The 115,343-nt window shown below is 58.6% G+C and carries 97 protein-coding genes and 1 pseudogene (1 of these 98 running past the window's edge); 47 read left to right on the plus strand and 51 right to left on the minus strand.

The genetic code is table 11. The features are described 5' to 3' along the window. Positions 1–89 (plus strand): annotated as a pseudogene (locus GTU76_RS06920) (cobalamin-binding protein); the annotation flags it as partial. A gap of 111 nt (positions 90–200) precedes the next feature. Here GTU76_RS06920 and GTU76_RS06925 read toward each other — a convergent pair. From GTU76_RS06925 to GTU76_RS06945, 5 genes are all read right to left on the minus strand, one after another. Beyond that, positions 201–2,084, minus strand: coding sequence for a TonB-dependent receptor domain-containing protein (locus GTU76_RS06925; RefSeq protein WP_180698306.1), 1,884 nt, complete (start codon positions 2,082–2,084; stop codon positions 201–203). Between the two features lie 165 nt (positions 2,085–2,249). Continuing rightward, positions 2,250–4,148, minus strand: coding sequence for a 1-deoxy-D-xylulose-5-phosphate synthase (dxs, locus tag GTU76_RS06930; protein WP_016984121.1), 1,899 nt, complete (start codon positions 4,146–4,148; stop codon positions 2,250–2,252). Between the two features lie 91 nt (positions 4,149–4,239). Beyond that, positions 4,240–5,127 (minus strand): (2E,6E)-farnesyl diphosphate synthase, encoded by an 888-nt coding sequence (gene ispA, locus GTU76_RS06935; protein WP_016984122.1) that lies wholly within the window; start codon positions 5,125–5,127, stop codon positions 4,240–4,242. Further along, positions 5,124–5,366, minus strand: a complete 243-nt coding sequence (locus GTU76_RS06940) for an exodeoxyribonuclease VII small subunit (protein WP_003228627.1) — start codon at positions 5,364–5,366, stop codon at positions 5,124–5,126. Before GTU76_RS06940 ends, ispA begins: the two co-directional genes overlap by 4 nt. A 112-nt stretch (positions 5,367–5,478) precedes the next feature. After that, complete coding sequence (locus tag GTU76_RS06945) at positions 5,479–6,624, minus strand: Fic family protein (RefSeq protein WP_016984123.1); 1,146 nt, start codon at positions 6,622–6,624, stop codon at positions 5,479–5,481. Between the two features lie 278 nt (positions 6,625–6,902). On the opposite strand from GTU76_RS06945, the gene GTU76_RS06950 reads away from it, so the two are divergent. From GTU76_RS06950 to GTU76_RS06975, 6 genes are read left to right on the plus strand one after another with little or no spacing between them, the layout of a single operon-like run. Continuing rightward, positions 6,903–7,694 carry a YfaP family protein gene (locus tag GTU76_RS06950; RefSeq protein ID WP_180698307.1) on the plus strand — a complete coding sequence of 264 codons (792 nt, stop codon included), beginning with the start codon at positions 6,903–6,905 and terminating at the stop codon, positions 7,692–7,694. A 52-nt stretch (positions 7,695–7,746) separates the two neighbouring features. Beyond that, complete coding sequence (locus GTU76_RS06955; protein ID WP_180698308.1) at positions 7,747–9,459, plus strand: DUF2138 domain-containing protein; 1,713 nt, start codon at positions 7,747–7,749, stop codon at positions 9,457–9,459. Next, on the plus strand, positions 9,444–10,094 hold the full coding sequence (locus GTU76_RS06960; RefSeq protein WP_102899863.1) for a DUF1175 domain-containing protein: 651 nt from the start codon (positions 9,444–9,446) through the stop codon (positions 10,092–10,094). The genes GTU76_RS06955 and GTU76_RS06960 overlap by 16 nt, the downstream gene beginning before the upstream one ends. Then, positions 10,091–14,665, plus strand: coding sequence for an alpha-2-macroglobulin family protein (locus tag GTU76_RS06965; protein ID WP_180698309.1), 4,575 nt, complete (start codon positions 10,091–10,093; stop codon positions 14,663–14,665). Before GTU76_RS06960 ends, GTU76_RS06965 begins: the two co-directional genes overlap by 4 nt. Before the next feature lies 1 nt (position 14,666). Next, positions 14,667–16,286, plus strand: a complete 1,620-nt coding sequence (locus tag GTU76_RS06970; RefSeq protein ID WP_180698310.1) for a DUF2300 domain-containing protein — start codon at positions 14,667–14,669, stop codon at positions 16,284–16,286. A 3-nt stretch (positions 16,287–16,289) separates the two neighbouring features. Further along, positions 16,290–17,102 (plus strand): YfaP family protein, encoded by an 813-nt coding sequence (locus GTU76_RS06975; protein WP_180698311.1) that lies wholly within the window; start codon positions 16,290–16,292, stop codon positions 17,100–17,102. Between the two features lie 54 nt (positions 17,103–17,156). Here GTU76_RS06975 and GTU76_RS06980 read toward each other — a convergent pair whose 3' ends face one another. Further along, a complete protein-coding gene (locus GTU76_RS06980) occupies positions 17,157–17,453 on the minus strand; it encodes a type II toxin-antitoxin system RelE family toxin (RefSeq protein WP_016984129.1) in 297 nt (98 codons plus the stop codon). Further along, positions 17,443–17,682 carry a type II toxin-antitoxin system RelB/DinJ family antitoxin gene (locus tag GTU76_RS06985; RefSeq protein ID WP_016984130.1) on the minus strand — a complete coding sequence of 80 codons (240 nt, stop codon included), beginning with the start codon at positions 17,680–17,682 and terminating at the stop codon, positions 17,443–17,445. The genes GTU76_RS06980 and GTU76_RS06985 overlap by 11 nt, the downstream gene beginning before the upstream one ends. A 371-nt stretch (positions 17,683–18,053) precedes the next feature. On the opposite strand from GTU76_RS06985, the gene GTU76_RS06990 reads away from it, so the two are divergent. The 5 genes from GTU76_RS06990 (at position 18,054) to GTU76_RS07010 (ending at position 29,289) form a co-directional block, all read left to right on the plus strand. Next, positions 18,054–21,344: a helicase-related protein gene (locus GTU76_RS06990; protein WP_180698312.1), complete on the plus strand. Its 3,291-nt coding sequence runs from the start codon at positions 18,054–18,056 to the stop codon at positions 21,342–21,344. Then, entirely contained in the window at positions 21,341–22,033 is a 693-nt protein-coding gene (locus GTU76_RS06995) for a DUF4391 domain-containing protein (RefSeq protein WP_180698313.1), read from the plus strand. Before GTU76_RS06990 ends, GTU76_RS06995 begins: the two co-directional genes overlap by 4 nt. Before the next feature lie 43 nt (positions 22,034–22,076). Then, on the plus strand, positions 22,077–23,948 hold the full coding sequence (locus GTU76_RS07000) for a site-specific DNA-methyltransferase (protein WP_180698314.1): 1,872 nt from the start codon (positions 22,077–22,079) through the stop codon (positions 23,946–23,948). A gap of 146 nt (positions 23,949–24,094) precedes the next feature. Beyond that, positions 24,095–27,148 (plus strand): type III restriction-modification system endonuclease, encoded by a 3,054-nt coding sequence (locus tag GTU76_RS07005; protein ID WP_180698315.1) that lies wholly within the window; start codon positions 24,095–24,097, stop codon positions 27,146–27,148. Then, positions 27,148–29,289, plus strand: coding sequence for a GmrSD restriction endonuclease domain-containing protein (locus tag GTU76_RS07010; protein ID WP_180698316.1), 2,142 nt, complete (start codon positions 27,148–27,150; stop codon positions 29,287–29,289). The genes GTU76_RS07005 and GTU76_RS07010 overlap by 1 nt, the downstream gene beginning before the upstream one ends. Before the next feature lie 249 nt (positions 29,290–29,538). Here the strand turns inward: GTU76_RS07010 and GTU76_RS07015 are convergent, their stop codons facing one another. The 5 genes from GTU76_RS07015 to GTU76_RS07035 form a co-directional block, all read right to left on the minus strand. After that, complete coding sequence (locus tag GTU76_RS07015) at positions 29,539–30,399, minus strand: HNH endonuclease signature motif containing protein (RefSeq protein WP_180698317.1); 861 nt, start codon at positions 30,397–30,399, stop codon at positions 29,539–29,541. Further along, positions 30,396–31,973, minus strand: coding sequence for an AAA family ATPase (locus tag GTU76_RS07020; RefSeq protein ID WP_180698318.1), 1,578 nt, complete (start codon positions 31,971–31,973; stop codon positions 30,396–30,398). The genes GTU76_RS07015 and GTU76_RS07020 overlap by 4 nt, the downstream gene beginning before the upstream one ends. Positions 31,974–32,688: 715 nt before the next feature. Next, entirely contained in the window at positions 32,689–33,174 is a 486-nt protein-coding gene (locus GTU76_RS07025) for a JAB domain-containing protein (RefSeq protein ID WP_180698319.1), read from the minus strand. Positions 33,175–33,309: 135 nt separating this feature from the next. Continuing rightward, a complete protein-coding gene (locus GTU76_RS07030) occupies positions 33,310–34,278 on the minus strand; it encodes a DUF932 domain-containing protein (protein ID WP_180698320.1) in 969 nt (322 codons plus the stop codon). A gap of 141 nt (positions 34,279–34,419) precedes the next feature. Next, complete coding sequence (locus tag GTU76_RS07035; protein ID WP_180698321.1) at positions 34,420–34,755, minus strand: hypothetical protein; 336 nt, start codon at positions 34,753–34,755, stop codon at positions 34,420–34,422. A gap of 522 nt (positions 34,756–35,277) precedes the next feature. Here GTU76_RS07035 and GTU76_RS07040 point away from each other — a divergent pair. Together GTU76_RS07040 and GTU76_RS07045 are read left to right on the plus strand one after the other, a co-directional pair. Then, positions 35,278–35,508 (plus strand): helix-turn-helix transcriptional regulator, encoded by a 231-nt coding sequence (locus GTU76_RS07040; RefSeq protein WP_073452056.1) that lies wholly within the window; start codon positions 35,278–35,280, stop codon positions 35,506–35,508. A 285-nt stretch (positions 35,509–35,793) separates the two neighbouring features. Further along, complete coding sequence (locus GTU76_RS07045) at positions 35,794–36,891, plus strand: YagK/YfjJ domain-containing protein (RefSeq protein ID WP_180698322.1); 1,098 nt, start codon at positions 35,794–35,796, stop codon at positions 36,889–36,891. Positions 36,892–36,893: 2 nt separating this feature from the next. Here the strand turns inward: GTU76_RS07045 and GTU76_RS07050 are convergent, their stop codons facing one another. From GTU76_RS07050 to exaC, 11 genes are all read right to left on the minus strand, one after another. After that, on the minus strand, positions 36,894–37,754 hold the full coding sequence (locus GTU76_RS07050) for a hypothetical protein (RefSeq protein ID WP_180698323.1): 861 nt from the start codon (positions 37,752–37,754) through the stop codon (positions 36,894–36,896). A 60-nt stretch (positions 37,755–37,814) separates the two neighbouring features. Beyond that, positions 37,815–39,044 (minus strand): tyrosine-type recombinase/integrase, encoded by a 1,230-nt coding sequence (locus tag GTU76_RS07055; RefSeq protein WP_180698324.1) that lies wholly within the window; start codon positions 39,042–39,044, stop codon positions 37,815–37,817. A 499-nt stretch (positions 39,045–39,543) separates the two neighbouring features. After that, entirely contained in the window at positions 39,544–40,290 is a 747-nt protein-coding gene (locus tag GTU76_RS07060; protein WP_180698392.1) for a S24 family peptidase, read from the minus strand. Between the two features lie 223 nt (positions 40,291–40,513). Continuing rightward, a complete protein-coding gene (gene ppa / locus GTU76_RS07065; RefSeq protein ID WP_003205933.1) occupies positions 40,514–41,041 on the minus strand; it encodes an inorganic diphosphatase in 528 nt (175 codons plus the stop codon). Positions 41,042–41,153: 112 nt separating this feature from the next. Beyond that, the gene (locus tag GTU76_RS07070) at positions 41,154–41,966 is read right to left on the minus strand and encodes a M90 family metallopeptidase (protein ID WP_180698325.1); all 813 of its coding nucleotides are present in this window, start codon (positions 41,964–41,966) and stop codon (positions 41,154–41,156) included. Positions 41,967–41,970: 4 nt separating this feature from the next. After that, entirely contained in the window at positions 41,971–42,621 is a 651-nt protein-coding gene (locus GTU76_RS07075; protein ID WP_064118832.1) for a DedA family protein, read from the minus strand. Positions 42,622–42,850: 229 nt separating this feature from the next. Next, positions 42,851–43,312: a GNAT family N-acetyltransferase gene (locus GTU76_RS07080; RefSeq protein ID WP_007910890.1), complete on the minus strand. Its 462-nt coding sequence runs from the start codon at positions 43,310–43,312 to the stop codon at positions 42,851–42,853. Between the two features lie 115 nt (positions 43,313–43,427). Next, positions 43,428–44,252 (minus strand): ethanolamine ammonia-lyase subunit EutC, encoded by an 825-nt coding sequence (eutC, locus tag GTU76_RS07085; RefSeq protein ID WP_180698326.1) that lies wholly within the window; start codon positions 44,250–44,252, stop codon positions 43,428–43,430. A 5-nt stretch (positions 44,253–44,257) separates the two neighbouring features. Continuing rightward, entirely contained in the window at positions 44,258–45,652 is a 1,395-nt protein-coding gene (locus tag GTU76_RS07090) for an ethanolamine ammonia-lyase subunit EutB (protein WP_175553122.1), read from the minus strand. Between the two features lie 185 nt (positions 45,653–45,837). Then, positions 45,838–47,208 carry an ethanolamine permease gene (gene eat / locus GTU76_RS07095; RefSeq protein WP_175553123.1) on the minus strand — a complete coding sequence of 457 codons (1,371 nt, stop codon included), beginning with the start codon at positions 47,206–47,208 and terminating at the stop codon, positions 45,838–45,840. A gap of 309 nt (positions 47,209–47,517) precedes the next feature. Beyond that, the gene (gene exaC / locus GTU76_RS07100; protein WP_180698327.1) at positions 47,518–49,038 is read right to left on the minus strand and encodes an acetaldehyde dehydrogenase ExaC; all 1,521 of its coding nucleotides are present in this window, start codon (positions 49,036–49,038) and stop codon (positions 47,518–47,520) included. A gap of 301 nt (positions 49,039–49,339) precedes the next feature. Between exaC and GTU76_RS07105 the strand changes: the two genes are divergently transcribed. From GTU76_RS07105 to GTU76_RS07120, 4 genes are all read left to right on the plus strand, one after another. Next, positions 49,340–51,253 carry a sigma-54-dependent Fis family transcriptional regulator gene (locus tag GTU76_RS07105; protein WP_180698328.1) on the plus strand — a complete coding sequence of 638 codons (1,914 nt, stop codon included), beginning with the start codon at positions 49,340–49,342 and terminating at the stop codon, positions 51,251–51,253. A 264-nt stretch (positions 51,254–51,517) separates the two neighbouring features. Then, positions 51,518–52,867, plus strand: coding sequence for a UDP-N-acetylmuramate:L-alanyl-gamma-D-glutamyl-meso-diaminopimelate ligase (gene mpl / locus GTU76_RS07110; protein ID WP_007909560.1), 1,350 nt, complete (start codon positions 51,518–51,520; stop codon positions 52,865–52,867). Next, entirely contained in the window at positions 52,864–53,511 is a 648-nt protein-coding gene (gene ubiX / locus GTU76_RS07115) for a flavin prenyltransferase UbiX (RefSeq protein WP_007909567.1), read from the plus strand. Before mpl ends, ubiX begins: the two co-directional genes overlap by 4 nt. Then, on the plus strand, positions 53,504–53,788 hold the full coding sequence (locus tag GTU76_RS07120; protein WP_175553125.1) for a YceK/YidQ family lipoprotein: 285 nt from the start codon (positions 53,504–53,506) through the stop codon (positions 53,786–53,788). The genes ubiX and GTU76_RS07120 overlap by 8 nt, the downstream gene beginning before the upstream one ends. A 106-nt stretch (positions 53,789–53,894) precedes the next feature. On the opposite strand, the gene GTU76_RS07125 is transcribed toward GTU76_RS07120, so the two are convergent. The 3 genes from GTU76_RS07125 to GTU76_RS07135 form a co-directional block, all read right to left on the minus strand. Further along, positions 53,895–54,536, minus strand: a complete 642-nt coding sequence (locus GTU76_RS07125; protein WP_016986105.1) for an oxidoreductase — start codon at positions 54,534–54,536, stop codon at positions 53,895–53,897. Positions 54,537–54,563: 27 nt separating this feature from the next. Continuing rightward, positions 54,564–56,291 (minus strand): C13 family peptidase, encoded by a 1,728-nt coding sequence (locus GTU76_RS07130; protein ID WP_175553126.1) that lies wholly within the window; start codon positions 56,289–56,291, stop codon positions 54,564–54,566. A gap of 102 nt (positions 56,292–56,393) precedes the next feature. Then, positions 56,394–56,849, minus strand: coding sequence for a MaoC family dehydratase (locus GTU76_RS07135; RefSeq protein WP_007909575.1), 456 nt, complete (start codon positions 56,847–56,849; stop codon positions 56,394–56,396). A 194-nt stretch (positions 56,850–57,043) separates the two neighbouring features. Between GTU76_RS07135 and GTU76_RS07140 the strand changes: the two genes are divergently transcribed. Genes GTU76_RS07140 through GTU76_RS07150 form a run of 3 tightly spaced genes read left to right on the plus strand, consistent with a single transcriptional unit; the run spans position 57,044 to position 58,723 of the window. After that, positions 57,044–57,406, plus strand: coding sequence for a CidA/LrgA family protein (locus GTU76_RS07140; protein WP_016986107.1), 363 nt, complete (start codon positions 57,044–57,046; stop codon positions 57,404–57,406). Then, positions 57,406–58,122 carry an LrgB family protein gene (locus GTU76_RS07145; RefSeq protein WP_016986108.1) on the plus strand — a complete coding sequence of 239 codons (717 nt, stop codon included), beginning with the start codon at positions 57,406–57,408 and terminating at the stop codon, positions 58,120–58,122. The genes GTU76_RS07140 and GTU76_RS07145 overlap by 1 nt, the downstream gene beginning before the upstream one ends. Before the next feature lie 10 nt (positions 58,123–58,132). Further along, positions 58,133–58,723, plus strand: a complete 591-nt coding sequence (locus tag GTU76_RS07150) for an LON peptidase substrate-binding domain-containing protein (RefSeq protein WP_016986109.1) — start codon at positions 58,133–58,135, stop codon at positions 58,721–58,723. Positions 58,724–58,879: 156 nt separating this feature from the next. On the opposite strand, the gene GTU76_RS07155 is transcribed toward GTU76_RS07150, so the two are convergent. From GTU76_RS07155 to GTU76_RS07170, 4 genes are all read right to left on the minus strand, one after another. After that, positions 58,880–62,377 carry a calcium-binding protein gene (locus tag GTU76_RS07155; protein WP_343057450.1) on the minus strand — a complete coding sequence of 1,166 codons (3,498 nt, stop codon included), beginning with the start codon at positions 62,375–62,377 and terminating at the stop codon, positions 58,880–58,882. A gap of 118 nt (positions 62,378–62,495) precedes the next feature. Next, positions 62,496–64,259 (minus strand): hypothetical protein, encoded by a 1,764-nt coding sequence (locus GTU76_RS07160; RefSeq protein ID WP_180698329.1) that lies wholly within the window; start codon positions 64,257–64,259, stop codon positions 62,496–62,498. A 636-nt stretch (positions 64,260–64,895) separates the two neighbouring features. After that, on the minus strand, positions 64,896–66,212 hold the full coding sequence (locus tag GTU76_RS07165) for a bifunctional DedA family/phosphatase PAP2 family protein (RefSeq protein ID WP_180698330.1): 1,317 nt from the start codon (positions 66,210–66,212) through the stop codon (positions 64,896–64,898). 57 nt (positions 66,213–66,269) lie between these two features. Further along, the gene (locus GTU76_RS07170; protein ID WP_016986114.1) at positions 66,270–66,965 is read right to left on the minus strand and encodes a DNA-3-methyladenine glycosylase; all 696 of its coding nucleotides are present in this window, start codon (positions 66,963–66,965) and stop codon (positions 66,270–66,272) included. Between the two features lie 177 nt (positions 66,966–67,142). Here GTU76_RS07170 and GTU76_RS07175 point away from each other — a divergent pair, with 177 nt between their 5' ends. The 13 genes from GTU76_RS07175 to GTU76_RS07235 all read left to right on the plus strand — a co-directional run bounded on the left by GTU76_RS07175 (position 67,143) and on the right by GTU76_RS07235 (position 79,728). Then, the gene (locus GTU76_RS07175; protein WP_180698331.1) at positions 67,143–68,414 is read left to right on the plus strand and encodes a glutamate-5-semialdehyde dehydrogenase; all 1,272 of its coding nucleotides are present in this window, start codon (positions 67,143–67,145) and stop codon (positions 68,412–68,414) included. After that, positions 68,383–69,105 (plus strand): nicotinate-nucleotide adenylyltransferase, encoded by a 723-nt coding sequence (gene nadD, locus GTU76_RS07180; protein ID WP_093434574.1) that lies wholly within the window; start codon positions 68,383–68,385, stop codon positions 69,103–69,105. Before GTU76_RS07175 ends, nadD begins: the two co-directional genes overlap by 32 nt. 72 nt (positions 69,106–69,177) lie before the next feature. Next, positions 69,178–69,672: a ribosome silencing factor gene (rsfS, locus tag GTU76_RS07185; RefSeq protein ID WP_016986117.1), complete on the plus strand. Its 495-nt coding sequence runs from the start codon at positions 69,178–69,180 to the stop codon at positions 69,670–69,672. Positions 69,673–69,681: 9 nt separating this feature from the next. Next, positions 69,682–70,149: a 23S rRNA (pseudouridine(1915)-N(3))-methyltransferase RlmH gene (rlmH, locus tag GTU76_RS07190; protein WP_003185785.1), complete on the plus strand. Its 468-nt coding sequence runs from the start codon at positions 69,682–69,684 to the stop codon at positions 70,147–70,149. 10 nt (positions 70,150–70,159) lie between these two features. Continuing rightward, complete coding sequence (gene mrdA / locus GTU76_RS07195; protein ID WP_016986118.1) at positions 70,160–72,055, plus strand: penicillin-binding protein 2; 1,896 nt, start codon at positions 70,160–70,162, stop codon at positions 72,053–72,055. Positions 72,056–72,086: 31 nt separating this feature from the next. Beyond that, positions 72,087–73,190 carry a rod shape-determining protein RodA gene (gene rodA, locus GTU76_RS07200; RefSeq protein WP_049802149.1) on the plus strand — a complete coding sequence of 368 codons (1,104 nt, stop codon included), beginning with the start codon at positions 72,087–72,089 and terminating at the stop codon, positions 73,188–73,190. A 17-nt stretch (positions 73,191–73,207) separates the two neighbouring features. Next, complete coding sequence (mltB, locus tag GTU76_RS07205; protein ID WP_180698332.1) at positions 73,208–74,218, plus strand: lytic murein transglycosylase B; 1,011 nt, start codon at positions 73,208–73,210, stop codon at positions 74,216–74,218. Next, complete coding sequence (locus GTU76_RS07210) at positions 74,218–75,228, plus strand: septal ring lytic transglycosylase RlpA family protein (RefSeq protein WP_175553131.1); 1,011 nt, start codon at positions 74,218–74,220, stop codon at positions 75,226–75,228. Before mltB ends, GTU76_RS07210 begins: the two co-directional genes overlap by 1 nt. Before the next feature lie 187 nt (positions 75,229–75,415). After that, positions 75,416–76,573, plus strand: a complete 1,158-nt coding sequence (locus tag GTU76_RS07215) for a D-alanyl-D-alanine carboxypeptidase family protein (protein WP_016986121.1) — start codon at positions 75,416–75,418, stop codon at positions 76,571–76,573. An 85-nt stretch (positions 76,574–76,658) separates the two neighbouring features. Next, positions 76,659–76,934 (plus strand): DUF493 domain-containing protein, encoded by a 276-nt coding sequence (locus GTU76_RS07220; protein ID WP_008087908.1) that lies wholly within the window; start codon positions 76,659–76,661, stop codon positions 76,932–76,934. Continuing rightward, on the plus strand, positions 76,934–77,581 hold the full coding sequence (gene lipB / locus GTU76_RS07225) for a lipoyl(octanoyl) transferase LipB (protein WP_016986122.1): 648 nt from the start codon (positions 76,934–76,936) through the stop codon (positions 77,579–77,581). Before GTU76_RS07220 ends, lipB begins: the two co-directional genes overlap by 1 nt. Before the next feature lie 25 nt (positions 77,582–77,606). After that, positions 77,607–78,605 carry a lipoyl synthase gene (lipA, locus tag GTU76_RS07230; protein ID WP_180698394.1) on the plus strand — a complete coding sequence of 333 codons (999 nt, stop codon included), beginning with the start codon at positions 77,607–77,609 and terminating at the stop codon, positions 78,603–78,605. Positions 78,606–78,777: 172 nt separating this feature from the next. Next, positions 78,778–79,728: a S66 peptidase family protein gene (locus tag GTU76_RS07235; protein ID WP_180698333.1), complete on the plus strand. Its 951-nt coding sequence runs from the start codon at positions 78,778–78,780 to the stop codon at positions 79,726–79,728. 126 nt (positions 79,729–79,854) lie between these two features. Here the strand turns inward: GTU76_RS07235 and GTU76_RS07240 are convergent, their stop codons facing one another. From GTU76_RS07240 to leuS, 5 genes are all read right to left on the minus strand, one after another. Beyond that, positions 79,855–81,177, minus strand: coding sequence for a lytic murein transglycosylase (locus GTU76_RS07240; RefSeq protein ID WP_016986125.1), 1,323 nt, complete (start codon positions 81,175–81,177; stop codon positions 79,855–79,857). A gap of 61 nt (positions 81,178–81,238) precedes the next feature. After that, positions 81,239–81,403, minus strand: a complete 165-nt coding sequence (gene arfA, locus GTU76_RS07245; RefSeq protein WP_016986126.1) for an alternative ribosome rescue factor ArfA — start codon at positions 81,401–81,403, stop codon at positions 81,239–81,241. Between the two features lie 183 nt (positions 81,404–81,586). Continuing rightward, complete coding sequence (gene holA / locus GTU76_RS07250; protein WP_016986127.1) at positions 81,587–82,624, minus strand: DNA polymerase III subunit delta; 1,038 nt, start codon at positions 82,622–82,624, stop codon at positions 81,587–81,589. A gap of 39 nt (positions 82,625–82,663) precedes the next feature. Next, positions 82,664–83,269 (minus strand): LPS-assembly lipoprotein LptE, encoded by a 606-nt coding sequence (locus tag GTU76_RS07255; protein WP_016986128.1) that lies wholly within the window; start codon positions 83,267–83,269, stop codon positions 82,664–82,666. Between the two features lie 87 nt (positions 83,270–83,356). Next, a complete protein-coding gene (gene leuS, locus GTU76_RS07260) occupies positions 83,357–85,963 on the minus strand; it encodes a leucine--tRNA ligase (RefSeq protein ID WP_175553134.1) in 2,607 nt (868 codons plus the stop codon). 255 nt (positions 85,964–86,218) lie between these two features. Between leuS and GTU76_RS07265 the strand changes: the two genes are divergently transcribed. Next, positions 86,219–86,542, plus strand: a complete 324-nt coding sequence (locus GTU76_RS07265; protein WP_016986130.1) for a hypothetical protein — start codon at positions 86,219–86,221, stop codon at positions 86,540–86,542. A gap of 105 nt (positions 86,543–86,647) precedes the next feature. Continuing rightward, the gene (locus tag GTU76_RS07270; RefSeq protein WP_016986131.1) at positions 86,648–87,415 is read left to right on the plus strand and encodes a YdcF family protein; all 768 of its coding nucleotides are present in this window, start codon (positions 86,648–86,650) and stop codon (positions 87,413–87,415) included. Positions 87,416–87,457: 42 nt separating this feature from the next. Here the strand turns inward: GTU76_RS07270 and lnt are convergent, their stop codons facing one another. The 5 genes from lnt to miaB form a co-directional block, all read right to left on the minus strand. Further along, positions 87,458–88,981: an apolipoprotein N-acyltransferase gene (gene lnt, locus GTU76_RS07275; RefSeq protein ID WP_180698334.1), complete on the minus strand. Its 1,524-nt coding sequence runs from the start codon at positions 88,979–88,981 to the stop codon at positions 87,458–87,460. Between the two features lie 17 nt (positions 88,982–88,998). Next, positions 88,999–89,838 carry a CorC family transporter gene (locus GTU76_RS07280; protein ID WP_007909641.1) on the minus strand — a complete coding sequence of 280 codons (840 nt, stop codon included), beginning with the start codon at positions 89,836–89,838 and terminating at the stop codon, positions 88,999–89,001. Between the two features lie 5 nt (positions 89,839–89,843). Further along, on the minus strand, positions 89,844–90,338 hold the full coding sequence (gene ybeY, locus GTU76_RS07285; protein ID WP_016986133.1) for an rRNA maturation RNase YbeY: 495 nt from the start codon (positions 90,336–90,338) through the stop codon (positions 89,844–89,846). Further along, complete coding sequence (locus GTU76_RS07290) at positions 90,331–91,329, minus strand: PhoH family protein (RefSeq protein WP_008081076.1); 999 nt, start codon at positions 91,327–91,329, stop codon at positions 90,331–90,333. The genes ybeY and GTU76_RS07290 overlap by 8 nt, the downstream gene beginning before the upstream one ends. 177 nt (positions 91,330–91,506) lie before the next feature. After that, positions 91,507–92,835 carry a tRNA (N6-isopentenyl adenosine(37)-C2)-methylthiotransferase MiaB gene (gene miaB / locus GTU76_RS07295; protein ID WP_180698335.1) on the minus strand — a complete coding sequence of 443 codons (1,329 nt, stop codon included), beginning with the start codon at positions 92,833–92,835 and terminating at the stop codon, positions 91,507–91,509. 133 nt (positions 92,836–92,968) lie between these two features. Here miaB and GTU76_RS07300 point away from each other — a divergent pair, with 133 nt between their 5' ends. Continuing rightward, positions 92,969–93,298 (plus strand): DUF1820 family protein, encoded by a 330-nt coding sequence (locus GTU76_RS07300; protein WP_003185742.1) that lies wholly within the window; start codon positions 92,969–92,971, stop codon positions 93,296–93,298. Between the two features lie 64 nt (positions 93,299–93,362). Here GTU76_RS07300 and GTU76_RS07305 read toward each other — a convergent pair whose 3' ends face one another. From GTU76_RS07305 to GTU76_RS07320, 4 genes are all read right to left on the minus strand, one after another. After that, positions 93,363–93,917, minus strand: coding sequence for a tetratricopeptide repeat protein (locus tag GTU76_RS07305; protein ID WP_003228518.1), 555 nt, complete (start codon positions 93,915–93,917; stop codon positions 93,363–93,365). 225 nt (positions 93,918–94,142) lie between these two features. Beyond that, entirely contained in the window at positions 94,143–95,426 is a 1,284-nt protein-coding gene (gene hemL / locus GTU76_RS07310; protein WP_180698336.1) for a glutamate-1-semialdehyde 2,1-aminomutase, read from the minus strand. 17 nt (positions 95,427–95,443) lie between these two features. Beyond that, on the minus strand, positions 95,444–96,067 hold the full coding sequence (gene thiE / locus GTU76_RS07315) for a thiamine phosphate synthase (RefSeq protein WP_180698337.1): 624 nt from the start codon (positions 96,065–96,067) through the stop codon (positions 95,444–95,446). Positions 96,068–96,085: 18 nt separating this feature from the next. Continuing rightward, entirely contained in the window at positions 96,086–96,883 is a 798-nt protein-coding gene (locus GTU76_RS07320; RefSeq protein ID WP_016986138.1) for a hydroxymethylpyrimidine/phosphomethylpyrimidine kinase, read from the minus strand. Positions 96,884–97,229: 346 nt separating this feature from the next. Between GTU76_RS07320 and GTU76_RS07325 the strand changes: the two genes are divergently transcribed. The 4 genes from GTU76_RS07325 (at position 97,230) to GTU76_RS07340 (ending at position 103,733) form a co-directional block, all read left to right on the plus strand. Further along, the gene (locus GTU76_RS07325) at positions 97,230–99,584 is read left to right on the plus strand and encodes a hybrid sensor histidine kinase/response regulator (protein WP_180698338.1); all 2,355 of its coding nucleotides are present in this window, start codon (positions 97,230–97,232) and stop codon (positions 99,582–99,584) included. A 97-nt stretch (positions 99,585–99,681) separates the two neighbouring features. Beyond that, positions 99,682–101,331 carry an acyl-CoA dehydrogenase family protein gene (locus GTU76_RS07330; RefSeq protein ID WP_180698339.1) on the plus strand — a complete coding sequence of 550 codons (1,650 nt, stop codon included), beginning with the start codon at positions 99,682–99,684 and terminating at the stop codon, positions 101,329–101,331. 193 nt (positions 101,332–101,524) lie between these two features. Next, positions 101,525–103,024: an AMP nucleosidase gene (amn, locus tag GTU76_RS07335; RefSeq protein ID WP_016986142.1), complete on the plus strand. Its 1,500-nt coding sequence runs from the start codon at positions 101,525–101,527 to the stop codon at positions 103,022–103,024. Positions 103,025–103,097: 73 nt separating this feature from the next. Further along, the gene (locus tag GTU76_RS07340) at positions 103,098–103,733 is read left to right on the plus strand and encodes a pseudouridine synthase (RefSeq protein WP_158833643.1); all 636 of its coding nucleotides are present in this window, start codon (positions 103,098–103,100) and stop codon (positions 103,731–103,733) included. Here GTU76_RS07340 and GTU76_RS07345 read toward each other — a convergent pair. Beyond that, positions 103,728–103,937 (minus strand): DUF2788 domain-containing protein, encoded by a 210-nt coding sequence (locus GTU76_RS07345; RefSeq protein WP_007909655.1) that lies wholly within the window; start codon positions 103,935–103,937, stop codon positions 103,728–103,730. The genes GTU76_RS07340 and GTU76_RS07345 overlap by 6 nt on opposite strands. A 281-nt stretch (positions 103,938–104,218) precedes the next feature. After that, a complete protein-coding gene (locus GTU76_RS07350) occupies positions 104,219–104,698 on the minus strand; it encodes an Lrp/AsnC family transcriptional regulator (protein ID WP_007909658.1) in 480 nt (159 codons plus the stop codon). Between the two features lie 448 nt (positions 104,699–105,146). On the opposite strand from GTU76_RS07350, the gene GTU76_RS07355 reads away from it, so the two are divergent. Beyond that, a complete protein-coding gene (locus tag GTU76_RS07355; protein WP_016986144.1) occupies positions 105,147–106,220 on the plus strand; it encodes a DUF6515 family protein in 1,074 nt (357 codons plus the stop codon). Here the strand turns inward: GTU76_RS07355 and GTU76_RS07360 are convergent. Next, positions 106,214–107,122: a cation diffusion facilitator family transporter gene (locus GTU76_RS07360; protein ID WP_175553140.1), complete on the minus strand. Its 909-nt coding sequence runs from the start codon at positions 107,120–107,122 to the stop codon at positions 106,214–106,216. The genes GTU76_RS07355 and GTU76_RS07360 overlap by 7 nt on opposite strands. 12 nt (positions 107,123–107,134) lie before the next feature. Then, entirely contained in the window at positions 107,135–107,554 is a 420-nt protein-coding gene (locus tag GTU76_RS07365) for a hypothetical protein (protein WP_007909665.1), read from the minus strand. A gap of 110 nt (positions 107,555–107,664) precedes the next feature. Here GTU76_RS07365 and hrpB point away from each other — a divergent pair, with 110 nt between their 5' ends. After that, positions 107,665–110,184 carry an ATP-dependent helicase HrpB gene (hrpB, locus tag GTU76_RS07370; protein WP_180698340.1) on the plus strand — a complete coding sequence of 840 codons (2,520 nt, stop codon included), beginning with the start codon at positions 107,665–107,667 and terminating at the stop codon, positions 110,182–110,184. A gap of 63 nt (positions 110,185–110,247) precedes the next feature. On the opposite strand, the gene GTU76_RS07375 is transcribed toward hrpB, so the two are convergent. Both GTU76_RS07375 and GTU76_RS07380 read right to left on the minus strand, forming a co-directional pair. Next, entirely contained in the window at positions 110,248–111,327 is a 1,080-nt protein-coding gene (locus GTU76_RS07375; RefSeq protein ID WP_180698341.1) for an endonuclease/exonuclease/phosphatase family protein, read from the minus strand. 75 nt (positions 111,328–111,402) lie between these two features. After that, positions 111,403–112,077: a YciC family protein gene (locus GTU76_RS07380; protein WP_016986149.1), complete on the minus strand. Its 675-nt coding sequence runs from the start codon at positions 112,075–112,077 to the stop codon at positions 111,403–111,405. Between the two features lie 178 nt (positions 112,078–112,255). Here GTU76_RS07380 and GTU76_RS07385 point away from each other — a divergent pair, with 178 nt between their 5' ends. From GTU76_RS07385 to GTU76_RS07395, 3 genes are all read left to right on the plus strand, one after another. Next, the gene (locus GTU76_RS07385; protein WP_180698395.1) at positions 112,256–113,011 is read left to right on the plus strand and encodes a DUF2076 domain-containing protein; all 756 of its coding nucleotides are present in this window, start codon (positions 112,256–112,258) and stop codon (positions 113,009–113,011) included. Positions 113,012–113,149: 138 nt separating this feature from the next. Further along, positions 113,150–113,629, plus strand: coding sequence for a LabA-like NYN domain-containing protein (locus GTU76_RS07390; RefSeq protein WP_016986151.1), 480 nt, complete (start codon positions 113,150–113,152; stop codon positions 113,627–113,629). A 17-nt stretch (positions 113,630–113,646) separates the two neighbouring features. Beyond that, a complete protein-coding gene (locus GTU76_RS07395; RefSeq protein ID WP_077574644.1) occupies positions 113,647–114,252 on the plus strand; it encodes a 3'-5' exonuclease in 606 nt (201 codons plus the stop codon). Positions 114,253–114,386: 134 nt separating this feature from the next. On the opposite strand, the gene GTU76_RS07400 is transcribed toward GTU76_RS07395, so the two are convergent. Continuing rightward, positions 114,387–114,839, minus strand: a complete 453-nt coding sequence (locus tag GTU76_RS07400; RefSeq protein WP_095121640.1) for an Lrp/AsnC family transcriptional regulator — start codon at positions 114,837–114,839, stop codon at positions 114,387–114,389. Between the two features lie 161 nt (positions 114,840–115,000). Between GTU76_RS07400 and yedA the strand changes: the two genes are divergently transcribed. Next, positions 115,001–115,343, plus strand: partial view of a drug/metabolite exporter YedA gene (gene yedA / locus GTU76_RS07405; RefSeq protein ID WP_180698342.1) — the 5' portion only. It continues 593 nt past the right edge of the window; 343 of the gene's 936 nt are visible here — the first part of the coding sequence; it begins with the start codon at positions 115,001–115,003; the stop codon falls past the right edge of the window.

Here is a 115,343-nt window from a genome sequence, read left to right on the forward strand (position 1 = left end):
TGGTCACCGACAAAGGCCTTGAGCGCCCAAGTGGCCAAATGATCAGCGCTACCGCCAAACTCTGCCAATTGATCGCGCCTGACCGCTGAAACCGTGGTGACTTCTTCGCGAGCAAGCTCGCTCCCACAGGGGGATTGCATTCCAAATGTGGGAGCGAGCTTGCTCGCGAAGAGTCCAGCCAAAACACTGCAAATCTCAGGTCAAAGCTCAGGGGTCCAGGTGACACCAAACATCCACACTCGACCTTCTTCGCGATAGCCATACTGGCTGCCGTCATAGCTGTAGTTCGCGCGGCTGTAACCCTTGTCGAAAAGGTTATCGACCTTCAGATCCAGCTTGATCTCTCGATTCAGCGCCCAACTGCTGCGCAAGCCGAACAGCGCATAGCCGCCCAGCGCCTGCGTATTGTCCTTATCGTCATAACTGCTACTGACCGCCTGCCAACTGGCGCCGAGGCTGGCTTGATCAAATTGTCGATCGAGATCCCAGCTCAACGTCCGCCGCGCACGCCGGGCCAGCGTGTGCCCGGTATCGCGATCGCGCGGATCAATGATCGAAACGCCAAGATTGCTCTGCCAGCCGAACAGTTCCTGCTTCAGCGCCGCTTCAAAACCGTTGATCCGTGCCGAAGCGACGTTCTCCGGGCGTGAGTTGCTGCCGAAGATGATCGCGTCTTCCAGGTCGGTACGGTAAATCGATGCTTCCAGGCGGCTGCTGTCGCTCAACTGACTGCGCCATTGCAGCTCGTAGCTTTTCGAGGTTTCCGGTTTCAGGTCCGGGTTGCTGAAGTCCGGGTAGTACAGGTCGTTGAAGGTCGGCGCGCGGAAGCCTTCGCTGTAGCTCAGCAGCAAGTCGTTATCCGGGTTCAGCGGCAGGGTGAACGTGCCGCTCCAGGTGTTCTGGCTACCGAATTGCTGGTTGTCGTCATGGCGCAAACCCAGTTCCGTGGAGAACCTGTCGGCCTGATAACGATGCTGGATGAATGCGGCACGGTTCCAGCGGCTGTCTTCGTCGAATGCGGTGCTGCTGTTGACCCGGTCTTCGTACCAGTCGCCGCCGAGGATCAGGCTGTTACGGGCGTCCAGCGTCAGGTCATTCTGCCAGTTCACCGAGTCGCGGTAGGTGTTGAACACCGTGCGTTCGTCACTGAGTTTGTCGAGGGTCTTCTCGCGGTTTTCGGTATGGCCGAACTCGACGCGGGTTTTCCAGGTTTCATTGACCCGAGCATCGACGTAACTGCTGACACTGCTGACGTTGAAATCGCTGTACGGCTGCTGCTGTACCGACTCGAACGTGGTCATGTCGAAGCGACCGAACGGGTTGTCGAACTCGCTCTTGCCACGGCTATCCAGCAGATTGGCGCCGATTTCGATGTCATCGGTCAGCGCATGGCTCAGGCTCAGGCTGACGGATTTATTGCGATAGGCATCATGATCGCCATCACTTGGATACGACTCATGGGTACGGTCGATTCCAGCGGTTTCATCAAGGCTGGCGCCGAGATTGAAGCGGGTTTTCTCATCGCCGCCGGACAAGCCGAGGCTGCGCTGCCACGTTTGATGACTACCGAAACCGACGTGCATCCGTGGCTGCAAGCCTTGCTCAGTACCGCGTCGAGTGAAAATCTGAATCACCCCACCAATCGCATCGCTGCCGTAAATCACCGAGCGCGAACCGCGCAGCACTTCCACCCGTTCGATCTGCTCGATGTTCAGGTGCTGCAGGTTGCTGTCACCAGAGGTCGAACTGCCGATGCGCTGGCCGTCGACCAACACCAGACTCTGCGCCGACTGCGTGCCGCGAATGTAAATGCCCGGCAGACTGCCGCGCCCACCGGTCTGCGCCACTTGCACGCCGGGCACGCGCCGCAGCAGATCAGGCACGTCGCTCGGTTGCAGGCGGTCGAAGTCTTCGCGGGTGAACACCGTGTTGGCGGCGCTGCTGTCGTTGCGGGCTTCGACCTGGCGGTTGGCGGAGATCAGCGTATCCGGCAGCTTCAGCGCCTGATCACGCTCGAAGTTGTCGGCGAGGGCGTTGGCGGATGGCAGCAGGAAGAAGGGCAGGGCAAGGCGCGAGAGTTTCATCAGTGGTCCGTTGACGCGTAGAGCGGATTCAATTTTGTCAGTCACACAAACCACTGTGGGAGCGAGCTTGCTCGCGAATACGGTGTGTCAGTCAAAAATGACTCGACTGACAGTCCGCTTTCGCGAGCAAGCTCGCTCCCACAGGGTTTTGCACCGGTATCGCGATTACTTGTTGAGCAATTCCAGACGCTCACGAATCGACGCTTCGATCCCGGCCTCATCCAGCCCGCACTCAGCCAGCATCTGCGCAGGCTTGGCGTGTTCGACGTAAACATCCGGCAAGCCCAGATGCAGCATCGACTTGAGGATGTTCTCCCGCGCGAGGAATTCGCTAACCGCACCACCGGCGCCGCCCATGATCGCGTTCTCTTCGATCGTCACCAGCAGCTCATGGCTGCCGGCAATCTCGCGCACCAGCGCTTCATCCAGCGGTTTGACGAAACGCATGTCGACCACGGTGGCATCAAGCTTCTCAGCGACTTTCAGCGCCTCGGCCAGTTGCACCCCGAACACCAGCAAGGCGACTTTGCTGCCCTGACGACGGACGATGCCCTTGCCGATTTCGATCGGCTCGAGGTCTTTCTCGATAGTGGCGTTCGGGCCATTGCCGCGTGGATAACGCACCGCCGCCGGGCCGTTGTACAGATGGCCGGTGGTGAGCATTTTGCGCAGTTCGTTTTCATCGCTCGGCGTCATGATGACCATGCCCGGGATGCAACGCAGGTACGACAGATCGAAGCTGCCGGCGTGGGTCGGGCCGTCTTCGCCGACTAAACCTGCACGGTCGATGGCGAACAGCACATCGAGGTTTTGCACCGCGACGTCATGCACCAACTGGTCGTAACCACGCTGGAGGAACGTCGAATAGATCGCCACCACCGGTTTCGCACCTTCGCAGGCCATGCCGGCAGCGAACGTCACTGCGTGTTGCTCGGCAATCGCCACGTCGAAGTAGCGCAGCGGGAAGCGTTCGCTGAACGCCACCAGATCCGAGCCTTCCTTCATCGCCGGGGTAATCCCGACCAGACGTGGATCGGACGCGGCCATGTCGCACAGCCACTCGCCGAACACCGCCGAGTATTTCGGCCCGCTGGCCTTTTTCGGCGCAGCGGCCGGAGCGTCCAGTGGTTCGAGTTTGGTGATCGCGTGGTAACCGATCGGGTCAACTTCCGCCGGGGCGAAGCCTTTACCTTTCTTGGTGACGATGTGCAGGAACTGCGGGCCTTTCAGATCGCGCATATTGCGCAGCGTGGCGATCAGCGTTGGCAGGTCGTGGCCGTCGATCGGGCCGATGTAGTTCCAGCCCAGCTCTTCGAACAGCGTGCCAGGAACCAGCATGCCCTTGGCGTATTCTTCGGTGCGACGAGCGATTTCCCAGGCGCCGGGCAGGCGCGACAGGACTTTTTTGCTGCCCTCGCGCATGCTCGCGTAAGTGCGGCTGGAAAGGATCTTTGCCAGATAATTCGACAGACCGCCGACGTTGCGCGAAATCGACATGTCGTTGTCGTTGAGGATCACCAGCATGTTGGCGTTCACTTCCGGCGCATGGTTCAGCGCCTCGAAGGCCATGCCGGCGGTCAACGCGCCATCGCCGATCACGGCAATCGCCTTGCGATCGCTGTTCTGCAGGCGGGCGGCAATGGCCATGCCCAGCGCAGCGCTGATCGAGGTGCTGGAGTGGCCGACGCCAAAAGTGTCGTACTCGCTCTCGGCGCGACGCGGGAACGCGGCAATGCCGTCCTTCTGACGCAGGGTGCCCATGCGCTCGCGGCGACCGGTGAGGATCTTGTGCGGATACGCCTGATGCCCGACGTCCCACAGCAGACGGTCGTCCGGCGTGTCGAAGACGTAATGCAACGCGATGGTCAGCTCGATCACGCCCAGGCCGGCACCGAAATGCCCACCGGTCTGACCGACCGTGTAGAGCAATTCCAGGCGCAACTCATCGGCCAGGGTTTCCAGCTCGGCTTCGCCTAACCGGCGCAGGCCGTCCGGCGTATTCGCGCGGTCGAGCAGGGGCGTGGTCGGGCGCTTGCGGGGAATCTCATGAAACGTCGTGGGCATCAGGCGAATCGTTATAGGTATAAAAGATGCGGCAGTTTACCTGATGCATCGCCCCCTGCCCACGCGTTGGTCTTTTTTGGCGGATACGCCGTCAGTTGCGCCGCTCGACGATATACCGTGCCAGCTCGCGCAAGGGCTCGGCGGCCGCGTCAAACGGTCGCAGGGCGTGCAGGGCCTGATCGCGCAGTTCCAGCGCGTAGGCCTTGGCAGCGTCGAGACCGAGCAGCGCCGGGTAGGTCGGCTTGTCCCGAGCAATGTCGGCACCCTGGCGTTTGCCGAGGGTGGCGGTATCGCTTTCGACGTCGAGGATGTCGTCCTGTACCTGAAAGGCCAGACCAATGGCCTGTGCATAAGTCTGCAGGGCCTTGAGTTCGTCCTTCTCGGCGCGGCCGCTGGCCAGAGCACCGAGTTTGACGCTGACCTCGATCAGTGCGCCGGTCTTGTGCCGGTGCATCTGCTCGAGGGCTTTCTGATCGAGTTTCAGGCCAACCGAGCCGAGGTCGATGGCTTGACCGCCGACCATGCCGGCCGGGCCCGCAGCCTGTGCCAGCGCAGTGACCATTTGCAGGCGGATGTCGCTGCTGCAATCGCTCAGACGCGGGTCGAGCAGGGCGCTGAAGGCCAGGCTCTGCAAACCGTCACCGGCAAGAATCGCGCAGGCTTCATCGAATTTCTTGTGGGTGGTCGGCTGGCCGCGACGCAAATCGTCGTCGTCCATCGCCGGCAAATCATCGTGAACCAGCGAATAAGCGTGGATCAGCTCAACCGCGCAGGCCGCGCCGTTGGCTTGCTCAGCCTTGCCGCCGAGCGCTTCGCACGCCGCGTAGGCCAGCAGCGGTCGCACGCGTTTGCCGCCGTTCATCACGCTGTAGCGCATGGCTTCGTAAAGCCGCGCCAGCTCCGGCAATGGCGCGTTGAACTGAGTTTCCAGCGCTGCGTTAACCCGGGTCTGACTCGTCGCCGTATACGCTGCAATCATTCTGGCTGTTCCGCGTCGAAGGGTTCCTCGGCGAGTTCGCCATCGCGCTCCAGCAGCACTTGCACCTTCTGCTCAGCCTGCGCCAGCGCTGCCTGGCAGTCACGAGTCAGACCGATGCCTTGCTCGAAAGCGGTCAGCGAGTCTTCCAGCGACAACTCACCGTTCTCCAGACGCTCGACCAGTGTTTGCAGGTCGGCGAGAGACTGTTCGAAATCCAGTGCAGCTTTTTTGCGGGCCATGGCGGCGATTTCCGGTTGACGTTAAACCGGCGCGACACTAGCAGATAGGGGGTTTATGGGCAAATGGGCGGGCCGGCTCCCAAGGACAGAAATGGCTCTGTGCTGGGTGAGATTAATGTGTAGCTCTGTCGGGATAGTTGATCTGATAGCGGGTGCTACGACCCCCTCCCGGCAAGCGTTGAAGGCAACCTTTCTCCAGCAACTCCGCAAGGTGTCGGGTTGCTGTGGCCTTCGACACTTTCGCCACCGCTTGATATTGCCCGGCACTGATGCCGTGCTCAAAGCTCCGCTCGCCGCCGTCGAGCAGACGATTGAGCACTTTGACCTGCTCCGCCGAAAGTTCGGACTCGCGGTGTGCCTGCCAGAAACGCGTCTTGCCCAGCACGCTTTCAATGCGGGTGATGGCTTGTTGCAGACTGCGTAGCAAGGTTTGCAGGAACCATGTGAGCCATTCAGTGATGTCTAGTGTGGCTTTTTGACTCGATTCCAGAATCCGATAGTAGCCGGACCGATCATCCAGAATGCTCGCCGACATGGCGTAGAAACGGATGGCTTGCGCTTCGCCCTGTGCCAGCGCCAGATCAGTGATGGTGCGGGTCAGACGGCCGTTGCCATCGTCGAACGGATGCAAGGTGACGAACCAGAAATGGGCGATGCCCGCACGAAGCATCGGGTCCAGTGCTGTCTGATGCTGGCTGGCCTCGAACCATTGGAGAAATTGGTCGAGCTGCTGCTCAAGACCTTGGCGAGGTGGCGCCTCGAAATGAACTGTTGGACGATCAATACGACCCGAAACCACCTGCATTGGCTCGTCACCGCGTAGCGCACCCACATGCATTGAGCGCGCAGTAAGGTCAGCCTCTTGATCGGGAAACAGCCATTGGTGCCATTCCAGCAAGCGCTCCAGTATCAACGGTTCGGCAAATCGACGGGTGGCATCAAGCATGAGTTGCGCCAGACCTTCACTGCGTTGGCTGACTTTATCGCCGTCGATCAACTCCAGGCCCAAACGTCGCGCCAAGGATGACCGCACGGAGCCGACATTCAGTTGCTCACCTTCGATGGCCGAAGACGTCACGATATTCTGCAAAAGGGCGTCCAGTTCGGTCTGAGCCCCCAAAGAGTCACCTACCGAACCGGCCATACCCATCAACTGACCTTGGGCCTGTACACACTCGCGCAACAACGGTGCCAGGCGTTCCGCCTGCCAGTTGAAGTCGGGCCAATCGGGCTGCTGCCAGATCCAGTAAGTTGCCATTCGTTGCCTGCCTTGGGTCCGTGAGCCGAATAGAAATGCTATTCGGCTCATTTTGTGAGCCGAATATGAGGCCTATTCGGCTCACCGTCCACCGGATTGGCTTGATTCCTACAGCAACAGCACATGTATCTGATTGTTAAAAAACCGCCGAATCGCTAATCTTCGCGCCTTCTACGACCCCATAGTCACGGGTCTTTCAGACGAAACGCAGTTTTCACCGCTGTGAAGTACCGAGGATCGGGTGCAAGGTTTCGTTCAGGCATGGCAGGAGGCATTACATGCGTTCATTTCTTTGGCTACTGATCGGCCTGGCCTGCGCGCCCACGCTGTGGGCCGCGCCGAGTGCTGAACTGTCCGAACCGGTCGGTGGCTGGCGCTATCACGGCTTGCTCGATCGCACGGAAAACCCGCAAGTCGCCTATCCCACGCCGCCGATTGATCGCGGCATCCAGCGCAATCGCACGATGATCCAGGGCCAGCTCAAGTCCATCGGACACATGCGTCCGCCGCATAGTCTCGCGGTGAATGGCAATCCACTGAATCTGTACACCGACGACCAGGGTCGTTTTGCCCGGCCGTACGCGTTCGGCGCCGGCTCCAACAGCGTCGAGGTGATCAGCGCCGAAGGCCAGTCGCTCAAGCGCGTGCAATTTTATGAAGCAAACAATTTGCGCACGCCGGCACGAATTCGTCTTGTCTTGGGATGGGATGATCCGAAAGCCGAACTCGATCTGCACATTGTCACGCCCGATGGCCAGCATGCCTTCTGGGCGCGGCCGGCGCTGAGCAATGGCGGCGGTCTCGACCCGGATGGCGTCGATGGCCCCGGCCCGGAAATGTTCACCATGACCGCGCCGCTGCATGGCACTTATCTGGTTTACGTCAACTATTGGGGCAACTTCGGCAACGGCGGCTATAACTTCGAGGAGACCAGCAACCAGAACGAGGTGATCACCTCGCAAATCACGCTGGTGCTCAACGAAAACACCGTCGACGAAAAACGCGAAACGTTCATCGTGCCCCTGCGGGCGATCGGTGATCTGCTGTTGGTCAAGACTTTCAACTATTAAGTAAGCATTCCGCCACGGATGAAATCCTGAGCTTTGGGAAATGAGCGAGAAGATGAGCGATAACACTGTTACTCCGGCCGCCGACACGCCCGTGGCCAAACCTTCGCGGCGCTGGCCCTTGTTGCTGGCCGGGTTGTGCCTGGTGGCCGGCGTGGCGGGTGGTTTTGGCTGGCTGCTGCTCAAGCCCAAGGCGCCGCCGGCGGAATTGGCGAGTGACAAGCTCGGCTTGAGCCGCCCGGATGCGTTGCTCGAAACCCGCTCGCTGAGCCAGTTGCCCAAGGACTTGCTGACCGTGCCGTTCCTCAAAGCAACGCTCACCGAAGATTTCGTCTTCTATTACGAGACCCATGCTGATCGCCTTGGCTTGATCGGAAGTCTGCGCCGGATCATCTACGAGCATGATCTGAAGTTGCAGGACAGCCTGATCGAACAGCTTTTCGATCAGCCAGCCGATGTCGCACTGTGGCGTGGCGCGGATGGTCGCTTGAAGGATTTTCTGCTGGTGATGGATCGTGGTGGTCTGGCGAAACTGCTGGAGCCGCTGGCGAAAGTCGCGCTGGATGACACTCAGCTCAGTCAGATGGGCGAACTCAAGGTCGGCGGCGATAGCGTGCCGCTGTACCAACTGACCTATAACGCCAGCAAAGCGCTGTTGTTCGCTTCCCATGGTGACAAGCTGGTGGTGCTGTCCAATCCGGCCAAGTATTACGACCCGGAAAGCGGCGCGTCTGAAGAGTCGGGCCACGTCTCGCCACAAGCACTGGCGGCGCTGCTCAACGGCGAAAAACTATTCCCTGAAGCCTTCGGTCTGCCAGCGAAAACCCCAGAAACCAAGCAGCGTCTGTCGGTCAATTCCAGCGTTCTCGCCATGGGTTATCAGCGCTTCATCCCGAACTTCGCCGGGCTGCGGTTCGACATGGACGACAAGGGTTGGCACAGCTACCTCGCCATGGACGAGCTGGAAAACCAGCCCGACTTCGATTTCAAACCGGTCTGGCAAGCCATGCCGCTCGGCGCCAGTGCCTGCGTAACCTTGCCGGTCGCTGCCGAACCGCAAAAACCACTGCTGGTAAAACTCGGCGCCGAAGAAGCCGTGGCGCAGACCCTCACCGAACATGTGGCCGGCGCGGCGGGCCTGTGCTGGTACGCCGATTCGCGTTTGTACACACCGTTACTGGTGGCCAGTCTGAAGGACGAGGACAGCAGCAAACTCGACGGCGATCTCGGCAAACTGTTTGGCTCGATGGTCGGCGCGTTCGAGGCCAACGTCGAAGAAAACGTGTTCCCGGTGGTCGAGAAACAAGAAGGCCAGAGCCACGTCTGGCAGCGTCAAGTCAGTTCCAACTTCGGCCCGTATGCGGCGAAGACTGCGGAAAACCCGGATGCAATTTCCGGCAAGGCCTTCATGAAAGTCAGCCTCGCCCGTCACGGCTCGACGCTGCTGTTTTCCCTAGACGACAAACTGGTCGACAAGGCCCTCGGTACCCTCGACAAACGCTTCCCGCCGATGGCCGACGTGCTGCCCAAAGATGTGCTGATGCCGATCTATTTCGGCCCGGATTCGATGGCGCAACTGATGCAGCAGGAAACCCTCGATAGCCTGCCGCAGGACATGGAGCCGGTGTTCTATAACGCCGCGCAAACCTACCTGATTCCGAAACTGCGCACCCTCGGCGGCTATGGCAAATATGCCCTGACCTTGCCCGAAGGCAGCGAGCCTGACGGCCACTGGCAGTGGTTGCCGCTGGAATGGAAAGCGCTGTGACGACACTGATCCGCAGCCTCGGCCTGCTCGCGCTGTTACTCAGCGCGGGCGCCCGCGCCGTTGAAGCTCCAGCGCTGGATCCGGCGCAGTCCCAGGTGTTTCGCGCCTGGTTCGTGCGCATCGCCCAAGAGCAACTGAGCCAGGGCCCGAGCCCGCGCTGGTATCAGCAGGACTGTGCAGGGCTGGTACGTTTCGCTGCCAACGAAGCGCTGAAAGTCCACGACGACAAATGGCTGCGCAGCAATGGCCTGTCCAATCGCTATTTGCCGCCGGAGCTGTCGCTCAGCGATGAGCAACGCAAGTTCGCCCAGCAATGGCAGCAGGGCGGCGGCAAGGTCGGGCCGTACGTCAACGCGATCAAACTGATTCAGTTCAACAGCCATCTGGTCAGCCGCGATGTCTCGCAGGCACGGCCCGGTGATTTGATGTTTTTCGATCAGGGCGACGACCAGCACCTGATGATCTGGATGGGCCGCTACATCGCCTATCACACCGGCACTACCACCCCGACTGACAACGGCATGCGTTCGGCAAGCCTGCAGCAACTCATGACATGGAAGGACACCCGATGGATACCCGACGCAGCCAACCCCAACTTCATCGGCGTCTATCGACTGAACTTTCTCTCCCAATGACCGGTGCCCGCATGTTGCGTATCTGCTCGCGAATTCCTTTGCTGCTGGCGCTGTTGCTGCCATTGGCGACCGTTAACGCCGAAGATTCGGTTGAGCCGAGCGGCTATACGCCGGTGTCCGGTGAAAGCTTTTTCCTGCTCGCCGACAGTAGTTTCGCGGCGGACGAGCAGGCGATGGTGCGCCTCGAAGCGCCGGGCCGTGATTACCGTCGCTTCCGCATGGAACCGTACGGCGGCGCCGACATTCGCGTGTACCGGATCGACAAACCGCTGGATTTCCTCAAGCGCCAGAAGAACCTGCACCGCGTGGTCAGCGACGGCCAGTTCAAGGGCGAAGGCCTGTCCAACACCCTCGCGTATCTGTGGGACAACTGGTACCGCAAATCCCGGCGGGTGATGCAGCGCGCGTTCTCTTATGAATCGCGCAAACAGGTCACCGAAGAAGTGCCGGAACTGAAGATGGGCAACGCCATCGCAGCGCCGACGCCGTACGACGCGCAGCCGCAATTTGCGCTGATTCCGGGTCTGCCGGTGGTCAGCCAGTTCCGTTATCCGCTGTGGCAGGCCAAGCCGATTCAGCCGCCGGAAGGGGTGAATCTGGCGGGTTCTTCCAGCGATTTCGTTAGCGTCGCGCCCGGCAACGTTTATATCCCGTTGGGCAATCTGAAGCCGGGTCTGTATCTGGTCGAAGCGCTGATCGGCAAGTACCGCGCGACCACCATGGTGTTCGTCTCCAACACGGTTGCGGTGAGCAAGATTGCCGGCGATGAATTGCTGGTCTGGGCTGCGCGCAAACACGAAGGCAGTTCGGTACCGAAGGTCAATGTGCTCTGGACTGACGGCCTCGGCGTGATGAGCAGTGGCGCCACCGATGCCGATGGTTTGCTGCGCCTGAAACACGTCAGTCCTGAGCGCTCGTTCGTGATTGGTGAAGACGAAGAAGGCGGTGTGTTCGTCTCGGAGAACTTCTATTACGACAGCGAAATCTACGACACCAAACTGTATGCCTTCACCGACCGGCCGCTGTATCGCCCGGGTGATTGGGTGTCGCTGAAAATCGTTGGTCGCGAGTTCAAGAATGCGCGGGATTCGGTGTTGCCGGGGGCGGCGGATGTCACGGTCAGCGTGCTCGATGCCACTGGCACCGAGTTGCAGCACCTCGATTTGAAACTCGATTCGAAGGCCGGTACTCAAGGCCGCTTCCAGTTGCCGGATAACGCCGTGGCCGGTGGTTACGAGATTCGTTTCAACTACAAGGATCAGGCCTACAGCAGCGCTTTCCGTGTGGCGGAGTACATCAAGCCGCACTTCGAAATATCGCTGAACCTGGCCAAACAGGATTACCGCACCGGCGAGCCGGTCAAAGGCAGTCTGGTGTTGCTCTACCCGGACGGCAAACCGGTGGCCAACGCCAAGCTGACCCTGAGCCTGCGCGCCCAGCAACTGTCGATGGTCGACAACGAGCTGCAATACCTCGGGCAGTTCCCGGTGGAGCTGACCAGCACCGAACTGACCACCGACAGCAAGGGCAACGCGACCCTCGACCTGCCAGCCGCCGACAAACCGAGCCGCTACATGCTCACTGTGTTTGCCAGCGACGGCGCGGCGTATCGGGTCAAGACCACCAAGGAAATCCTCATCGACCGTGGTGCCGCGAGCTTCCGCTTGAGCGCGCCGCAACGCTTCAGTGCGGTCGGTGACAAGGTTGCGTTCAGCTACGCCAACGAAGGCGGCACTGAGCAAAGCAAAGCAGTGACGCCGAGCACGTATGGCTGGGTGCGTCTGGAAGACCAGAGCACCGGTGAAGGCAAACTTGCCGCGAAGGATAAAGGCTTCAGCCTCGCGTTCGAGCGTCCGGGCACCTACAACCTGACCTTGAAAGATCAACACGGTCGCGTCCTCGGTGCTACCGGGCATGCGGTCACTGGCGATGGCGTCAAAGCGGTGCCAGGAACCGTGGAAATCGTCCTCGACAAGCCTGAGTACAAGGCCGGCGATGAAGCGCTGGCGCTGATCACGTTCCCGGAACCGGTCAGTGATGCATTGCTCTCGCTGGAACGTGACAAGGTCGAAGCCACTGCGCTGCTGGCCAAGGGCGGCGACTGGCTGAAACTGGAAAAACTCAGCGATAACCAATACCGCGCACGTATCCCGGTGAAGGACAACTTTGCACCGAACCTGACCTTCTCCGTGCTCTACACCAAGGGCGGTCAGTACAGCTTCCAGAATGCCGGGATCAAAGTGGTCGCGCCGCAAATCGACGTGGCGATCAGCACCGACAAAGCAGTGTATCTGCCGGGCGATACCGTCACGGTTGACCTGACTACGCAGTTCGCCGGCAAAGCGGTGCCGGCGCATCTGACCGTCAGCGTCGTCGACGAAATGGTCTACGCGCTGCAACCGGAAGTCGCGCCGACCATCGACCAGTTCTTCTACCACCCGCGCCGTAACAACGTGCGCACCAGTGCGAGCCTGTCATTCATCAGTTACGACGTCGCGTTGCCGGGTAGCCCCGGTGCGCCGGGCAAAGCCAATCGCAGTGAGCGCGGGGTGAAAGTGCTGGAGCGGCCGCGTCGTGAAGACGTCGACACCGCTGCGTGGCAACCGGAGTTGTTGACCGGTGCCGATGGCAAAACCCGCTTCACCTTCAAGATGCCGGACTCTTTGACCCGCTGGCGCATCACTGCTCGCGCCATCGCCGATGACGGTCAGGTCGGGCAGAAGAAGCAGTTCGTTCGCTCGGAAAAACCGCTGTACCTGAAGTGGAGCGGCCCGAGCAAATTCCGCAAGGGTGATCAGCCGCAACTCGGCGTGTTCGCCTTCAGTCAGGCCGAGAAACCGGTCAAGGCTGAACTGGTGACTCACTACGCGGGCGCTGAACAACGCCTGCCGGTGACCTTGAACAATGGCATCAATTATCTGCCGCTGCCGGCGTTCACATTGGCTTCCGGCGAGTGGACGGCGGAGCTGGTGCAGGACGGCAAGACCGCCGATTCCCTCGCTGTGCGCCTCAGTGCGACCGGTGATGGCTGGCAGGTGACGCAGACGCAAAGTCTCGATGTCGCCAGTGGTGACACGCCGTTGAGCCTGCCGGCCGACGCCAGCGATATTCGCCTGCGTCTGGATGACAGTCCGCAAGCGTTGTTCCGTTCGGCACTCGATGATCTGCTCAGCTATCCGTACGGCGGCGTCGAGCAGACGGCCAGCCGTTTGCTGCCGCTGAGCATCGCCTATCCATCACTGGCATCGAATCCGCAGATCCGCGATCGCTTGCGCCTGATCATGCAGAACAGCCGTCTGCGTCTGGTGCAAATGGCCGGGCCGTCGGCGAGCTTCACCTGGTGGGGTTATGACGGTGAGCCGGATGCTTTCCTCACTGCCTACGCCTATTACGCCGACTGGAACGCCAGCCAAGTGCTGGAGCTGACCCTGCCGCCGGAACACTGGCAGCGTGTGCTGGAGGTGTACGCCAAGCAGGCGCCGAACACGCCGTTGCTGCAACGGGCGCTGATTCTGTCGTTTGCCAAGCAGATGCATTTGCCGGTGAACACACTGCTCAGCGGCTTGATGGACGATCTGGCCAAGGCCGGCGAAGGCAATGCTGAAACCATGCTCGACGATGGTGAAGACAGTCTGGTGATGAGTGATCCGGATTCGGCGCTTGGTCTGGCGGCGGCCCGGGTGCTGACCGCTTCGTTGGCCACACAGTCGAAAGTGGCCTTGCCGGACGCGTTCAATCGTCAGATGGCTGCTGCGCAACAGCGTCTGGCGGTCAGTTCGCAGCCGTTTGCCGAAGCCTTGAACCTGTCGCTGCAACCGTTCGATCAGACGCGCTCGCAAGCGCTGTTGCAGCGTCTGCTGCCGCAACAATCGACCCTCGAACGTGCGCTGGCGTTGACCTGGCTGCAACGCAGCATCGCCCAGGCTTCGCCGACCATTGCGCTGACGCCGGGTGAAGGCTGGAAGAAAAACTACGGTACAACCGGTGAGATGTACTGGACTTGGCAAGGTGCGACACCGGTGCCAAGTGTGTTGACGGTGTCCGGTACTCAGGAGCGTCCGCTGCGTGCGGCGTTGAGCTTCCAGACCCAGCAACCGGCGGTCGATCCGATGGCCGTGACCATCACCCGTCGCCTGTCGCGACTGGTGCCGGGCGACGAAGCGTTCACCTTCAAGCTGGAGCCGGTCGGCACCAAGCCGCTGTCCAGTGACAGCCTGTATCTGGACGAAGTGATCCTCACCAGCAAAGCGCCGAAACCGCTGCGCTACGGCATGCTCGAAGTGCCGTTGCCGCCGGGCGCCGATGTCGAGCGCACGACGTGGGGCATCAAGTTGCAGGGCAAGGACGGTACCGAGCCGACCGCGCTGGAGAAGGCGCGCTTCGAACCGGGTCAACTGGCGTACGCGGTGCCGGTCGATGCGCTGAGCGGCGAATTACGCCTGCGCCATCTGGTGCGCTTCTCGCAGAAGGGCCAGTTCAGCTTGCCGCCGGTGCGCTTCAAGCAAGTCTACGCGCCACAGCATCAGGCTCAGGAAGCGAAAGCTGCCCTCGGTCAGGTCACGGTCAACTGACATGAGCCGGCCGCTGCTGTGGCTGCTGATATGTATGTTCCCTGCGCTGGCGACGGCGCAGGATGAGCCGCTGCGCGTGGCCTATAAGGGCGAGTTGTTGTCGTTGAGTCAGACGCAACTGATCGCCCGTGAACCGTTACCGTCATCGCTGGATACGCCGCTGGGCAGTCTGTGGAAGTTGTTTGTCTACGCGTGGCTGTTCGATACAGGTGCTCGGGAGCCGGCGTATGAATGTCGCGGGCAGTCGAAGGACGAGGTTTATTGCTGCGCGGCGGGCGGCAGAATCGAGCGCGATCAGGCGCTGGTGAAATCCTGCGGGTTGTATTTTGAGCCTGCACGGTTGGGCATTTCTTCTGCCGATTGGCGGACGTATTGGCAAGCGCGACAGGCACCGTCGTGGTTGCTGGACTTGCCATCGGTGCAACCGGCTCAACGGGTGTCCGTGGTTGATTTGCTGAAGGTCTTGGCCTCACTACCGGCGCAGGATCAGGCGCGTCGAGTGCTGCTCGATGTGGTGCTGAATGCGGCGGATGGCAATGTCGTTGGCGAACTGGGCGGGCGTTTGCGGGTGAAAACCTGGAGCTGGCTCGGCGATCAGGACCCGCAGTCGCGGCAGGGTGGATTTGCCGGTTGGACGGCGGATGGTTCGCCGATCTGGGCGGGCGGACGTGGCACCAGCCAGATGGTCTTGCGCCATTACGGCCAGGCGTTGGCGACCGTATTGCCAGCGGTGTGGCCGGCAGAGGCGGGGCGTTGTGTTGAAGTCGGGTTGTTCTCGCGTTATCCGGTTACGCGGGTTCTGACTGGCGAGCGGGTGGTGACTTCCGGCCCGTTGCAAGGCGATTACCGCGTCGAATTCGCCAATGGCAACGCGCTGGATATCCACAGCGACGGCGAACTGTTTCTGCTCAACGACAAACTCGTCGCAAGGCTTGATCGCGAAGAGTACGTCGCTCGCGTGCTGGAACGTGAAGCCAAACCTGAACCCGCCGAAGCTGCCAAGGCGTTGGCCGTAGCGATCCGCACGTATCTGCTGCAAAACGCCACACGCAACGGCGACTGCCTGAGCATCGATGACAGCAGCAACCGCCAACGCGTGGCGCCGCGCCCGGCCTCCGCCGAATCACGCAGCATCGCTGCATGGACGGCCGACCTTGTGCTGGCTGGCAGCACCGTCACCTATCACTCCGATCAACCCGGCCCGGACAAACTCGCCTGGCAGCAAGCCGTCGAGCAAGCCAATGCCGGCCAACGTTACGACGCGATTCTGCTGCACGCCTATCCGCGCGCCAGCCTCAGTCGTTGGGACAACCCGGTTGCATCCTGCGAAGCGCTGCCCGCCGCGCAAGACTGGCTGCAAAAACAACGTCGCGGCTGGCGCCCGACGCTGGAAAGCGAAACCGGCTACAACGAAGTCAGCACCTTCGCCGTGTGCAAACTGGCCTTCGGCAGGCCCTTCGTCGATCGCGAACGCCAACGTATTTACGTGCGTGGCGTACTGACCCTGCAGGATCGCCTCGACCTGACCCACGAATATCTGCACCTGGCCTTCGAAGCACACCCCAACGGCCAGGATGAAACCTACATCGAAGGGCTCGCCCGTCACCTTTTGCTGGAATAGACCATGACACTCCGTTATCCACAGGTCTTGCTGCTGCTCTGCACGTTGACCGCGTTAGCGCCGGCCATCGCCGCCGACAGCGTCAAACTCGACACCCCGGTCGGCGGCTGGCGCAGCGGCGCCCCCGAAGGCGAGGGCGAAAGCTTCCGCCAGACCGTCAACTACCCGGCCTCGTCGGTCAACACCCCGGTCGGCCAGGCCAACACCGCCCGCATCAGCGGCGAGATCAAAGCTACGTCAAAGAACAACGAGCCCGGCCGCCTGATCGTCAACGGCGTCAGCATGCCGCTGAAAATCGACGACAGCGGCCGCTTCGACCGCCCGTTCTCCTTCCCCAACGGCAGCAACAGCGTCGAAGTGCGCAGCCCCGACGGCCAACAACGCCACCGTACGCAATTCCTCAACACCAGCGGCGGCGCCACCCCGGCAAAACTGCGCGTACTGCTGGCGTGGGACAGCGATGGCACCGACCTCGACCTGCACCTCGTCACCCCCGACGGCGCGCACATCTGGTACGGCAACCGCACCGCACCTAACGGCGCCGCGCTCGATGTCGACGTTACCACCGGCTACGGCCCGGAAATCTTCGCCATGCCGGCGCCGATCAAGGGCCAGTATCTGGTGTATGTGAATTACTACGGCGGTGGGTATCGCGGGGATGATGAGGGCGGCGATGAAGCGGCGCAGGCGCTGACCACGGCGCAGGTGACGGTGATTACTGAAGAAGGGACGCCGAGCGAGAAGATGGAGACTTTTCTGATCCCGATGCGGACGGCGGGGGAGTTGACGTTGGTTAAGGCGTTTAGTTATCCGTGAGGGAATTGGGCTGCGGGTTGCTGCCCAATTTCAGGTCGCAGACATTGGACCGACTCAGGGCAGGAGCGAAAGACGGTCCTGCGCAACCTCGTAAGCAGCTTCTCTCTCTCGCTTCCCGATTGCGATTACGAACACCACAATCTCTTGATCAAGGACCTGATAGATCAGGCGATAGCCAGCGCTTTTCAGCTTCACTTTGTAGCAATCCGGGAGCTCGCGAAGTCGATTGGCTTCTATTCGAGGATTCTCCAATACCTCTGTGAGTTTCTTCTTGAACTGGTGGCGAACCGTATCGCCGAGTTTGTTCCACTCCTTTAAAGCACGACGATCAAATTCAAGGTTATAGGTCATCCAGACTTACCTTGACTCGTTGAGGTGCCGCGAGGCGTTCGGTGACTACGGCTATGAGTACTTCATCTTCCTCGCTGAGCAATGCTGCTTTGAAGGGTAGCTTGCCTCGCTCGGCGACGTATTGGAGTGTCTGGCGCAAAAGCTCTGAGGGGGTTACTCCCAGCTTTTCCAGTTCGGCGAAGGAGCGCTGCTTCAGATCATCGTCGATGCGAATGTTGATGGAGGCCATGATGAAATACCTGTAATGACGTTTGTCGTTACGGTACCAAGAGGCTCTTCTGTTCGACAAGCGCGAATTTATGTTTCAGACGGTAGGCCGGGTTTATTTCAGGCATTAAAAAGCCGGCTTGTGGGCGGCGTTATTTTTGAGTTTTTGTCTTGTTTTGCTGGGCTTGATGGCTTTCTATATTTCTATCCCCCCATTTGTCCCCCCACTACGGTCGTTCGTGCGCTCACCCATTCAACCGCAAGGTTGGGATCGTCATGGTGTTCATTGGGCTGAAATTTTGCGTACGTGGCAATCTGCTGGCTAGTAACCCGTGATATTCGTCGCAAGCTCCATGATAATCCCCTCAGCTCGCATAAAAGGGAATCCTTCATATGGAACTGATCGACAACATCAATACCCTGCTTGGTGAAAGCCTCAAAGGTACGATCAAGCCGGGTTCAAAGCTGAAGATCGCCGCTTCGTGCTTTTCGATCTATGCCTATGTGGCGCTGAAGAAGGAGCTGGAAAGCATAGACTCCTTGGAGTTCATCTTCACCTCGCCGACCTTCGTACCCAATGAGGTCAGCGACAAGATCAAGAAGGAGCAGCGCGAGTTCTATATCCCCAAGGCAGAGCGCGAGCGCAGCCTCACGGGTAGTGAGTTTGAGATCCAGTTGAAGAATCAACTTACTCAAAAGGCCATCGCCAAGGAGTGTGCTGACTGGATACGCCGTAAGGCTACTTTCCGTTCCAACCGGGCTCAGGCTCCGATGCAGCCCTTTATCGGTTCACAGGCTGAGTCAGGTGACGCTGTATTTATGCCCGTTCAGGGATTTACAGCTGTCGATCTGGGCTACCAGAAAGGTGGCGCGCTCTCGAACATCGTTTCCCGTTTCGATGAACCGGCCCACACGGGTATGTTCCTCAACTTGTTCGAGCAGATTTGGAGCGATCCGGAAAAGCTTGAAGATGTGACTGCTCGGCTCTGCGATCACATCGCGTCGGTCTATCAGGAGAACGCCCCAGAGCGAATCTATTTTCTAATGCTCTACAACATCTTTCGCGAGTTCCTAGAAGACATAAATGAGGATGTGTTACCCAATGACCGCACTGGATATCAAGACAGCCTGATCTGGCAAAAGCTGTTCAACTTCCAGCGGGACGCGGCCACCGGATTGATCAACAAACTGGAAACCTACAGCGGCTGCATCCTGGCTGACAGCGTAGGCCTGGGTAAAACCTTCACCGCATTGGCGGTTATCAAGTATTACGAACTGCGTAACAAGTCCGTTTTGGTGCTATGCCCGAAGAAGCTCTCCGATAACTGGCGGAACTACAACCAGAATCTCAAGACCAACATCTTTGCCAAGGATCGCTTTAGCTACGACGTGCTCTGTCACACCGATCTGACTCGTATCCGTGGCGAGTCGCTGGGCATTCCGCTGGATCGCGTCAACTGGGGTAACTACGACCTAGTAGTGATCGATGAGTCGCACAACTTCCGTAACAACGACGTCTATAAAGACAAAGAGACCCGTTACCAGCGGCTGATGAATCAAGTCATTCGTCAAGGCGTGAAGACCAAGGTACTGATGCTCTCCGCCACCCCGGTCAACAATCGCTTCAGCGATTTGCGCAACCAATTGGCCTTGGCCTACGAGGGCGACAGCGACAACCTCAGTAAGAAGTTGCGCACTGAAAAGGACATCGACGGTATCTTCCGTCGCGCCCAGGCAGCCTTCAACGTTTGGACCGGTTTGCCGCCGGAAAAACGCACTGCAGCGGCGATTCTCAATACCCTTGATTTCGATTTCTTCGAGCTGCTCGACAGCGTCACCATTGCTCGTTCGCGACGGCATATCGAGACCTTCTACAACACCGCCGACATCGGCAGCTTCCCTGAACGCCGCAAGCCACTGTCGTTTCATTGCCCGTTGACTCCGCGTGGTGACGTCATAGGCTTCAACGAAATCTTCAATCGGCTGTCGCTGCTTAAGCTCGCCGTGTACGCGCCGGTTAGCTACATCCTGCCGAGTCGGTTGAAAAAGTACGAAGAAATGTACGACACCGAAGTGGAAGGAGGTAAAGGCAAGCTCAAACAGGTCGACCGCGAGAGAAGCCTGCAAGCGCTCATGACCACCAACCTGTTGAAGCGGCTGGAGAGCTCGGTCGAGTCTTTCCGCCTGACCCTGAAAAATCTGCAGAGCACGCATCGGAACGCGCTGGACAAAATCGCCACTTTCAAGAAAACCGGCCTTGCCAGTGACTTCGCCGACGTTACCGCTGCCTTTGAAGATGCCGATTTTGACGACGACAACTTACCGTTGCCTGGCGACATTACGATTGGTAAGAAGATTCAGATCAGCTTGGAAGACATGGACGTGCCGTCGTGGGAGCAAGACCTGGAAGGCGACCTAATCTTCATTGAAGAGTTGCTGGCTGAAATGGCCAAGGTCACACCAGCCGATGACGCCAAACTGCAGCACCTGAAAACCCAAATCACCAGCAAGCTGGCATCGCCGATCAATCCTGGCAATCGCAAGGTGCTGATTTTTACCGCCTTCGCCGATACCGCCAATTACCTCTATGACAACCTTGCTGAGTACCTGCTGAGCGCTCACAAGGTGCATTCCGGCAAGGTCACCGGCAGCGATGCGCCCAAGTCCACCCTCGGCACTATGCCGGGAAGTCGCCAGACTTACGACTTCCAAGGTTTACTGACGCTGTTTTCACCGCGCTCGAAAGAAAAAGCGCTGATTTACCCGGACGAGCCGCGTGAAATCGACATCCTCATCGGTACCGACTGCATCTCCGAAGGCCAGAACCTGCAGGACTGCGACTACCTGATCAACTACGACATTCACTGGAACCCGGTGCGCATCATCCAGCGCTTTGGCCGGGTGGATCGTATTGGCTCGCAGAACGCCAGCATCCAGTTGGTCAACTACTGGCCAGACATTAGCCTCGACGAGTACATCAACCTCAAAGAGCGGGTTGAAAACCGCATGATGATCGCTGACGTTACCGCCACTGGCGACGACAACGTGCTCAGCGCCCAGGCCAACGACGTGGCATACCGCAAAGAGCAACTGCGACGTTTGCAGGATGAAGTTATCGAGATGGAAGACATCAAGACCGGCGTCTCCATCACCGACCTCGGCCTTAATGATTTCCGCATGGATTTGCTCAGCTACATCAAGGCCAATGGTGACCTCGGCAGCATCCCCAATGGCTTACACGCCGTTGTGCCGGCACGGCAGGAACTTGGCTTGGTGCCCGGCGTGATCTTCACCTTACGCAATCGCAAGCACGGCGCCAGCCTCAATCAACAGAACCGCCTGCATCCCTTCTACCTGATCTATATCAGTCTGGAAGGGCAGATCATCAGTGATCAGACAGAAGCCAAGCGTTTGTTGGACCTGGCTCGCAGCGCCTGTAAGGGCCACAGACAGCCGATCAGTGATGCCTACCAGCGGTTCAATCAGTCCACCCAGGACGGGCGTAACATGCGTGCCTACTCCAACCTACTCGACCAAGCGATTCGCTCGATGATCGATGTGAAGGAAGAGAAAGACATCGACAGTCTGTTCAGCGGCGGTAAGACCACCGCGCTGGTCGACACCATCTCTGGGCTGGATGATTTCGAGTTGATTACTTTCATTGTCATTCAGGCCGTGGCATGAGCCAGGCCGCAGTCACTCCGGCAGTTACGTCAGCGCTATTTAGTTTTCCGCCGCAGGCCAAGGTTGGTCGTGTGGTGGCGAAGAACAAAATCTATGAGCGCGGTTCTGTTGGCTCGATACTGCGCGATAAATTTATTGCCCAGGTCGAGCAAATCACCTGGCAGTACAAACTGGCCCCGGAAACCATTAATCTGCCGGCGCGGGGCGGTGTCGTAGAAATTCAGATTTTCGACATTGCACTAAAAACCGCCGAACTCGATGAAGATGTAATGCGCGCCATCGATCGCGCTATTCCACTGCCGATCATCTTTCAGTTGCACCATGAGCAGCGCACCCGCATGGTTGCGACCTTTAAGCGCCCCAGCGAAGCCGATGCTAGCAAGTGGGTAATCGATGGTTACTTCGCCGGAGCTTGGCTGGCTGCTGATGACGAACGTCAGCCCTTGCCGGTGGCGCTGGATCTGTATGGTCTCTACGAACAACTGCTGCGCAGCTTGCTACCGCAGCGGGCGTGGCCCGGAGAAAGCCTGCCCGAGCAACTGCTGCGACTGGCTCAGCTGCGCAGCCTGCAAGGCGAGCAGCGCAAGCTGGAGGCGCGTTTGCACAAAGAAATACAGTTCAATCGCAAAGTAGAGCTCAACGCTCAATTGCGGGAACTGCAGACCCAAATTGATCAGCTGAGCACGTGAGCGCCAGTTCGTACCCAAGAATTCAAGAATTACAGGACGTCCCATGGACAAGCTGAAGATGCACTCTCCAAACATGGCCGAAGCCAATATAAACAAGCTGGCAGAGTTATTCCCGAACTGCATCACCGAAGCTCGGGATGCAGCGGGCGAGCTGAAGAAGGCCATCGACTTCGATCTGCTTCGTCAGGAGCTGTCTTCGTCCATCGTAGAGGGGGCACAAGAGCGCTATCAGCTGAATTGGCCGGGGAAGCGTGAGGCGTTGCTCGCGGCTAATGCGCCGATAGCCAAGACGCTACGTCCTTTCAGAGACGAGAGCGTCGATTTCGACAGCACTCAGAATCTGTTCATCGAAGGCGACAACCTGGACGTGATCAAGCTGTTGCAAGAGAGCTATCTCGGCAAAGTGAAAGTAATTTACATCGACCCTCCCTACAACACTGGTAGGGACTTCATTTATGACGATGACTTCAAGGATGACACCGAGAGCTACCTCCTGCGCTCAAATCAGGCTGACGACTCAGGCTTGCGTATTGTGGCGAATACAGAGGCCAATGGTCGCTTCCATTCCGACTGGTTGACGATGATTTATTCACGTCTTCGGCTTGCTCGCAATCTCCTGCGGGACGATGGTGTAGTGTTTATTTCTATTGATGACAACGAAGTCGACAACTTGCGTAAGGTTTGCAGTGAGGTTTTCGGAGAGGAAAATTTCGTGGCGCAGGTTATCTGGCAGAAAGTCTTTTCGCCGAAGAATTCTGCGAGATGGTTTTCTGAAGACCACGACTACGTGCTGGTGTACGCCAAATCGAAAGACCAGTGGACCCCAAACCTTCTCCCTCAAACGGAAGAAATGATAGCGCGATACAAGAATCCTGATGGCGATTCCCGTGGCCCATGGACGTCAAGTGATCTCGCCGCCAGAAATCGCTACGATGCTGGGCTTTACCAAGTGGAGTGCCCTTCTGGTCGGATAATTGATGGTCCCCCCAAAGGCCGATACTGGGGGATAAGTGAAGCCAACTTTAAAAAGCTAGATCAGGATAATCGAATTTGGTGGGGGGAGGACGGCAGCAATATGCCGCGCTTGAAGAGGTTCCTGTCTGAGGTTCAGCAAGGTCGCACGCCTCAAACCTTATGGACTTATAAAGAGGTCGGTCATACGCAGGACGCAAAGAAAGCGCTTCTGAAGTATGTGCAGTTTGAGCATACAGAGAACGTCCTTAATTCGGTGAAACCGGTGGAGCTGCTGCAACGCATTCTCCAACTGGCAAGCAAGCCTGACGATAGCAGCATCATTCTCGATTTTTTTAGCGGCAGTGGAACAACAGCACACGCTGTGCTGAAACAGAACGTTGAAGATGGTGGGAATCGGCGTTTTATCGGCGTTCAGATTCCAGAACCATTGCCAAAGCCGGAACCGGGGCTCTCTTCAATCTTTGAGATGGGGCTCAATCGTGTTCGGAACTTCAGTACTGAAGTCCGAATGCTGGACGGGGCGGTGAAGTGCGATTTGGGCTTTCGAGTTCTGAAAACAGATACGTCCAACATGAAAGAGGTGTATTACACCCCGGACGCAGTGAGCCAGGATCTTCTTTTCGATCAAGTCGACAATATCCGTGAAGACCGCACTCCCGAAGATCTGCTGTTTCAGGTGCTTCTGGACTGGGGGGTGGATCTGGCCCTTCCTATCAGCCAGCGAGTTATCGACGGCAAGACCGTGTTTTTCGTTGACGGCAATGCACTGGTCGCCTGCTTCGATATCGGTATCGACGAAGACTTTGTCAAACAGCTCGCCGGACATAAGCCGCTACGTGTGGTGTTCCGCGACGCCGGCTTCGCCAGTGATAGCGTGAAAATCAACGTCGAGCAGGTATTCAAGCTGCTTTCGCCAGCTACCGAAATTAAGACGCTTTAAGGGGCTGATATGGATGCTCAAGCCATGCAGACACTACTGGACTCTCTGATTGAGTGTTGGGAAAACGAGGTAGTGGAGTTCAAGCGCGCCGGGAACGATTATTCGACCGACGCCTGCAATCCCCTTGGGTCAGCCAGGAATTACGCATGAAACTGAAGTTTAAAGTCCAGCCCTACCAGACTCATGCGGTAGACGCCTTTGCCGACTGCTTTGCTGGTCAGCCAAAATCCTCGGGCGTGAGTTATCGCGTTGACCCTGGAGCTAAGCCATTCGCACCGGTGGCACCGCAACAGATCGACCTGCTCGGTGCGAAGACGATTGAGCCTACGGAGGCGGGCTTCAAGAATGCGGAGCTAGCGTTGAACGCGGCGCAGTTGCTGGGAAACATTCAAGGCGTACAGCGCCGGCAGAACCTGCCGTTATCGGCGGCGCTGGCTAGCGACAAGCATACGGGTTGCACCATCAACCTCGATGTTGAGATGGAGACGGGCACTGGTAAGACCTACTGCTACATCAAGAGCATGTTCGAGCTGAACAAACGCTATGGTTGGAGCAAGTTCATCGTCGTGGTGCCGAGTATTGCCATTCGTGAAGGTGTCTATAAGTCGCTGCAGATCACGGCTGCGCACTTCTTGGAGAGCTACGGCAAGAAGGCGCGCTTCTTCATTTACAACTCCAAGCAGCTACACAACTTGGAAAGCTTTTCCTCGGATGCCGGCATCAACGTCATGGTTATCAACGTCCAGGCGTTCGCAGCCCGTGGTGCAGACCAGCGGCGGATCTATGAAGAACTGGATGACTTTCAATCGCGCCGCCCGATCGACGTGATCAAAGCCAACCGGCCCATCCTGTTTCTCGATGAGCCGCAGAAGATGGAGGGAACCAAGACGCTGGCTTCCTTCAGTGAGTTCAATCCGTTGATGATCGTGCGCTACTCGGCCACCCACAAAACGGAGTACAACAAAGTCCACCGCCTTGATGCGCTGGATGCCTACAACCAAAAGCTGGTGAAGAAGATCAGCGTACGCGGCATCACTGTCAAAGGCCTGACCGGCACCAATGCTTATCTGTTTTTACAGGACATTGAAGTCTCGACCAAATCACCTGTGGCGCGGGTCGAGATGGAGATCAAACAGAGCACTGGTATCAAGCGAGTAATGCGCAAACTCGGCCGCAACGACAATCTGTACGACCTCTCTGGTGGGCTGGATCAGTACAAAGACTACGTGGTTGCCGATATCGACGCTCGTATCGATAGCCTGAGCTTTACCAATGGTGTGGAGCTAGTTGCCGGGGAGGCCGTGGGCAACTTGGATGAGGCTGCCATGCGCCGCATCCAAATCCGCGAGGCGGTAAAGGCACACTTTCAGAAAGAGATGATGCTGTTCAGCAAGGGGATCAAGGTGCTGTCGCTGTTCTTCGTAGATGAGGTGGCTAAATACCGCCAGTACGACGCAACCGGCGAATTGCCCGGCGAGTACGCGCAGATCTTCGAGGAGGAGTACAACACCTACCTTACCGATGTGATGACGCTGGAAGACACGCCCTACAACCACTATCTCAAGGGTATTCAGGCTCGCCAGACCCATAATGGCTACTTCTCTATCGACAAGAAGAGCAAGCGCCTAGTTGATCCCACCGTGGGCAAAAAAGCCACTGAGACCGACGACGTAGATGCCTACGACCTGATCCTCAAGGATAAAGAACGTTTGCTGTCGTTCGATGAGCCGGTGCGCTTTATCTTCTCCCACTCGGCTTTGCGTGAAGGCTGGGATAACCCCAACGTCTTCGTTATTTGCACCTTAAAACACAGTGATAACAGTATCTCCAAGCGCCAAGAGGTTGGTCGTGGCATGCGCCTGGCGGTCAATCAATTGGGTGACCGTATGGATGACCCGGCCACTGTGCACCAAATAAACGAATTGACGGTGGTAGCCAGCGAAAGCTACAAGGACTTCGTCGGCGCACTGCAGAGGGACATCAGCGACTCGTTGTCGGCCAGGCCGCGTGAGGCCAACGAGAGTTACTTCAAAGGTAAGATTTTACAAACCCCGACTGGCGACGTTGAGGTCTCTGCACAACTGGCCAAGCAGATTTACAAATACCTGCTGAAAAACGACTACACCGACGACAACGATCAGATTACCTTGACCTACCATGAGGCCAAAAAACAAGAACAGCTGGCAGAGCTGCCCGTCGAACTGCAGCCCTATGCAAACCAGGTGTTTCAGTTGATCGATAGCGTCTTCAGTGCGGCGCAAATGCCGGAGATTGGCGATGACCGCAAGGCCAAGATCAATCCCCTCAACTCGAACTTCGAGAAGAAAGAGTTTCAGGCGCTGTGGAGCAAGATCAACCGCAAGGCCGCTTACACTGTTCATTTTGAAACCGATGAGCTGGTGGGCAAGTGCGTGGCGGCTCTGGATACTGAGCTGAAAGTTAAACCGATGCTCTACATCATCGAGCAAGGCACCCAGCGGGATAGTGCTAGCTTCGACGATATGAAAGCGGGTGAAGCGTTTGCACGCGGTGAGAGCACAACCGAAAAATACAACCACTCCGTTCATTCTGCGGTGAAGTACGATCTGATCGGCAATCTGGCCGAGGACACCCAGCTAACACGCAGTACCATTGCCAGTATCCTCAAAGGTATCAATGTCGCGGTGTTCAGTCAGTACAAAACCAACCCGGAAGACTTCATCAGCAAGGCCGCTACACTGATCAACGAGCAAAAGGCCACAGCCATTGTCGAGCACATCGCTTACGATCCTGTGGACGAAACCCATAGTTCTGACATCTTCACTGCAGAGAAACCCAAGGACGATTTCAGCAAGGCCTTCGAAGCTAAACACCACGTCTACGACTACGTGTTCACCGACTCCAGCGTCGAGCGTAAATTCGTCGAAGAGCTGGATGCCAGCACCGAAGTGGTGGTGTACGCAAAGCTGCCGAAGAGTTTCTTCATTCCCACACCGGTTGGAAACTACAATCCTGACTGGGCTATCGCCTTCCAAGAGGGCAAGGTGAAGCACGTTTACTTCGTCGCCGAAACCAAGGGTTCAATGTCCAGCATGGATCTGCGTGCCATCGAAGCCTCCAAAATCGCCTGCGCCCGCAAGTTCTTCGCCAAGATTACCTCAGCGCAGGTGAGGTACGACGTGGTGGATGGGTTTGGGAAGTTGATGGAGTTGGTGAAATAATGAAAGCTACCGAAGCCAACTTACTCAAGTTTCTGCGTAAGTCGCCGCAGTTTGTTATTCCGATTTACCAGCGTAATTACTCTTGGACTGAAGCGCAGTGCCGTCAGCTATGGGCGGATCTACTGCGGGCCGGACGTAATGAAAAGGTTAACGCGCACTTCATCGGCTCCATTGTCTACATTGAGCGTGCATTGTCTTCAGTCACCAGTCAGGAAGCCCTGTTAGTGATCGATGGGCAGCAGCGATTGACCACGAGTACGCTGCTGGTTGCCGCTCTTGCCAGCTATCTTGAAGTTCTCGCCCCTGAAAAATTAGATCCGTTCGAGGATTTATTGGAGGCCTTTTCTCCCCGGAAGCTGCGCAACTACTACCTACTCAATCCTGATGAGGATGGTGAGCGCCACTTCAAGCTGATCCTTTCTGAAACCGACAACGAAACGCTCCGCGCAATCCTTAAAGACACCCCCATGCCTGCCGAAAGCAGTACGCGTGTCTATGAGAATTACCAGCTTTTCCGGGAGCTCTTGACGCAACATCACCACGAGCTAGATGCAGTGTGTGAGGGTTTGGCAAAACTTGTGATTGTCGATGTCTCGTTGGATCGCGCCCAGGATAATCCCCAGCTAATCTTCGAGAGCATGAATTCCACCGGACTGGAACTCAGTCAGGCTGATTTGATCCGTAACTACATACTCATGGGGTTGGAGCCCAACCTTCAGACAGAGCTCTACAAGAGCTACTGGCGTCCGATGGAGAAGGGCTTTGGGCAGGCAGCTTATACGGTGCATTTTGATGCGTTCATGCGTCACTATCTGACAGCAAAAACTGGGGAAATCCCTAATGTCCGAGAGGTGTATGTCGCTTTTAAACTCTATGCGGGTACCCTCGCCGGTAACATTTCCGACTTGGTTGCCGATATCCATGGCTATGCGACCTACTATTGTGGCATTGCGCTTGGCGCAGAGTCGCAACCTCTGCTGAAGCAGGTCTTCCATGACCTACGGGAGCTCAAGGTCGACGTGGCATATCCTTTCCTGCTCGATGTCTATCATGACTACAAGCAGGGGCGGCTCAGTGTCGAAGAGCTACATCAGGTGGTTCGGTTGGTCGAGAGCTACGTTTTCCGTCGTGCGGTGTGCTCCATCCCAACCAATTCGTTAAACAAGACTTTCGCTGGACTATCGCGCACGCTGAAGAAGGATCGGTATTTGGAGAGCGTTCAAGCCGCTTTCTTGCTTCTGCCGTCTTATCGGCGCTTTCCGGCCGATGAAGAACTTCAGCGAGAACTCAAACAGCGTGATCTCTATAACTTCCGTAGCCGTAGCTACTGGTTACGACGTCTGGAGAACCACGGCCGCAAGGAGCGCGTGATGGTGGAGGATTACACCATCGAGCACATCTTGCCGCAGAATCCTGAACTGTCCACGCAGTGGCAAGAGGAGTTGGGGCCAGACTGGCAGACGGTTCAGCAGACGTGGCTGCATACCTTGGGTAACCTCACGCTCACAGGCTATAACAGCGAGTATCGAGATCATACGTTTAACTACAAACGTGACCAAGTGACTGACAAAGATGGCAACCCTGTCGGCTTTGCGCAGAGTCCGTTAAAGCTTAACAAAGGCTTGGGACAGGTCCAGATATGGAACGAAGAGGCGATCAAGTCTCGCGCTGATCGCTTAGCAATTGAGGCGACAAAGGTCTGGAGCGCGCCGTTTGTAGGCGCTGATATTCTCGACGCCTACCGCCCGACAACGATTCAGTCTGGCCAGCAGTACAGCATTGATGAACATCCCTTCCTGGGTCCTGGCCCTATGCGCGAACTCTTTGAATGCTTGCGTACCGCCGTTCTGGAGCTTGATCCTTGCGTCAACGAAGAAGTACTCAAGCTCTATATTGCCTTCAAAGCGGAAACCAACTTTGTCGATGTGGTGCCGCAGGCCAAACGTCTGCGCCTGTCGCTCAACATGCCCTTCCAAGAGATCGATGATCCCAAAGGCTTGTGCCTAGATGTGACTAACCTTGGGCGCTGGGGAAATGGAGACGTTGAGATTGGCCTCGCTAGCAAGGACGAGCTGCCCTACGTCATCGGTCTGATACGCCAATCATTTGATAGACAGATGGGGGACAACTTCAGCGCCTGATGCCGTCTGTTGCCGCCGACGCAGAAGTGAGCCAGTTGTCGAGGCGGCACTGACCCAGTTTGATTTTTCGCGAACCATTGCCTGCGCTGGATTTGCTCAAACTTGGGGTAGGGCAGTCTTGCTTCGGCACGTGGGTCAATTCGGCGTCAGCGTCTCCACCTGCTTAAGTGGACACCACTCTTGCCCCCCGCGACCAATCACCATACGCCAACGAACCTCTTACTCCCCCCATTTGGTAAGCCCACAGCTTCATTCTGAAAAATGCAATATCAATGCCTGATAGAGACCGCGCTGCCAGTGATTTGGAAACTGCGCCTCAGATACCCCAGAAACCAAGATCGTATCGCAAATAACTTGGTCGGTAAGTCCGTGTAGCTTAAGTGATTTAACTTGCGACATAATCGTCCCTAAGTTTTGTGCTGCTTTAACTGCGTACCGTCGCGCTAAGTTGAAATCATCAAAGTGCTTTTTGGCCCTGCGCTTATCTGTTTCAGGCCAGTCGGCAGGAGCACTTACAAAATATTCGAACTCTCCAGGCTCACCCATTTCTCCATCTTTGTATTGCGCAAAAATCCATTGATCAAGAAAGAATCTTTCTTGATCCAGGTATGGCTGTATAACTTGGTGATCTGCTTGTGTCGCAAATACGGCCGCTTTACCATCCATGTTGCAATCTCTACAGGATGGAACTAGGTTGCTCGGCAGAATCGAAAACTGTGGAAAATGTGACTTAGGCAGGAAGTGATCTAGGTTTCTAGGAGTTCCGATTCCACCGCAAAACGGGCAGCTTTCTTTGGCCGAGTTTAGTAATTTTTCATATATCTCTCTCGTGGGTTTTTCTTCCGGGACAAAATATGTCTCGTATAGCTTCACGAAGTCAGATTTAGTCAGGTCGTTTAGTACAATAGGGTTCGGGTTATGGCTAAGATCCACGGGTGCTAGCAAATAAAGCGCCCCATTGCGAGAGCCTTCCAGATAACGCTCACCCTCCGCGAGCAAATTTATTTTCACACCTTCAACTTTACGTTTAAAATTAGCATTGCCTGTGATTCCGGTGATGCAGATTTCAATAGCCCGTTCAAATGAAAGTGGCTCTGTTAGGCGCATCATGATGCACGTCCTTTATCTCGGCTAGAGACAAGCGCTCTTAGAATAGCCTTCCCCTCGAAGCCGAGTTGGCCATTATATTCTTGGATTATCTCGTCATAAGTTTTTCCAGATCTAACCGATATTGCTAATAAATCATGAAATCCTGAGCGCTCTACCTCTAGGTTGAAAACCTCTGTAGTCAATACCCCAACGTTTTCTGCGAAGGTTTCAACCTTAGGGCGGTCAGTGAGGATATTCTTGCCAACTCTATGGATTATCCACGCGCAGGATTTAGGGATTTCCTGTAGTACAACTGGAGAATGTGTCGCAATGATCGCGACTCCATTTTGATCGTGAAGTAAATCAGCTAAAGCGCGTATAAATGCTGATAATAGCGGGGGGTGTAAATGACTTTCCGGTTCATCTAAAAGAACCAGGGTTTTTTCTTCTACTGTTGCAACGAGGCGAGTAATAGTTAGCAGGACTATTGCATGGCCTGAACTCATTTTTGAAAGATATGGGGAAGCTTTAGAGAGATAAGTCTCCTTAAATATATCTGAATCTGATTGCTCTGTGAGTGCTAGGCTGGCTCGAACGCCTCTATAAACCGACTCTAATTGCTCAAGTCGCATTAACGAAAAGTTTTCATCAGATCCTAGTTTTTCGATAGCGCTTAACCATCGCTGGGTTTTAGCTTTATTGTTAAAGCACCAGCTAAGAGCTTTTATGCAGTCGCTTCTTAACTCGGGGATTGTTCTGAGTCGTTCTTCTTCGCCTCTGCTCTTAAGGCCGATATAGAAGTAGCATGTTCCTTTCGCAGGATCGGACTGTTCCTTGGGTGGTGTAAATGGGTCGAATGCACTAAAAGAAACTGATACGAGACTACTGAAGTAGTCGGATTCGATTTTTTGTCCCCATTTTCCGTAAAAAACACCGACATTTACCTCATTCGTCTCGCGTGTTATTGCGCCGATCATTCCGTTCAATAATGTGGTTTTGCCAACGCCGTTCCGACCGATTACGGCATGAATATTAGTGTTTGGTTTGGCGTCGATTGCGACATTGAAATTCATGTCGATACTGCCGAAATCATCCGTCTCTGGCGTAATGTAACGGAAACTAAATCCGGTTAATTCTGCCTTGCCGTCGAGTACGCGTGCAAACTGTCCCTTTACCACAGATAAACTGTATTCTCGCAAAAGTGATGTGCCTAATACCTCTTCGTTGCTTATGTCATCAATAAGCTCAGGGCGTGAAACGATATCTCTCAAAGCGTATAAAATTTCCTTGCGTAAATTTTTATCAAGGTTATGCATCGCTTTATAAAAATCTACACCTTGCCCCAGTGAGAAGAAATCTTCGGGCAAGCTCTTGAATTTCTCGGATATTTTTGAGTAAGTGGCGGTGCTGGTTGTTTGCCCTTTAAAGCCAATTTTTACACGGCCGATCTCCCAAAGCTTGCCATCTGGATCATAAAGACTCATGTAGAACATTGTGACAAACGAAAAATCATTCCAGTTGTCTTTTTCCAAGTAAACAGTGCTTTTGCCTTGACTAGGCTTGCGAGTACCTACTGGTAGAATAACAAACTCCATTTGGCACTTTCTCCTAAAAGTCAGTTTAAGGGGTGGCCCTTATTGGCTTCATCGAGCCCGAGGTGAGTGGCGCGCCTGGTCTCCGGGGATTCATCAGTAAAGTAGGTAAATTGACGACTTTGGTGAAGTCGTATTCGGAATCCCAGATGAAGAGCCGCAGCGTACTCTGAGTGGACCATAAGGGGCCAGTCCATTGCACTCGATTTTTGGAATCTACAGATTGGTTGCTTGTGCCAATTTACTTACCTTGACGCTGCAACACCGCTTTGCCGTGTCCTTATCGATGAAGCACGGGATGCGTTTGAAATGCAAAATGGCCATTTGATGGGTATCTTCCCTCGGCATAATTCCATTAAGTGCCATCGTCCATAAATAGGGGCGGTGCTCTCGATGGCCGTGCAGGACAGTAATGTCCAAGTCAAAAAAATGAATTAGGTGGCAGGAGGCATTTCAGCCTCCGCCGGCATTATTTCATTTGGCGCTTGCACATCAGTTCGAAGAGCAGTAGGTCGATGCTTACGAACGTCAAGATCGGCGGAAATCTCAGGATCAGGTTTACAGTCAGCAGTGCTGTTGAAGCTCTCACCAGAAAGCGTATCAGCGCCAAGGGAGTTTCTTTGATTAAGGTGATTTTGGCTTCTGTCGGTGCCATCGGTACTTTGCTAGATTGGCTTGCCTTGTGCGTGCCAAAGGCATATGTCCTTTCCAGCCTTTTTCAATGTGCCAGCGATACGCAGCCCTCATAGCTCACCACTACATGATCCAAAATACGGGTGCCGACCATATTGAGGGCGTTTTTAAGGGTTGTGGCCAATGCGTGATCCGCATGGCTGGGCGCCGGGTCCCCGGAGGGATGGTTATGGACCAGGATCACAGCCGCAGCGTTGTATTCCAGTACGATCTTCACCACTTCCCGTGGATGCAAGCAGGCGCCTTCTAGGGGGCCTCTGAATAGCTCTCTGAAACCAACAACCCGGTGCTCGATATCTAGCAGTAACAAAGCAAAGATTTCGTATTCATGGAACTGCAGCAGCGTTTGTAGGTGAGTGAAGACGAGTTTACGCTCAGTCAGCGCGCGTCCTTTAGACAGACGAAACATCGCGAGTTGTTGAGCCATCTGCAAGACGTCGGCCTCGGTGAGCGGTGATTCCATGACATAGGTGCCGGGCGTTTCACCGGCTTTGAGCTTGGGATATTTCATGCTGGTATTCCTATCACGAACGCGTGAAAGCACTGGAGGGTGGGTGGCGCGGTTACTGGAAGGTGGGCTTTGGGATTAAATGATTCCGAACGCCCTTTTAGGCGAGAGCGCTCGGCAGTGCTGTGGTTCGATGGTTCACGCAACGAGTTGTAAGGCCGCATTGAGAGCCTTCTGTTTAATTACTGCGCCCTGCCCAAACCATGCCGAATCCATTCGATACTCAGGGCTCCTGGCGCGCCTTTCATGATCCACGTATTCAGTCACAGCGTTCAGCAAGCCCCATGCTGTTCCGCGAGCGGACGCCATATCAGATCCTCGGCCTTTACCTTCGTACAGGCTTTGTATCTTCTCCATAGCTCGTTTGTTGGGTAGTACATTGGGAATGGGGTCATGCGCGCTGGTGTCGCACAGCACGTCCATGAAGAAACTCATGGCCTCAGTCCACTGAACCTTACGTTCCGCGAGTGCGTGCATCCGATACATGAATTCGTCCCATTGCGAGACGGCGATGCCTAGTTGTTTTTTTACTGCCTGCGAATCAAAGCGCGTGTTGTGCGGAACCTTGATGGCGCGGGTGGCTCCGTTCAGAGAGATAGTCAGCGTGTTATTGCAGACCACGCGAACAGTGGTGGGAGTCGCAGTGGTGGCTAGTGTGCCGTCACAGGAGGTGGCCAGCAGCAGATAGCCGTTCACTTGATCATTCCCCTTCAGCGCAGTCTCTTGGCCCGTCCTGGCGAGCGCCCAGAACTTGCGCCCACCTTTAAGCACTCCGGCGGTTTCCAGCTCATAACCTGAGACCTCGGTGAGGTCTCGGTAGAACTCCAGGACTTCACGCGGCTGCACCACTTGATAGCGATTAGATACCACCGATAACGGCGCTTTGGTGTCGGAGCGGTACAGCACATTTTGTTCCGGAAAGGAGTGGATCGAGCCCAGAGTGCCGATAGTGTCTGATTTGAAATGCACTGGACTGTCCTGGATTTGCCAGTTCATGCCGGCTTCGCGCTGCCAGACTTCCAGCGGTTGTTTTTGCGTCAGGCGGTTGCCGAGGCCATGCCAAGGGGTAGCGCCAACGTAAGCCATTTGTTCGACTAGATGAGCCATGGGAATGATTCCTTTTCATAGGCGCACGACGAGGCCGCTGAGTGTTCAGCAGGGATCAGTCGGCGTGCGGGAGGATATTGGAGAGGGGTAGTGATGGATCAGATGGGGACCAGCAGTTGCGTCAAGCGGGAGATGAACAGTTCAAGCGGAATGACGGCTGCTAAATGACAGTCCGCAGTTGAGACAACCGTAATTGTCCAAAACCCGCTCATCGATGACTTCGCCGAGTTTGGCGCCCGCGATGCAGCCGGTCGCCGCTCCGGCTAATCCGCCGAGAATGGCCCCGACCATACTGGCAGCAACGACACCAGCGGGACCGGCTACGACGCCGACGACAGCGCCTACTTCGGCGCCGCCCATAGCGGCGGTGACACCTTGGGCGGTGCCACCGACGGTGCCGATAAGGGCGCCGACTTTCCTGGCGAAATCCTTGGTGATGACAGCGCTGGAGTGACAGCGTGGGCATTGAGTGGTCATGTGCAGGGTTCCTGTAGAGAGTCGCAATGAAGTCATTACACGGGCATAGAGCTCATCAAGCGGATCGCCTAGGTGATCCGCTTGAATGTTGAGCTGTCGAATGTGGAGGGATGCTTGATGCGCAGAGGTACAGGGTTGTGATGTATGACTGAAATTTCGTTGACTGCGAATTTTGATGGATTTTCAATCTCGATTATGGCTTGGGTTATGCAAGTGAGTGGCGCTCTGGAATCTGTTCGGATCTTGCAGGACTGGCTCAGATCGAGTTGGACAAGATGAGGGAAAGACATTTTCTGCTGGTAATTGACATGAGAACTAAGTCGCTTGTCTGAGAACTAACTCTAGGACGAGCCAATGCGTGCACGCATACGCGCACGCGCGCGAGGTAAACAGCAGTGGGCCCCCGCCTGGCGTGTTGACGCGTTTCTGTAAAACTTCTACGAAAGCACAGGTAATTTTCCGGGCGTGGGAATCCCTTTAGAGTAGTCCCGTCGCGTACCAACGCAGTCTGGAGCTTACGAAATGGCAGAAATCAGCACTACCCATCCCAGAGTTTTACGCCTTAAGCAGGTGCTCGATCGTGTGGGTTTGTCGCGTTCAACGATTTATGACCGGATGAACCCTGCGTCACCGCGCTACGACGACTCGTTCCCCAAACCGATGAAAATTGGTAGTTCAGCGGTAGGCTGGTTGGAATCGAGCATTAACAAGTGGATTGAATCACTGGTTGATAATACTTTGAGAGGAAAGTGAGCTTGGAATAAAGGTTCAGGATAAGCCCATCTAGATGTGAGTTCTTCGCGTACTAACTTAAGAAAATGGTTGGGTTTGTTATGGCTCAATCTAGGCGGTGTGTTGAGTTTTATTTGTGGTATCTCTGGTCTGAAGAGGGTGTGTGGATATTGGTTTATATGTTATTAGATAATAACTAGAGGGTGTTGAGTTGTTTGATGGTGTGTAGGGCGTTGAGTGACCTGTCTGAATGACAGGTCGTAAATGTGATTAAAATTTTATATTGATTGTGGATGTGGTGTGGTTATGAGTTTTAATGAGTTGGAATTTATTGATGCTTATAAGGAAAAGGTTGTTGAGGAGTTTTATGATCCAATAAAGGAGGAGGGGTACTCGTGTTTTAGTGGGGACGGTATGCTATTTGATTCTGTTAGCAGGATCATGAGGGCTGTAAGTGTGATGGAGAAGGCGACAGGAGATATATTTAGTTTGTCGTCGCTCAAGCATCGAGGTGAGCTGGTGTTAAGTAAAGAAGAGACAAGTATTGTAATGGCGGTTACAATTAGCTATGTTGAGCTTGAAAGAGGAATGGTCCTCTTTAAGGTGAATCCTTATGTTAGTGTCTTTTATGAGTGTTATAGAAAAATAAATCCTACAAGTCCATACAGGCTGGAGAAGTCGGAGTTGCCTGAATGTTTTCATGGGCTAAATCGGTTTGTTAATGCGGTGAGAGAGTGTGTTTCTGGTGGAGCATTCAAGCGGGAGATGTCCGCGCATATGCGGGCAGCTAATAAGAACTATTCAGGTCTCTTGAGTTACATAGATTCTTTGTTTGCGCGTTATTCTAGAATTTTGGTTTTAAGAGTTGATTTCTCATACGGAAAGGGGAAGCTTGAAGTTGAAGATTATAGCCGGTCGAGTGATAGGTTGGACGCTCTAGGTATTGTTACGAAGCAAATTGTTCAGCATCGAATAGAGCTTATCGACTATCTGAAAAACAAGTGCCCTGATCTGGGGATGGTGGGATACGTATGGAAGCTTGAGTACGGTAGGGAGAAAGGCCATCATTACCACATGATGTTCTTTTTAGATGGGGCGAAGGTGCGGCAGGATATTGTCATTGCGAAGCTGATAGGTGAGTACTGGAATAATGTGATCACTCAGGGGAAGGGCGTTTATTATAACTGCAATGGAAATAAATCGAGGTACAGGCACTGTGGTGTGGGGATGATTCACTACAGTGAGGCGGAAAAGCTGAGCAGTCTTAAAGAGATGGCAGCAATCTACCTTACCAAAGCGGATCGATATGTAAGTGCTTGCATGCCTGGGAACAAAAGAACATTTGGTAAGGGCAACTCTCCAAAGGTTGGCGAGCGATCAGTTGGTCGGCCGAGAGAGCATTAATATCAATCAGAGATGTAATGAGTTGGAGGTTTGGCGATCCTAACGGCAGCGGAGACGATAGGATCATTTTTTATCCAGCGTCTCAATGTCTTTTCGATGCTGCTCAGAGCGGGACGCCTTACGTTGTTTTCTACCATGTATTTTTTTATTTCTGGTAATATTGCTTTGTAAGCATCTAACTCTTGAGTCCAGCCTTCGTGCGGAGCTAGTGTGTTAATAAGGTCGCAAATTTTTTGTTTGGTGGCCAAGTAGTGCTCCTTGCGAGCAAGGCCTCCTTCTGTCGCAACCTCTGATCGTGTTTTGATTGTCTCTTTAAAGTATCGTTGGTCGCCTGAATAAAGCATATGCAGGCCGCAAGATAACATCTTTATTCCTATATCTGCTCCGCGTGTTTGGTAGTAATCTATCGCAATGAATATGCTTGAGTAAGCGTTTTTTATATGTTGGAAGGCAGCGCTTTTTTCCTTTGTTAGAATTGGTTTTAATTTATTTTTTAGTTCCTTGTTGTTGTGTGAGTGTGTATTCGTGCGTTCTACTAATATTTTATCAAGATTGATTTTGTTTTCGTTCGAAATGGTTCTACGAAGCATCATGTATCGCTTTATTACTATTTCAAACACTTCATTTGCTGCGCTCTCTATGTTAAGGAGGACTAGGTGTTTGTATTCGGGGTAGTCTGCTAGGTTTGGTAGGAAGGGTTTTTCTTTGGGGGGAGATTGCTCGATTATGAGCTCTAGTTTGGTTTTTTGGGTTGCAGTCCAATTATCGAAGTCTACAGAGATCTCTATGGAGAAGTGACTTTTTATTTTGGGGTCATTACTTGTGCGTGTGGTAACTCTTAATTTGTTGCGTTGAATCTGCAAAATTTCATCGTCCTTGAATCGGTCGTTGAGGCAGCTCCTTCGAAGGAACTGCTTATGTTTTTAAACTGAATTAGTTGCTTGGGTGTTCTCAGTCAGCGGCTTGCATATGAATTTAGCCCAATCTGTCATGAGTGCCCGTCGCTTGTCGAGGAAATCGGAGCGAGAGTACGCCCCTTCAGTTTGGTCGCGTTCGTCATGTGCGAGTGCCATTTCACAAACCTCTCGTGGGTAGTGTGTGCATTCACCCGCCCAGTCACGAAATGAAGAGCGAAAGCCATGTCGAGTAATGTGTTCATACTTCATGCTGTGCAGAAGCGTGCGTATGGCATTTGTGTGCATCACTCCTGACTTCCCTTGGCCTGGGAACAGATAGGGGCTTCCTTCAGCTCGCGGGATACCTCGCACCAGCCTTATGACCTCATTGGCAAGCGGGACGACAAAGGCCACGCGCATTTTCATGCGTTCATCCGGCAGAGACCAATTGCCAGCTTCCAAATCAAACTCATCCCAACGAGCAAACCTCACCATGTGGGCACGTGCGCTGGTCATGATCAGCAGTTGAGCGGCCAAGGAGGCGGGTGTGGCGTTCGCGCTGAGTTTGCCCATTAGGGCTGGCACGTCCTGCCAGCGCAACGCTTCAAAGTGCTCGCGTTTTCGAGCCTTCTTCTTTTCAGCACGACTCAGAAGGTTGTCCAGATGTCCGCGCCAGCGAGCAGGGTTTTCGCCCTCTCGTAAATTGCGTGCCTTGGCTGCGTCCAGAACCTGTTCAATTTGCCCGCGTACCTCGTCGGCAGTTCTGGTTTTGGTGGCCCAGATAGGTTGCAGCACCTTGAGCACCTGAGGAGTACCGATCTCCTCGGCTGACAGCTTGCCGATATGGTTAAACGCATACAGCTCCAGCTTCCGTAGCCAGCCTTTACGCCACTTATCTGACCAGGTGCCTCCGTGTGCCTCGCAGTATTCCTTCGCGAGTGTCTCGAACTTCAGCTGTTTCGCTTCGCTAGTACGTTGTGCTTCACGTTGGGCCGCGCGTTCGATGTCGCGAGCGGCTAGAGGATCTATACCGTCGCTCAATTGGCTGCGTTTGGCGCTGGCGTCCTGTCTTGCTTTCTTTAGACCTACTTCAGGGAATGAGCCCAAGCCCATCTCCCTACGGCGCCCCGCCAGTTGAAAGCGAAGTAGCCAGGATTTACGCCCGGTAGGTTTGACGACCAAGCGAAGCCCATCACCATCTTCATAGGTGCCGGGTTCGGTCAGGTTTTCGACTTGTTTCGGATTCAGCTTACCCATTGGATTCCCCTGTCGTCCCTTTGTCCCCCCACCTGTCCCCCCACTTCATCGTCGGATGAGGTCAAATGGCGTTGAACGCCATCGGACAGGGGAATGCCTGAAACCCCCGGAATAGCTAAGCTATCAGGAAGATTCTTGGATGGGATAGGATTATTTCGGACAATTAAAAAGCCGGCTTGTGGCCGGCTTCTCGGGGACTGGCTTGGCCTATTTTTGGTAAGCCTTGCCAGCCTTCAAAACGTACATCCGGATCTGCGTCCGGCTGTGGGACTTGGTCAGACGTTGGTCTGCCGCGTCGGGCGCTGTCTGAGCCGCGGGGCGGGTCGATGCGCAAATGTGGGGCGCAGGATACTGAGTTTTGCTGTGGATTCCCAGTCTGAAGTGCGGTTTAGAGCGACTTCTGCGTCAGAAATCCGGGATTTGTACCGAATGTCCGGGCCGCTTCGTGAGCTGGCTCGCTCCCACAGGGTTCAGTGCAAACTCGAAAAACTGCATCAAGTCAGAGAAACGGCACCACCGGCCGCCGCTTGCTCACGGTCGACCACCAGAATACCCAGCCCAATATATGAATTCTTTGCTCCTCGATCTGCGCCGGGCGGAACACTTCGTCCGGGTATTCGGCGCTGTTGTGGCTGCGCAGGCGCAGGCCGTTGCCAGGCATACGGTGCAGGTATTTGATGCGCAGCATGCCGTCGTGTTCGATGGCATAGATCTCGCCGTCCACCACTTGAGTCAGGCCGCGGTCGATGGCGACGATGGAGCCGTCTTCGATGCGTTCGGCCATGCTGTTGCCGATCATGTGCGCACAGATAGCGTCGGCGGGGCGGATTTCCAGTTGATCAAGGGGCGCGCGCAGCAGCCGGATGGAGAGATCCGTATCCTGAATGACGTGGGTTTTGTCGGAGCCGTTGCTCAGTGGTGTTTCTTTGAAGAAGGCAAGTTCGATGTCGTTGGGATGGATGAATCGATAGGCGCCTTGGGGGTCGTGGGCATCAAAGCTGTCGCCATTGCTGGCAGGCTGATTCAGGCTTGGCGCTTCTTTTGTGCCTTCGCCGGTTTTCAGCCATTCGCTGTTGACGGACAGCAGGCGTGAGACTTCTTCCATGCGATACGCCGGGACGCCCCGGGTGTACCAGTTGTGGACATTTTGGGCTTCCGTGCCCCAGAACTTTGCGAAACCCGTCGTGGAGATGTTCGCTGCTTCCAGGAGTGCCTTGAATCTTGGACCGCTAGTGTTCTTTCTCATAAACACGGAGTCTACGGCCGTGCCAGAGCGGTTTGAATAAACCGGGCGTTCAAAAACGGACTGAATTTTGCGACGGGATGTAAGACGTTCTTGTGGGAAATTACACAAGATAAAACTTTTCTGTAGTCCGTCATAAACACTCTGTTTAAGGCGGCTTTTCCCGAGCACAAAAAACCCCGGATCAACCGGGGTTTTCTTCAAGCATCACGCGTAGCGCAGGTGCTTAGCCTTTGTAGGCGGCAACCGACTTGGTGATCGCTTCGCGGGCGGCGTCTGCACCGGCCCAGCCTTCGATCTTGACCCATTTGCCTTTTTCGAGATCTTTGTAGTTCGCGAAGAAGTGCTCGATCTGCTGGATCAGCAGTGGCGGCAGGTCGGTGTATTCCTTCACGTCGACGTACAGCTGGGACAGCTTGTCGTGTGGGACTGCGATGACTTTGGCATCGCCACCGCCGTCGTCGGTCATGTTCAGGATGCCGACTGGACGCGCGCGGATCACCGAGCCTGGAGCAACCGGGTAAGGGGTCACAACCAGCACGTCGAGGGGATCACCGTCGTCTGCCAGGGTGTTCGGGATGTAACCGTAGTTGGCCGGGTAGAACATTGGGGTGGCCATGAAACGGTCAACGAACAGGCAATCGCTGTCTTTGTCGATTTCGTATTTGATCGGCGCGTGGTTGGCCGGGATCTCGATCGCGACGTAGATGTCGTTCGGCAGGTCTTTGCCAGCCGGAATCTTGCTGTAGCTCATTGGGCGTTGCCCCCGTAGTTGACCAAAAACACTTGGCCGGATTGACCAAAAAGTGGCGGCGATTATAGGCATATTCTGCCGTCGACGCCATGTACCGAAAGTCGTGCAGAGCTTAGTCGTGCGCCTGATAGACCGGGTCTGTGGCCTGAAGTTGCCGCAACCGGCTCAACGGATCCTGACGGTAGAAAAGCTGCAACTGCGCATACACCTGTGGATAAGCCTCATGCAGCAGATCCGGGGCGCTGAAGAAGTATTCGCTGGTGACCGCAAAGAATTCCGCCGGGTTCTCGGCGGCGTAGGGATCGATGGCGGTTTCGGCGTCCGGGTCATGGTCGAGCTGGCGGTTGAGGTCGTCGTAGGCGTGTTGCATCACCTCGGCCCAGTCGCTGACGCGCATGTCGGTGTGCAGCGGCGGCAGGCCGTTGGCGTCGCCGTTGAGCATGTCGAGTTTGTGCGCCAGTTCGTGGATCACGAGGTTATAGCCTTCCCAGCCACCACTGGCCATCACGCCGGGCCAGGCGAGGATGATCGGCCCCTGCTGCCAGGCTTCGCCGCTGTGCTCGCCGTCCCACTCGTGCTCGACACCGCTGGCGTCACGATGACGTTGCGGGCTGAGAAAGTCGTCGGGGTAGAGCACGATCTCGTGGAAACCCTGATACCAATTCAGATCGCCGAGTTGCATCAGCGGCAGTTGCGCCTGGGCCGCGAGCAACAGGCGTTGTTCCTGGTGCAGGTCGACGCCGGGCAGGGCGCTCAGGTGTTTGTCTTCGAGGAAAAGAACGCAGGCTTCGCGTAGCCACTGGTCTTCGGCAGCGCTGATGCCGTCGAGAAAACTAAGGTGATGGCGCACCCGTTGCCACATGTCGTCGGCGATCGGGTGCTTCGCCAGAATGCGCCGGCGACGCCAGGCGCTCAACGACCACATCGGCTTAGTGCGATTGGGCTTTGGTGCCGCCGAAGCGGCTGCGAACCACACCGATAATCATCGGTACCAGCGACAGCAGAATGATGCCGACGACCAGCAACGACAGGTTTTTCTTGATGAACGGCACGTTGCCGAAGAAGTAACCCAGCGTCACCAGACCGCCAACCCACAACACCGTACCGAACACGCTGAAACCGAAAAAGCGCGGGTAGGGCATCTTTGCTACACCAGCGACGAAGGGTGCAAAGGTGCGGATGATCGGCAGAAAGCGCGCCAGAGTCACGGTTTTGCCACCGTGCTTGTCGTAGAAGTCGTGAGTCTGTTGCAGGTAATCGCGACGGAAGATTTTCGAGTTCGGGTTGCTGAACAGCTTCTCCCCGGCCGTTCGTCCGATCACGTAGTTGGTGCTGTCGCCGAGTATGGCCGCGAGCATCAGCAGACCACCCAACAGCACCGGATCCATTCCACCGCCAGCGGCAACGGCACCGGCAATGAACAGCAGCGAATCACCCGGCAGGAATGGCATTACCACCAGACCGGTTTCACAGAAAATCACCAGAAACAGGATGGCGTAGATCCATGGCCCATAGTTGTTCACCAGCAAATCGAGGTAAACGTCGAGATGCAGGATAAGGTCGAGCGGGTTGAAATCCATGGAGGCACCTGTATGGCGGCCCGACTCGGCAGGCCTGTGCGGATGACTTCGTGTAAGCCTACAGCGGGGTGTAGTTTTTCTTACAAGCCGGAAAGCTCGGGATTATACGGTCTGAAAGATGAAAAGCGCGTTGCTTTTGTAGCGAGGGATGTCGGGCTGTGAATAATTGTCAGCATGCACCCGGCATGTCTGAGGGAGCAGGCTCCCCCATCACACGTTGCGTTTGCAATCAAAGCTCTTCGCTGATCGGCAGCACGTAGTTCTTGAACTCGGTGTCCTCCTTGAACCCGATGGATTCATAGGTTTTCTGCGCGACTTCATTGTTGCTGCTGGTGGAGACGCGCATGCGCACGGCCTGGGTTTCCTTGGCCATTTTTTTTGCAGTGCGGATCAGGTTGTCGGCGACCAGTTGGCGGCGGGCGTCTTCGGCGACATAGATGTCGTTGAGGATCCACACGCGTTTGAGTGACAGCGAGGAGAAGCTCGGATAGAGCTGACAAAAACCCATCAGCTTCTTGTCGTCATCATCGGCCAGGGCCAGATAGATCACCGATTCCTTGCGGCGCAGGCGTTTTTCGAGGAACGCGCGGGAGGAGTCGGGGTAAGGCAGGGAACCGTAGAACTCGCGATATTTGACGAACAACGGAGTCAGTAAATCCAGATGTTCGAGGGTCGCTTGAATAATCCGCATGATAGGTCTCGTCTTCAAGTGGCTGTCTTCAACTGCTCTGACGGCGATGGGAAACCCGTGCGGCCGTGCATCGATCCTGCCTGAAACCTGCGCAGAAACGCAATGCGGAAACGGTTCAGGTAGGGGGCGGGCTGAGTAGGAAGTTTCCTTTCATGTCCGCACCGGCGTCCGACTCCAGCGTCTGAACCTGTGCTTCGTCCTTCAGATTCACGCCCGACAGCTGTCTGCGGCAAGCTTCCCGCATCAAGTACAGCAAGCGGTGCGCCGCCATGCCGTAGCTCAAGCCTTCTAGCCTTACATTGGAAATGCAGTTGCGGTAGGCGTCGGTCAGGCCGATCTTTGGATTGTAGGTGAAATATAAACCGAGGCTGTCTGGCGAGCTGAGGCCCGGGCGCTCGCCGATCAGCATTACCAGCATTTTTGCGCCGAGCAACTGGCCGATTTCATCACCGACGGCGACCCGACCCTGTTCCACCAGCACCACAGGGGCAAGCGACCAACCGTCGGCAGTCATCTGCTCCTCCAGTCGGGTCAGAAACGGCAAGGTATGCCGATGCACCGCCAGCGCCGACAGGCCGTCGGCCACGACAATCGCCAGATCGACACCACCGGGGTGCGCCGCAGCGTAGTCACGCAAGGCCTGTGCTGATTCATCGCTGAGTTTGCGGCCCAGATCCGGGCGTTGCAGATAGCTGTTGCGATCCACTGCCGCGCTGTGCAGCAACAAGGATTTGCACCCGCGCTCGCTCAGTTGCGCGCTGAGCCCAGCGTGATCGAACGGCAAGTGCACGGCATCCCGTGCCTGCGCGTGGGCAAACTGGAAATCCAGTTGTGCGCTGGTCGGCAAACTGGTGCCGGTGCGGCCTAGGGCGATCCGCGCCGGGGTCAGGCGGCGCAGTTGCAGCCAAGGGTTTTGCAGGTCCACGGGCGGTTTTTCCATGTGACTCATCCCAGTTGCGCCAGTGCCTGGCGGAAGGCCGGCGGCAAGTTGTTGCCAAAGCGAACCTTGCCGTCCGCTTGCGTGAAGATGCCCATGTGGGCCAGCCATTGCTCGAACTCCGGCGCCGGTTTCAGGCCCAGGGTCTGCCGGGCGTAGAGCGCGTCGTGGAACGACGTGGTCTGGTAATTGAGCATGATGTCGTCGGAACCGGGGATGCCCATGATGAAGTTGATCCCGGCGACCCCGAGCAACGTCAGCAGGGTGTCCATGTCGTCCTGATCGGCTTCGGCGTGGTTGGTGTAGCAGATATCGCAGCCCATCGGCACGCCGAGCAATTTGCCGCAGAAGTGGTCTTCGAGGCCGGCGCGGATGATCTGTTTGCCGTTGTAGAGATATTCCGGGCCGATAAATCCTACAACCGTGTTCACCAGAAACGGCTTGAAGTGTCGCGCTACCGCGTAGGCTCGGGTCTCGCAGGTCTGTTGGTCGACGCCGTGGTGGGCGTTGGCCGACAGCGCGCTGCCCTGACCCGTCTCGAAATACATCAGGTTCTGCCCGAGAGTGCCGCGATTCAGGCTCAGGCCGGCGTCATAGCCTTCCTGCAACACGTTCAGGTTGATGCCGAAACTGGCGTTGGCCGCTTCGGTGCCGGCAATCGACTGGAACACGAGGTCCAGCGGCACGCCACGATTGATCGCCTCGATAGAGGTGGTGACGTGAGTCAGCACGCAGGCCTGAGTCGGGATGTCGTAGCGCTGGATGATCGCGTCGAGCATCTCCAGCATCGCGCAGATCGAGGCGATGCTGTCGGTGGCCGGGTTGATGCCGATCATCGCGTCGCCATTGCCGTAGAGCAGACCGTCGAGAATGCTCGCGGCGATGCCGGATGGCTCGTCGGTCGGGTGATTGGGTTGCAGGCGCGTGGAGAGACGCCCGCGCAGGCCGAGGGTGCCGCGAAACTTGGTTACCACGCGAATCTTTTGCGCCACCAGCACCAGATCCTGCACGCGCATGATCTTCGATACGGCGGCGACCATTTCCGGGGTCAGGCCGGGGGCGAGGTTGCGCAGGCTGGTTTCATCGGCGGCGTCGCTGAGCAGCCAGTCGCGGAAACCACCGACGGTAAGGTGGCTGACGACCGCGAAGGCCTGCTTGTCGTGGGTGTCGATGATCAGTCGGGTGACTTCATCGGACTCATAAGGAATCAGCGCCTCTTGCAGGAAATGCCTGAGCGGGATGTCGGCCAGGGCCATTTGTGCGGCCACGCGCTCGCCGTCATTGAGCGCGGCGACGCCGGCGAGGAAATCCCCGGAGCGCGCCGGGCTGGCCTTGGCCATGACGTCCTTGAGGCTGTCGAAGCGATAGGTCTGGGCGCCGACGGAATGGGCGAATGCGGCCATGGGGCGGTGTCCTCCAGTAATTGCTGCAATCTGCTTTTGTGTAGGAGTGAGCCTGCTCGCGATGCAGGCAACTCGGTGCAACAGTCATACCGCGCTGGTGCCATCGCGAGCAGGCTCACTCCTACAGGGTATTGTGTGCACCTCTATATAGCGGGCACCGGGTGAAAGGCCCGGTGCCGGTGCAACTAGATACCTTCGAGCATAGCGTCTGCCGGCGCTTCGGAGCGTTGCTTGGCGGTCAGCTGGAAGTACAGATAGCCGGCGGCCATGAATCCGAGGAACACACAACCGATCAGCGTGTTGAACCACGCCATCGCGATCAGGCACACCACCGCCAGAAACAGCGCGATGGCCGGCACGATCGGGTAGCCCGGTGCGCGGAAGGTCCGTTCCAGGTTCGGTTCGGTCTTACGCAGCCTGAACAGGCTGAGCATGCTGATGATGTACATCACGATCGCGCCGAACACCGACATGGTGATCATCGCGGCGGTCAGGGTCATGCCTTGCAGATTGACCAGCCCGTCGCTGTAAATCGCCGCGATGCCGATCACGCCACCGGCCAGAATCGCCCGATGCGGGGTCTGGAAGCGCGACAGTTTGGCCAGGCCTTTCGGCAGATAACCGGCGCGGGCGAGGGCGAAGAACTGACGCGAGTAACCGAGGATGATCCCGTGGAAACTCGCCACCAGGCCGAACAGGCCGATCCACACCAGCATGTGCATCCACGTCGAGTTATTGCCGACCACGGCTTTCATCGCCTGCGGCAGCGGGTCGTTGATGTTCGACAGTTGGCGCCAGTCGCCGACGCCGCCAGCCATGACCATCACACCGATGGCGAGGAACACCAAGGTCAGAATGCCGCTGACGTAGGCTTTGGGAATTGTCCGTTTCGGGTCTTTGGCTTCTTCGGCGGCCATGGCAGCACCCTCGATGGCGAGGAAGAACCAGATCGCAAACGGTATCGCTGCGAAGATCCCGGGGATCGAACCCATGGTGAATTCATTCGAGCCCGACCAGCCGTTGAGCACGAAATTGCTGAAGCTGAAGCCCGGCGCGACCACGCCCATGAACACCAGCAACTCGGCAACGGCGAGCACGGTGACCACCAGTTCGAAAGTCGCGGCGATGCTGACACCAAGGATGTTCAGGGTCATGAACACGAAATACGCGCCGACGGCGGCGATCTTCGGATCAAGCTCCGGGTATTGCACATTCAGATAGGCGCCGATGGCCATGGCAATTGCCGGGGGCGCAAAGACAAATTCGATCAGCGTGGCGATGCCGGCGATCAATCCGCCTTTTTCGCCGAATGCCCGACGGCTGTAGGCAAACGGCCCGCCCGCGTGTGGGATGGCGGTGGTTAATTCGGTAAAGCTGAAGATGAAGCAGGTGTACATGGTCGCGACCATCAATGCCGTGACCAGAAACCCGAGCGTGCCGGCGGTGCCCCAGCCGTAACTCCAGCCGAAGTATTCGCCGGAAATCACCAGGCCGACGGCAATGCCCCACAGATGCAGGGTGCCGAGTGTGGGTTTGAGCTGTGTGGTGGAAGTCATAAGTCCTCTCTGTTTTTTATTGTTTGATCTGTTGGACTTTCGGGTGCAGTGGTTGGGTGGATGAGTGCTGTTCACGCAGCGGCAGTTGTCACGCAAAACCTGAATGACGGGTACGCAAGGGCCGTGCCAGAGCGGCCAGGTCATTGTGTGTTGTGTCATTGAGGACGCCTTCGCGAGCAAGCTCGCTCCCACAGTGGATTTGTGGTGAGCCTGTATATATGGGGCGACACAACTCCCCTTGTGGGAGCGAGCCTGCTCGCGAAAGCGGTTGAGCGGGCGACACAGAAGTATCTGAGTCGCCCGAAGGTTTTAGAAGAAGCCCAACGGATTGATGTCGTAGCTCACCAGCAGGTTTTTCGTCTGCTGATAGTGATCGAGCATCATCTTGTGGGTTTCACGGCCCACGCCAGACTTCTTGTACCCGCCAAACGCGGCATGCGCCGGGTAGAGGTGGTAGCAGTTGGTCCACACGCGACCAGCCTTGATCGCCCGGCCCATGCGGTAGGCGCGGTTGATGTCGCGGGTCCACAGACCGGCGCCGAGGCCGAACTCGGTGTCGTTGGCAATGGCCAGGGCTTCAGCTTCGTCCTTGAACGTGGTGATGCTCACCACCGGGCCAAAGATTTCTTCCTGGAACACGCGCATCTTGTTGGTGCCCTTGAGCAGGGTCGGCTGGATGTAATAACCGGTCGACAGATTGCCTTCGAGTTTTTCCACCTTGCCGCCAGTCAGCAACTCGGCGCCTTCGCCCTTGGCAATTTCCAGGTACGAAAGAATCTTGTCGAATTGCTGCTCGGACGCCTGCGCGCCGACCATGGTGTCGGTGTCCAGCGGATCGCCGCGCTTGATTTGCAGGACTTTCTTCATGACGACAGCCATGAACTCGTCGTAGATCGATTCCTGCACGAGCGCGCGGGAAGGGCAGGTGCAGACTTCGCCCTGGTTGAAGAACGCCAGCACCAGACCTTCAGCGGCTTTCTCAATGAACGTCGGCTCGGCCTGCATGATGTCTTCGAAGAAGATGTTCGGCGATTTGCCGCCCAGTTCCACGGTCGATGGAATGATGTTTTCGGCCGCGCACTTCATGATGTGCGAGCCAACCGGAGTCGAGCCGGTGAAGGCGATCTTGGCGATGCGTTTGCTGGTCGCCAGCGCTTCGCCGGCCTCTTTGCCGTAACCCTGAACAATGTTCAGTACGCCCGGCGGCAGCAGGTCGCCGATCAGTTCCAGCAGCACGGTGATGCCCAGCGGCGTTTGTTCGGCAGGCTTGAGCACCACGCAGTTGCCGGCAGCCAACGCTGGCGCAAGTTTCCACGCGGCCATCAGGATCGGGAAGTTCCACGGGATGATCTGGCCGACCACGCCCAGCGGTTCATGAATGTGATAGGCCACGGTGTTGCCGTCGATTTCGGCAGCGCTGCCTTCCTGGGCACGCAGGCAGCCAGCGAAGTAGCGGAAATGGTCGGCAGCCAGCGGGATGTCGGCGTTGAGGGTTTCGCGGATGGCTTTGCCGTTGTCCCAGGTTTCGGTGATCGCTAGCAGTTCGAGATTCTGTTCGATGCGGTCGGCGATTTTCAGCAGGATCAGCGAGCGCGCCTGCACGGAGGTCGCGCCCCATGCGTCGGCAGCGGCATGGGCGGCGTCCAGTGCCTTGTCGATGTCTTCGGCACTGGAGCGGGGAAATTCGGCAATCGGTTGGCCATTCACTGGCGAGGTATTGGTGAAGTACTGACCTTTGACAGGCGCGACGAACTCGCCGCCGATGTAGTTACCGTACTTGGCTTTGAACGAGACTTTGGCGCCTTCAGTACCGGGGTGAGCGTAACGCATGATGATGTTCTCCTTGGCTTTGTACTTATTAGAGAAACGCGCAAGTGCGCTTGCCATAAGCGTAGAGCAAAGGTCGGGCCACTGCCGTTCAGGGCAGGTAAATCAAGGGCTTGGCAGGTTTATGTCGGACGAGTGGATTGTGCCTGTGACGGTTTCGGTACAGGTCGGGTGACAGTTTGTACCGCTTTCGGCACAGCTGATGACCGGGCAGTCTTGCCAGCATTGCAATGCGTCGATGGCTGGAGGATGCTGGGCATCACCTCAGCATTCGGCCGTCGAGCCTCGGGGAGAACAATAAGAAATGCACGACAACCATTTGAGCCGCCATGCCCAACAGGTTCTCACCGCTACCCAGGGCAAACCGCACCTGCACGGGCCCGGTGCCGATCCGTCGATTGCCCGTTCGTGGCTGCGCTGTCTGGAGGACTATCACCTCGACCCCGCGCTGAGCATGGCGCCAACCGTGCTCGAACACGGCCGGGTACTGGAAAGCCGCGAGCGTCTGCAACAGGTATTGCAGATCGCCGGCAATGAAATGAGCAGCCTGCATCAACAGCTCTCTGGCGCTGGCCATGCGGTGCTGTTGACTGACGCGCGCGGGGTGATCCTCAACTGTGTCACCGCGCCGGCCGAACGCAAGATCTTCGAACGCGCCGGGCTCTGGCTGGGTGCTGACTGGAGCGAGGCCTGCGAAGGTACCAACGGCATCGGCACCTGCCTGGTCGAACGTCAGGCGCTGACCATCCATCAAGACGAACACTTTCGCGGTCGCCACACCGGCCTGACCTGTTCGGCGAGCCCGGTGTTCGACCCGCATGGCGAACTGCTGGCGGTGCTCGACGTGTCCTCGGCGCGCCACGACGTTTCGCGGCAGAGCCAGTTCCACACCATGGCGCTGGTCAATCTGTCGGCGAAGATGATCGAGAGTTGTTACTTCCTGCGCTGTTTCGATAACCAATGGTTGCTGCGCTTTCATTTGCAGGCCGAGTCCGTCGGGCTGTTCAGCGAAGGCTTGCTGGCGTTTGACGGGGAAGGGCGGATCAGTGCGGTGAATCAGAGTGCACTGAATTTGCTCGGGCATATTCGCGGTGGTTTGCTGGGTAAACCGGTGGAGGCGCTTTTCGATTGTTCACTGGATGAATTGCTTGGCCGCGCGAGTGCCAATGCCAGCGCCAGTTGGCCGTTGCGCACCCGTGACGGGAGACATTTGTTTGCCGTGCTGCGCGGTGAGTCGCGCAAGCCTCTACCTTTTGTATCGACGCCAGTCGTGGCTGAGGCCCCGCGCCTTTCGGGCATATGCCTCGGTGATGAAACGTTGCAGGCAGATTTTCGCAAAGCCCTGCGCGTGTTCGAGCGTGATGTGCCGCTGCTGATCAACGGCGAAACCGGCTCCGGTAAAGAAGCTTTCGCCAAGGCTGTGCACCAGGCCAGTCAACGCTCCGCCAAATCCTTCGTCGCGCTCAACTGCGCGGCCATTCCTGAGAGCCTGATTGAAAGCGAACTGTTCGGCTATCGCGGCGGCAGCTTCACCGGCGCGCGCAAGGACGGCATGCGCGGCAAGCTGCAGCAGGCCGATGGCGGGACGTTGTTCCTCGATGAAATCGGCGACATGCCGCTGGCCTTGCAGACTCGGCTGTTGCGAGTTCTGGAGGATCGTCAGGTGGTGCCGATCGGCGGCGAGCCGGAGTCGGTCAACGTGCGGATCATCAGTGCCACCCACCGCAATCTGCTGGAGCGGGTCGCGGATGGCAGCTTTCGCGAGGATTTGTATTACCGGCTCAATGGGCTGGAAGTAGCGTTGCCGGCGTTGCGTGAGCGTAGTGACAAGTCGCAGTTGCTGGATTTCCTGCTGGCCGAGGAGGCGGGCGGTGAAACGATAGTGATCGACGAGGCGGCGCGTCAGGCTTTGCTGGCGTTCAACTGGCCGGGGAATGTGCGGCAGTTGCGCAATGTCCTGCGCACGTTGGCGGCGTTGTGTGATGAGGGGCGGATCGGGGTGGAGGATTTGCCGGTGATGATTCGGCAGGGGCGGGTGCCGATTTTTCAGCCTGATTCATCTGAACATCCACTGGAAGACGCCGAGCGGATTGCGCTGCTTAAAACGCTGGAGCAGACGCGGTGGCACATGACGCATACGGCGGAACAGCTTGGGGTCAGCCGTAATACGCTCTATAGAAAACTGCGTAAGCATGGCATTGAGCGGCGAGTCAGTTAGAAGGCCCTCACCCTAGCCCTCTCCCAGGGGGAGAGGGGACTGACCGGGTCGCTCACTGATTTACGCCGACCTGAAATATCGAGCCGAACTCAGAATATAAGAGCAGCACAGATCGGCTCCCTCTCCCTCGGGAGAGGGCTGGGGTGAGGGGCCGCAATCTACAGTCGAGCCAAAATGCCAGGCCCACCCACCCCGCCCCTCACCTAAAGAGTGCGATTTCCCCCTCCCTACGCTAACCTGCGGCCATGTTTTACGAGGTCGACTATGCACATTCATATTCTGGGTATCTGCGGGACTTTCATGGGCTCGATGGCGGTGTTGGCCAAAGAGCTGGGCCATCACGTGACCGGTTCCGACGCCAACGTCTATCCGCCGATGAGCACACAGCTTGAAGCCCAGGGCATTCAGCTGACGCAGGGCTATGACCCGGCGCAACTCGATCCGGCGCCGGATCTGGTGGTGATCGGCAACGCCATGTCCCGCGGCAATCCGGCGGTGGAATATGTCCTGAACAAAGGCCTGCCGTACGTCTCCGGCCCGCAGTGGCTGGCTGACCATGTGCTGCAAGGGCGCTGGGTGCTGGCGGTTGCCGGCACTCACGGCAAAACCACCACCAGCAGCATGCTCGCCTGGGTGCTGGAACATGCTGGCATGAGCCCGGGCTTCCTGATTGGTGGCGTGCCGCAGAATTTCTCGGTGTCGGCGCGACTGGGCGGTACGCCGTTCTTCGTGATCGAGGCCGACGAATACGACAGCGCTTTCTTCGACAAACGCTCGAAATTCGTTCACTACCGTCCGCGCACCGCGATCCTCAACAACCTTGAGTTCGATCATGCTGACATCTTCCCGGATCTGCCGGCGATCGAGCGGCAATTCCACCACTTGGTACGCACCATTCCGAGCGAAGGCCTGGTCATCCATCCGACCACCGAACCGGCTTTGCAGCGTGTGATCGAAATGGGCTGCTGGACCCCGGTGCAGACCACCGGTGCTGGCGGCCAATGGCAGGTCAAACTGTTGAGCGAAGATGGTTCGGCGTTCGAAGTGATGTTCGAAGGCGTGTCGCAAGGCACCGTCGAGTGGGAGCTGACCGGTCAGCACAACGTCGCCAACGCCTTGGCCGCTCTGGCGGCTGCGCGTCATGTGGGTGTGGTGCCGTCGATGGGCATCGCCGGGCTGAGCGCGTTCAAAAACGTCAAACGCCGCATGGAGAAAGTCGCCGAGGTGCGTGGCATCACCATCTACGACGACTTCGCCCACCACCCGACCGCCATCGCCACCACCCTCGACGGTTTGCGCAAACGCATCGGTGACGCACCGCTGATCGCCATCATCGAACCGCGCTCCAACTCGATGAAGCTCGGCGCACACCGTGACGGTTTGCCGGATAGCGTGGTCGATGCCGATCAGGTGATCTGGTACGCCCCGGCCAACCTCGGCTGGGACCTGGCCGGCACTGCGGCGCTGTGCACGGTGCCGTCGATTGTCAGCGATTCGCTGGAAGGCATCATCGAACGCGTGAAGAGCCAGGCTCAACCCGGCACTCACGTAGTGATCATGAGCAACGGCGGCTTCGGCGGCCTGCACGGCAAACTCGCCGAGGCGCTGCAATGAACACTCGTTTTGAGAGCAATGGCCCGGAACGCATCACCCTGGCGATGACCGGCGCCTCCGGCGCGCAGTATGGTTTGCGCCTGCTCGACTGTCTGGTACGTGAAGATCGCGAAGTGCACTTTCTGATCTCCAAGGCTGCGCAATTGGTGATGGCGACCGAGACCGATGTCACGCTGCCACCCAAACCGCAGATGATGCAGGCCTTCCTCACCGAATACACCGGGGCTGCCGCCGGGCAGATTCGCGTGTACGGCAAGGAAGACTGGATGTCGCCGGTGGCCTCCGGGTCTGGCGCTCCGGCGGCAATGGTCGTGGTGCCGTGCTCAACGGGCACGCTATCGGCCATTGCCACGGGTGCCTGCAACAACCTGATCGAACGCGCGGCCGATGTGACATTGAAAGAGCGTCGTCAGTTGATTTTGGTACCGCGTGAGGCGCCGTATTCGAGCATTCATCTGGAGCACATGCTCAAGCTGTCGAACATGGGCGTGACCATTTTGCCGGCGTCGCCGGGTTTCTATCATCAGCCGCAGACCATCGATGATTTGATCGATTTTGTCGTGGCGCGGATTCTCAATCTGCTGGGCATTCCGCAGGACATGCTGCCGCGTTGGGGTGAGCATCATTTGAGCAGCGATGAATAAGCTGCTGGTGATTGGGCTGGTGATGTTGCTGACCGGGTGCGCCACGGCACGCACGCTGGATGCGGCGAAACCGGGGGCACCAGTGGTGTACTCCGGAACGCGGCTGGATTTGTATGCATTGAATGGTGGGTGTTGCGCGATGGATCGCTTCGGGGCTGAAGCGCCGAGTTATCCGGGGCTGGATCTGCCGGCGAGTGCGTTGCTCGATACGCTGTTGTTGCCGTTGTCATTGCTCACGGTGATTGGCGTGGGTTTTCAGGCGACTGGCGGATTATAGGGGACCGCTACGCACTCCATCGCGAGCAGGCTCGCTCCCACAAGTGGACGCGGTGCAAATGTGGGAGCGAGCCTGCTCGCGAAAGCTTTCCTCCAGGCGCTATAGATTATTTGCCCAGCTTGCGCAGCTCATCCGACTCGATCACCCGCACCCCATCCTGCTCTTCCAGCGCCAATCGCCACATCGCCCGCGCCAATTGGCACGCTTCGATGCCCCGGTATTTCCCCGGAATCAGCTTCGACAACGGCCCGGCCAGTTGCTCGGCCAGACGCGGTTCAGTCCGTTCACCCAATAACAGCGACGGCCGGCAAATGGTCAATTGCGGCCAGTCCTGCGCACGCAGTGCCTGCTCCATTTCACCTTTGACCCGGTTGTAGAAAACCGACGATTTCGGATCGGCGCCAATCGCGCTGATCACAATCAGATGCCGCGCGCCCATCTCCCGCGCGCGTTTGGCAAACGCCACGACCATGTCCAGATCGACCGCGCGAAACGCCGCTTCGGAGCCGGCCTGCTTGATGGTGGTGCCGAGGCAGCAATAGGCGATATCGACCCGGCCGCTGAGTTGCGGCAGAAACACCTGCGGGTCGCCGACGGGGTTTTCCAGGTGCGGATGTTCGGCCAAAGGTCGACGGGAAGGGGCGAGCACGCGAGAAATCGTTGGCTCGTTGAGCAAACGGTCGAGTAGATGTTCACCGGTCAAACCGGTGGCTCCGGCAAGCAATACGTGCTGAGGCGTCAAGTACATAGTGTCTCTCCCTTGATACTGTTCAGCTTAGTTGCTCTTTATCGCTCCGTCGTTCAATGCAGCACTTTGCAAAGCTTTTCTTGCTTGCTGTTTGCGCAGCAGTTGCCAGTGCGCCAACACGGTTTTCGGCGCCCAGATCTGCGGCTCCGAGGCTTCGAAATTGTCCGCCAGTTCACGCTCGGCGACGGTGGCCTTGGCCAGTTTGAAGGCTTGCTCCAGGTCATCGGTCTGGTTCAGCGCCTGGGCGAAGAGCGCATCACCGAAGTAGGTGAAGTTGGCTTCTTCCGAGCAGCCGAAGGACACCCGATCGGCGCGCGAGGCAGTCATGATCAGCGTGCGTTCGTCCTTCAGCGCCGGGATGAAACCGCCGGAGTAGCACGACGAAATCACGATGATCTTGTCGCGATTCTTTAACGGCGCGAGCACGGCGGCGAGTTCGTCGGCGGGCAGGTCGGCCAGTTCCATGCGCGGCTGGTCGAGCACCAGCTCATGCTCGGCGGTGCCGTGGCTGGTCAGGTAGATGAACAGCAAATCTTCCGGGCCGCTGCGTTCGGCGAGGGTTTGCGCGGCGCGGCGCAGGTTTTCGCGCGTGGCCATCGGCCGGTCGCCGAGGTGGTCGCGGTGGTTGACCAGACGGATCTGGCCGTAAGCGCCGAAGCGCGTATTGAGCATGTTGGCGACGTAGTCGGACTCGCGCAGGAACACACTCTGCTTGCCGTCACCGCCGAGGGTCAGTGTGTATAACTCGACCGCTGGGGTTGAAGCGGGAATGGCAGTCAGGGCTTCATCAAGCAGACGGCCCTGAGCGAGCAAACCAAGCTCGAGCGTATCGGGCAGCAACTTGCCATCGGCGTCGCGCACGCGCTGGCCGTTGATCCAGCTGCCGCTCATGACGCTGCCATCGGTGAGCACCAGAGTGCCACGCCCGGCGTAGCTGTCGTTGTCGAAGCCGCCGATATAGAAGCTGCCGTCAGACAGGTTCAAGCGGCCCTGACCGCTGAAGCGCCAATCACTGAACGTCCCGATGTAATGGCTGCCGTCGGCGCCGATCAGTTCGCCTTTGCCGGTCAGCGCGCCTTCCTTGAACTGGCCGAGCCAGACATCGCCGTCAGCGTTTTCGTAGCGGCCCTTGCCGTGCAATTGATTGTTCTTGAAGCCGCCGACATAGATGTCGCCGTCAGCGCTGTTGAACGTGCCGTTGCCTTCCAGCTGACCATTGACGAAATGCCCGCTGAACGTGTTGCCACTGGAGTCGCCACGCTGACCTTCGCCGTTGGGCTTGCCGTGGGCGAACTGGCCTTGATAGGAACTGCCGTCGTCCATTTCCAGACGGCCGAGGCCGGAATACTGGTCAGCCCTGAATTCGCCCCGGTAGGTCATGGCGTTTTCTTTCAGGGTGCCTTCGCCGTCACGCCGGCCCTGCTTGAAGCCGCCGGTGTAACTGCTGGCGTTGGTGGTCAGGCTGCCCTGACCGTCGAACAGGCCTTGCTGGAACTGGCCGCGATAGACCTCGCCATTGCTGCCATGCCATTCGCCCTGGCCATGCCACTGGCCCTTGTCGAACTGCCCGGCGTACCAGCTGCCATTGGGGTAGTCGACGCGTCCCTGACCTTGCAGCAAGCCATCGACCAGTTCGCCGCGATAGCGTCCGCCATCCGGCAGGCGTGCATCCGGGGGCAGCAGCGATTCGCCGTCGCCGCACGCGGTAAGCATCAGGGTCAAGGCAATGGGGGCGAGGGCAGCGAGTGAGCGCATAGCGGGATCCGGGCAATTAGGCGACCGAGTATGCCGCAGCTATGCGTCGCATATATAGAGACGTGACGCGAAACAGCGTGCGCTGCTTCGCATCCGGAACGATCAGACGAAGCAGAGCGACAGTGGCTCGGCGATATAGGCCGGTTTGTCCGAGCCTTCTATCTCCAGCGTTGCGGTGGCTTTGAGCAGCCACTGCCCGGGTTTTTTCTCGGTCACTTCGCCCAGATCGACCTTCAGGCGGACTTTCGAGTTGACCTTGACCGGCTGGATGAAACGCACGCTGTCCAGGCCGTAGTTGACCACCATCTTCACGCCTTGCGGCAGGATCAGGATGTCTTCCATCAATTTCGGGATCAGCGACAACGACAGGAAACCGTGGGCAATGGTGCTGCCAAATGGCGTTTGCGCGGCTTTGACCGGGTCGACATGAATGAACTGATAATCACCGGTGGCTTCGGCGAACAGGTTGATGCGTTCCTGATCGATGGTGAGCCATTCGGAACGTCCGAGTTCCTTGCCGACATAATCTTTGAGCTCTGCAACGGGAACATAGGGCATTGAGACTCTCCTTGGGTTCATCGGTTTTATAGTTTTTCAGGTGGGGGGATTTGACCTCCCTGCGAACCACTGTAGATCATCATGGCGATTTGCTCTGGTCAACCGACCATGCTTTTGGCGAATGCCGGTCCATAGCGCAGGCGTGCTTATAATGCCGAGCCTCTGCTGGGCGAAAAGTAAGACGGAGATGTCGGATGTTGCTACGTGGCCTGACCCTGCTGGTGCTGTTTCAATTGCTCGGCACGGCGCTTAATCATTTGCTGTTGCCGGTACTGCCGGGGCCGATCATCGGCCTGCTGCTGTTGCTCGTATTCCTGATCGTTCGCGGTGAAGTCGGCGAGCCGCTGAATCTCGCGGCCGGCAGTCTGCTGCGTTATCTGCCGCTGCTGCTGGTGCCGCCGGCGGTGGGGGTGATGGTTTATGCGAGCGACATTGCTGCCGATTTCTGGGCGATTGTCGGCGCACTGGTGCTGTCGCTGATCCTGTCGATGGCCTTCGCCGGGGTGCTGATGCAGCGCCTGGTCAAGCGTCATGCGCACCGCACGGAGGAGTCCTGATGCTCTTCGACTGGCATGGTGCCTGGGCTTCCGTTATCCATCATCCGCTGTTCGGCATCGGTATCACCCTCGGCGCCTATCAGCTGGTGTTGGCGGCGTTCGAGAAAACCCGCTGGATCTTTCTGCAACCGGTGCTGGTCTCCATGCTGTTGGTGATCGGTGTGCTGGTCGGCTGCGGCCTGAGCTACGCCGAATACCGCAAGAGCACCGAGATCCTCAGCATTCTGCTCGGCCCTGCCACTGTGGCGCTGGCGGTGCCGCTGTACCTCAACCTGCGACGTATTCGGCAATTGTTCTGGCCGATTTTTACTACGCTGGTGATAGGCGGGGTTGTGGCAACGGGCATGGGCGTGGCACTGGGCTGGTGGTTCGGTGCTGAGCACATGATCCTGATGACCATGGCGCCGAAATCGGTGACCTCGCCGATTGCCATGTTGGTCGCCGAGCAGATCGGTGGTGTTGCGGCGCTGGCCGCTGTGTTCGTATTGATCACCGGGGTGATTGGCGCGATCTTTGGTCCGACGCTATTGAACCGCCTCGGCGTGCACAGCCCCGAAGCGCGCGGCATGGCACTTGGCATGACCGCCCACGCGGTCGGCACGGCGGTGGCCATGCAGGAAAGTGATGAGTGCGGTGCCTTTGCGGCGCTGGCGATGAGTCTGATGGGCGTGGCCACGGCGGTGTTCCTGCCGTTGGCGGTGTCGATGGTGGTGTAAGGAAATGTCTATGAGTCTGCCGCTTTTCCCGCTGAACACGGTGCTGTTTCCCGGTTGCAATCTCGATTTGCAGATATTCGAGGCGCGCTATCTGGACATGATCGGCCGCTGCATGAAACAGGGCGGCGGCTTTGGCGTCGTGTGCATCCTTGAGGGCCATGAAGTCGGCGCTGCCCCAGAAGGTTTTGCCTTGGTCGGATGTGAGGCGCGCATCACCGATTTCCAGCAGCAGGACAATGGTCTGCTGGGGATTCGGGTGCAGGGCGCTCGACGCTTCAACGTGTTACGCACCGAGGTGCAGCGTGATCAATTGATCATCGCCGATGTCGAGTGGCTGGACGAGGAGCCCGAGCAACCGTTGCAGGACGAAGACGCTGACCTGATGGCGCTGCTCAAGGCATTGGCGGAGCACCCGATGGTGGAGGCGCTGAACATGGGTATCGAAGCGCTGGGGCAGCAGTCTTTGGCCAATCAATTGGCTTATCTGTTGCCTTTCGCTGAAGAAGACAAAATCGACCTGCTACAACTCGATGATCCGCAACAGCGACTCGATGCGATCCAGGCGTTGCTCGATGAGTTGCAGGGCGAATTGTTCGCATAGTGACACTTCGATGGGCCCCCGCCACCTGCCCGCAGTGTTTGGGCTTTTCTTCGGCAAGATTCACTGGCGCTCGTTGTCGGGCCCAATAGTGGTCAGGCTCCGATGTGACGAGGAACATCACATCGGGCGCTTGGCATCAAGCAGCTTCGGTCCGGGTCAAGAGATGCTGGCCGCTGCTATGACCAGGTCTTCGGGTTTGATCCGCAAGGCCGGGTCGCTGTCGATTCCCCAGTAGTCTTTTGTCGAGTTGTAATACAGCGTGCCGTCCAGTTTCGTCGTCACGCCAAGGTTCTGGACAATGATTCTGGCGGCCAGCTCATTGCGTTGCCGGTGCAGGCGAATGTCGGCCAGCAGGCTATCGACGCTCGGATAGCTCTGTGCGTTGATCAGGTAAAGTTGCAGCACTTCAAACAGCAAGGCGACTTCATAGATGTTGCCGGAGCGGGTCACTACGCTCACCGACTCGACCGGCATGTCATCTTCTATGGTCGGCAGCTCGATCAAGGCGCTACCCACCCACAGGCGCTCGGCGTCCAGTTTGATGTCATCGCGGCTGATCGCCTCGGTCATCCGGGCGGTGAACAGATTCCAGGTCGAGGCATTGCTCGTTCTTGCTTGGGCTCCCGGAGTCATCAGGCGAATGATCATGTTGCTCGTCAGGTAGATGTCGTAGGACGAACTCGCGCCTTGGAGAACATAGATGCCGTTGTGGGATGCGGCCTCTATATCGACCCGGTTGGGTGTGGCTGGCAGCGCGATGGTGCGAGCAATCGTTGGCCGGGAAAACAGATATTCACCATGTCTTGGCTTCAGGCAGCCAGCGGCCTTGCGAATCTTGCTGCCCGGTTCCATGGCGTCCGACAGATAGGGCAGATCGGGCAGTTGCAGCCGGTAAGAAACGCCGTCCTGCATTACCACGGCAATGTCCTGTGCCAGATGAGCAGTCGTGACCTTCAGGCTGTTCTGGCCGCTGTAGCCATTGGCGTACGTCGATGTCTGGACGACGCCCTTGAGCGTCACTATTTTCTCTGGAAGCAACAGCGAGATATTGACGTCGCTGTAGTACAGGTGGGAGTTGAGCGATACGCCCGCGCGCTTCTCGACATGGTAATTGACGACCAAATCGACCATCTCGGCATCCTTGTAATCCAGATAGATGACTCTGGAGGTTTTGGGCAGGCCGGGCCCGGCAACGAATTCGACCCTGCGCGCGGTGCGTGCCACAAAATGCCGCTTCGATCCCTGCTCCGTGAGCGTGACCGTGCCGCCATTGATGATCTCGGTGGCAGCGGATTTGCCGATGACACTGATGACGACTTCAACATCCTGCGTCGGCGCCCCTTGCATCAGCGATGGCAGGGCAGGCACCAATTCATAGCCGTCCTGGGTCTTGAACAGCAATTGGCCGTTTTTCAGGTGACGTTGACCGTCGACCCATTGGTAGATGTTTTCGATAGTCAGGACATGCTCGGGGTCCTCACCGTCCCGGTCACGCAATGAACTGACGAGCAGTGAGGTGCCGACGATCTGCCAACGCTGGATCCATTCGATGGGCCAGCCCAGTTCGATGACACTCGATTGCTCACCGTCTTCAATGATCGTGGTTCTGGCTGAGGTGTCTGCGATGTAGTAGCGATCCTGGCCGAGACCTCCGTCAACACGGCAATCGGCGCCGCGGATGGCAATGGTATCGTCACCGTCACCGGCCGCGATGTGATCATTGCCATTGGCCGAAATGCGATTGGCCTCGCTGCTCCCGGTGACCAGGCTGACACCATTGCGCAATGTCGAGATGTTTTCGATCGCGCGCACGTGTGCGATCTCGATCGCAGTCGTGTTCTGGTCATGGCTGCGCAGGGCGACCTTGCCGGTCTGCAGATTGATGTCGTAACCGAGGTGGCGGGTATCAGTGACGGGGCGACGGCCTTCAAAGGCCAGGGTGTCGGAACCTTCGCCGCCATCGAGCGTGCTGATGCCGGATGGCGCTGACTGCTGATTGAGCATCTTGTCGGTGGTTTCGAAGTAAAACTCATCGGCCTTGCTGCCCCCGGTCAGGGTCTTCGCGCCCTCCCGATAGCTGAAAAAGTTAGGTTTGTCCTTGACCCCGACGACCTGGTCGTTGCCGTCATCGAGGCGCCAGAACACGCCTTTGTCATCGCCGGGCGTGCCTTTGACGCTACCCGCGAGGTTTGGCGGTATGCCGTCGCGGGCATCGATGATGTCGTCGCCGCCGATGATGACTGTTTCGCTGTCGAGCTTGAACGCTTGCTCTGCGGCGCGCTCATTCCATTGGTGACGCCAGATTTTCAAGGGTTGCAGTTCGACACTGAAGCTGCCGTTGACCACATATTCGGCAAAGTTCTTGTAGGCACCTTCCAGCAAGGCTTTGCTCGAGACCTCCCGTTGCCGGGTGTAATCACTGAATGCCTTGGAGATTTTGAAGCGGTCCAGCACTTCTTGATCCAGCTCCTGCCCGGTGAAGGCGAACCAGCCGGAGCGCAAGCGTTCATGGGCGCTCAGTTCGATGTAATCATCAATATCGTCGACCACTCGCGCGGCCTGGTAAATCATCGACCCGAGGATGAGGATGGCCGCTGCGGCCAGGCCCAGCGGGCCGGCGACGCTGCCAAAACCGGCCAGCGCCGCTGCGCCCAGCGCCAGGCTGATGCCCGCACTGGCGACACTCAGAGCGCCGGCGACGTAGTGGTCCTGTGCCTCCTTGCCGCTGCTCGCCGCGGCCGCATTGAACGAGGACACGGCATCGTTGATGTCGAATGGCAGGGTGATTGCGCTGGCAAAGAGGCCGGCACCCCGACTCAGGTATTTGCCGGCCGACGTCAGCGGGAATCGCCCAAACGCCCTCGAACCGTTTCTGAGCATCGCTTCGCCGGTTTTGGTCAGGCCGCGTTCGATGATCAGAGAGCCGAATTCGGCAGCAATCGAACTCCCCTGGTAGACGGCTTCCAGGGTGTCGCCTTTTTTGATGGCATCCATCATCGCCATGTAGCCGCTGTAAATCCCGAATGCCTGCAAGCCGACACCGGCACCACTCATCAGGTAGCTTTTGGATTTGCTGACCCAGCCCGGTGCGTTTTCAAACGAGTCGACGCGATGAATGTCCAGGGTTTGTGCCGCGTGGCTCAGTTGGTTCAGGCGATCCATTCCGCTGCCGGCGGGCAGCGGTCTGGCGCTGACGAACAGCGCCGAGGCATCGCTGGAACGTTTGCAGGCAATTTCAAAGAAGAGGGTGGCCACGACCCCGCTGTCGGCGATGTCCGCGTGTCTGACGCGCGTCTCGACCGTTGCCGAGTTGAAGTTGAGTGCATTCAGAAAGGTCTGGTCCGGTGTTTTTATGCTGGCGTTCGCCGCACTGATGACCTGCCCGTTGACCGTGGCGCCCAGGGCCTTGAGTTCCACCCGGCTCACCCAGACTTCACCGATGCGCAGGGGGCCGAAATGTTTATCGAGGGATTTGAGTGTGTGTTTTACGCCATCGCCTTCAATGAGTGTGTCTGTTGTTATGTTTGAAAGTGTGGAAGTGGCTTCAGTATTGTTGGCTGCAGGCGCATGAGTATTGGCCGAACGACTGATTGCGGTGACCTGCAGAGTGGGGCCAGGAGGTATTTCGATTGCCGGTTCTATAAGTTTTGCCACGAGTTGATCCTTTTAATGATAAGCGTTGTGCCGCCCCGGTTTCCGTACCGGTTTGAATAAAGCGTTTAACTGATTTGAATCAGGCGAAGTTGTTGCGAGTACAGGCAGTCAGGCGCATTTATTCAGGCCAGCTGATGTCATCGCCGAACTCGTCTTTATTTCCGGAAAGTTTGAGTATCGGTTTGCCCGCCGCTTGCGCGGCATCGATCAGTCGATCGTATTCATCTTGGTTGGCACGCCCTGCGTGGGTTGCCGCTTCGATGCGTTCGGCGTTTGCGCCGGCCTGTTCCTGGATGTCGTAAACGTTCGCCGCTTTGCTCAGGGTTGAATCCAGCAACCAGACGCGCTTGGCGTCCAGACCTTTTTTGGTCACGGAAATCAGGCCTTCGTGATCATCCGAGGGGAACCGGGTGGTCGGAGCGTCGAGGGCAGACGAGTTGAACAGATAGTTCACTTCATGGGGGACCACTTCCAGGCCTCGGGTGTCCAGCACATAGATAAACATTTGTGTCTGGCGCTCCCGGGTCCGTTCGTAGTTGCGTTCACGATCCATCGCGACCGGGCTTTCGGCATCCGACCAGTCGGAAGAGGCGCTGCTGTCGCTGCTGTCGCCTGCATCGCTGTCAGGGGACGCCTCGTTTGCGGCTCTGCCGGGATACTTGTTGGTCTGGCTGTTGAATCGCAGGTATTCCGGGTCCGGTGCGCTGGCATACATCTGCCCTTCCTTGAGGCTGAACGTGGCGCTCATCGGTTTGTGCGTGGAGGCTCCGGGACTGTGTGCGTAGCGGGACAGCATAGTGTCGTCATTCGCCAATTCGAACGGTGTGCGTTCATCCCCGCGAAACAGCGCCGGCACGTCGGTTCGATAAAGGCAGTTGTGCTGATTGCGCAGGTAACCCAGTTTGGCCAACAGCGCTTCGCGCAGCTCAACGGTCAAGAGACGTTCCGGGTCATACCAGTCATGGCGCGGGTGGCGTTTCAAATGCAGTTCGCTGATAGCATCCTGACTCAGCTGGTCGAGGCGATGCGGGTTGCCGATGTCTTGCGTCAGACGTTTATGCGCCGTTGCCCACGCCGGCATCGTCAGCTCGTTCTTGAGGTGCTGCTGCAAACGGGTCAACTGGCCTGGCAGCAAGTTGTATGACTGCAGGAATGTCTCGCGTTCTGTCGCGGTCATGGACGGATGCAGCCAGCGCAGTGAGCTTCCCAGCAACGCCTCAACGGCGTTCGGCAGGTCTCGTGGCTCGGCCCAGCGTGGCGGGCCGCCCGAAGCCTGGGCCTCGATCCGGAATCGCGCGATGTCCTGGCCTTCCACGGCGTACGCCTGCCATATCTGATGATCGGTCCATTGCTGCAAATGCGTGGCGGGGGCGCCAAACCCGTTGACGGGCGGGGCGACCTGGATCCATCGGGCGTATTGATCGCGGAACGCAAACAGTGTGTCGGTTCGCGTTAAGCCCGGTCTCGGTTCAAGTTCGTAATACCCCTGAGCATCCGGAGAGCGATCCGATGGCCTGTAGCGGTTCGGGTCGATGAATGTCGGCGCCTCCATCGTGCGCGGTCGTTTGGCAGCAGAGGGCTGATCGATCTGTTCGTCCGTGAATGCAGAGCGACGCCTCGGAGCAGGCTCGCCTGCGGTTTGTGCGGTCTGGCGGACACGGTTGGTGGCAATGTCGTCGGAGGTCAGGCGCCAGGTTGGCCGCCCTTCATTTTTGTAGATGATCGGGCCAAGTGCATGACGGTCTTTGAGCAGCTTCAGCCGATAGACTTTGAGTTTTTCGTCCAGATCGACATGCGCGGTGCGCAGGCCTCCGTCGTGTTCGACATCGACAAACCGGCGCCCGACGATGAAACGCCAGCCCTCATCGTTGGCGGATTGCATCCCCCGCAGGAAAGGGGCGTGTAGCCAGTATTTATCCACAGGGTGTTCGTTCGCGTGGCCGTCAATGCTCCGTGTCGGCATTTCGCTGATGTGCAACGTGGCTGGCGGGGGGGAATCGATGGCTGGATCAGTTGTCTGGAGGCGAGTGGGGTGTGTTGAAACACGGGAATCGAAAGGCCAGTGTGCACGTGTAGAAGTGAAGTCTGGCTGGCGCGCAGGTGGCGTAATGGATTCGATGGGTTGCGACGATACAGTGGGTGGTTTGCGCGGTGTTTTTGGACTCATGGATTACTCGGAGTTGATTGGGTTCATGGGTATTTAAGTTGCTGGTTGAGTACGTGTGATGTTTGTGTGTTGTATATGAAAGTTTGTCAGTGGTTATTTGATTGTTTTGGTTTTGAAGTTGTGGCGGGTTCAATGTAATTGATTTTTTGTCGGGCAGTGGGCGCGTTGTTACGATGCTGCGGTTAAATATGTAACTTGAGTTTTATAGAGTGGGGTGATGTAGGTAGTTGGAGTTATTAAGCGAGGAATACTTACCGGGAAGGTATTAAGGGGGCGTAGGTAGATCGCGCCACTCTTGTCGGAATAATCCTCAAAGAATGGCGGATAGGGGAAAGGGGCAAACAGATCTAATCAGTACGCGTATCGCAATAGTGTGTGGGGCAGGTGGCGAAACGCGAAGAAACCGAACAGTGCCACCAGTGCCGGCAAAATCAGCCACCAGACTTTGAAAGGCATTGCATTGAGGGGTCCCTGGCGCTGATTCAGCCACAGGCTTGCAGCACAGACACATGCCGCCAGCATCGCGCCGGCCAGGACATCGGTCGGCCAGTGCGCTCCCAGGTAAACCCGTGAAAGGGCAATCGCCAGGGCCGGAATGCAGCCAACCAGCAGCCAGGTCAAGCGCATGCGTGGTGGTTGACCGCGGCCAGCGAGGACGCCCAGGGTCAGGAACAACGCGAACGAACCCGAGGCATGGCCACTGGGCATGCTGAAGCTGGTAATCGGGTCGGTCAGTATTTCCGGACGAACCCTTGCGAAAAACAGCTTGGTCACCGTGTTGGCCAGCGCCGTGCACAGCAGGGTACTTGCGGCAAAAATCGCCTGACGCCACTGGCGGCACAGCAACAGCAGACCTGTCAGCAGAATGCTGAACATCAGCATGTTGCGGAACTCGCCGATCAGGGTAAAGGTGACGGCGATTTCATCCAGCAGCGGTTGGCGATGTTCCTGCACCAGCGTCATCACGCCTTGGTCGAGGGCTGTCAAATACGGATAGCCGATGAACAGACCGAGCAGAATCAACAGGCTCATGCTGCTGATCCACAGCGTCGCCCGGCGGTGACGGCGCAGGCTGCTGTTCGCGCTGAGGCCGACCATGACTGCGATGCTGGCAGCAACGATCCCGGCCTCAAGCCAGAAACCCTCCGGCAATGGCAAGCGAAACGCCGCGCCGGTGGCCCAACCGGGCAACAGATAGGCCAGGCTCCAGCCTGCGGCGGCCAACAAGCTGACGGCGGCGAAGCGCGGGAAGGGCATGTCGCACATCCCGGCGACCATTGGCAGCATCGGGCGCAGTGGGCCGATAAAGCGTCCTACCAACAGGCTGGCGATCCCATAGCGCTGGAAATAGGTTTCGGCGCCGGCCATCCATTCCGGGTGATGGCGCAGTCCCGGCAGGCGTCGGATGTTCTGGTGGAAATGTCGACCGAGAAAGTACGAGATCAAATCGCCAAGGATGCCGCCGAGGAAGCCCAGCAACAGGGTTTCACTCAACGACAGCGCGCCGCTGCCAGCCAGCGCGGCCACGGCAAACAGCAGCACCGTGCCAGGCACGATCAGCCCCGCAATCGCCAGACATTCGACAAAGGCAACAATGAATACCGCCACAGCCAGCCACTGTGGATTGGCCGCCAGCCAACCGGTCACGCTATCGAGCCATGGGCCCATACAAACAAACTCCAAGCATTGATTGACCCGTGCAGGCTCAGCCTTCGGGTATGTGTTTTACCGCAGTAAATAGTCGCGGCCTTCGACCTGACCGCGTCGCAGCGGGTTCCGCGTGCACCATTGCGCATAAGCTGAGTCGACGAAGCGGTACATCAAGTGCTCGTCACGGCCATGGGGAATGCCCAAGCGTGTGGTTTGAATGATGTGCGGCGGCGCAGGCCCGGTGTCTTCTACCAGAAGCAATTGGTGATCGAAACGTTTGGCGTCCCACATCGGTACTTTCAAACCCAGTGCTTTGCACAGCAAGGTCTGACCGGCGCAGAGCTTCTGCGACGGGCGCGGACGTCCCTGGGCATCCGGATTGTTCAGCAGCATCTGCGCCAGGCTCGCCGGGCCGCTGATTTCATCGACCCACGGATAGGCGGATTTGATCAGTACGGCATTGCCCGGCCCCTGTGCGCTGAAGTTCAGGGAGTCACCCCCGCGGGCGTAATACATATAGATGTGTCCGCCATCCAGAAACAAAGCCTTACGTTTTTCTGTATAGCCGAGGGAGGCGTGACTGCCTTTTTCTGCGCAGTAATAGGCTTCGGTTTCAATGATTCGCGCACTGAGCCACAGGTCACCGATCCGATGTCGGATGACTTTGCCGAGCAGATCGCGGGCCAGCACTTGCGCGTCACGATCGAAAAACGTGTCCGGGAGCCCCAGCGGCAGGCGTTCGGCGTGGTTGCGAACGGTCAGGTTGGACATGGCGGGCAATGTTTATCCAGGCTGAAGAGGTCGTGATGATAACAACGCACGGCTTAATTGAGCCTGAACACCGGCGAATCAGCGTTCATTTCGACCATCCGCCCGTCACCGCTGTTAGTCCCGGGACGCGACAGCTATAATCTGCCGCTTTCCTCTTTGCCAAGACCCCAGCAGACCATGACTGAGTCCGTTCTTGACTACATGACCCGATTGGGTCGCGCCGCCCGCGCAGCTTCCCGGGTCATCGGCCGTGCCAGCACCGCGCAGAAAAACCGCGCCTTGCAGGCTGCTGCCAATGCCCTGGACGCCGCGCGCGCCGAGCTTGCCGCAGCCAATGAACAGGATCTGGCCGCCGGTCGCGCCCATGGTCTGGAGCCGGCCCTGCTGGAGCGTCTGGAACTGACCCCGGCGCGCATCGACGGCATGATCGTCGGTCTGCGTCAGGTCGCTGCACTGCCAGACCCGGTCGGTGCGATCCGTGATATGAGCTTCCGTCCGTCGGGCATTCAGGTCGGCAAGATGCGCGTGCCGCTGGGCGTGATCGGAATCATCTACGAATCCCGCCCTAACGTGACCATCGATGCTGCCAGCCTGTGCCTGAAGTCCGGCAACGCGACCATCCTGCGCGGTGGCTCTGAAGCGATTCATTCCAACCGGGCGATTGCCGCCTGCATTCAGCGCGGTCTGGCCGAGGCCGAATTGCCGGCTGCCGTGGTGCAAGTGGTTGAAACCACAGACCGTGCCGCCGTTGGCGCGATGATCACCATGCCCGAGTACGTCGATGTGATCGTGCCGCGCGGTGGCCGTGGCCTGATCGAGCGCATCAGCCGCGACGCGCGCGTGCCGGTGATCAAGCACCTGGACGGTATCTGCCACGTTTACGTCAGTGCCCACGCCGATCTGCCGAAAGCTCAACGCATTGCTTTCAACGCCAAGACTTATCGCTACGGCATCTGCGGTGCGATGGAAACCTTGCTGGTCGATCAAACTGTTGCCAAGGATTTCCTGCCGTCGATGGCCGCCCAGTTCCGCGAAAAAGGCGTCGAACTGCGCGGCTGCGAGCGCACCCGGGCGATCATTGAGGCTGTTGCCGCCAGCGAAGACGACTGGAACACCGAGTACCTGGCGCCGATTCTGTCGATTCGCGTCGTCGACGGTCTGGATCAGGCTATCGAACACATCAACCATTACGGCTCCCATCACACCGATTCGATTGTCAGCGAAAACCTCGCCGATACCCGCCGCTTTGTGGCGGAAGTCGACTCGGCCTCGGTGATGATCAACACGCCGACGTGCTTTGCCGATGGATTTGAATACGGATTGGGTGCCGAGATCGGCATTTCTACTGATAAGCTGCACGCCCGCGGCCCGGTGGGTCTCGAAGGACTGACCTGCGAGAAGTACGTTGTGGTCGGTGATGGCCAGTTGCGCGGCCAGGCGACGGTTTGACTTGACCGGCCTCGACCTGACAGCGCCGCAAACCGGCAACGAGTCCCGCCCCCGGCGCATTGGCGTCCTGGGCGGCACGTTCGACCCGGTGCACATCGGCCATTTGCGCGGTGGGCTGGAAGTCGCCGAAGCGCTGGCGCTCGATGAGTTGCGCCTGATGCCGAACGCGCGGCCGCCTCATCGCGGTACGCCGCAGGTCTCGGCGCAGGATCGGCTGGCGATGGTCGAATGTGCGGTGGCCGGATTGCCGCCGCTGGTGGTGGACGCCCGCGAATTGCAGCGGGACAAACCGTCCTGGACCATTGATACCCTGGAGTCGATGCGCGCTGAAATGCCCGCCGAGACCCAGGTTTTTCTGCTTTTGGGCTGGGACGCATTTTGCGGCCTGCCCACTTGGCACCGCTGGGAAGAGTTGCTCCAGCATTGCCATATCCTGGTGCTACAGCGCCCGGACGCCGACAGCGAACCGCCGGATGCCTTGCGCAACCTGCTGGCAGCGCGTTCGGTGAGCGACCCGCTGGCCCTGAAAGGGCCGAGCGGACAGATTGCATTCGTCTGGCAGACACCGCTCGCGGTTTCCGCCACCCAGATCCGTCAACTGCTGGCCAGCGGTAAGTCGGTACGTTTCCTGGTGCCCGACGCGGTCCTGGCCTACATCGATGCGCACGGTCTGTACCGTGCGTCGAACTGAACAAGGCGTGCTTCACTGATACGAATCCACGTGTCGCCAAGCCGCCGAATATACGAGCAAAACGAGTTTTATATGACTGACAAAGACCAAACCAAAGTAAAGCGCAAAGGCACATTCAAGAGCGCCCCGCTGCCAGAACCGGTCAACACCAATGAGCCGCTGAAAGGCGACGAACTGGTCAAGCTGGCCGTGGCTGCCCTGGAAGACGTCAAGGCACAAGACATCCAGATCATCGATGTTCGCGACAAGCAGAGCATCACTGACTACATGATCATCGCCACCGGTACTTCCAACCGCCAGATCAACGCGATGCTCGACAAGGTTCGCGAAGAAGTCAAAAAGCAGGGCGCCAAGCCGCTGGGCGAAGAAGGCAAGGGCGACAGTGACTGGGTGCTGCTCGACCTGGACCTGGTGATCGTGCACATGATGACCGCCTCGGCACGTCAGTTCTACGACCTGGAACGCCTGTGGGCCGGTGCCGAGCAAAGCCGCGCGGCCGACGCCAAGCATCACAGCCCGGAAAACACCCACGAGCATTTCACCAAGCTCAACAAAGACCAGCTGTAAGGGATTGCTGTGCGACTGCGCCTGATCGCCGTCGGTTCACGCATGCCCAAGTGGGTGGAAGAAGGCTGGCATGAATATGCCAAGCGTCTTCCGTCCGAGCTGGCGCTGGAACTGGTGGAAATACCGCTCAATACCCGTGGCAAGAATGCCGACGTGGCCCGATTCATCCGCCAGGAAGGCGAAGCCATGCTGGCCAAGGTCGGGCCGAACGAGCGGATCGTCACGCTGGAAGTCCACGGCAAACCCTGGAGCACCGAGCAGCTTGCGGTCGAACTTGACCGTTGGCGGCTGGATTCGCGCACGGTCAATTTCATGGTTGGTGGCCCGGAAGGGCTGGCGCCGGAAGTCTGCGCCCGTGCCGATCAGCGCTGGTCGTTGTCGCCGCTGACGTTGCCGCACCCGTTGGTGCGGATCCTCATCGGCGAACAGTTGTATCGTGCCTGGACCGTGCTGTCCGGTCACCCTTACCACAAGTAATCCAGCCCTCATGTCTCAGCCGATCCGCATCAAGGACCACGAAAAGGACGCACGCCTGGTGCGTAGCCGCGTCGTGTTCGGGGCCATTGCGGTCATGCTGTTGATCTGTGTACTGATTGCGCGGCTGTATTACTTGCAGGTGATCCAGTACGAGTACCACTCGACACTGTCGGAGAACAACCGCGTCCACGTGCAGCCGATTCCCCCCACTCGTGGGCTGATTTTCGACCGCAATGGCGTGGTGGTGGCGGACAACCGTCCGAGCTTCAGCCTGAGCATGACCCGCGAGCGCTCCGGCGACTGGCAGCAAGTGCTCGACGTCATCGTCGAAGTGCTGGAGCTGACGCCTGAAGACCGGGTGATCTTCGAAAAGCGCATGCGCCAGGGGCGTCGGCCGTTCGAGCCGGTGCCGATCCTGTTCGAGCTGAGCGAAGAGCAGATCGCCCGGATCGCGGTGAACCAGTTCCGCCTGCCCGGCGTGGAAGTGGTTGCGCAGCTGGTTCGTCATTACCCGCAGGGCGCGCATTTTGCGCACTCGGTGGGCTACATGGGGCGGATCAACGAGAAAGAGCTGAAGACCCTCGACCCGGTCAATTACAGCGGCACCCATCACATCGGCAAAACCGGCATCGAGCGTTTCTACGAGCCGGAATTGCACGGTCAGGTCGGTTACGAAGAAGTCGAGACCAACGCCCGAGGCCGCGTGCTGCGTGTGCTCAAGCGCACCGATCCGATTCCCGGCAAGGACATCGTCCTCAGTCTGGACATCAAATTGCAGGAAGCGGCCGAGGCAGCATTGGGCGGACGTCGCGGCGCGGTCGTGGCGCTCGATCCGAAGACCGGCGAAGTGCTGGCAATGGTCAGCCAGCCGAGCTTTGACCCGAACTTGTTCGTCACCGGCATCAGCTTCAAGGCGTACGCCGAGTTACGTGATTCCATCGACCGGCCGCTGTTCAACCGCGTGCTGCGCGGTCTGTACCCGCCGGGCTCGACGATCAAACCGGCGGTGGCGATTGCTGGTCTCGATTCCGGTGTAGTGACGGCGTCGAGCCGAGTGTTCGACCCCGGCTACTACATGCTGCCCAACTACGATCACAAGTACCGTAACTGGAACCGCACCGGTGACGGCTTCGTCGACCTCGACACGGCGATCATGCGTTCCAACGACACCTACTTCTATGACCTGGCGCACAAGCTTGGCATTGATCGGTTGTCGGCTTATATGAACAAGTTCGGCATCGGCCAGAAGGTCTCGCTGGACATGTTCGAAGAATCCCCCGGCCTGATGCCGTCCCGCGAATGGAAACGGGCGACGCGCAAACAGGCGTGGTTCCCGGGCGAAACCCTGATTCTCGGGATCGGCCAGGGCTACATGCAATCGACCCCGCTGCAACTGGCTCAGGCCACCGCGCTGGTCGCCAACAAAGGCATCTGGAATCGTCCGCACCTGGCCAAATCCCTCGAAGGGGTGAAGCCGGTGGACGAGAATCCGATGCCGGACATTGTCCTGCGTGATCCGTCGGACTGGAACAAGGTCAACCACGGCATGCAGCAGGTGATGCACGGCGCGCGAGGTACTGCGCGCAAAGCAGCGATCGGCGCGCAATACCGGATTGCCGGCAAGTCGGGTACCGCTCAGGTGGTGGCGATCAAGCAGGGTGAGAAGTACGACCGTTCCAAGGTTCAGGAGCGCCACCGCGACCACGCCTTGTTCGTCGGTTTCGCTCCGGCCGATGACCCGCGCATCGTCGTATCGGTGATGGTCGAGAACGGTGAGTCCGGCTCCGGCGTTGCCGCGCCAGTGGTGCGTCAGGTCATGGACGCCTGGCTGCTCGATCAGGACGGACGTTTGAAGGCCGAATACGCCAGCCCAATCAGTGCGGAGGCTACGGCCCGTGATGAATAACTTTGATCGCATGCTCTCCAGCGAGGATGTGATGCGTCGCCGTGCGACGCTGCTGCAAAGACTGCATATCGATGGTCCGTTGCTGATCCTGCTACTGATTCTCGCTGCCGGCAGCCTGTTCGTGCTGTATTCGGCGAGCGGCAAGAGCTGGGATCTGCTGGCCAAGCAAGCCACCTCGTTCGGCATCGGTCTGGTGTCGATGATTATCATCGCCCAGTTCGAACCGCGTTTCATGGCGCGCTGGGTGCCACTTGGTTATGTGATTGGCGTGGTGCTGCTGTTGGTGGTGGACATCATGGGCCACAACGCGATGGGCGCCACCCGCTGGATCAACATCCCCGGGGTGATCCGCTTCCAGCCCTCGGAGTTCATGAAGATCCTGATGCCGGCAACCATTGCCTGGTACCTGTCCAAGCGCACGTTACCGCCACAACTCAAGCATGTCGGCATCAGCCTGATGCTGATCGGCGTGCCGTTCGCGCTGATCGTGCGCCAGCCTGACCTCGGCACTTCGCTGCTGATTCTGGCGGGCGGGGCGTTTGTGCTGTTCATGGGCGGGCTGCGCTGGCGCTGGATTCTCAGCGTACTGGCTGCGGCGATTCCAGTGTCGGTGGCCATGTGGTTTTTCATCATGCACGACTACCAGAAACAGCGAATCCTGACCTTCCTCGACCCGGAAAGTGACCCGCTGGGCACCGGCTGGAACATCATTCAGTCGAAAGCCGCGATCGGTTCTGGCGGTGTATTCGGCAAAGGCTGGCTGCTCGGCACCCAGTCGCACCTGGACTTTCTGCCGGAAAGCCACACCGACTTCATCATTGCCGTACTCGGCGAAGAGTTCGGCCTGGTGGGCATTTGCGCGCTGTTGCTGATCTACCTGCTGTTGATTGGCCGAGGGCTGGTGATTACCGCCCAGGCACAAACGCTGTTCGGCAAATTGCTCGCCGGTGCGTTGACCATGACGTTTTTTGTTTACGTTTTCGTCAACATCGGTATGGTCAGTGGCCTGTTGCCGGTCGTAGGGGTGCCGTTGCCGTTCATTAGCTACGGAGGAACTTCGCTGGTGACACTGCTGTCAGCGTTTGGGGTTTTGATGTCGATCCATACCCATCGCAAGTGGATCGCACAGGTTTGAATAAGGTGAAGAGTTCAATGCAAGTAATGCGTGGCTGGGCGACTCGATGCGCGCCGCTGGTTGGCATGATGGGCCTCCTGGGCAGCGTGCAGGAAGCGCTGGCCGGCGAATACGAAGGCTCGCCGCAGGTGGCCGAGTTCGTCGGTGAAATGACCCGCGACTATGGTTTCGCCGGTGAACAACTGATGGGTGTGTTCCGCGAGGCAGAGCGCAAGCAGTCGATTCTTGACGCCATTTCCAAACCCGCCGAACGAGTCAAGCAGTGGAAAGAATATCGCCCGATGTTCATCACTGACGCGCGCATTGCTCGTGGTGTGGACTTCTGGCGCCAGCACGAGGCGACCCTGGCCCGTGCCGAACAGGAATACGGGGTACCGGCACAAGTCATCGTGTCGATTATCGGCGTCGAGACCTTTTTCGGACGTAATACCGGTAATTTCCGGGTGATCGATGCATTGTCCACGCTCGGTTTCGACTATCCTCCCCGTGCCGAATTTTTCCGCAAGGAACTGCGTGAGTTCCTCCTGCTGGCCCGTGAAGAACAGGTCGACCCACTGACCCTGAAAGGCTCGTACGCCGGGGCGATGGGCTTGCCGCAGTTCATGCCGAGCAGCTTTCGTGCCTACGCGGTGGATTTCGACGGGGACGGCCACATCAATATCTGGAACAACCCGGATGATGCGATCGGCAGCGTCGCCAGTTACTTCAAGCGTCACGGCTGGGTCGCGGGTGAGCCGGTGGTCAGCCGCGCCGATGTGCGTGGCGAGCAGGTCGATGAAGGCCTGACCACCGGCATCGAGCCGACAAAGACCGTCGCAGAGTTGCGAGCGCTGGGCTGGTCAAGTCATGATGAGCTGCGCGATGATATGCCGGTTACTGCATTTCGCCTCGAAGGCGACAACGGCCCTGAATACTGGATGGGCCTGAAGAATTTTTACGCGATCACGCGTTATAACCGCAGCGTGATGTACGCCATGGCCGTACATCAACTGTCTGAACAGCTGGTACAAGCACGGGGCGTCAAGTAATGCGGGCATTGCCTAACAATAAACCCCTGAAGCTGGTGGCTTTCGCTGCGTTGGCGGTGTTGGTTGCCAGTTGTTCGACCAGTCGTTCGCCGACTCAGAAAACCACGAATACCGCCGTGCGGGCGCAGCCGGGCCTGGACATCAACCGTGCACACAAAGATGGCGCGCCGTGGTGGGACGTCGATGTTTCGCGCATCCCCGATGCCACACCGACCCTGCACACCGGTCCGTACAAGGCCAACCCGTATACCGTACTGGGCAAAACCTACTTCCCGTTGCAGGAATCCAAGACCTACGTCGCCTCCGGCACTGCGTCCTGGTACGGCACCAAGTTTCACGGTCAGAACACCGCCAATGGCGAGGTCTATGACCTGTACGGCATGAGTGCCGCCCACAAGACATTGCCACTGCCAAGTTACGTTCGGGTGACCAACCTGGATAACAACCGCACAGTGATCCTGCGGGTCAACGACCGTGGGCCGTTCTATTCCGATCGCATCATCGACTTGTCGTACGCCGCCGCGAAAAAACTCGGTTACGCCGAAACCGGCACCGCGCGGGTCAAGGTTGAAGGCATCGATCCGCAGCAGTATTGGGCTGCCAAGGGGCGTCCTGCACCGCTGATGCTCAACGAGCCGCAAGTCGCACAAAACAGCGCTCCGGTGATCACGGCATCGGCGGGCACCGTCGAGCAATGGACGCCGCCACCGCAACAACACGCCTCTGACACCGTCCCCGTGCCGATGAGTGCAAAAAAAAACGCTTCTGCAACAGCAACTGGCCAGTATCTGCAGGTGGGCGCGTTCGCCAACCCGGACGCTGCAGAACTCCTGAGGTCGAAGCTCAGCGGGATGGTGAGCGCTCCAGTGTTCATCAGCTCGATCGTGCGCAATCAGCAGACTCTGCATCGGGTACGTCTGGGGCCGATCGGCTCACCGGGTGAAATCGCTCAGGTGCAGAACAGCGTGCGCCTGGCCAACCTTGGCTCGCCAAGTGTGGTCACCGAGTAATACGTAGAACTTGATTGACGGTTCACTTGCGGTATTGGGGGGTGAACCAGGTTGTTGGCTCGTCGAAGAACAAAAGCCCGGCAAGGGTGACTGGAGTGAGCAACTGAACACGCGATGGCTCGTTAGAAAGTCATCTGATTAAATTTTGTCCGCAAGGACAGTTTCCATTAGCGATTTCGAGAGACGGATGAACATCACCACCTTTGCCAAACGCCTGTGTCTGCTAGTCCCGCTGCTCCTCTCGCCAGCCGCCTTCGCGGCCGAGATGATGCCGTCGCCACCGCAACTGGCTGCTAAAGCCTACGTACTCATGGATGCCGCCAGCGGCAACGTGCTGGTAGAAAACAACGGTGACCAGCGTCTGCCACCGGCCAGTCTGACCAAGCTGATGACCGCGTACATTGCGACGCTGGAAATCCGTCGTGGCCAGATCGGTGAAAACGATCCGGTGACCGTCAGCGAAAACGCCTGGCGTACCGGTGGTTCGCGGATGTTCATCAAGGTTGGCTCGCAGGTGACTGTCAGCGACCTGCTGCACGGCATCATCATCCAGTCCGGCAACGACGCCAGCGTGGCCCTGTCCGAGCACATCGCCGGTAGCGAAGATGCGTTCGCCGATCTGATGAACAAGACTGTCACCGATCTGGGCATGACCAACACCCACTTCATGAACCCGACCGGTCTGCCGAACCCTGAGCACTATTCGTCGGCTCACGACATGGCGATCCTGGCGCGCGCGATCATCCACGAAGACCCGGCTCACTACGCGATCTACTCGCAGAAAGAGTTCTTCTGGAACGGTATCAAGCAACCAAACCGCAACCTGCTGCTGTGGCGTGACAAGACCGTTGACGGTCTGAAAACCGGTCACACCGACGAAGCCGGCTACTGCATGGTGTCCTCGGCTGTACGTGATGGCCAGCGCCTGATCGCCGTGGTGTTCGGCACCAACAGCGAAGTGGCTCGCGCCGCTGAAACCCAGAAGCTGCTGACCTACGGTTTCCGCTTCTTCGAAACCCAGACCTTCTATCAGAAGGGCACCGAGCTGGCTCAGGCTCCGGTGTGGAAAGGCACCACCAATCAAGTCAAGGCCGGCCTGGCTGAAGACCTGACCATGACCCTGCCGAAAGGCCAGCTGAAGAAGCTCGCTGCGAGCATGACCATGAACCCGCAACTGACCGCGCCAATCGCCAAGGGCGACGTGATCGGTAAAGTCGAAGTCAAACTGGAAGACAAGGTGGTGCACAGCGCTGACCTGATCGCTCTGGATGGCGTCGAGGAGGGTGGTATCTTCCGCCGCATGTGGGATAGCATCCGTCTATTCTTCTACGGCTTGTTCAACTGATTTGTGTTGACCTGCATGGCCCCGCCCCGATCCGGTGCGGGGCCATGCGCGTTATCACGGCTTGCGCTCAAGAGGCCGTTACGCCATGACCGATACCGAAGTAAAGGCGCCAAAGATCGAATTTCCCCAGGTTGATTATCCGGTTAAGGTAATCAGCGATACGGGTGTAGGTCACAAAGACAAGATTATCGAGATCGTGAAGAAATTCGCGAAGATCAACGATGAGCGTGTCGACGAACGTTCGAGCAGCAACGGCAAATACACCACGATTCAGTTGCACATCGTCGCGACCGATCAGGATCAGCTGTACAACATCAACAGCGAACTGCGGGCGACCGGTTTCGTACACATGGTGTTGTGATGCCGGGCACGCTGGGCTTTCGCGAACTTGGCCAGATGGCTTACGAGCCGGTCTGGCATGCCATGCAACGTTTCACCAATGAACGCGGCAGCAATGCCGCCGACGAAATCTGGCTGGTCGAGCACCCTCCGGTGTTCACCCAGGGCCAGGCCGGCAAGGCCGAACATCTGCTGCTGCCGGGTGATATCCCGGTGGTACAGGTCGATCGCGGCGGCCAGGTGACCTATCATGGTCCCGGCCAGTTGGTGGCCTACCTGCTGCTGGACGTGCGCAAGCTGGGTTTCGGCGTACGTGATCTGGTCACGCGCATGGAACAGTGCCTGATCGAACTGCTGGCCAGCTACGGCGTGACCGCGGCGGCCAAGCCAGATGCTCCCGGCGTGTACGTCAATGGAGCGAAAATCGCTTCTCTGGGTTTGCGGATTCGCCACGGTTGTTCCTTTCATGGCCTGGCCCTGAACGTGGATATGAACCTGGAACCGTTTCGACGGATTAATCCCTGCGGCTATGCCGGGCTGGCGATGACCCAGCTGAGCGAGCACGCAGGATCGATTGAATTTGCCGAGGTAAGTGCCCGGCTGCGCGCGCAGCTCGTCAAACACCTCGACTATGCTGAGCAGACGACCCTGACGGGCGGAATCGACTGATATGACTACTGATGCAGTGCAAACCATGATCCCGACGCTCGACGTGACCGAGCGCCCGGCCCCGCGTCCCAAGGTAGAAGCCGGCGTCAAGCTGCGCGGCGCCGAGAAGGTTGCACGCATCCCGGTAAAGATCATTCCGACCACCGAACTGCCGAAGAAGCCTGACTGGATTCGTGTACGCATCCCGGTTTCCCCGGAAGTCGACCGCATCAAGAGCCTGCTGCGCAAGCACAAGCTGCACAGCGTCTGTGAAGAAGCCTCCTGCCCGAACCTCGGCGAATGCTTCTCCGGCGGCACCGCGACCTTCATGATCATGGGCGACATCTGCACCCGTCGCTGCCCGTTCTGCGACGTTGGTCATGGTCGTCCGAAGCCACTGGACGTCAACGAGCCGGAAAGCCTGGCCATCGCCATCGCCGACCTCAAGCTCAAGTACGTGGTGATCACCTCGGTTGACCGCGACGACCTGCGTGACGGCGGTGCCCAGCACTTTGCCGACTGCATCCGCGAAATCCGCAAGCTGTCGCCGAACGTGCAGCTCGAGACCCTGGTCCCGGACTTCCGTGGCCGTATGGACGTCGCGCTGGAAATCACCGCCGCCGAGCCGCCGGATGTGTTCAACCACAACCTGGAAACCGTGCCGCGCCTGTACAAGGCTGCGCGTCCGGGTTCGGACTACCAGTGGTCGCTGACCCTGCTGCAACGCTTCAAGCAGATGATGCCGCACATTCCGACCAAGTCCGGCCTGATGCTGGGTCTGGGCGAGACCGACGAAGAAGTCATCGAAGTCATGAAGCGCATGCGCGAACACGACATCGACATGCTGACCCTTGGCCAGTATCTGCAACCGTCGCGCAGTCACTTGCCGGTGCAGCGTTTTGTGCACCCGGACACCTTCGCCTGGTTCGCCGAGGAGGGTTACAAGATGGGCTTCAAAAATGTTGCCTCGGGCCCGCTGGTGCGCTCTTCGTATCACGCCGATGAGCAAGCGAAGCTGGTCAAGGCTGAGCTGCTGGGTTCCTGATCCGGCGCTGAATCAAAAAATGCCCGCCGAGGTTTTAACGCCCGGCGGGCATTTTTTTGCCCGTCTTACATTAACTGCTGATTTTTCCTGCAACCTGCGGCGTGGCCGACCCTCTTCTGTTTGCCGCCGTTCCTGACTACTGTGTGTGCATGACTCACAGGGAGATCCAAGGATGACCGTTCGACCGACCCACACACTTTGTCCGCACAGAACCGTGCCCGCGCTGCCCTCGGAAGGGGTGATCGGCGTCATTGCGCCTGCGGGCCCCGGGGCCCTGGACACCGAGAAAGCGCTGCAATGGATGCGCGCCCGTGGTTATGGGCTGAAGGTGTTTCCCGGTGTCTATGAAAAGGACGGCTATCTGGCCGGCAGTGACGATGTGCGCCTGCGTGACCTGCATGCGGCGTTCGCCGATCCCGAGGTCGATGCAATCATTTGCCTGCGCGGCGGCTACGGAACGCCGCGATTGCTTGACCGGATCGACTACGATCTGCTCAGCCGCCATGCCAAGCCCTTCGTTGGCTACAGCGATATCACCGCGCTGCACCTGGCCATCAGTCGTTATGCCGGGTTCGTGACCTTTCACGGGCCGCTGCTCAACGCCGACTTGTTGGGCGACAAGGAGCCGCCGACCGTTACTTCGTTCTTCGCCATGCTGCGCGGTCAATTGAAGGCGGGGAGTGTGCTGAGCCATCCAGTTGCGTATCCGTTGACCACGGTCGAGCCCGGTATCGCCCACGGGCGCTTGCTCGGCGGTAATCTGGCAATGATCGCCGCAACCTTGGGCACGCCTTATGAAATTGATGTCGAAGGGGTGATTCTGCTCATCGAGGATATCAACGAACCGCTGTATCGCATCGACCGGTTGCTGACTCAGATGCGTCTGGCCGGCAAGCTGGCGAGGTTGCGCGGGGTGTTGGTCGGGGACGTTGCCGGTGTCGATGTCGATGCATTGAACAGCTTGCTCAAGCAGACCTTTGAACCGTTGCGGATCCCGGTGCTTTCGGGGTGGCGTAGCGGGCATTGTGATCCGAACCTGACATTGCCGATGGGCGCGTTGGTGCGGCTGGATGCCGGGAAGAAGGAATTGATGCTGGAGCAGGATGTGGTGATCAAGGCTTAAAGGTTTATTGCCTGATAGTCAGTCTTCGCGAGCAGGCTCGCTCCCACATGGGTTCTGTAAACGACAGAGATCCAATGTGGGAGCGAGCCTGCTCGCGAAAGCGGTATACGCCATACGACAATCGTTCTACTGAGTACGCAGGCTTTCCAGCAACTTGTGCGTCGGATAGCCGTCAGCCGGCCAGCCAAGCGACTGCTGCGCACTGCGAATCGCCTTACGGGTATTGGCGCCGATAATCCCATCCGCGGTGCCAGCATCGTAATTGCGCGCACTCAGCAGGGTCTGCAATTCCATGCGCTCGGTACGGCTCAATGGCAGATCATCTTTTGGCCAGCTACCGCTGATCAAGCCCCCGCCATTGAAGCGCTCGGAGAGCAAACTCACGGCCAATGCGTAGGACGAAGAATTGTTGTACTTGAGGATCGCCCGGAAGTTATCGAGGATCAGAAACGCCGGACCACGATAACCCGCCGGCAACAGCAGGGCGGCGGAGAGTTGATCGGATCCCGCCGCGACTTGGCCGCTGTTCGGCAGAATCACTCCCAGTTGCCGCCATTCGGCGACGCTTTTGCGAGTGGCACCGTCAGCCAGCGTGTAGTTGAAGTCACCCGGCAATTGCACCTCGAATCCCCAAGGCTGCCCACGTTGCCAGCCGGAGCTCTGCAGATAATGCGCAGTCGATGCCAGTGCGTCGGCGGGGCTGCCCCAGATATCGCGGCGGCCATCGCCGTCGAAGTCCACGGCGTGAGTGTTGTAGGTGGTCGGAATGAACTGGGTCTGCCCCATTGCGCCGGCCCACGAGCCAAGCATTTTCTCCGGTGTGATATCGCCCTGTTGCAGAATCTGCAGGGCTGCGATCAGTTGTGCGTGGGCAAAGCCCGGGCGACGGCCTTCATAGGCGAGGGTCGCCAGCGAGTTGATCACCGACTTGCTGCCCTGGACCTGACCGAAGTTGCTTTCCATACCCCACACCGACACCAGCGTCTGCCGGTCGACGCCATAGCGCTGTTCGATGCTTTGCAGGACATCGGCGTATTGATCGATCAGTGCCTGGCCCTTACGCACCCGCAGCGGTGATAGAGCGCCGTCGAGGTATTCCCAGACCGGGCGCGAGAATTCCGGCTGACTGCGGTCGGCACGAATCACGCTGGCGTCGAAACTGACATTGGCAAACGCGCGATCGAACAGATCAGGACGAATCCCGGCGGCCAGCGCATCCTTGCGGAAACTCGCCTGCCATTCGGCAAAGGTCTGAGTCGGCTGAAGATCAAGAGGGTCGGTGGACGGCACTACCGGCGGGATAATCGCTGGGGCCGTGGCAACCGGGGTGGCTTGAAGCGTTTGCGCGTCGGCGGCGGTGGGTTTTTCCGCGCAGGCGACCAGCAGAATGAAACTTGTGGCTGCGATCAATTGGCGAACAGGCCAACGATGGGAAAGACTAAAGGGCATGCACAGGTCCAGGGGATACGAATCAGGTGCAGACCTTAACATGACCGGGGGGTACTGCGCTTCAAGCAGCCAGAAAGTAAGAAGCCTCCCAGCTGTCAGACTGGAAGGCTTCGCGGCGGTAGCTGCCTTTACCCTTGGTTGGTCGTTCCTGGCGACTGCGGAACAGGGGCTGGGCGACAATGGATTTGGCCTTGTTGGGGCCATGTTTCGATGGCTTTTTGCTCATGAGGATTCTCTCGAGTGAGTGAGTTTCGCGGGGGAAATAATCTGCCGATGTCGGGCGTCTGTCCAGTTCCTGTTGTGTGGGAATGTTTTGACGCTTTCGCGAGCAAGCTCGCTCCCACATTTGGAATGCATTTCAATGTGGGAGCGAGTTTGCTCGCGAATGGCTGTTATGCGGTAGAGCAGGTTATTCGGCGGGGAGTGTCAAACGCTGGCCGGACATCAACAATGCCAAGCGACTCAGGCTCATCCACGGCGAACCGGCAGCCTGGCCTTTGATCTGCGCGTCGATCCGCTGTGCTTCGAGCAGCAACTGCGCCCAGCGTTGCGCCGAGTAGCGCTGCAGGGCTTTGCTCATCAGTGGTTTGCGCTTGTCCCAAACTGGCGGTTTGGCCTGACTGAAGCACTTGTCCAGCGGCGTGCCCTGACTGTATTGCAACGAGATGTTGGCCAACAGCCGCAACTCCCGAGCCAGCGCCCAGAGAATCACCGGTGGTTCGACTCCTTCACCGCGCAAGCCTTCCAGCATGCGCAATGCGTGAGCCGGCTCGCCGTTGAGCACCGCATCGGTCAAGCCAAACACATCGAAGCGCGCGCTGTCGGCTACGGCAGCCTGCACGGTTTCAACGGTGATCTGGCCACCTTCGGCCATCAGCTTGAGCTTTTCGATTTCTTGCGCGGCAGCGAGCAGGTTGCCCTCGACACGCGCAGCAATCAATTCGACCGCGTCCTGGCTGGCCGACAGGCCGGCTTGCGACAGACGCTGACGTATCCAGCTCGGCAACTGATTGGCGTCCACCGGCCAGATCTGGATGAACTGGGTTTGCTGGCCTTCGACCAGCGCCTTGCCCCACTTGGTCTTCTGCGCGCTGCCATCGAGCTTGGGCAAGCTGATCAGCAGCACCGTGTCTTCAGCAGGACGCGAGCAGTATTCGATGAATGCAGCAGCGCCCTTGTCACCGGGTTTACCCGAGGGCAGACGCAGTTCCAACAGACGCTTTTCAGCAAACAACGACATGCTGGCACCGGCCTGCAACAACGTGCCCCAATCGAAATTGGCGTCGGCGGCAAAGACCTGGCGTTCGTCAAAACCTTGCTGGCGCGCAGCACTGCGAATGGCGTCGGCAGCTTCCTGGCACAGCAGCGGGTCATCGCCGCTGATGATGTAGACCGGCGCCAGAGCGCCTTGCAGGTGTTTACCGAGTTGGGCGGGAGCGAGCTTCATAAGAAACGTCGAACGGGGCGCCTGAGCGCCCCGAACGTCTTACTGCTGCGGTATTTCGAGCGGCGACTGACGCGGGGTTTCCGCTTCAGCCTTTTGCGCTGCTTGCAGCGCATCGGCTTCAGCCCTGGCGCGGTCATTGGCGGCTTGCTGCAACTGTTGCAGTTGGCCCGGAGTCAGCTGCTGCAGACGCAGCATCATGCGCTGAACCAGCTCGCGGCGGGTTTCATTACGTGCATCGTTGGCTTCCTGGTCGGAACCGACGAGGTTATTGCCGTCGTGAATGAACACCTTTTGCACTTCAAGCTTGTCACTCAGCAGTGGCAGGTTCTTGTCGCCGCGGATGTCGTAGTTCAGGACGGTCGTGACCTGATACTCACCCGTGCGACCGGCGCCTGCGTAACTGAGGATGCGCTGGCTTTCCTGCTCGTCAGCCAGGTACAGCTTGTACGGAGCGCCGCTGTACACCTTGACGCCGCTCGACTCCAGCACCTGGCGCAGTTGCGTGACAGTCTCGCCGTAGGCGTTACGGGCGCTCAGGTCGAGCTCCTTGATCGCCAGTTCGGTGGTGCCGGTGCCGCGCAGCTGGAAACCACAGGCGCTCAAAAGGACGGCAAGGCCCATCACCAGCAGATTGCGTTTGATCATTGTGTTGCTCCCCTTGAAACCACGTGGGCCGACTGTACGGCCCGAAAGGTTTTACTTGGCGTCAGGCGAACCTGACGCCCGATCCAATTAGCTGGCGACGATGTTGACCAGTTTCCCCGGTACAACGATCACTTTACGAATAGTCAGGCCGTCGACAAAGCGCAGCACGTTCTCGTTGACGCGAGCAGCAGCTTCGACTTCTTCACGCGTTGCGGTGGCCGGCATCTCGATCTGCCCACGCAGTTTGCCATTGACCTGGATGACCAGGGTCAGGCTGTCTTGGACAAGCGCGGATTCGTCGACCACAGGCCAGCCAGCGTCGATCACCGGATCGCTGTGACCCAGTTGATTCCACAGCTCGTGGCTGATGTGAGGCGTGATAGGCGCGAGCAGCAAAGTCACGGCTTCCAGACCTTCGTGAACCAGTGCACGATCCTGTTCGGTACCCTGAGCGGCTTTTTCCAGCACGTTCATCAGCGTCATCACCTGAGCGATGGCGGTGTTGAATTTGTGGTTCTGGCCGACGTCATGGCTGGCCTGTTTGATGGCCAGGTGGATCGCACGGCGAACGGCTTTCTGTTCGTCGTTCAGGCTGGCGATGTCCAGGTTACCCGGCAGGCCCTGAGAGACATGGGCCTGGGCCAGACGCCAGACGCGCTTGAGGAAACGGTGCGAGCCTTCAACACCCGAGTCGGACCATTCCGCGCTCATGTCAGGCGGCGAGGCGAACATCATGAACAGGCGGCAAGTGTCGGCGCCGAACTGGTCGATCATCGACTGTGGGTCGACGCCGTTGTTCTTCGACTTGGCCATCTTCTCGGTGCCACCGATTTCCACCGGCAGACCGTCGGATTTCAGCTTGGCGCTGATGACCTTGGCTTTGCTGTCGCGCTCAAGTTCCACGTCCGCCGGGTTGAACCAGGTGTAGGCACCATTGGCTTCGCGACGGTAGTATGTCTCGGCGATCACCATGCCTTGGGTCAGCAGGTTCTTGAACGGCTCGTTGGAACTGACCAGACCTTCGTCACGCATAAGCTTGTGGAAGAAGCGCGCGTAGAGCAGGTGCAGAATCGCGTGTTCGATACCGCCGATGTACTGATCGACCGGCAGCCAATGGTCAGCGGCGGATTTTTCCACCAGGCCACCTTCAAAGTGCGGCGAGGCGTAACGGGCGTAGTACCACGACGACTCGACGAAAGTGTCCATGGTGTCGGTTTCACGCTTGGCAGGCTGGCCGCATTTCGGACAAGCGCATTCGTAAAACTCAGGCATGCGCGCCAGCGGCGAACCGGCGCCGTCCGGCACCACGTCTTCCGGCAGGACTACAGGCAGTTGATCTTCCGGTACCGGCACGTCACCGCACGCATCGCAGTGGATGATCGGGATCGGGCAGCCCCAGTAGCGCTGGCGGCTGATGCCCCAGTCGCGCAGACGGAACTGGGTACGCGAGGCGCCCAGTTCTTTCTTGATCAGGGCGACTTCCATGGCGTCGAACGCACCGGCGAAGTCGAGACCGTCAAACTCACCGGAGTTGATCAGCGTGCCGTGCTCGCCGTAGGCGTCTTGCCACGGGGCAGGGTTGGTGTCGCCAGAGCTGGTACGCACTACCGATTTGACCGGCAGGTTGTACTTGTGGGCGAATTCGAAATCGCGCTCGTCGTGCGCCGGTACAGCCATGACTGCGCCGTCGCCGTAGTGCATCAGCACGTAGTTGGCGACCCAGACCGGGAGTTTTTCACCGGTCAGCGGGTGCTCGACGAACAGGCCGGTTGGCAGGCCTTTCTTCTCTTGCGTGGCAACGTCGGCTTCGGCAACGCTGCCGCCCTTGCATTCAGCGATGAACGCTTGCAGTTCGGTGTTGTTTTTTGCCGCCAGCGTGGCCAGTGGATGCTCGGCAGCCACGGCGACATAGGTCGCGCCCATCAGGGTGTCCGGACGGGTAGTGAAGACTTTGAGGGTGCCGGCTTCACCGATCGAGTCGACGTTGTACGGGAACTGCACTTCCATGCCACGGGATTTGCCAATCCAGTTGCGCTGCATGGTCTTGACCTGTTCAGGCCAGCCAGTCAGTTCGTCAAGGCTCTCCAGCAGCTCATCCGCATAAGCGGTGATCTTGAAGTAGTACATCGGGATTTCGCGCTTTTCGATCAGCGCGCCGGAACGCCAGCCGCGACCGTCGATCACCTGTTCGTTAGCCAGAACGGTCTGGTCGATCGGGTCCCAGTTCACGGTGCCGTTTTTACGGTAGATCACACCTTTTTCGAACAGGCGAGTGAACAGCCATTGTTCCCAACGGTAGTAATCAGGCTTGCAGGTGGTGACTTCGCGCGACCAGTCGACTGCCAGACCCAGGCTGCGCAGCTGGGTTTTCATGTAGGCGATGTTTTCGTAGGTCCACTTGGCGGGCGCCACGTTGTTTTTCATCGCGGCGTTTTCCGCCGGCATGCCGAACGCGTCCCAACCCATCGGTTGCAGAACGTTCTTGCCTTGCATGCGCTGGTAGCGGGAGATCACGTCGCCGATGGTGTAGTTGCGCACGTGCCCCATGTGTAGCTTGCCGCTGGGGTAAGGGAACATCGACAGGCAGTAGTAAGTCTCCTTGCCTGGCTGTTCACTGACTTCAAAGGACTTTTGCTCGTCCCAGAACGACTGGGCGGCGGCTTCGATTTCACGGGGCTGATATTGTTCGTGCATGGCTACTTTTGTACTGGATAGGGGTGGCCTAATCCTCTTCAACGCAGGTTCCGGGGTTGGCCCGGACGAGCTGGAAGTGGAATTACAGGAAGCGCCGTAGCATACATGACCGCGCTTGGCCTAGGGAAACCCTGATTACAGCTGTTTGGTACGGCAAATCCATGACGAGGGCCGTTGGTCGCGGCGTGCAGCCGGTTTGTGCAGCGAAGCTAAGCTCTAACTGGGGAGTGAGTCTTATCTTCAATGAGGTGAGGGATGGTGGAGCAACGGCAGAAAAACGTCACGAAACCTGAGTTGTACGAGCGGTTGATGAACCGTCTGGGCATGGCCCTGGATGCTGCCAAAACCGCTGACCGGCTGCGCGACGAGCGCCCCTTGGAACTGGAATTGCGTGGCTTGAGCCCCGCCGAGTTCAAACTGGTCAAGGCCTATCTGGATCGTAGTGAACGTGAAACGCATGGATGCTTGTCGCAGGCAGTGAAGCAGCTCGATGCAGCACATTCGGCCAAGGTCATCTGGCTCAAGGACAAGGCGCCCGGCAGAGACACCGTCAAGGTACGGGCTTTGCAGGCCAAGTAAGCGCATGGCAGGTCATGAAGCGGATCTTTTTCAACAGGATCCCACCCTATCGGTTGTCGCGTTGTATTAACCCACTTAGGCTTCGGGCATCTTTGGAGATGCCCGATGCCTTTTCGTTATTTCATCAAACAACTTCTATTGCCGCCCGGCATTCTTTTGCTGCTGTTGCTGATTGCCTGGTGGCTGCGCCGCTCGCGGCCCCGGCTCGCTGGCGTGTGCTTTGCCATTGGGTTTGGTGGTTTCTGCCTGATGAGTCTGCCGGTGGTCGTGCAATGGGGCGCCAGGTCTCTGGAGCGCGAGCCGCCGCTGGCCCGTGAAGAATGGGCAACGCTGGCGCAGCGCGCCGATGCCATTGTGGTGCTGGGCTCCGGGCGTGAGCGCGGTGATCTGGCCTGGGGTGAGGATCAGCCGACCGGTGTGGGGCTTGAGCGTCAGCGCTATGCCGCGCGGCTGGCCAAGGCATCCGGGTTGCCGATTCTGACCAGTGGTGGGCTGCATTATGGTACGCCGCCGACGGAGGCGAAGTTGATGGCGGATTCATTGCGTGACGACTTCGATGTTGGGGTGCGTTGGCAGGAGGGTGAAAGCCGCACCACATGGGAAAACGCCAGATTCACTGCGAATATTTTGTTGCCGCAAGGGATCAAGCGTGTGGTTGTGATTACTCAGGCCTGGCACATGCCGCGAGCGGTGTGGAGTTTTCAGCAGGCGGGGTTTGAAGTGGTTCCGGCGCCAGTGGGGTTTCTGGGTACCGATAACGCAAGACCTTTCGGTGGCTGGCTGCCGGAGTTCAAATCGATCTGGCAGAGCGGACAACTGTTGAATGAAGCGGTGGGGCAGGTGGGGTATTCACTGTTTTACCGGGCTGAATGATCATTCCCACGCGGAGCGTGGGAATGATCGCTGTCGGGGGCTTTAAAGCGTTTTCGACATCCGGCTCGCCATCAGTGCCCAGCCAAACAGCAGCACGCAAACAATCATCAGCGGCCACGAACGGTATTGCAGATACGGCGTCAGGTTATGCATTGGCACCACCTCACCATAGAGCACGCCCTGTTCAAACTGCGGAATCTGCTCGGTGATCTGCCCGAAAGGGTTGATCAGCCCGGTCACACCGTTGTTGGTCGCGCGAATCATCCAGCGGCCCGCTTCCAGCGCACGCATCTGCGCCATTTGCAAATGTTGCAGCGGGCCGATCGAGGTGCCGAACCAGGTGTCATTGCTGATCGTCAGCAACAGATCGCTGCGTGCCGACAGGCCTGCGGCGAAGTCCGGGTACACCACTTCGTAGCAGATGAACGGCGCAACCTGATACCCCTTGGCCTGCAACAGCGCCTGATCGGCCGGGCCGCGGGCAAAGTCGGACATCGGCAGGTCGAAGAATGCGATCAAACCACGCAGGATGTCCTGCAGTGGCACGTATTCACCGAACGGCACCAGTTTTTGCTTGAGGTAAGTACCGTCGCCTTCGCCCACCACGGTGATACCGTTGAAGAAGCGTCTTTCGTGACGGACCATTTCGCGAATCGGCACACCGGTGATCAGCGCTGATTTACGCTCGGCGGCGAAGTTGCCCATCATGTTCAGATAGCCCTCGGCAGACTCCTTGAGCACCGGCACGGCGGTTTCCGGCCAGATCAGCAGATCCACTGGTTTGGAGCGGAAACTCAGATCCCGGTACAGGGCCAGTTGCGCGTTGAGTTCGGCCGGGTCCCATTTCATGCTTTGCGCGACGTTGCCCTGAATCGCAGCAACGCTCAGCGGCGCGCCCGACGGACTGGTCCAGGCGTGACCCTTGAGCGCAATGCCCGCTGCCCACGGCCCGATCAGCAGTACCAAGCCCGCCACCACAAAGCCTTTGCGCCCGGTCTGCAGCAACCGTGGAGCGTTGTAGATCAGCGCCGCGGTCAGCGCCAGAGTGAACGACACCAGCCACATGCCGCCGACCGGCGCGAGCCCGGCCAGCGGGCCATCGAGTTGGCTGTAACCTGAATACAGCCACGGGAAACCGGTGAGGAACCAGCCACGAAACATTTCCTGTGCCACCCACAGGGCGGCAAATGCCAAGGCATCGGCCAGCGGCGCTTCGTTACGGCGCAACCAGCGCGCCCATAACCAGGCGGGCAGGGCGAAGAACCAGGCAATCGCCGCCGTGAACAACAGCATCAGGAATCCGGCCAGCAGCACCGAAGCGCCACCGAAGTGGTGAATGCTGTAATAGATCCAACTGGTGCCGGCGCCGAACAGGCCGAAACCGAAACACCAGCCACGGCCCAGTGCCTGACGCGGGCTCAGTTCACGCAAGCCGGCATAGAACAGGCCGACCGCCAGCAAAGCCAGCGGCCAGATATTGAAAGGCGCCAGAGCGAAGGTGGTGATTGCACCGGCCGCCACGGCCAGCAGGTTACCGGGCCAGCCGGGGCGGGTTGTCCAGCGCATTTCAATCCTTAGAGGTATTACCGGGCGATAGGGGTCAGTCGCAGCAAGTGAATCCGACGGCTGTCGGCGTTCAGGATGCGGAAACGATAGGCGCCGATTTCAGTGATTTCGTTGCGTTTTGGCAAGTGCCCGAACGCGCTCATCACCAGGCCGCCGACGGTGTCGAACTCATCGTCGGAGAATTCGCTGTCGAAGAACTCGTTGAAGTTCTCGATCGGCGTCAGGGCCTTGATCAGGAAGTCGCCGCTCGGCAGTGGTTTGATGTAGCTGTCTTCTTCGACGTCGTGCTCGTCTTCGATGTCGCCGACGATCTGCTCCAGCACGTCCTCGATGGTCACCAGACCGGCCACGCCGCCGTATTCGTCGATGACGATGGCCATGTGGTTGTGGTTGGCGCGGAATTCGCGCAGCAACACGTTCAGGCGCTTGGACTCCGGCACGAACGTGGCCGGGCGCAGCAGATCCTTGATGTTGAAGCTGTCGCCGTTCTCCTTGAGGATCAGCGGCAGCAGATCCTTGGCCAGCAGCACGCCCATCACGTCGTCATGGCTTTCGCCGATGACCGGATAGCGCGAGTGGGCCGAGTCGACCACGGCCGGGAGGAATTCACGGGGTGTCTGGGTCGCCTTGATGCTGATCATCTGCGAGCGCGGCACCATGATGTCGCGTACTTGCAGGTCAGCCACCTGAATGGCGCCTTCGACGATGGCCAGCGCTTCGCTGTCCAGCAGTTTGTTCTGATGTGCATCACGCAGCAGCTCGAGGAGCTCCTGACGGTTCTTCGGCTCGTGGGCAAAAGCCTGGGTCAGTTTACCCAGCCATGACTTCTGCCCGTTGCTCGATCGATCTTCGCTCATAGCGATTACTCTGAATCCTTTGTTGTAACGATAGGGGATGTTTCGGGTTCGTCGTCCGCGTACGGATCGGGATAGCCCAATTCGGCAAGCAACTCGCGTTCCAGTGCTTCCATTTCTTCGGCTTCTTCGTCATCTATATGGTCGTAACCGAGCAGATGCAAGCAGCCGTGAATGACCAGATGTGCCCAGTGGGCCTTTAGTTCCTTGCCTTGTTCTGCGGCTTCGCGCTCGACCACGGCCACGCAGATCACCAGATCGCCGAGCAATGGGATGTCGAGAAACTCGTCGGGCACTTCAGCCGGGAACGACAGGACGTTGGTCGCGTAATCCTTGTGGCGCCAGGTGTGGTTGAGCTCGCGGCCTTCCTCCTCGTCGACCAGACGAATGGTCATTTCCGAGTCGGCGGTGCGCTGGCGCAGGGCCAGTTCGCACCACCGGCGGAAGTCGGCTTCACTCGGCGCGTTCGCGTCAGTCGCGATTTGCAGGTCTAGCTCAAGCATTTCGCGAGGTGTCCTTGGGGGCTTCGTCACGGTTTTCGAAGCGCTCGTAGGCTTCGACGATCCGCTGTACCAAAGGATGGCGCACGACGTCTTTGGGCTGGAAGTGCGTGAAGCTGATGCCCGGCACGTCTTTGAGCACTTCGATCACATGATGCAAGCCGGACTTGGTGCCTTTCGGCAGGTCGACCTGGGTGATGTCACCGGTGATGACCGCTGTAGAGCCGAAGCCGATCCGGGTCAGGAACATTTTCATCTGTTCGACGGTGGTGTTCTGACTCTCGTCGAGAATGATGAAGCTGTTGTTCAGCGTGCGACCGCGCATGTAGGCCAGTGGCGCAACCTCGATCACCTGACGTTCGATCAGCTTGGCGACGTATTCGAAGCCGAGCATTTCGTAAAGTGCGTCGTAGAGCGGGCGCAGGTACGGGTCGATCTTCTGCGACAGGTCGCCGGGCAGGAAGCCGAGTTTCTCACCCGCTTCAACCGCCGGACGCACCAGCAGGATGCGCCGGATCTGCTCGCGTTCCAGTGCATCGACAGCGCAGGCCACGGCCAGATAAGTCTTGCCGGTACCGGCCGGACCGATGCCGAAGTTGATGTCGTTGCCGAGGACTTCCTTGACGTAGCGCAACTGATTCAAGCCGCGCGGGCGAATCATGCCTTTCTTGGTGCGCAGGGCAACAGAAGCTTCGGCGGGGGCGTGGTTGTCCAGCTCGACCACGGCCGATTCCTGCAGGAACAGGTGAACCGTATCTGGCGACAGCTCTGAACCTTTGGTTTCCCGGTACAGGCGACGAATCAGATTTTCCGCAGACGTGGTGTGTTTGGGGTCGCCGATCAGCTCGAACTGGTTTCCGCGGTTGCGGATCTCGATCGTCAGGCGCTGTTCGATCAAGCGCAAATGCTCGTCGAATTGCCCGCACAGATTGGCGAAGCGGCGAGCCTCAAAGGGCTCGAGGATAAAACGATGTGGTTCTATGGGTGCGTTCAAGGTCGTATTCAGCCGCCCTGGGGCAATTAAGATGAAATCAAGGATAACGCCAGAGGCCTGGGGGCGAAAGCTCTTAAATATTCTTGTCGTCGACACCGTCAAGATCGCAGCCTTCGGCAGCTCCTACAGGGGAATGTAATCCATGTAGGAGCTGCCGAAGGCTGCGATCTTTTGCATTTATTGGATCAGCGAGCCGCGCAGCGAGTGCGGTTGCGCCGCGTCGATGTGTACATCAGCAAACTGACCAATCAGGGTCGGATTGTCGCAGCGGAAGTTGACGATACGATTATTCTCGGTACGCCCCTGCAACTCGCCCGGGTCTTTCTTCGAATAATCGGTCACCAGAATGCGCTGGATCGAACCGACCATTTGTCGGCTGATTTCGAAACCTTGCTGATTCAAGCGATGCTGCAGCGCGTTCAGGCGTTCTTTTTTCAACTCTTCCGGAGTTTCGTCGGCCAGATCTGCAGCCGGAGTGCCCGGGCGCTGGCTGTAAACGAACGAGTAGGAAAAGTCGAAACCGACGTCGGCAATCAGCTTCATGGTCTGTTCGAAATCTTTCTCGGTCTCGCCGGGGAAACCGACGATGAAGTCCGAGCTGATGCAGATGCCCGGTACCGCCGCGCGCAGTTTGCGCAGCTTGGATTTGTACTCCAGCGCCGTGTGGTTGCGCTTCATCGCCGCGAGAATCCGGTCGGAGCCCGATTGCACCGGCAAATGCAGGTGCTTCACCAGCTCCGGCACGTCGGCGTGGGCCTGGATCAGGCTGTCGGAAAACTCCAGCGGGTGCGAAGTGGTGTAGCGAATGCGGTCGATGCCGTCGATGGCGGCGACGACGCGGATCAGCTCGGCGAGATCAGCCAGACGACCGTCATGGGTCGTACCGCGATAGCCGTTGACGTTCTGCCCCAGCAGCGTCACTTCACGCACGCCGTTTTCGGCTAGGTGAATGACTTCGGCGACCACGTCATCGAACGGCCGGCTGACTTCTTCACCTCGGGTGTAAGGCACCACGCAGAACGTGCAGTACTTGCTGCAGCCTTCCATTACTGACACATAGGCGCTCGGACCGTCGATACGCGGCTCGGGCAGGTGGTCGAATTTTTCGATTTCCGGGAACGAGACGTCGACTTGCGGCAGCTTGGTGATGCGCGCGGCGTCGATCATTTCTGGCAGGCGGTGCAGGGTCTGCGGGCCAAAGACCACGTCGACGTAAGGCGCGCGATCACGGATCGCCGCGCCTTCCTGGCTGGCCACGCAACCGCCGACGGCGATCACCATGTCCGGGTTGGCCAGTTTCAGTTCGCGCCAGCGACCGAGCTGCGAATACACGCGATCCTGGGCGCGCTCGCGGATCGAGCAGGTGTTGAGCAGGATCACGTCGGCGTCTTCTGCACGCGCGGTGACTTCCAGGGCCTGATGTTCACCCAGCAGATCGACCATGCGCGAGCTGTCGTACTCGTTCATCTGGCAACCGTGGGTTTCGATGTAAAGCTTCTTGGCCATGGATTAGGGTCATCACGTGATTCAAAGAACCCGGCATTATAGGGAACAAGCCCGCAGGTTCCTACCGCTGCGCGTCCAGCGGCTATGCTATAGTTTGCGCCCTCATTTTTATCCCCGATGTTATCCCCCCGCCATGACCAAACGCGAAGCTCCAATCTATAAGGTGATTTTCCTCAACCAGGGCCAGGTGTTCGAAATGTACGCCAAGCAGATCTATCAAAGTGATCTGTGGGGCTTTCTGGAAGTGGAAGAGTTCGTCTTTGGCGAGCGCACGCAAGTGGTCGTCGATCCGAGCGAAGAAAAGCTCAAGGCGCAGTTCGAAGGTGTGGTGCGCAGCTTTGTGCCGATGCATTCGATTGTGCGCATCGACGAAGTGGAACGTCTGGGCACCCCGAAAATCAGCGAAGCCCGTGGCGCGGTCGGCAATGTGATGCCGTTTCCGATGCCGATGCCTGAAAAGTAAAACCGAGTCGCCTCATTCGCGAGCAAGCTCGCTCGCGAAGGGGCCGGAAAGGTCGGCGCAAAAATCAGGGAAGAGGCGAAAACGGCGTACGCCCATCAGCGCTCTGCAGTTCCATCAGGTATTTACGGAAAATTTGCCCGAGCACCTGGGTCGCGGTTTCGAGATCTTCGCGGGACATTTTTTCGGAAACTTCGTCGGCTGTATCCAGCGCGTCTTCAGCGCCGTTGACTGCGGCCATCTTCAGCACGATGTACGCCTGAATGTTGTTGGCCTGCACGCCTTCGCCGTGGAAGAACATCGTGCCGAGTTTGAATTGCGCCTGTGCGTGGCCTTGCAGCGAGGCCTTTTCGAAATAGCTCAGGGCTTGATTGAGGTCGCGCGGCGCATTCTTGCCATCGTAGTAGAACTCACCCAACTCGTATTGCGCTTGTGCATCCCCTTCGTCCGCCGCCTTCTGGCAGGCGGCCAGTGCCTGCGTGACGTCTTGCGGCTGAGTATTGAGGGTGCAACGACCCATCGCCGGGATCAACAACGAGTTGCCGCCTGCTTGTGCATGCGCGAGCAGGGGCTGAAGGAGCAACAGGCAGCCCAAGGCAAGGGTGCGGCCGGTGCGGTTCATGGGAATCGACTTACCTCTGAAGGGCACGCGGACCCATCGAGGGATCCAATAAGCGCGCATTATGAAATAAGCAGGGCCAACCTTACAAAGTCTTTACTCGTTTTTCTGCTGCACGGGGAATATATCGCCCACTTTATGGGAGATTTTTAGCAGGAGCGTTGGAAAAACGGCTTGGATGTAGGTAAACGCTGACGCTGGCGATAGCCAACGTCAGCGGTACAGCGATTACTTCAATGCAGCGAAGGCGCGTTCGGCAGCGTCCAGTGTCAGTTTCAGCTCGGTTTCGCCATGAGCGATCGAGGTGAAACCGGCTTCGAAGGCGCTCGGTGCCAGGTACACGCCACCTTCCAGCATCAGGTGGAAGAAGCGACCGAACAGTGCAGCGTCGCTGGCCATCACGTCTTCAAAGGTGACGATGTCGTCGGCGCCGCTGAAGTACAGACCGAACATGCCACCTGCCTGGGTAGTCACGAACGGGATGCCTGCCGCGTCGGCGCGCTGTTGCAAACCGTCGAGCAGGCGCGTGGTGTAGTCGGTCAGCTCGGCGTGGAAACCCGGACGGCTGATCAGGCGCAGCGTGGTCAAACCAGCGGCCATGGCCAGCGGGTTACCCGATAACGTGCCGGCCTGATACACCGGACCCAGCGGCGCAATGCGTTCCATGATTTCGCGCTTGCCGCCGAAGCAACCGACCGGCATGCCGCCGCCGATGATCTTGCCGAAGGTGGTCAGATCAGGATTTACCCCGTAGTACGCCTGGGCACCGCCGAGGGCGACGCGGAAACCGGTCATCACTTCGTCGAAAATCAGCACCACGCCATGCTTGTCGCACAGCGAACGCAAGCCTTCGAGGAAGCCCGGCGCCGGTGGTACGCAGTTCATGTTGCCGGCCACCGGCTCAACAATAATGCACGCCACCTCGTCGCCCACTTCAGCGAGCATCTTTTCCACCGCGTCGATGTCGTTGAACGGCAGGGTCAGGGTGTGTTTGGCGAAGGCCGCCGGTACACCGGCCGAGCTCGGCACGCCTTGGGTCAGGGCGCCGGAACCGGCCTTGACCAGCAGGCTGTCGGAGTGACCGTGGTAGCAGCCTTCGAATTTGATGATGCTGTCACGACCGGTGTAACCACGGGCCAGACGGATCGCGCTCATGGTCGCTTCGGTGCCGGAGCTGACCATGCGCACCATGTCCATCGATGGCACCAGCGAGCAGACCAGATCGGCCATCTCGGTTTCCATCGCGGTCGGCGCGCCGTACGACAAGCCGTGTTGCAGTTGATTGCGCACAGCGTCCAGCACGTCCGGGTGGCTGTGGCCGAGGATCATCGGGCCCCACGAACCAACGTAATCGACATAACGCTTGTCGTCTTCGTCAGTCACGTAAGCGCCTTCAGCGTGTTTGAAGAACAGCGGGGTGCCGCCAACGCTCTTGAATGCGCGGACTGGCGAGTTCACGCCACCGGGAATGTGTTTCTGGGCGTTGGCAAACAGGGTTTCGGAACGAGACATGATCGGGCTCTCAATCTTCAGGATTTGAACAATTCGTTGAATGCGCGGGCGCGGCGGGTCACTTCGGCGGTGTTTTCGGCACCAAACAAACCGTGGACTACCGCGAGCAGGTCGACCCCGTGGGCTACGAGCGGCGCGGCGTTGTCGAGGGTGATGCCGCCAATCGCGCAGATCGGCAGGTGCAACGTGCGCTTGGCTTCGTCGAGCAGATCGAGGCCGCAGGTCGGCGCGCCGGGCTTGGTGTTGGAATTGAAGAAGCGACCGAAGGCGACATAACTCGCGCCTTCTTTGGCCGCTTGTTCGGCCAGCGCGAATTGCGCGTGGCAGGTCGAACCGATGATCGCTTTCGAACCGAGCAGGGCGCGGGTCGGCGACAGTGGGCCGTCGGTCTGGCCGAGGTGCACGCCGACGTTGAGGCGCGCGGCCAGTTCGGCGTCATCGTTGATGATCAACTGCGTCTTGTAGCGCTCGCACAGATCGCGCAACGCTTCGGCCTCACGCAAACGGCGGGCCTCGTCGCTGCTCTTGTCGCGGTATTGCAGCAGGGTGACGCCGCCTTCCAGCGCCGCCTCTACATAAGACAGAAACTTGCCGGCCAGCAATTGGCTGTCGGTAATGGCATACAGGCCACGTAGTTTCATCGGGCAGACCTCACGACGTTACGAGCAGAAATCCAGCGGCAGGCGACGCGGGACGAACTGGCCTTTGCCCAGTTGTTCGGCATCGCGCAGGGTGCGCCAGGTGTAATCCAAAGCACTGCGCACAGCACTGGCCAGGTGTTCGCCCTGAGCCAATCGACCGGCCAAAGCGCTGGCCAATGTGCAACCGGAACCGTGATAGCTGCCCGGCAGACGCTGGCAGACAAAGGTTTCACGCAGACCGTCGCGGCTGTACACGCGGTTGTGGATTTCAGTTTCGTCGCCATGGCCGCCGGTGATCAGCAGGTTTTTGACGAACGGCAGGAGTTTTTCAGCGCACTCGTCCGCGGTGCCTTCGGGCAGTTCGGCGAGAATGCGCGCTTCAGGAAGGTTGGGGGTGGCAATGATCGACAGCGGCAGCAGACGCTCGCGCATCGCATAGCCGACCTCGTCCTTGCCCAGGCGTCCGCCGCCACCGGCGCGCAGCACCGGGTCGCAGACCACCGGCAAGTGCGGGTGCGCCGAAAGCAGTTCGACAACAGTGTCGACCATTTCCAGCGAACCGAGCATGCCCAGTTTCACTGCAGCGACTTCGGAGTCATTGAGCACGGCATTGGCCTGGGCCAATACCCACTCACGGTCGAGGACGCGGAAGTCAGTGACATTGACGGTGTCTTGCACGGTCAGGGCGGTGACGGCCGGAGCCGCATGGCAACCCTGCGCGAGCAGGGCTTCGATATCTGCCTGCAAGCCGGCGCCACCACTTGGGTCGTGGCCGGAGAGACAGAGGACAACGGGGCGGGAGCTGTAGATATTCATGGTGCGCGAGCTTACCACCAAAGCTGATTTTCGGGTGTGGGTGGAACAGCAAGATCAAAAGATCGCAGCCCGCGGCCGCTCCTGCACTGAGCGCATTCCACTGGAGGCACCGCCGCAGGCTGCCATCGTTTGATCGACCTGACCAACCGAACAGCTCTAGCTCGCTGCTTTGCTCTGGAACGCCCGTTCTAGAGCCTTTGTAGGAAAAGTTTCGATGGTGCTCAATGGCCATCAACGGCTATGCTAGTCTGGATCCAAACCAATAACAGGTAATACCGGTTTTACGTCTACTCAAAAGGAATGGGGGGCTTCCTGACACAACCGGATGAGCCACGCTGGGGCTTCAATGCGCTATTTGCTGATGTTGCTGTTCTGCTTGCCCCTCATGGCGAGCGCCGTCGAATTCGACGAGTTTACTCAGAGCCTTCCTCTGGGCCGGTCGCTGCAAGTGTTCGAAGACCCGAGTGGTCAGGCGAGCATTGCCGATGTTCGCGCGCAGGCTGCCGCCGGCAATTTCAAAGCCCACGATAAAGACACGCTCAATGCCGGTTACTCGCGCTCAGCGTTCTGGCTGAAGATCGACCTGCATTACCGTCCGAGCAATCCCGCTGCCCAACGCACCTGGCTGCTGGAGTTGGCGTATCCACCGCTCGATCATCTCGACCTCTATACGGCCGACGCCAGTGGCGACTACCGCCTCGTCCGGCAAACCGGCGACGCCTTGCCGTTCGCCAGCCGCGAGATTCGCCAGAACAATTATTTGTTCGACCTTTCATTCAAGCCGGATCAACAGCAAACCGTATATCTGCGACTGGCCAGTGAAGGCTCGGTTCAGGCGCCGGTAACGTTGTGGTCGAGTACCGCGTATCTCGAAGATCAGCCGGTGCGCCTGTATGTGCTGGGCGTCATTTATGGGGTGCTGCTGGGGATGGTTGTCTACAACCTGTTCATCTTCCTCAGCGTGCGCGACACCAGTTACCTCTATTACATCTTCTATATCGCCTCGTTCGGCCTTTATCAGCTGTCGGTGAACGGCGCGGCGGTGGAGTATTTCTGGCCGGAGAATCCTTGGTGGGCCAACGCGGCTACGCCATTTTTCATCGGCTGTGCGGGGCTGTTCGGCAGTCAGTTTGCCCGCAGTTTCCTGCAGACCAAAAACCATAGCCGCTGGCTTGATCGCTTGCTGATTGCACTGATCGCGTTCGGCGCGCTGGTGGTCGGTTTGTCGCTGATGACCAGTTACGCGCTGTCGCTGCGTCTGGCGACGATATTGGCACTGACCTTCACCGTGGTCATTTTTGCCGCAGGGATTCTGGCCTGGTGGCGCGGTTTGCGCGTGGCACGCTATTTCATCATCGCGTGGTCGGCATTTCTGCTCGGCGGCATCGTCAACACGCTGATGGTGCTCGGCCTGCTGCCGAACGTATTCCTGACCATGTACGCCAGCCAGATCGGCTCGGCCATTGAAGTGGCGCTGTTGTCGCTGGCGCTGGCCGACCGTATCAACGCGATGCGCGAGCAGCAGGCGCAGACGCTGTACGACGCCGGGCAGAAACTCGAAGTGCTCAACCAGCAACTGGCGCACAGCAACAAGCTCAAAGATGAGTTTTTGGCGACCCTGACCCACGAACTGCGCACGCCGATGAACGGTGTAATCGGTTCGCTGGAACTGATGCAGACCGTCGAGCTGGATCCGGAACTTGAGCAATACCAACAGACCGCCGCCGGTTCCGCGCGGGACATGATGCGCATGGTCAACGGCATCCTCACCCTTACCGAATTGCAGGCCGGCAAGCTCAAGGCGTCGCCGGGCAGTTTCAGCCTGCGCGCAGTGGTTGAAGCGTTGCGTGTGCAGTTCGACGGCAACGCAGCGAGCAAGTCGCTGGACTTCAAGGTCGAGGTGCTGCCAACCCTGCCGGATCGCCTGCACGGCGACAGCGCCAAGCTCGCGCAATGTCTGGAATGCCTGCTCGATAATGCAATCAAGTTCACCCGTGTCGGTGGGTTGGCGTTGCGCGTGACGGGCAAACCGTCGACGGGCAATCGTCTGGCACTGTCGTTCGCAGTGATCGACACTGGCATCGGTTTCACCGATCTGGGCGAAGCGACCATGTACCAGCGCTTCTTCCAGCTCGACGGTTCGATGACCCGCGAATATGGCGGATTGGGCGTCGGCCTGGCGATCTGCCGACAGTTGGTCGAGCTGCTTGGTGGCAAGCTGACCCATCGCTCCGAGCCAGGGCACGGCAGCCGCTTCCAGCTGGACGTCGAGTTTGAACTACCGGTGGTTGAGCCTGCGCCAAACTCGCTGCCTTCGCGCGATTGCCTGCGTGCCCCGCAGGACTGCACGGTGTTGCTGGTGGACGACAACAGCGTCAACCAATTGGTGATGCGCGGCATGTTGCTCAAGCTCGGTTTCCGCGTGCGCACTGCTGATCACGGCGCGGCGGCACTGGACAGCCTGCAGCGGGAAACCTTCGATGCGGTGCTGATCGATTGTCAGATGCCCGCCCCTGAAGGCACGTCCTTGTGCTGCCTGATTCACGCTATGCCGGGCTGTGCCAACCTGCCGGTGTTCATGCTCGCATTGACCGCCGACCGAGAGCTTTGCGCCACGGGAGCACCGGTCGATTACCTGAACAAACCGGTGAAATTCGAGGAATTGCAATCCGCACTGGAGCGTCGCGTATTGTGCTGTTGATAGGGTAAAAGCGCCGCAAATTCGGCGTTTATGACACTTTGATCGGCTTGGGGGCGGTGCTTAACTGACCGCTCCGGTTGATTCAAGGAGCCCCTTCATGAACCTGCATCAGTTCGCCGAAACCCACGAAGTCACCAACCAGCCACCGTCGCTGGACGGCACCAACCTCTACCGCATCGACCTGCCGTTACAGGAGTGGTCGCGCAGGTTCGGCGCCGGTTGGGCCGAGTCGCGGATCGATGCCTACGGTGCGCTCGCCGGCGGGCCGTTGATGGAAGCCGGGTTCCTCGCCAATCAGAACAAACCAGCGTTCGCCAGCCATGACCGCTACGGCCATCGCATCGATCTGGTGGAATTTCATCCGGCCTATCACGAGCTGATGCGCACGGCGATCGAGCATGGCCTGACTTCGCTGCCATGGGCGCATCCACAGGATGGCGCCCACGTCGCACGCGCCTCGATGACTTATTTGCACAGCCAAGCCGAGGCCGGCAGCGGTTGCCCGTTGACCATGACCTTCGCCAGCGTGCCGGCCCTGCGTTTGCAGGCGAATATCGCTGAGCAGTGGCTGCCGAAAGTCCTCTCCAGCGAATACGACCCGCGCAACGTCGGCATGGCGCACAAGGCCGGCGTGACCATCGGCATGGCCATGACCGAGAAACAGGGCGGAACCGATGTGCGTGCCAACACCACCAAGGCTTATCCGGTCGGCGCCAGCGGCCCGGGTCAGGCCTATGAGCTGGTCGGGCACAAGTGGTTCTGCTCGGCGCCGATGTGCGATGCCTTCCTGACGCTGGCGCAAACCGACAAGGGCTTGAGCTGTTTCCTGCTGCCACGGCATCGTCCGGACGACACGCGCAATCAGTTCTACATCCAGCGTCTGAAAAACAAACTCGGCAACCAGTCCAACGCCTCCAGCGAAGTGGAGTTTCGGGGCGCGCTGGCATGGATGGTCGGCGAAGAAGGGCGCGGCGTGCCAACCATCATCGAGATGGTGGCGATGACCCGCTTCGATTGCATGGTCGGTTCCAGTGCGTTGATGCGTCAGGCGCTGACCCAGGCCAGCCACCACTGCGCGCACCGCAAGGTCGGCGGCAAGTTGCTCAGCGAACAGCCGTTGATGCAGAACGTGCTGGCCGATCTGGCCCTGGAAAGCGAAGCCGCGCTAGCCCTCAGTTTGCGCATGGGCAAGGCGCTGGATCATCTGGACGATCGCCACGAAGCGCAATTCGCGCGGCTGGTGACAGCAGTGGGCAAGTATTGGATCTGCAAACGCGCGCCGGCGATGATCAACGAAGCGGCCGAGTGCATGGGCGGCGCCGGGTATGTCGAGGACAGCATTCTGCCGCGCCTGTACCGCGAGGCGCCGGTGAACTCGACGTGGGAAGGCTCGGGGAATGTGCAGTGCCTGGATGTGCTGCGGGCGTTGTCGAAAGAACCGGGTGTGCTGGATGTGTTGTTCAGCGAGCTCGGTGATGGGCATGGCGACAAGCGTCTGGCTGCGCATATTCAGCAATTGCAGGTGCAGTTCAAGGATACGAGCGACATTCAGTATCGGGCGCGGCAGTTGACTGAAGATATTGCGCTGGGGTTGCAGGCCAAGCTGTTGCTGGAGGCCGGTAACTCAGCGGTCAGCGATGCCTTCATTGCCAGCCGTCTGAGCGGTGGCGGCCGGGTGTACGGCGCCTTGCCGCGTGGGCTGGACGTCGAAGCCATCGTCGCCCGCTCAACCCCACAAGGTTTCTGAACGCTATCTCCCCAACACTACAAAACCCTGTGGGAGCGAGCTTGCTCGCGAAAGCGGTACATCAGTCGACATCCATGTTGAATGACAAACCGGATTCGCGAGCAAGCTCGCTCCCACATGGGATATCCGTTGATGGGGAGATTTGGGTACACCCACAACGCCACTGTTCCCGTGACGCCACGATGCAGGCAAGATGAAGCTCTGCAAGTCAGAACACAGGAAGCTGATCGTGACCGAAGCGTTTATTGTCGTTCAAACCGCCGAACAAGCCGTGGACCGTCTGGCCGAGTTGCATGAGCGGGCCACCACTGCGCTGAATTCGGCGCTCAAGCGTTACCTCAAGGATCGCGTCGAACCCGACGCTGCGCAGCGTGCTCTGTTTCGTTATCCCGAACTGCGTCTGACCTACCATTGCCAGGGCGAAGTCCCGCAGACCACCCGCGCTTATGCCAAGGTGCAACTGCCAGGCACTTACAGCGTCACCGTCACCCACCCGGCGGCATTCCGCAAATACCTGCTCGAACAACTTGTGCCGTTGATGCACGATTTCACCGTGACCGTGGAAGTCGGCGTCAGTCAGCAGAACATTCCGTATCCGTACGTGGTCGAGCAGGGCGATGAACTCGCCGGCTCCGGCGTCACCGCTGCCGTGCTGGCGCGGGTGTTCCCGAGTACCGACCTGTCCGCCGCCACCGATGGCATCGCCGACGGTCTCTATGACTGGGAAAACACTGATCCGCTGCCGCTGGCGCTGTTCGACGCCGCGCGTGTGGATTTCTCGCTGCGCCGTCTGGTGCATTACACCGGCAGCGACTGGCGCCATGTGCAGCCGTGGATTCTGCTGACCAACTATCACCGCTACGTTGACCAATTCATCGTTCATGGTCTGGAGCAGTTGCGCCGCGATCCGCGTTTTGTGCGCATGGTGTTGCCGGGCAACGTGATCATCGAGAAGGGCATGGATCACGGCGAAGCGTCGGCGATTGCCGCCGGTGTGGTCTGGCACCGTTATCAGATGCCGGCCTATCACCTGATCGCCAGCGATGGCCACGGCGTCACGCTGGTCAACATCGGTGTCGGGCCGTCCAACGCCAAGAACATCACCGACCACTTGGCGGTGCTGCGTCCGCATTGCTGGCTGATGATCGGCCACTGCGGTGGCCTGCGTCAGTCGCAGACCATTGGCGACTACGTGCTGGCTCACGCTTATATGCGTCGCGATGGCATTCTCGACCGTGTGGTGCCGCCGAACATTCCGATCCCGGCACTGGCCGAAGTGCAAATGGCGCTGCAACAAGCAGCGGCGAATGTCACCGGCGAGAAGGGCGATGACCTGAAAAAACGCCTGCGCACCGGCACCGTGCTGACCTACGACGACCGTAACTGGGAGCTGCGCTGGGCGCAGGAACGGCCGTTGATCAACCTGTCCCGCGCCGTGGCGGTGGACATGGAAAGCGGCACGATTGCCGCGCAGGGTTACCGCTTGCGAGTGCCGTACGGCACGTTGCTCTGCGTTTCGGACAAACCGCTGCACAGCGAAATCAAGCTGCCGGGTTCGGCCAACGCCTTCTATGAACGCGCGGTCAGCCAGCACTTGAAGATCGGCATCGAAGCGGTGGACCTGCTGCGCACCGAACTCAACTCGCTGCACTCGCGCAAACTGCGCAGCTTCGACGAGCCGCCGTTCCGTTAACGGTTAGTCGTGGTCATTTGGCGGTCGGGGCACTAGCATTGTCAGCCCTGATCGCTAAATGTTTGCTCTCCCTATGTCTCGTCCCCCGCGTCCACCTTCCCGCCGCCCCGGCGTGAAGCCTCAGTCGTCTTCGCCGCGCCGTGTTGCCAAGGCACCTCCGGCCGAGCCGAAACTGATCCTGTTCAACAAACCGTTCGATGTGCTGACGCAATTCAGCGACGGCGAAGGGCGGGCGACGCTCAAGGATTTCATCGATGTGCCTGGCATCTACCCCGCCGGACGCCTTGATCGTGACAGCGAAGGGTTGTTGCTGCTGACCAATGACGGCCAGTTGCAGGCGCGCATCGCCGATCCGAAACACAAATTGGCGAAGACCTATTGGGTGCAGGTCGAAGGCGTGCCGACAGCCGAGCAGTTGCAGCGCTTGCGTGATGGCGTCGAGTTGAATGACGGCATGACCTTGCCTGCCGAAGCGCGGCAGTTGGACGAGCCTGAGTTGTGGCCGCGCAATCCGCCGGTACGCTTTCGCGCGACCATACCGACGTCGTGGCTGGAGTTGGTGATTCGCGAAGGGCGCAACCGGCAGGTACGGCGCATGACCGCGGCGGTCGGGCTGCCGACGTTGCGGCTGGTGCGGGTGAAGATTGGCGACTGGTCGATCGAAGGGCTTGATCAGGGCCAGTGGAAGGAAGTGCCGGCGCGCTTATAGAGCGCCGGATTCGATCAGGCCGATCACCACACTTTTGATGATGAACGCGGCCACGCCCAGGCCCAGTACGAAAAACAGAATGAACGAGCCGAAGCGCCCGGCCTTGGACTTCTTCGCCAGATCCCAGACGATGAAACCCATGAAAATGATCAGGATGCTGACCAGACCGGTCATCATCCACTCTTCTAATAGTGCTGGATCCATTGGGTTTCTCCGACGCGGCGCGGCTAAAAGGGCGCGGCGAGTATACGCCAAGGTGTGTGGGGTGGCATTGATCTGGGTCTGATCCGAGGCCTTTAGCCCTCACCCTAGCCCTCTCCCGGAGGGAGAGGGGACTGACCGGCGGATGCTCGCAAAATGCGCCGACCTGAACGTTCTGTTGTGAATCCATAATCGACTCAATCTTTCAAGTCGATGTATGACAGCAGACACCTCGGTCAGCCCCCTCTCCCTCCGGGAGAGGGCTGGGGTGAGGGTGCCCTTGATCAGCTACGCAAATGAGTCAGCGGCAATTCGGTGCTGTTGAGCACCTGATTCAGCACAAAACTCGAGCGCACGCTGGTCACCCCTTCAATCCGGGTCAAATGCCCCAGCAACAATTTCTGATAGTGATCCATATCCGGCACCACCACTTTCAACTGGTAATCCGCATCCACCCCCGTCACCAGACTGCACTCCAGCACCTGCGGCAACGTACGAATCGCCGCTTCGAAGTTCTCAAAACGCTCCGGCGTATGCCGGTCCATGCCGATCAGCACATACGCCGTCAGGCTCAACCCAAGCATCTTGCGATCGAGCAATGCGACCTGACGCGAGATATAACCGTCGTCTTCCAGTTGCTTGACCCGACGCGAGCAAGGGGACGGCGACAGACCGATGCGCTCGGCCAACTCCTGGTTGGAGATGCGGGCGTCGCGCTGCAATTCCGCCAAAATGCTCAGGTCGTAACGGTCGAGTTTGCTCATCAATCTGTCCTTGTTTGTAACTATTGCGGAGGATTATCTATCCAGGGTTAAAAATTGCGCAAGTGGTGTTTATTTCAGCAATCTTCGCAATCCTCTGTCGCGGCCTCAGGCCTATTCTTATCACCAGAATCACTGCTCGGTAACACAGTCCACGCGGCCCGCCCCATCCGGCCTGCCGCGGCCGCCACCCCCACCGGGGTTGTGCCGGCCCCCGAGCTGCACACTGTCCAGAAGACGGCGTGAGGTGAGCCGACGTCAAAAGCGTCGAGCCAGGACGAAGTTCTCTAGAAGGGAGGCCGACGGGTCTCCCTTTTTTCTTGCCTGCGATTTCATGTGGCGGCGCTCAATAAATAAGTTGCGCGACTGATAACCTGTTGCAGAACCGGATGTTCCCGACCCGGTCTTAGTTACAGGCCGCCCTTAATTACAGGCCTCAGTGAGGAAAAGCATGAAGTCGCGCATCTGGCGTCTGGCCGGTGTTGGTGTGTTGTGTGTGAGTGTCAGTGTGCAAGCGCTGGCCGATGACCCTGAAAGCCGCAGCCCGAATGGCAATGGTAACGGCGGACGCGGGCCGGAGCATCAGGGCAACAATCAGGGGCATGGCGGCAATAATCAGCAGCCACGTCCGCAGAACAATCAACCGCCGCAGAATCAACCGCGCCCGCAGAACAACGAGATCATTCGTGGCGACAACAGCCGCCAGTTCGAGCACAACGGCCAGCAGCACAATAACAATGGTCAATGGCAAAACCACGACCAGAACCGCCCGGCCTATAACCCCAACCCGGTGCGTCAACCACCACCGCCGCCGCAACTACCAGCCAACAGCCTGCCGATCCAGCCACGGCCCGACACCGTGCGCCAGACTCAGGAGCCGCGTCAGGGCTACTACCGCGACGAGCGTCCACAAAACGGTTACCACAACCAGCAATGGCAGACCGGTAACCGGCCCAACGATAATCGCTGGCCGGGCCGCCCCGACGGGCACGGCAATGGCTGGGGCCCGGGGCCGCAATATCGGCCGGGGCATGTGATCGATCGCTTCCCGGATCGCGATTACCGCGTGCCGTATCGTGGCCAGGATTACTTCTTCTCCGGCGGCTACTGGTATCGCCCGCAAGGCCCGCGCTACATCGTCGTGCAACCGCCGCGCGGGATCCGCATCCAGTATTTGCCGGATTACGCCCGTGAAGTGTGGATTGGTGGTTCGCTATTGTTTCTCGCCGCCGGTTCCTACTACGCCTATCAGGAAGCGACGCAGGATTACGTGGTCGTCGAGCCGCCGGTGCAGCAACAACCGCAGCCGCAATCACAAGGCTATGACGTCGAAGCGTATCCGGCCAACGGCCAGTCGCCGGAGCAGGTGCAGCAGGACGGCTACCAGTGCTATCAGTATGCGGTGCAGCAAAGCGGTTTCGACCCGCGCACCGCGACCTATCAGCCGGCGCCCGAAGTGGTTCAGGCGTACCGACAGGCTCAGGGCAACTGCCTGAGCAGTCGCGGTTATCAGGTCAGTTACTGAAGCCGGGTTTGTGCCCGTTCAGACTTGACCACTTCCTGCGGGTCGGCGTGCACCAGCACTTCGGCTCGCGGGTAGGCCTTGTGGATGGCATCGGCGGCTTGATCGCTGATGCCGTGCGCCACTGACAGCGTCAACTCTCCCGGCAATTCCAGGTGCAACTGCACGAACCAGTGGTTGCCGGAGATCCGCGTGCGCAGGTCATGCGCTCCCAACACCCCCGGCACACTGCAGGCCAGTTCGAGCATGTGCTGGCTGACGTCGGTTGGCAGTTCTTCATCCATCAACACCGAAAAACTTTCCCGGGCAATCTGGATCGCGCTCCACAGAATGTACCCGGCAATTCCCAGACCGAACCACGCATCCAGTTGTTCAAAACCAAACCCGGCGAGGATCAGCGCAATCAGGATGCTGCCGTTGAGCAACATGTCCGAGCGATAGTGCAGTGAATCCGCGCGTACCGCGTTGGAGCCGGTCTGCTTGATCACCCGATGCTGCAACACCAGCAACGCCGCCGTCAGCAGCAGCGAAAACACGATCACACCGATGCTCAGCCACGGCGCCCCGAGCGGTTGTGGATCATGAAGTCGTTCGTACGCCTGAAACGCGATCAACACAGCACTACCGCCAATGAACAGCGCCTGCGCCATGCCCGCCAGCGATTCCGCCTTGCCGTGACCATAACGGTGATCGTCATCGGCCGGGCGCAACGCGTAATGCACCGCCAGCAGATTGAGCAGCGAAGTGACGCCATCCAGCGCCGAGTCGGTGAGGCCGGCGAGCATGCTCACCGAACCGCTCAGCCACCAGGCGATGGCTTTGGCGATGATCAGTGTGCACGCGACCGCCACTGAGGCGCGGGTCGCCAGCCGCAGCAGGCGAGCGTGTTCGGGGCTGGATGTCATTGAACGTCCTTTTCAGGCGGCGGGTTGCAGGCCGAACATCGCCAGTTGTTGAGTGCTGCCCTTGTGTTGAATCAGGCGCGGATCATCCAGTGGGAAATCTCGGCCCAACTCGCTTTCGAGAATAGCCTGCAGCTTGTGATTATCGACCTGACCGTCCGGGCCGATGGCTTGCTTGAGTTTGGCCGGATCGATCTGTGCGGTGTGGCCCGGTTCGAAATAGATCGCGCCGGTGGCGAAGTCGACGGCAAACGCGATCAGCCCGGGAATGACGTAGAACAGCAAGCCCACGGCGTCGAGCACGGCAATCGCCGGGTCGATCTTGCCGTCGATCTGACCGCGCCGGTCCGGGTAGAAAATCGAACCGCACGCCGTGATTTGCGTGAGCAGGGTGGCGACCAGTACACCGCCGATCAGGCGAAAAGGTAAGCGCATGGGAAAATCTCCTGAGTCATCTGATAACGAAGCTTCGTCTTGTGAAGTTAAGACCCTGACGAACGCCAAGCAGTTCGCCGTTATACTCGGGCCTCTGTTTTGGAGCCAGCATGATTTCTTTGCCAATCGATGAAGTTTTACCCGCCCTGCGTGAAGCCTTGGCGACGCGCCACGAAGCTGTGCTCGAAGCACCGCCCGGCGCTGGTAAAACCACCCGCGTGCCGTTGGCCTTGCTCAATGAAACATGGCTGGCCGGGCAGACCATTCTGATGCTTGAACCGCGCCGCTTGGCCGCGCGCGCAGCCGCAGAGCGGCTTGCCAGCGAGTTGGGCGAGAAGGTCGGTGAAACCGTCGGCTATCGCATCCGACTCGACAGCAAGGTTGGCCCCAATACGCGCATCGAAGTGGTCACCGAAGGCATTCTCACCCGCCGCTTGCAGGATGATCCTGCGCTGGAAGGCGTCGGCTTGTTGATCTTCGACGAATTCCACGAACGCAGCCTCGACGCCGATCTGGCGCTGGCATTAAGTCTGAACGGTCGCGAGCTGTTTCGAGCTGAACAGCCGCTGAAGATTTTGCTGATGTCGGCCACGCTCGAAGGCGAGCGTCTGGCCGGGTTGCTCGACGATGCACCGATCCTGCGCAGCGAAGGTCGCATGTATCCGGTGACGATGCGCTGGGGCCGGCCGTTTCAGCCCGGCGAATATATCGACCAACGTGTCACGCAAACCGTGCTCGAAGCGCTGCACGATGAAACCGGCAGCCTGTTGGTGTTTCTGCCGGGGCAGGCGGAAATCCGTCGTGTGCATCAACAGTTGGCAGACGCCATTGGTGAGCGCAGCGACGTGTTGCTGTGCCCGTTGCACGGTGAACTCGACCTCAATGCGCAACGCGCGGCGATTGATCCGGCCCCGCCCGGTCAGCGCAAAGTGGTGTTGGCGACCAACATCGCCGAAACCAGTCTGACCATCAACGGCGTGCGCGTGGTGATCGATGCCGGGCTGGCGCGGGTGCCGCGTTTCGATCCGGGCAGCGGCATGACACGGCTCGACACTCAGCGGATTTCCAAGGCCAGCGCCACTCAGCGTGCGGGCCGGGCCGGGCGACTCGAGCCGGGCGTTTGTTATCGCTTGTGGTCGCAGGATCAGCACGAGCAATTGGCGGCGTATGGCAGTGCGGAAATTCTCTCGGCGGATCTCGCCAGCCTCGCGCTGCAACTGGGACGTTGGGGCGTGACGCTGGGGGAACTGGTTTGGCTCGATGTTCCGCCAGCGGCAGCTTATGCACAGGCGCAGGATTTGCTGCAACGGCTTGGCGCGCTGGAAGGTGAGGCGCTGACCTCTCACGGTCAGGCCATGGCTGAATTGCCGGCACATCCGCGTATCGGTCATTTACTGCTGCGTGGTCAGGCGTTGGGGCTGGCGAACATGGCGTGCGATGTCGCCGCGTTGCTCGGCGAGCGCGATATCTTGCGCGGCGCCGGGGCGGATTTGCACAGTCGCCTGGTGCTGCTGTCCGGCGAAGAACGCGCCGCCCGTGGTGCGCAGGGCGGGGTGCAGCGCGCCAAGCAACTGGCGCGGCAATATCGCGGTTATCTGCGCGGCAAGGCCAGCGAGCCGGTCAGCGATCCCGATCATCCGCGCTGGCTCGGTGCCTTGCTGGCGCTGGCCTATCCGGATCGCGTCGCGCAACAGCGGCGTGCCGGTGGCGCCGAATATCGTCTGGCCAACGGTCGCGCGGCGCTGTTCGCCGAAGCCGACAGCCTGATGAAAGAGCCGTGGATCGTCATCGCCGATCTCGGTAGCCGTCAGGGCCAGCGCGAAGAGCGGATTTATCTGGCGGCGGATTTCGATCCGGCGCTGTTCGATTCAGTGCTCGCCGAACAGGTGCGCAACGTCGATCAACTGGACTGGGACGAGCGCGAAGGCGTGCTGCGCGCCGAGCGTCAGCGCAAGGTCGGCGAGCTGATTCTCAGCCGTGAGCCGTTGACCGGTCTCGACGAAAATGCGCGCAGTCAGGCGTTGATCAATCTGGTGCGGCGCAAGGGTCTGGAACTGCTGCCGTGGACGCCCGAGCTGCGTCAGTGGCAGGCGCGGGTGGCGTTGTTGCGCCAGTTGGAGTTGAACCATCAGGACGACAGTCAATGGCCGGACGTCAGCGACGCGACGTTGCTGAACACCCTCGAAGACTGGCTGATGCCTTATCTGGGCAAGGTTTCGCGGCTCAGTCATTTTGCCAATCTCGATCTGTCGAGCATCGTGCGTAATCTGCTGCCGTGGCCATTGCCGCAAAAGCTCGATGAGCTGGCGCCGCATCATTTGAGCGTGCCGTCGGGGTCGTCGATTCGTTTGGACTACAGCGAGTTTCCGCCGATTCTGGCGGTGCGTTTGCAGGAGCTGTTCGGGCTGGCCGATACGCCGCGCATTGCCGGTGGGCGGCAGGTGGTCAAGTTGCATCTGCTGTCGCCAGCGCGGCGGCCGGTGCAGGTGACGCAGGATCTGGCCAACTTCTGGCGCAGCACCTATGCCGAAGTGAAGAAGGATTTGAAGGGGCGCTATCCGAAGCATTATTGGCCGGATGATCCGTTGGTGGCCGAGGCGACCGCACGGGCCAAACCGCGCGGCACCTGAAGATCAAGAGATCGCAGCCTTCGGCAGCTCCCACAGTGATCGCTGGTGTGCCGAAGTTGTGATCTAAGGCGCGGCGGGGAGCAGGAAGCGCGCAATCACCGGCAGGTGATCGGAGATGCGCAACGTATCGTCCTGCCGCACCATCGCTTCAACCCGTTTGATTTTCGGGCTGTAGAACAGATAGTCGACCGTGCGATCCGGGCCATTCAGACCGGGGTCGTTGGGGTAGTGGGTCAGCCACTGCGCACGGTCGATACCGCTGGCCTCGTTGTTGGTCGGGATCATCGGGTACTTGTCCCACAGCAGATGCAGTTCGCTGTCGGCTGAGTAGGGCATGCGTTGTTCGGCAGACAAGCGGCGATACTGACCAAGCGGTAACAGATTGAAGTCGCCACCGATCAACCACGGCAGGCCCTGACTTTCGTACTTGTCGAGCACTTTGGCCACGGCGCTCACTTGCGCCTGCAACGTTTCGTCGGGTTGCCTGGCACGCTCCAGATGGGTATTGAAAACGGTCAGTTGCCCGCCATCGCTCAGGGGCAGTTTGGTCGCGAGCAGGGCATCTTTTGGCTGGAACTGGCGGCTGATGAAGTTGGCTGAGGCGACCGGCAATTGCAGGCGCTCGGCGTGTTCGATGCGGTAGCGGCTCAGGGTCGCCAGTTGTCGCCCGACACTGCCGAAAACATGAACGTCGGGGACAAATTCGGCTTTCCAGTCAAACGCGCTGGCGCTGCACGGATACAGGTCGGCAACGCGTTCCTGCAATAACTTCAGTTGGTCCTGGTAGTCGCTGGCCTTGGCGCCATCATCGAGTTCCTGCAACAACACCACATCGGGCTGCTCGTCGCGGATCACCCGCGCCACTTCATCGAGGCTGAAGGCCATGTCTTCCAGGGTCGGTGCTTCATCGTTGCCCTGGGCCAGATCATTCCAGAACACGTAGCGTTTGCCGGCCAGGTACTGCACGTTCCAGGTCATGACTTTCAACGCCTGGCCTGGCACCAGTGTCGGCGGCGTTCCGGTACAACTGACCGGCAGGGTTTCGCGGGCGTCGGGGCGCCAGGTCAGGCTGAACATCAGCCCGCCGATCAGGGCGATGGCGAGCACGACAAGCAACAGGGTGTAGCGCAGTAGACGGGTCATGGCTCGGCTTATAGCGTTACAGAAAGTGGCCCCGAGCATACCTGACGGCCGTCTCGAAGCCCAAACGCAGTCCTGTCAGATCGCTCTGTCACGTTTGTCAGGCAATTCGCTGATCAGCATGAACAGGCGGAACAACACCACGCTGGTGAACAGTTGCAGGAAGCTGTGAGCACTATCGATCAGTATCGCGATAACCGGATTCTGCGGCTCTGGGTACACCGCCAGCGTCGCACCTTTGAGCAACCACAGCGGCGTCATCACGCAGAGAATGCACAGCAGGATCCGCCAGAAATGCCCACGGGTCAGGCGCAGGCTTTCTTTCATGGCCTGCAGTGGCCCCATGCCGCGCAGCACCAGCAGGTATTCGCCGAATGCGAGCATCACCATCAACATCAGGCCCGGCAGGAAATACAGCGACAGGCCCAACAGAATCAACAAGGTATTCAGTGCCGTGAGTAACGCGAAGCGTGGCCACAGAGTGGCAGCCATCGCCAGCAGATCACGGTTGCGCGGCGCCTCGCCACGGCTGCGTGCATCAAGAAAGAGGATCAGCGCGGCGGTGTACAGCGGATACACCAGCAGACCGACGACGATACTGATCGCCGAGATGTTTTCCGGCCCGCTGGCGCGATCGACCACCTGTTGCAGGAACGCTTCGAAAATCACCAGGGGCAGGCACAACTGCACGATGCTGCCCAAATGGCGTTTGAAAAAATACAGAGAGTCGCGCAGCACTTCGAGGGCATTCATCAGTCGGTATCGCAGGTCGAAAACAGTGGCTCACTTTAACCGATGATGGCTGGCGCGACACAAACGTAAACATTCGGTAAAGGTCATTGAAACGTTTTGTCACCGTCTCCATTACAGGAGAGCACCTCGGCCAACGTGGACGAGGGCAATGTTATCCCCGGCAATCTACGAGGTCGCCATGAACAGCGAAGAGCAAACCCTGATCGATGGACTGTTTTCCCGGCTGCAACAGGCCGAAACGGAGGCAGCCCCGCGCGACGCCCAGGCCGAGGCGCGGATCAAGGAACACCTGACCCGCCAGCCTGCGGCAGGTTATTTCATGACCCAGGCGATTCTGGTGCAAGAGGCAGCGCTCAAGAGCCTCGACGAGCAGAACAAACAACTGACCCAGCAAGTCCAGCAGTTGCAGGCCGAGTTGCAAGCGGCCAAGGCGCAGAGTGCCGCCCCGGCGCCGAGCGGCGGCGGTGGTTTCCTGTCGAGCATTTTTGGTGGCAGCCCGCGTACGGCGCCGACCCAGAGCGCCCCAGCCACGACTGGCGGCTGGCGCGAACCGGCACCGCAACAGAATTACGCGGCCCCCGCGCCACAACAGAACTTCGGCGCGCCACCGCCTAACTATGCGCAACAAGCCGCTCCGGCAGCCGGCAGCAGCTTCCTCGGCGGCGCCTTGAAAACCGCCGCCGGTGTCGCCGGTGGCGTGATGCTGGCGCAAGGCATCAGCAGCCTGTTTCATCACAACCAGCAGCCGGAAGAAATCGTTGAAGTGATCAAGGAAGAGCCGGCGCAGGTCGCCGACCAGAGCAACAACGGTTGGGGCGATGACCAGCGTGTGGCCGATAACGGCTTCTCTGGCAACGACCAGGGCGGGGTCACCGACGCCGATTACAGCGACGACAACTCATCGTTCTTCGATGACGACGATTCCTTCGTCTGACTCACCATTCGTCCGGAGCCCCTGAGGGCTTCGGGCCGATTATTCGCGGAACCCTCCTGATGGCTGGCATACTGAGCGCCTTTTTCAGGCCCTGCGCCTGATCCCGCTTCGTGCGCTTGCGCGCCCACAGGAACTCCGGTGAAAAAAATCGCAGTGTTCGCCGACGTGCAGAACCTCTACTACACCGTGCGTCAGGCCTATGGTTGTCACTTCAACTACGCCGCCTTGTGGGCCGACATCAGCAAGGACGGGCAGATCGTCGAGGCCTACGCCTACGCGATCGACCGTGGCGACAGCAAGCAGCAGCAGTTCCAGCAGATCCTGCGCAATCTGGGCTTCACCGTGAAGCTCAAACCCTACATCCAGCGCAGCGACGGCTCGGCCAAGGGCGACTGGGACGTGGGCATCACCCTCGACATCATGGACGCCGCCGACCATGTCGACGAAGTCGTTCTGGCCTCCGGTGACGGCGATTTCGACATGCTGCTCGAACGCATCATCAGCAAACACGGCGTGCAGGCAGTCGCCTATGGCGTGCCCGGCCTGACGGCCAACTCGCTGATCCGCGCCGCCAGCCGTTACGTGCCGATCGAAGGCGCGTTGTTACTCAAGAATTGAACGGAGTTGAACCCGGTTTGGAACGCATTGCAGTCATCGACTTTGAAACCACCGGCCTGTCGCCGAACAGCAACTGCCGCGCCACGGAAATCGCCGTGGTCATGCTGGAAAACGGCCGCATCGTCGAGCGTTACCAGAGCCTGATGAACGCCGGCGTCCGCGTCCCCGCGTTCATCGAGCAACTGACCGGCATCAGCAACGCCATGCTGCGCACCGCGCCGTCGGCCGAGCAGGTGATGAACGAAGTCAACGAGTTTGTCGGCTGCACGCCGTTGGTGGCGCACAACGCCTCGTTCGACCAGAAGTTCTGGGACTTTGAGCTGGGGCGGATCAAACGCACGCGGTTGCAGAACTTTGCCTGCTCACTGCTGCTGGCGCGGAGGCTGATGCCGGCGGCGCCGAATCACAAGCTGGGTACGCTGACCACGTTCGCGCGTTTGCCGCACACGGGCCAGGCTCACCGGGCCATGGCCGATGCCGAGATGGCCGCGAATCTGATGGCGCATTTGGCTGATGAGTTGCGGCACAAGCACGGCGTCAGCGAGCTATCGCATGACCTGCTGTGCAAGTTGCAGAAAGTCCCGGCCGCGAAAGTCAGCGAACACTTGCAGCGCTATCGCTGATCCCCAATCCAGCACGCAACCCCCTGTAGGAGTGAGCCTGCTCGCGACAGCGGTGTGTCAGTCAATATTTGTTTCGACTGATACTCCGCTTCGCGAGCAGGCTCACTCCTACATTGGATTTGTGGTGATCCGGGCTATTTGCCGTTGCCTTCGATCTGGCCGAGCGGCACACGCTTTTCGATTGCGCTCGACAACACAATCGAGGTCTTGCTGAAACCAAACTTCGCCACCCGATTGATCAACTCCTCCAGCTCCGTCATTGATCCCACCGCGGCCTTCATCATCACGCACGGATCGCCCGTCACTCGAAAGCATTCGGTCAGTTGCGGGATTTTCACCAGTTCGTCGTAGACCTTCTGACTGCCGTTCTGGTGCAGACGCAACTCGATCATGCACTGGATCGGCAGGCCGATTTTCGACAGGTCGATTTTCGCCTCATACCCGGTAATTACCCCGGATGCCTCTAGCTTGGCCACGCGCTCGGCGACGGCGGGGGCGGAGAGGTTCACCTTGCGCGCCAGATCGGCGTAGGACGCACGACCGTTTTCGAGAAGAGCGCTGAGCAGCATGCGGTCGTATTTGTCCAAGATCGACTCCTGAAATGTCGGACTTTCGAAATCTCGGCTTAAACCGCCGATCTCCGTGATTTCCAAAGTGTACCGGCGCTATAAACAGGTTTTGTAACTTATTTTTGCCCGCAAGCCTTTCTAGAATAACTAATCCCAAGAGCCTGATATTTGAGCTGCCCATGCCTGCCTTGCGCCGTTTTTCCTTGCCGCTGATCGCCGCGTTTTTTGCGTTGTACGTGATTTGGGGATCGACCTATCTGGTGATCCGCATCGGCGTTGAGTACTGGCCGCCGCTGATGCTCGGTGGTGTGCGCTTCGTGATCGCCGGCAGCCTGATGTACGCCTTCCTGCGCTGGCGCGGGGCTCCGGCGCCGACCTGGGCGCAGTGGAAAGCGGCGGGGATCATCGGGATTTTGCTGCTCAGTTTTGGTAATGGCGCGGTGAGTGTGGCCGAGCACACGGGTGTGGCCTCTGGCGTGGCGGCCTTGGCGGTGGCGACGGTGCCGCTGTTCACGTTGCTCT

It is taken from the genome of Pseudomonas crudilactis (assembly GCF_013433315.1).
GTDB lineage: Bacteria > Pseudomonadota > Gammaproteobacteria > Pseudomonadales > Pseudomonadaceae > Aquipseudomonas > Aquipseudomonas crudilactis.

Bases quoted from the DNA above. Each gene is read 5' to 3' on its own strand.
- GTU76_RS06925 (WP_180698306.1), bottom strand. From the start codon at position 2,084: ATGAAACTCTCGCGCCTTGCCCTGCCCTTCTTCCTGCTGCCATCCGCC.
- dxs (WP_016984121.1), bottom strand. From the start codon at position 4,148: ATGCCCACGACGTTTCATGAGATTCCCCGCAAGCGCCCGACCACGCCC.
- ispA (WP_016984122.1), bottom strand. From the start codon at position 5,127: ATGATTGCAGCGTATACGGCGACGAGTCAGACCCGGGTTAACGCAGCG.
- GTU76_RS06940 (WP_003228627.1), bottom strand. From the start codon at position 5,366: ATGGCCCGCAAAAAAGCTGCACTGGATTTCGAACAGTCTCTCGCCGAC.
- GTU76_RS06945 (WP_016984123.1), bottom strand. From the start codon at position 6,624: ATGGCAACTTACTGGATCTGGCAGCAGCCCGATTGGCCCGACTTCAAC.
- GTU76_RS06950 (WP_180698307.1), top strand. From the start codon at position 6,903: ATGCGTTCATTTCTTTGGCTACTGATCGGCCTGGCCTGCGCGCCCACG.
- GTU76_RS06955 (WP_180698308.1), top strand. From the start codon at position 7,747: ATGAGCGATAACACTGTTACTCCGGCCGCCGACACGCCCGTGGCCAAA.
- GTU76_RS06960 (WP_102899863.1), top strand. From the start codon at position 9,444: ATGGAAAGCGCTGTGACGACACTGATCCGCAGCCTCGGCCTGCTCGCG.
- GTU76_RS06965 (WP_180698309.1), top strand. From the start codon at position 10,091: ATGACCGGTGCCCGCATGTTGCGTATCTGCTCGCGAATTCCTTTGCTG.
- GTU76_RS06970 (WP_180698310.1), top strand. From the start codon at position 14,667: ATGAGCCGGCCGCTGCTGTGGCTGCTGATATGTATGTTCCCTGCGCTG.
- GTU76_RS06975 (WP_180698311.1), top strand. From the start codon at position 16,290: ATGACACTCCGTTATCCACAGGTCTTGCTGCTGCTCTGCACGTTGACC.
- GTU76_RS06980 (WP_016984129.1), bottom strand. From the start codon at position 17,453: ATGACCTATAACCTTGAATTTGATCGTCGTGCTTTAAAGGAGTGGAAC.
- GTU76_RS06985 (WP_016984130.1), bottom strand. From the start codon at position 17,682: ATGGCCTCCATCAACATTCGCATCGACGATGATCTGAAGCAGCGCTCC.
- GTU76_RS06990 (WP_180698312.1), top strand. From the start codon at position 18,054: ATGGAACTGATCGACAACATCAATACCCTGCTTGGTGAAAGCCTCAAA.
- GTU76_RS06995 (WP_180698313.1), top strand. From the start codon at position 21,341: ATGAGCCAGGCCGCAGTCACTCCGGCAGTTACGTCAGCGCTATTTAGT.
- GTU76_RS07000 (WP_180698314.1), top strand. From the start codon at position 22,077: ATGGACAAGCTGAAGATGCACTCTCCAAACATGGCCGAAGCCAATATA.
- GTU76_RS07005 (WP_180698315.1), top strand. From the start codon at position 24,095: ATGAAACTGAAGTTTAAAGTCCAGCCCTACCAGACTCATGCGGTAGAC.
- GTU76_RS07010 (WP_180698316.1), top strand. From the start codon at position 27,148: ATGAAAGCTACCGAAGCCAACTTACTCAAGTTTCTGCGTAAGTCGCCG.
- GTU76_RS07015 (WP_180698317.1), bottom strand. From the start codon at position 30,399: ATGATGCGCCTAACAGAGCCACTTTCATTTGAACGGGCTATTGAAATC.
- GTU76_RS07020 (WP_180698318.1), bottom strand. From the start codon at position 31,973: ATGGAGTTTGTTATTCTACCAGTAGGTACTCGCAAGCCTAGTCAAGGC.
- GTU76_RS07025 (WP_180698319.1), bottom strand. From the start codon at position 33,174: ATGAAATATCCCAAGCTCAAAGCCGGTGAAACGCCCGGCACCTATGTC.
- GTU76_RS07030 (WP_180698320.1), bottom strand. From the start codon at position 34,278: ATGGCTCATCTAGTCGAACAAATGGCTTACGTTGGCGCTACCCCTTGG.
- GTU76_RS07035 (WP_180698321.1), bottom strand. From the start codon at position 34,755: ATGACCACTCAATGCCCACGCTGTCACTCCAGCGCTGTCATCACCAAG.
- GTU76_RS07040 (WP_073452056.1), top strand. From the start codon at position 35,278: ATGGCAGAAATCAGCACTACCCATCCCAGAGTTTTACGCCTTAAGCAG.
- GTU76_RS07045 (WP_180698322.1), top strand. From the start codon at position 35,794: ATGAGTTTTAATGAGTTGGAATTTATTGATGCTTATAAGGAAAAGGTT.
- GTU76_RS07055 (WP_180698324.1), bottom strand. From the start codon at position 39,044: ATGGGTAAGCTGAATCCGAAACAAGTCGAAAACCTGACCGAACCCGGC.
- GTU76_RS07060 (WP_180698392.1), bottom strand. From the start codon at position 40,290: ATGAGAAAGAACACTAGCGGTCCAAGATTCAAGGCACTCCTGGAAGCA.
- ppa (WP_003205933.1), bottom strand. From the start codon at position 41,041: ATGAGCTACAGCAAGATTCCGGCTGGCAAAGACCTGCCGAACGACATC.
- GTU76_RS07070 (WP_180698325.1), bottom strand. From the start codon at position 41,966: ATGTGGTCGTTGAGCGCCTGGCGTCGCCGGCGCATTCTGGCGAAGCAC.
- GTU76_RS07075 (WP_064118832.1), bottom strand. From the start codon at position 42,621: ATGGATTTCAACCCGCTCGACCTTATCCTGCATCTCGACGTTTACCTC.
- GTU76_RS07080 (WP_007910890.1), bottom strand. From the start codon at position 43,312: ATGCGGATTATTCAAGCGACCCTCGAACATCTGGATTTACTGACTCCG.
- eutC (WP_180698326.1), bottom strand. From the start codon at position 44,252: ATGGAAAAACCGCCCGTGGACCTGCAAAACCCTTGGCTGCAACTGCGC.
- GTU76_RS07090 (WP_175553122.1), bottom strand. From the start codon at position 45,652: ATGGCCGCATTCGCCCATTCCGTCGGCGCCCAGACCTATCGCTTCGAC.
- eat (WP_175553123.1), bottom strand. From the start codon at position 47,208: ATGACTTCCACCACACAGCTCAAACCCACACTCGGCACCCTGCATCTG.
- exaC (WP_180698327.1), bottom strand. From the start codon at position 49,038: ATGCGTTACGCTCACCCCGGTACTGAAGGCGCCAAAGTCTCGTTCAAA.
- GTU76_RS07105 (WP_180698328.1), top strand. From the start codon at position 49,340: ATGCACGACAACCATTTGAGCCGCCATGCCCAACAGGTTCTCACCGCT.
- mpl (WP_007909560.1), top strand. From the start codon at position 51,518: ATGCACATTCATATTCTGGGTATCTGCGGGACTTTCATGGGCTCGATG.
- ubiX (WP_007909567.1), top strand. From the start codon at position 52,864: ATGAACACTCGTTTTGAGAGCAATGGCCCGGAACGCATCACCCTGGCG.
- GTU76_RS07120 (WP_175553125.1), top strand. From the start codon at position 53,504: ATGAATAAGCTGCTGGTGATTGGGCTGGTGATGTTGCTGACCGGGTGC.
- GTU76_RS07125 (WP_016986105.1), bottom strand. From the start codon at position 54,536: ATGTACTTGACGCCTCAGCACGTATTGCTTGCCGGAGCCACCGGTTTG.
- GTU76_RS07130 (WP_175553126.1), bottom strand. From the start codon at position 56,291: ATGCGCTCACTCGCTGCCCTCGCCCCCATTGCCTTGACCCTGATGCTT.
- GTU76_RS07135 (WP_007909575.1), bottom strand. From the start codon at position 56,849: ATGCCCTATGTTCCCGTTGCAGAGCTCAAAGATTATGTCGGCAAGGAA.
- GTU76_RS07140 (WP_016986107.1), top strand. From the start codon at position 57,044: ATGTTGCTACGTGGCCTGACCCTGCTGGTGCTGTTTCAATTGCTCGGC.
- GTU76_RS07145 (WP_016986108.1), top strand. From the start codon at position 57,406: ATGCTCTTCGACTGGCATGGTGCCTGGGCTTCCGTTATCCATCATCCG.
- GTU76_RS07150 (WP_016986109.1), top strand. From the start codon at position 58,133: ATGAGTCTGCCGCTTTTCCCGCTGAACACGGTGCTGTTTCCCGGTTGC.
- GTU76_RS07160 (WP_180698329.1), bottom strand. From the start codon at position 64,259: ATGCAATCCGCCAACGATGAGGGCTGGCGTTTCATCGTCGGGCGCCGG.
- GTU76_RS07165 (WP_180698330.1), bottom strand. From the start codon at position 66,212: ATGGGCCCATGGCTCGATAGCGTGACCGGTTGGCTGGCGGCCAATCCA.
- GTU76_RS07170 (WP_016986114.1), bottom strand. From the start codon at position 66,965: ATGTCCAACCTGACCGTTCGCAACCACGCCGAACGCCTGCCGCTGGGG.
- GTU76_RS07175 (WP_180698331.1), top strand. From the start codon at position 67,143: ATGACTGAGTCCGTTCTTGACTACATGACCCGATTGGGTCGCGCCGCC.
- nadD (WP_093434574.1), top strand. From the start codon at position 68,383: ATGGCCAGTTGCGCGGCCAGGCGACGGTTTGACTTGACCGGCCTCGAC.
- rsfS (WP_016986117.1), top strand. From the start codon at position 69,178: ATGACTGACAAAGACCAAACCAAAGTAAAGCGCAAAGGCACATTCAAG.
- mrdA (WP_016986118.1), top strand. From the start codon at position 70,160: ATGTCTCAGCCGATCCGCATCAAGGACCACGAAAAGGACGCACGCCTG.
- rodA (WP_049802149.1), top strand. From the start codon at position 72,087: ATGCGTCGCCGTGCGACGCTGCTGCAAAGACTGCATATCGATGGTCCG.
- mltB (WP_180698332.1), top strand. From the start codon at position 73,208: ATGCAAGTAATGCGTGGCTGGGCGACTCGATGCGCGCCGCTGGTTGGC.
- GTU76_RS07210 (WP_175553131.1), top strand. From the start codon at position 74,218: ATGCGGGCATTGCCTAACAATAAACCCCTGAAGCTGGTGGCTTTCGCT.
- GTU76_RS07215 (WP_016986121.1), top strand. From the start codon at position 75,416: ATGAACATCACCACCTTTGCCAAACGCCTGTGTCTGCTAGTCCCGCTG.
- GTU76_RS07220 (WP_008087908.1), top strand. From the start codon at position 76,659: ATGACCGATACCGAAGTAAAGGCGCCAAAGATCGAATTTCCCCAGGTT.
- lipB (WP_016986122.1), top strand. From the start codon at position 76,934: ATGCCGGGCACGCTGGGCTTTCGCGAACTTGGCCAGATGGCTTACGAG.
- lipA (WP_180698394.1), top strand. From the start codon at position 77,607: ATGATCCCGACGCTCGACGTGACCGAGCGCCCGGCCCCGCGTCCCAAG.
- GTU76_RS07235 (WP_180698333.1), top strand. From the start codon at position 78,778: ATGACCGTTCGACCGACCCACACACTTTGTCCGCACAGAACCGTGCCC.
- GTU76_RS07240 (WP_016986125.1), bottom strand. From the start codon at position 81,177: ATGCCCTTTAGTCTTTCCCATCGTTGGCCTGTTCGCCAATTGATCGCA.
- arfA (WP_016986126.1), bottom strand. From the start codon at position 81,403: ATGAGCAAAAAGCCATCGAAACATGGCCCCAACAAGGCCAAATCCATT.
- holA (WP_016986127.1), bottom strand. From the start codon at position 82,624: ATGAAGCTCGCTCCCGCCCAACTCGGTAAACACCTGCAAGGCGCTCTG.
- GTU76_RS07255 (WP_016986128.1), bottom strand. From the start codon at position 83,269: ATGATCAAACGCAATCTGCTGGTGATGGGCCTTGCCGTCCTTTTGAGC.
- leuS (WP_175553134.1), bottom strand. From the start codon at position 85,963: ATGCACGAACAATATCAGCCCCGTGAAATCGAAGCCGCCGCCCAGTCG.
- GTU76_RS07265 (WP_016986130.1), top strand. From the start codon at position 86,219: ATGGTGGAGCAACGGCAGAAAAACGTCACGAAACCTGAGTTGTACGAG.
- GTU76_RS07270 (WP_016986131.1), top strand. From the start codon at position 86,648: ATGCCTTTTCGTTATTTCATCAAACAACTTCTATTGCCGCCCGGCATT.
- lnt (WP_180698334.1), bottom strand. From the start codon at position 88,981: ATGCGCTGGACAACCCGCCCCGGCTGGCCCGGTAACCTGCTGGCCGTG.
- GTU76_RS07280 (WP_007909641.1), bottom strand. From the start codon at position 89,838: ATGAGCGAAGATCGATCGAGCAACGGGCAGAAGTCATGGCTGGGTAAA.
- ybeY (WP_016986133.1), bottom strand. From the start codon at position 90,338: ATGCTTGAGCTAGACCTGCAAATCGCGACTGACGCGAACGCGCCGAGT.
- miaB (WP_180698335.1), bottom strand. From the start codon at position 92,835: ATGGCCAAGAAGCTTTACATCGAAACCCACGGTTGCCAGATGAACGAG.
- GTU76_RS07300 (WP_003185742.1), top strand. From the start codon at position 92,969: ATGACCAAACGCGAAGCTCCAATCTATAAGGTGATTTTCCTCAACCAG.
- GTU76_RS07305 (WP_003228518.1), bottom strand. From the start codon at position 93,917: ATGAACCGCACCGGCCGCACCCTTGCCTTGGGCTGCCTGTTGCTCCTT.
- hemL (WP_180698336.1), bottom strand. From the start codon at position 95,426: ATGTCTCGTTCCGAAACCCTGTTTGCCAACGCCCAGAAACACATTCCC.
- thiE (WP_180698337.1), bottom strand. From the start codon at position 96,067: ATGAAACTACGTGGCCTGTATGCCATTACCGACAGCCAATTGCTGGCC.
- GTU76_RS07320 (WP_016986138.1), bottom strand. From the start codon at position 96,883: ATGAATATCTACAGCTCCCGCCCCGTTGTCCTCTGTCTCTCCGGCCAC.
- GTU76_RS07325 (WP_180698338.1), top strand. From the start codon at position 97,230: ATGCGCTATTTGCTGATGTTGCTGTTCTGCTTGCCCCTCATGGCGAGC.
- GTU76_RS07330 (WP_180698339.1), top strand. From the start codon at position 99,682: ATGAACCTGCATCAGTTCGCCGAAACCCACGAAGTCACCAACCAGCCA.
- amn (WP_016986142.1), top strand. From the start codon at position 101,525: ATGAAGCTCTGCAAGTCAGAACACAGGAAGCTGATCGTGACCGAAGCG.
- GTU76_RS07340 (WP_158833643.1), top strand. From the start codon at position 103,098: ATGTCTCGTCCCCCGCGTCCACCTTCCCGCCGCCCCGGCGTGAAGCCT.
- GTU76_RS07345 (WP_007909655.1), bottom strand. From the start codon at position 103,937: ATGGATCCAGCACTATTAGAAGAGTGGATGATGACCGGTCTGGTCAGC.
- GTU76_RS07350 (WP_007909658.1), bottom strand. From the start codon at position 104,698: ATGAGCAAACTCGACCGTTACGACCTGAGCATTTTGGCGGAATTGCAG.
- GTU76_RS07355 (WP_016986144.1), top strand. From the start codon at position 105,147: ATGAAGTCGCGCATCTGGCGTCTGGCCGGTGTTGGTGTGTTGTGTGTG.
- GTU76_RS07360 (WP_175553140.1), bottom strand. From the start codon at position 107,122: ATGACATCCAGCCCCGAACACGCTCGCCTGCTGCGGCTGGCGACCCGC.
- GTU76_RS07365 (WP_007909665.1), bottom strand. From the start codon at position 107,554: ATGCGCTTACCTTTTCGCCTGATCGGCGGTGTACTGGTCGCCACCCTG.
- hrpB (WP_180698340.1), top strand. From the start codon at position 107,665: ATGATTTCTTTGCCAATCGATGAAGTTTTACCCGCCCTGCGTGAAGCC.
- GTU76_RS07375 (WP_180698341.1), bottom strand. From the start codon at position 111,327: ATGACCCGTCTACTGCGCTACACCCTGTTGCTTGTCGTGCTCGCCATC.
- GTU76_RS07380 (WP_016986149.1), bottom strand. From the start codon at position 112,077: ATGAATGCCCTCGAAGTGCTGCGCGACTCTCTGTATTTTTTCAAACGC.
- GTU76_RS07385 (WP_180698395.1), top strand. From the start codon at position 112,256: ATGAACAGCGAAGAGCAAACCCTGATCGATGGACTGTTTTCCCGGCTG.